Here is a 114469-nt window from a genome sequence, read left to right as displayed (position 1 = left end):
GCCCGGACCACGCGTCCGCGGCCGCGGTGCGCTCCGCCTCGGCCTCCTCGAAGGCCGCCGCGAACCCGGCGGCACCGGCCACGTTCTGCGTCCCGGACCGCCGGCCCCGCTCCTGGCCGCCACCGGGCACGAGCGGTTCCAGGGCGTGACCCGGGCGCACCCACAGCGCGCCGACCCCCTTGGGCCCGCCGACCTTGTGCCCGGACAGCGCCACGAGATCCGCCCCGAGGGCGCGCACGTCCACCGGGATCTGCCCCGCGGCCTGCACCGCGTCCACGTGCAGCGGCACGCCCGCCTCCCGGGCGACGGCGGCCAGCTCGGCCACCGGCTGCACCGTGCCCACCTCGTTGTGGGCCAGGTGCACGCTGACCAGCGCGGTGTCCGGGCGCAGGCGGGCGGCGAGGTCGTCCGCCGAGGTCAAACCGTCACGGTCCAGCGCGAGGTGCTCGACCTCGACGCCGTGCAGCCGGGCCAGCTGGTCACAGGACTGCCGCACCGCGCTGTGCTCGATCCCCGTGGTCAGCACGTGGCCCGCCGGGCGTCCGGCGAGGATCCGGGCGCGCACCGTGCCGAGCACGGCGAGCGCGTCGGCCTCCGTGCCGCCCGAGGTGAACACGACCTGCCCGGCCCGGGCGCCGATCGCGCGGGCCACCCGCGCGCGGGCGTCCTCGAGCAGGGCCGCCGCCGCCCGGCCGGCCTCGTGCGCCGAGGACGGGTTGCCGTAGACGCCGGTGAGGGCGGGCCACATCGCCTCCAGCGCGCTGCGCCGGACGGGCGCGGTGGCCGCGTGGTCCAGGTCGAGGGTGGTGCTCATCGGCGCGGCGAGCCCTCCTCGACCACGGCGTCCAGGCCCAGGTCCAGGGACTGGACGGTATGGGTCAGTGCTCCCACCGAGATCACGTCCACGCCCGTGGCCGCGATCGCCCCGATCGTCTCGAGGCTCACCCCGCCGGAGGCCTCGACGACGGCGCGGCCCGCCACGAGCTCGACGCCGGCCCGCAGCTCGGCCGGCGAGAAGTTGTCCAGCATGATCGTGTCGACCCCGGCGGCGAGCACCGCCGGGATCTGCTCGAGCCGGTCGACCTCCACCTCCACGTGGGTGGTGTGCGGCAGGCGGGCCATCCCGGCGCGCAGGGCCGCGGTGAGGGCCTCGCCCGGGTCGCCGGCACCGCCGAACCCCAGCGCGGCCAGGTGGTTGTCCTTGAGCATCACGGCATCCGAGAGGCTGAAGCGGTGGTTGTGCCCGCCTCCGTCCCGCACCGCCTGCCGTTCGAGCACGCGCAGACCCGGGGTGGTCTTGCGGGTGTCCACCACCCGCGCGTGCCCGCCGCCGGCGCGCGCGGCGGCCACGTGGGCGGCCGTCGTCGTGGCGATCCCGGACTGCCGTTGGACGAGGTTCAGCGCCACGCGCTCGGCGCGCAGCACCGAGCGGGCGGGGCCCGCGACCTCGGCGACGACGGCGCCGGGGGACAGGTCGGCGCCGTCGGTCAGGTGCAGGGTGACGGACACGGCCGGGTCGACGAGCCGGAAGGCGGCCTCGAGGGCGTTCGTGCCGGAGAGCACCCCGGGCTCGCGGGCCACCACGCGCGCGGTGATCCGGGCCTGCTCCGGGACGAAGGCCTCCGAGGAGACATCACCCCAGGGCGCGTCCTCGGCGAGCGCGGCGGCCACGATCCGCTCCACGTCCGGCTGCGGGGCCGGCGTCGCCGGGGCGCGGTCGGCCGGGGTCACGTCCCGGCCCCGGCGGACTGCGCGGCCGACTGCTTCGGCGCGACGGCCAGCATCCGCTCGAGCGCGGTGCGGGCCGGGTCGGCGACGGACGCGGGCACGGTGATCCGGTTGACCACGCGGCCGGCCACGAGCTCCTCGAGCACCCACGCGAGGTAGCCGGGGTGGATGCGGTACATGGTGGAGCACGGGCAGATCACGGGGTCGAGGCAGAAGATCGTGTGCTCGGGGTGCTGGGCGGCCAGGCGCTGCACGAGGTTGATCTCGGTGCCGATCGCGAAGGTCGAGCCGGCCGGCGCCGCCTGGATCGCCTTGACGATGAAGTCGGTGGACCCGGAGGAGTCCGCGGCCTCCACCACGGGCAGGGGGCACTCGGGGTGCACGATCACCTGGACGTCCGGGTGCTCGGCGCGGGCCTGCTCGATCTGCGCCACGGTGAAGCGGCGGTGCACCGAGCAGAAGCCGTGCCACAGCAGGACCTTCGCGTCCCGCAGGGCGTCCTCGGAGTTCCCGCCCAGCGGCAGGCGGGGGTTCCACGTCGGCATCTGCTCGAGTGGGATCCCCCTGGCGCGGCCCGTGTTCCGGCCCAGGTGCTGGTCCGGGAAGAACAGGACGCGTTGGGCACGCTCGAACGCCCAGTCCAGCACGGCCGAGGCGTTGGAGGACGTGCACACGATGCCGCCGCGCTCGCCGACGAAGCCCTTGAGGGCCGCGGAGGAGTTCATGTAGGTCACGGGCAGCAGGGGCACGCGCCCGTCGTCGTCCGGCTCGGTGCCGTAGACCGCCTCGAGCTGCTCCCACGCGTCCTCGACCGAGTCCAGGTCGGCCATGTCCGCCATGGAGCAGCCGGCGGCGAGGTTGGGCAGGATGACGGCCTGGTCCGGGGTGGAGAGAAGGTCCGCGGTCTCCGCCATGAAGTGCACGCCGCAGAACACGATCGCCTCCGCCTCGGGCCGGCCCTGGGAGGCCCGCGCGAGCTGGAAGGAGTCGCCCACGAAGTCGCCGTGCTGGACGACCTCGTCGCGCTGGTAGAAGTGGCCCAGCACGACGACGCGTTCGCCGAGCGTCTGCCGCGCCGCGCTGATCCGGGCGTGGAGCTCCTCGTCGGAGGCCCGCTGGTACTCCTCGGGGATGCGGCCCTGCACGGGGGCGTCGGCCGGGACGGCGTCGTCCTGCGATGCGCCGGGGCCGTAGGCGGGCAGGCCGGCGTCGAACGCCCAGGGGCCGCGGGTCAGGTCGGGGGAGCACGAGGAGCCGCGCGCGGCGTCCTTGTCGATCAGGGTCAGGGTGCGGGCCACCGAGGCGGTGGTCCCGGTCGGGGTGGTCATGGGTGACTCCTGGGTCGGGGCTGGTGGGTCAGCGGCGGGCGTCCGGCCCGGCGGGATCGGGGTCGGTCCCGGGCCCGGCGGGCCGGTAGCGGTAGAGCTTGGGCGGGCGGTGCGGGGTGCCGCCGCGGACCTCGCCGGTCTCCTCGAGGGCCCCGGCGGCGAGGGTGGCGCGGCGGAAGTTGGCGGCGTCGAGGCCGCGGCCGAGGACGGCCTCGTGCACGGCGCGCAGCTCGGCAAGGGTGAAGGAGGGCCCCAGCAGCGCGTGCCCGACGCCGGCTCGCGGCAGGTCCGCGCGCAGACGCGCCACGGCCGCCGCCAGGATCTGGGCGTGGTCGAACGCCAGCGCGGGCGGCGCGTCGGCCCGGTGCCAGCGCACATGGACCCCGATGGGCAGCCCGGCCACGTCCGGGTCCGGGCGGGACGCCGGGGCGGCGCCGTCGTCGTCCAGGACGGGGCTGAGCGCCCAGTGGGCCACCGTGAGGACGCGTCCGGTGGGGGAACGGTCCACGGCGCCGAACGCCGCCAGCTGCTCGAGGCGACGGACGGGACCGGGCACGCACTCGGCGGCCACGCGTGCGGCGACGTCGGCCAGCTCCTCGTCCGCGCCGAGCCACGCGCCCGGCAGCGCCCACCGGTCCAGGAACGGCTCGCGCATCCGCGGGACGAGGGCGACGCAGAGGCGGGGCACGCCGTGCGGGTCCGGGCGCACGCCGAAGACGGCCGTGGACACGGCGACGCTGACGCGGGCCTCAGCGACGGGCATGGGACCTCCCGGAGTGGACTGGCGGGGCTGTTCTGGTCAGTATGACACTGTTCCCGCCCATCTCAGAGGGTCAAGATGACTGGAAGTCGGGGGAGGCGCCGGTCCGGTCCCGCGCTAGCCTGAGTCGGGTGAACACGACCGCCGCCTCCGCCCTGTCCGACGCACCCCTGGCCTCCACCCGCATCGGGGAGGGCTCGCGCCGCGTCGCGTTCCTGCATGGCCTCATGGGCCGCGGCCGGAACTTCACCGGCCCGGCCAAGGAGCTGGGGGACGACTTCACGGTGGAGCTGATCGATCTGCCGGACCACGGCGCCTCGCCCTGGACGGACCGGGTGGACTACCGCGAGATCGCGGACCGGGTGGCTGCCCACCTGCGGGGCGGTCTCGCCGCCGACGGGCCGGTCCACCTGCTGGGCCACTCGATGGGCGGCAAGGTCGCGATGGTGCTCGCCCTGCGGCACCCGGAGCTCGTGGACCGGCTGATCGTGGAGGACATCTCCCCGCGGCTCTCACCGCAGGCCACGGACGAGTTCGTGCACCTGCTGGGCACCATGCTGCGCATGGACCTGGACGCGTACGACTCGCGGGCCGAGGCCGACGCGGCCATGGCCGAGCACGTCCACGACGCGCGGGTGCGCGGCTTCCTGCTGCAGAACCTGCGGCGCGCGGCCGGCCACTTCGCGTGGCAGCCCAACGTGGCCATGCTCTTCGAGCACCTGCGGGAGATCGGCTCGTTCCCGGACCCGGTGGTCCCCGAGGACCCGGCGCGCGTGTTCGACCATCCGGTCCTGTGGCTGGCCGGCGCCGAGTCGGACTACGTCCAGGACGAGGACGTGCCGCGGATGAAGGAGCTGTTCCCGCGCGTCGTGCGCGTGACCGTCCGTGACGCCGGCCACTGGCTGCACGCCGACCAGCCCGAGGCCTTCGTCTCCGCGGTGCGCACCTTCCTCACCGCCGACTGACGGGGCCCGTCGGGAGACGGAGACAGCGCCGAGGCCCGCAGACGCGCCGCTACGTTCCGTGCGTAGCGGCGCGTCTGCGGGCCTCGGCGTCGGGCGCGGGTGGGAGTAGACCCGTCAGCCGCCGCATCAGTGGGCGGGCGCGGCCTTCTTCCCGCGCAGGCGTCCGACGAGCAGGACCACCCCGAGCGCGACCGAGCCCCAGAGCAGGCCCCACACAGCCGACGTCGCAGTCTCCGTGAGCCAGCCGAGGAACGCGCCGGCGGCGTGTGTGACGGGCTCGACGATCCCGTGCTGCACGGCGTAGGGCCACGGCACGCCCAGTGCGTCCAGCTCCACGAGGGCGATGTGGCCGCCCACCCAGAGCATCGCCACGGTGCCGATGACGGTCACCACGCGCAGCACGTGCGGCATGGCCTTGACCAGCCCGGCGCCGAACGAGCGGCCGCCGGAGGTCGAGGCGTTCTGGTGCAGGTGCAGGCCGACGTCGTCCATCTTCACGATCAGCCCCACGGCCCCATACACGCCCACGGTGATGAGGACGGCCACCACCGCCAGGACCGCCGCCTGCATCCAGAAGCCCAGGTCGGCCACCTCGTTCATGGAGATGACCATGATCTCCAGGGACAGGATGAAGTCCGTGGTGATGGCCCCGCGCACCACGGTGTCCTCGGCCTCCGGACCCCGCTCGACGGCGGGCTCCTCGTCGTCGGCATGCCCGTGGCCGGTGAGCTTGCCCCACACCTTGTGCGCGCCCTCATAGGACAGGTAGGTGCCGCCGGCCAGCAGCAGCCACGGCAGGATCCAGGGGGCGAGCCAGTCGAGCAGCAGCAGGGCGGGCAGGATGAACACGAGCTTGTTGCGCAGGGAGCCCTTGGTGATCCGCCAGATCATCGGCAGCTCGCGGGCCGCGGCTGCGCCGGCCATGTACTGCGGGGTCACCGCGGCGTCGTCGACCACCACACCCGCCGCCTTGGCCGCGGCGCGTCCCGCCCCTGCGGCCACGTCGTCCACGCTCGCGGCGGCGAGGCGGGCGAGGGCGGCGACGTCGTCGAGCAGGGCTACGAGTCCGACCATGGTTCCTCCTGGGGTGGGGCCGACGGGCGCGCCGGTGCGCGGGCAGGGCGCAGGTCGAGCATAGCGGCGGGGACGGACACGCACCGGCCCGGTCCCGTGGGGGACCGGGCCGGTGCGTGCGCGGCCGACGAGGCCGCCGGTGGGCTCAGGCGTCGTTCTCGGTGGTCTCCACGGGACGGGAGCCCAGGCGGCCGTCGATGCGGAGCAGGCCCGAGCCGTCATCGCCGACGAGCTCGAGCTGGCCCACGATCTCGGAGACGGTGGCCTCCTCCTCGATCTGCTCGTCCAGGAACCAGTTCAGCAGCGGGCGCGAGTTGAGGTCGCCCGCGGACTCGGTGGCCCGGTACAGCTCGCGGATCGCCTCGGAGACCTTCTGCTCGTGCGCGAGCGCGGCCCGGAAGATCTCCAGGGCCGACAGGCCGGCCTGCACGGGCGGGGCCGGGATGGCGCCGATCGTCGGGAAGCTGTCCCGGTCGGCGACGTGGTCGATGAACTTGTTCGCGTGGACGATCTCCTCGTCCGCCTGGTGCCGCAGCCACGCGGCCATCCCGGACAGGTCCAGGTCGTCGGCGGCGATCGCGAGCTGGCGGTAGACCATGGACGCCTCGAACTCGAGGGTGATCTGTTCGTTGAACTTCTGCAGCAGGTCATCGGTGAGCTTCATGCCTCGAACTCTAGGCAGGCGGCCGGGGCGCGGTGAAGGCGCGCCCGCCCCTCATCGAGGAGCGACGACGGCGGGCGGCCGGTTCCGCCGGATTCGGCGCCCCGCGGTGCCAGCCCTAGGCTGGGCGCCGTGTCCGAGACCCGCCGCGCCCGCCCGGGCGTCGACCCCGTGTCGACGCCGCCCTCCGACGTGCCGCGGGGCCCGGGGGGCCGGGACGCGCTCGTGCGCCGCCGCGTGTTCCGGACGCCCCTGCTGCGCCGCGTGGTCTACGCGGTGGTCTTCGAGCTGCTCGCCATCCTCTTCACCACCGTGATCCTGGCGGCGCTCGGCAACGGCGGCGGGCCCTCGCTCGCCGTGGCGGTCGTGTCCTCGACCGTGGCCCTGCTGTGGAACATCGTGTTCAACTCGGTGTTCGAGACCCTCGAACGCCGCCTCGGGATCACGGGCCGGCCCTGGTGGGTGCGCGTGGCCCACGCCGTCGGCTTCGAGGGCGGGCTGATCGTGTTCCTCGTGCCCGCGGTGGCGCTGATCCTCGGCATCGGGCTGGGGGAGGCGTTCCTCATCGAGGCCGGCCTGCTCGTGTTCTTCCTCGTCTACGCCGCGGTGTACGCCTATGCGTTCGACTCGGTGTTCGGCCTGCCGGACTCGGCCGCCCGCGCCGAGGCCTGACCCGCCGCTCGGAGCAGGCGCGGCTCAGCGGGACGCCGGCAGCCCCAGGAACGCGCGGATCGCGGGCATCTCGCGGCGCACCTGGTCCAGGCCGAGCTCGTGGGCGGCGGCCAGCTTGGCCACGGACCGCTCGCCGTTGGCGATGGGCATGGTCTCGGGCACGAACAGATAGGCCCGTCCCTGCCGCTCCATCTCGAACAGGCGCTCGCGGGTGGCGTTGTACCGGCGCCAGCGCGTGAGCAGCGCGTCCGCGACGGCGGGGTAGCGCCGGAAGGTGCGCTGATAGAACGAGGGGAACCGCTCGGGCCGCTTCACGTACCCGCGCTCCCGGGTCAGGACCACGAGGACCTTCTCGAACCCCGCGTCCTCCGCCGCGGTCAGCGGGATCCCGCCGTCCACGCCGAGGGCGCCGTCCACGAACACGGTGCCCTCGGCGTGCACGGGGGGCATGAGGACCGGCATCGTGGACGACGCGCGGACGCGGACCATCAGGTCGGTCAGGGTGGTCATGTCGGAGCGGTCCCACCAGCGGGTCTCGCCGCTCGCGGCGTCGAACCCGCCCAGCACGAGCCGGGCGGGGTTCGCGCGGAACGTGGCGAAGTCGTAGGGCAGGTCCGCCTCGGGCAGGCCGGCGTGCTCGTAGATGTACTCGGCGTTGAACAGGCCCTTGCCGCGCACGAAGCTCAGCCAGTTGCCGAACCGAGGATCGTCGGCGAAGTCCACGAACGAGCGCCGCGCACGGGCCGGGTCGCGGGACAGGTAGTTCACGGCGTTGGACGAGCCCGCCGAGATGCCGGCCACGAAGTCCACGTGGATCCGCTCGCGCAGCAGTTCCGCCACCACGGCCGAGGTGAGCGCGGCGCGCATGCCCCCGCCCTCGAACAGCAGGGCCGTGTCGGTGACGTTGGACGTCATGGGCTCGGTCATGGTCGGTCCCTCCGTGTTCGCCGTCCGCCGAGCCGGGCGGGGAGTGCTCCCGTCCGGCCGCGCCCATCCTAGGCTGTCCCCATGGCGACGACCCACATGAAGAGCACCCCCGTCCACACCGTCGGTGAGCTGCCCCAGGTGGGTTCCCCCGCCCCCGACTTCACCCTCACCGGGGCGGACCTGTCCCCGGTGACCCTGCGGGAGCTGCGCGGCCGCCGCGTGATCCTGAACATCTTCCCGTCCCTGGACACCGGCGTGTGCGCCGCCTCCGTCCGCGAGTTCGACTCCCGCGTCGCGGACCTCGGGGACACCACCGTCGTGGCCGTGTCCGCGGACCTGCCGTTCGCCGCCGCGCGCTTCTGCTCGGTCGAGGGCATCGACCACGTCCGCAGCGGCTCTGTGTTCCGCTCGTCGTTCGGCGGCGACTACGGCGTGCGCATGACCGACGGTCCGCTCGAGGGCCTGCTGGCCCGCGCCGTCGTCGTGGTCGATGCCGACGGCGTGGTCCGTCATGCCCAGCTCGTCCCCGAGATCTCCGAGGAGCCGGACTACGAGGCCGCCCTGGCGGCCGCCCGGGGCTGAGCGTGACGCCGCCGGGCTGGCCGCCGCGCGCACGACGCTCGCCCCTGGCGTTCGTCATCGCGCTGTTCGGCGTGCTCGGGGCGCTGGTCCTGGCGGGGGGCCTCACCGCGCTCCTCGCCGGCCGGATGGTCGACGTCGCCGCGGACTCCGCCCCGACCGTGCCCGCCGCCGAGGCCCCGGCACGGGAGGCGGGCGAGCTCGCGGCGGGCCTGACCCACGTCCACGACGGCGTGACGGTGGACTGGTCCGCATCGGCCCACGACGGCTCGTCCCTGGACCCGGGCCAGCCGGTCGCGGACGCCCCGGGCATCCTCCTCGTGGAGACCGCCCTCGGCGCCCGCACCGGCACGGGGACCGGCATGGTGCTCTCCCCGGACGGGCTGGCGGTGACCAACTACCACGTGGTCGAGGACTCCTCGGAGGTGCACGTGGTGGTCGCGGACACCGGCGCGCGGCACACGGCCACGGTGCTCGGGCGCGATGCCGAGCACGACATCGCGGTGCTCGACGTCGAGGGCGTCTCAGACCTGCCGGTGGCCAGCGTCTCGCTGGACCCGGTGCGGCGCGGGGACCAGGTGGCCGCCGTCGGCAACGGCGGAGGCCAGGGTTATCTGACGGCCGTGCGCGGCACCGTGCTCGGCACGGACCGCTCGATCATGGCCGCGGCCGAGGGCACCGATCAGTACGCGCGCCTGTCCGGCCTGATCCAGACGGACGCGGACGTCGTGCCCGGCTACTCCGGCGGCCCGGTGGTGGACGACGCCGGCCAGGTGGTCGGCGTGACCGTGGCAGCCAGCGACGGGACCACCGCAGACGAGGTGGACGGCTTCGCGATCCCGCTGGAGGTGGCCTTCGACGTGGCGGACCAGGTCCTCTCGGGCGAGGAGACGGACACCGTGAGCATCGGTGCGGACGGCGCCCTGGGCATCATGGTCGGCGCGGATCCCGACGTCGGCGTCGTGGTCATGCAGGTGGACGCGGGCTCCGCCGCCGAGCAGATCGGCCTGGTCGAGGGCGATGTCATCCTCGAGATCGAGGGGCGGACCGTCGGCGACGACGCCTCCCGGATGTCCCGCCTGGTCAACGACCACAACGTGGGGGACCGGATCACCGTCCAGTGGCGCACCGCCGACGGCGAGGTGCGCGAGGCCGAGGCGGTCCTGCAGCCGGCCCTCGTGAACTGACCGGCCCCCCGGCGCTCAGGAGAGCAGGTCCAGTGAGAGGGCCATCGCGGCCACGCCCAGCAGCACGCCGCCCAGCGCCGCGGCGCGGCCCCCGGCCGCCCGGGCGGCGGGCAGCAGCGCGTCGAGGCTCACGGTCACCATCACGCCCGCCACGGCCGCGAAGACGGCGGCCAGGAGCGCGGGTGTGAGGAACGGGGCCAGCAGCAGCCAGCCGATCAGCGCGCCCAGCGGCTCCGCGATCCCCGTGAACGCGGCCCACGCGAAGGCCTTGCGCCGCGATCCGGTGGCCTGCCGCACGGGCACGGCTACGGCCACGCCCTCGGGAACGTTGTGCACGGCCATCGCGACGGCCAGCGCGAGGCCCACCGACGGATCCTGCAGGGTGCCGGCGAAGGTGACGAAGCCCTCCGGCAGATTGTGCAGGCCGATCGCCAGGGCCGTCACCGTGCCCAGGCGCAGCATCCGCCGCCGGTCCAGGCCGGCCGGGTCGTCGACGTCGCCCGGCATCTCCGAGACGGGGTCGGGGACGGCGCGCTCGAGCAGCACGTAGGAGCCTGCGCCGAGGATCAGGGCGGCCACCGCGACGGCGGTCGCCGCGGGGCCGACCGCCCCGCCCAGCCCCTCGACGGCGGCCGGCAGCATCTCCAGGAAGGAGACCGCGAGCATGACGCCCGCGGCGAGGCCGAGGGCGGCCCCCAGCCCGCGGCCCGAGGGCGCGCGTCCGACGATCGCCAGGACGCCGCCCAGCACCGTGGCCAGCCCGGCGAACGTCGTGAGAGCGAGCGCGGTCCAGAACGGGTCCACGGGGGAGGGCCTCCTGACGGGCGGCGGGCGGGGTGCGACCATCCTAGGGACTACAGGAGGAGACCATGACCGAAACCGCCACCGGCCCCGGATTCGCCCTGCCCCGGGGCGTCGAGCCGGGCCGCGCCGTCGTCGTGGGCGCCGGACCCAACGGCCTGACCGCCGCCGCCCTGCTGGCCCGCGAGGGCTGGGAGGTGGACGTGTTCGAGCGGGCCCCGGTGCCCGGCGGCGCGTGCGCGTCCGCGCCGGTGCTGGGGGAGGGGACCGTGGTGGACCTCGGGGCGGCGGGCCATCCGTTCGGCGTCGCCAGCCCCGTGTTCCGGGAGCTGGGGCTGACGGACCACGGGCTCGCCTGGCTGCACCCGGCCGTGCCGATGGGACATCCGCTGCCGGACGGGCCGGCCGCCCTCCTGCACCGGGACCTCGAGGCCACCGCCGTGGGTCTCGGCGTCGACGCGCGGGCCTGGCGGGCCGTGCACGGGGCCCTGGTCGACCACGTCGACGAGATCCTGGCGGGCGCGCTCGGCCCGGTGTTGCGACCCCCGCCCCATCCGGTGGCGATGGCCCGCTTCGGCCTGCGCGCCCCGTGGCCGGCCGATCTGCTGGGCCGGGCGATGTTCCGCACGGCGGCCGCTTGCGCCCTGTTCACGGGCTCGGCGGCCCACGCGATCCTGCCCTCGAGCCGGCCCCTGACGGCGGCGTTCGGTGCGCTCTTCGGCGCGCTCGGGATGAGCTCGGGCTGGCCGGTGGCGCGCGGCGGGTCGGGGGCGATCGTCGAGTCGCTCGTGGCGGTGCTGCGGGCGCACGGCGGGCGGCTGCACCTGGGCCACGAGGTCACGGACCTGCGCGCGCTGCCCGCCGCGGACGCCGTCGTGCTGGACCTGACCCCGCGCCAGGTGCTGCGCGTCGCCGGCACGGGCCTGCCGCCGCGCTACGCCGCGGCCCTGCGCCGGTGGCGCCCCGGGCCGTCCGTGTCCAAGGTCGACTTCCTGCTCGACGGGCCGATCCCGTGGCGCGACGCCCGGCTCGCGGGCGCGGGGACGGTGCATCTGGGCGGGACCGCCGCCGAGATCCGGCGGGCCGAGGACGACGTCGCGGCCGGCCGGATGCCGGCGCGGCCCTTCGTCATGCTCTGTCAGCAGCAGGCGGCGGACCCCACACGGGCCACCGGGCCCGCCCGGGGGCACACGGTCGTCTGGTCCTACGCCCATGTGCCCCACGGCCACCCCGGCGACGTCCGTCCGCTGATCGAGGCGGAGGTGGAGCGGCACGCACCCGGCTTCCGGGACCGGATCCAGGCCGCGGTCGCGATGCGCCCGGCCGACCTGGAGGTGTGGAACCCGAACCTCGTGGGCGGCGACATCGCGGGGGGATCGCTCGCGGGAGCGCGCGCGCTCCTGCGCCCCACTGCGTCGCCCCGGCCGCACCGGGCGGGCCGGGCCGGGCTGTATCTGGCCTCCGCCTCCACCCCGCCGGGCGCCGGCGTCCATGGCATGGGCGGGGCGTGGGCCGTGCGGACTCTGTTGGCGGACCGTCGTCGCTGACCGCGCCGCCGCCCGGGCGGAGCGGCGCCGTGCCGGGGTCTGCCGGGGTGTCGGCGACCGCTGTGCGCCACGGCTGAGACTGATCCGGATCCGGACTTTCGCGAATCGGAATGTGCCCGCTACAGTGTGGTTCATCTCACGGAACGTCCCGTCTCGGCGGAACGGCCCGGGGGTCGTCTCGCACCATCGGATCCCCACAGGGATGCGGGCGCGCGACGTCCTTGCACCTCTCATGAACGGAAGCACCTTCCATGAAGTACACGAAGCTCTCCGCTGCCGCGGCCCTGGCCGCCGGCTCGGCCCTCATCCTCTCCGCGTGCGCCCCGGGCGGCGGCAACGCAGGCGAATCCAGCAACGGCTCCGGCGCCAGCCAGGGCGGCGACTCGGGCGCCGGCAACGTCATCGAAGGGGACAAGGGCCAGAAGCTCACCGCCGAGGCCTCCGGGCCGGAGATGGCCGACCTGGGCGACGTCAAGACCCAGGACGGCTCCATCGCCTACTCGGTGGGCGCCGACGACTTCCTGTCCTACAACGGCCTGCAGTCGAACACGTACACCACGTACAACTCGGCCGTCGCGGACCGCATGTTCTCGTCCTTCTGGTACTTCGGCACCGACGGCTCGATCATCCCGAACGAGGACTTCGGCACGTACGAGAAGACCTCGGACGACCCGCTGACCGTGAAGTACACCATCAGCGACGACGCCAAGTGGTCCGACGGCACCCCCGTCACCGCCGGCGACTTCATCGTGCACTGGGCCGCGAACAACGACACGGTCAAGGCCGAGGGTTCCGAGACCCCGCTGTTCGACTCGATCTCCTTCGAGCAGGGCAAGTACATCCCGGAGGCGCCCGAGGGCGAGGCCGACGGCAAGGAGTTCACCGTCACCTACCCGGAGCCCTACGCGGACTGGGAGATCCTCATCAGCACCGCGCTGCCGGCGCACATCGTCGCCAAGGAGGCGGGCATGAGCTTCGAGGAGCTCGTCACCGCTGCGAAGGAGAAGGACGTCGAGGCGCTCACCCCGGCGGCCGAGTTCTGGAACGACGGCTGGGACTTCAGCCCCGGCGAGCTGCCGGACGCCTCGCTGGTGCCCTCCATGGGCCCCTACAAGTTCAAGGACGGCGGCTGGCAGGCCGGCCAGTCCATCACTCTCGAGGCCAACCCTGAGTACTGGGGCACCCCGCCGGCCACCAAGGAGCTCGTCCTCCGCTTCGCCGACCCGAAGACCCACGTGCAGGCCCTGCAGAACGGCGACCTCGACGTCATCGAGCCGCAGGCCACCGTGGACACCCTCCAGCAGCTCGAGGGCCTCGGCGAGGACGTCAACGTCCAGACCGGTGACCAGCTGACCTGGGAGCACGTGGACTACAACCGCGGCGAGGGCTCCGTCTTCGCGGACTCCCCGGAGCTGCGCGAGGCCTTCGCCCTCTGCCTGCCCCGCCAGCAGATCGTGGACAACCTGATCAAGCCGATCTATGCGGACGCCCAGGTCATGAACCTGCGCGAGGTCTTCCCCTTCCAGGACAAGTACCAGGAGGTCGTGGACGAGGCCTACCCGAAGGAGATGGACGAGCCGAACATCGAGAAGGCGAAGGAGCTCGTCGAGAAGTCGGGCGTCTCCACGCCCACGGTCCGCCTCGGCTACCAGGCGGGCAACCAGCGTCGCACCGAGACCGTCGCGCTCATCAAGAGCTCCTGCGACCAGGCCGGCTTCGACGTGCAGGACGCCAACTCGCCGGTGTTCTTCAAGGAGGTCATGCCGGCCGGTGACTACGACGCCGCCCTCTACGCCTGGGCCGGCTCGGGCCAGAAGGCCTCCGGCGCGAACATCTACCAGTCGGACGGCGCTCAGAACCAGCAGAGCTACAACAACCCCGAGGTGGACGCGGCCTGGGACAAGCTCGCCACCTCGCTGGACGAGAACGAGCAGCTCGAGCAGGTCAAGACCATCGAGAAGCTGCTCTGGGAGGACTTCCAGGCCATCCCGCTGTACGCTCACCCGGGTCTGGTCGGCCACAAGGCCGACGTCGCCAACGTGCGCGACACCGCCGCCCAGTCGGGTGCGCTGTGGAACGTGGAGCAGTGGGTCCGCGTCCAGGAGTGACGCCCCGCTGACCTCTGACCCGGCGGTCCGCCTCCCGCGGACCGCCGGCGTCGGGATCGAGGACAGAGCCCGGCCGGGCACCGGCCGGGCTCTGGCCGTGAACCGCGGCGAACCCGCACCCCTCCCTTTCCCTTGCACTCGCACGGAAGGTCACCCCCTGTTGTGCTGAAATTCATCCTCAAGCGCCTCGGCAGCTCCCTCCTGGTGCTGTTCGGCGCGTCGATCCTGCTCTTCTTCCTCGTGGCCCACTCGGGTGACCCCCTCCAGGACCTGCGAGAGTCACAGAACCCCAACCGCGAGACCCTCATCGCCGCCCGCACCGAATTCATGGGGCTGGACCAGCCCTGGTACGCCCGGTACTGGGACTGGCTCCAGGGCATCGGCGGCTGCGTCACCGGTCAGTGCGACCTCGGCCTCAGCCGGAACGGTCAGTCCGTCGGTGACCTGCTGAGCAACGCCGCGGCCTCCACGCTGCGCCTCGTGGTGCTCGCGACCGTCCTGGCGATCATCATCGGCATCGCGATCGGCATCGTCACCGCGATCCGCCAGTACTCCGGCCTCGACTACGTGGTCACGTTCCTGATCTTCCTCTTCTTCTCGCTGCCCGTGTTCTGGGCGGCCGTGCTCCTGAAGGAGTACATGGGGATCCGGTTCAACGACTGGATCCGCAGCCCCGAGCTGAACTGGCCCCTCCTCATCGGGGTCGCCGTCCTCGCGGGCCTGGTCCTGCAGGCCGTCATGGCGGGCGACCTCAAGCGGCGCGCCTTCACGTTCGGCGCCACCGCCGCGTTCATCCTGCTCGCCGGCTGGGTGCTGTTCGCCGTCGACTTCTGGCGGCATCCGCAGATGGGCCCGGTCGTGCAGCTGGTCATCGGCCTGGCCGCCGCCGTCGGCGCCACCGCGGTGATCTCCGGTCTGCGCAACCGATCGGTCCTCAAGGCCGCCCTGGTCACGGCCGCGATCGGCCTCGTCTCCTACTACGCCACCTACAGCCTGCTGTGGCGGACGCCGTCCGCGCTGCTGCTGGCCGGCCTCGGCGTCATCCTCGTGCTGGTGGCCATCCTGGTGGGCCGCCTGCTCGGCGGCTTCTCCAAGGGCTCGGCCGTGTCCGCCTCGCTGGTGACCGCCCTGATCATGGGCGTGGCGATCGTGGCGGAGCACCTGATGAACTACTGGCCGACCTTCCTGAAGGTCAAGCCGCGCCCGATCTCCACGATCGGCTCGGGCACCCCGAACCTGGACGCCCACTTCTGGGTGGTGTTCCTGGACCGCGGTGCGCAGCTGCTGCTGCCCACCATCCTGCTGACCATCATCTCGGTGGCCACGTACTCGCGGTATACGCGCTCCTCCATGCTCGAGGTCTCGCGCCAGGACTACATCCGCACCGCGCGCGCCAAGGGCCTGCCGGAGCGCCAGGTGATCCTGAAGCATGCGTTCCGCAACTCCCTGATCCCCATCACCACGATCATGGCCTTCGACTTCGCCGGCCTGATCGGCGGCGCCGTGATCACGGAGCAGGTGTTCGGCTGGAAGGGGATGGGCGAGCTGTTCGCCACCGGCCTGCGCGACGTGGACCCCATGCCCGTGATGGCGTTCTTCCTCGTGACGGGCACCGCCGCCGTGCTGATGAACCTCGTGGCGGACGTGCTCTACGCCGTCCTCGACCCCCGGATTCGAGTGTGAGCCAGATGACCACCAACAACTCCTCGACGACGGGCGCGCAGCTCGACGAGAAGCAGATCTTCGACCTCGCGGAGGCGGAGGACGCCAAGCTCCGCGCCAAGGCCGGGAAGTCCTACTCCCAGGGTGCCCTGGTCCGCAAGCGGTTCTTCCGCCACAAGGCGGCGATGATCTCCCTGATCGTGCTGGTCTTCATCACGCTGATGGCGTTCTCCTCCATCGGCTTCGCCGGCATCCCCGGCTGGTGGGACAAGTCCTACACGGCCGCGGCGTCCGTGGTGAACGGCGGTCGCCCGACGCTCTCGGTCGTGCCGCAGGCCTTCGGGGGCGAGGGCATCCGCTGGGGCGAGCATCCCTTCGGCCAGGACACCACGGGCAAGGACTACTTCGCCCTCGTGATGCGCGGGACCCAGCAGTCCATGATCATCGCGGCCATCGTGGGCCTGCTCTCCACCGTGATCGGCGCGGTCGTCGGCGCCGTGTCCGGCTACTTCGGCGGCTGGGTCGACTCCGTGCTGATGCGCCTGACCGACCTGATCATCGTCATCCCGCTGCTCGTGCTCGCCGCGGTGCTCGGCCAGATGGCCAGCGGCATGAAGATGGGCATCCTCCCGCTCGCGGTGGTGCTCGGCCTCGTGTCCTGGACGTCCCTGGCCCGCCTCGTGCGCGGCGAGGTCCTGTCCCTGCGCGAGAAGGAGTTCGTGGCGGCCGCCGTCGCCATGGGCGCCAAGCCGGGCCGCCTGATCTTCAAGCACCTGCTGCCCAACACGATCGGCGTGATCGTCGTGAACGCGACGTTCGCCATCGCGGGCGCGGTGCTGCTGGAGACCTCGCTGTCCTTCCTCGGCTTCGGCGTGAAGGCGCCGGACTCGTCCCTGGGCCTGCTCATCTCCGACTATCAGAACGCGTTCACCACCCGTCCGTGGCTGTTCTGGTGGCCCGGCATGATCATCCTCGCGATCGCCCTGTCCGTGAACTTCCTCGGCGACGGCCTGCGCGACGCCTTCGACCCGCGCCAGGGCGCGGGCGCCCACCGCAGGCCCCGCTTCTTCGGCCGCCGCGCGGCCGCCACCGAGGCCGGTGCGACGACGGCGGGCGGTCTGGCCGCGGCCCCGACGGCCGGTCGGATCGAGGCCCCCGTGGAGGAGGCCGGCGGATCCGCACGGATCTCCGACGCGGACGAGGACGGTCAGCGATGAGCGCGAACGACAAGAAAGGCCGATCCATGTTCGGCAAGAAGAACCAGAACGACGTGACCGCCGGCGGGCAGGGCTCGCACGCGGCGTCGTCGGCCGACCTCGAGGCGCGCGGCGCCGCCGTGCCCGGCTCCTCCGGCGCCGGTGGCGTGCCCCCGGGCCCCGCGACGAGCGCGATGGGCGTCGTGGCCCGCCACGACGACCTGGGCGGCGAGCCGGTGCTGGCCTTCCGCGACGTGGACGTGAAGTTCGCGACCGAGTTCGGCGAGGTGCACGCGGTCAAGGGCGTGACGTTCGACGTCAAGCCCGGCGAGGTCGTCGCCCTCGTGGGCGAGTCCGGCTCCGGCAAGTCCGTCACGAGCGCCACCGCCATGGGCCTGCTCCCGGGCAATGCGGACATCACCGGCTCCGTGCAGCTGGCCGGCCGCGAGGTGCTCACCATGACCCCGGGGCAGCTGCGCGACATCCGCGGCGACGAGGTGGCGATGGTGTTCCAGGAGCCCATGACGGCTCTGAACCCCGTCCTCACCGTGGGCGACCAGCTCACGGAGGCCCTCGAGCTGCACGGCATCGCCTACGGCACCGAGGCGGACAAGCGCGCCGTCGAGCTGCTCACCATGGTGGGCATCCCCGACGCCGCCACCCGGCTCAAGCAGTACCCCCACCAGTTCTCGGGCGGCCAGCGCCAGCGCATCGTCATCGCGATGGCGATCAGCTGCTCGCCGAAGGTGATCATCGCGGACGAGCCCACCACGGCGCTCGACGTGACGGTCCAGGCCGAGATCCTGGAGCTGCTGCGCTCCCTGAAGAACAAGATGAACACCGGCATCCTGCTCATCACGCACAACATGGGCGTGGTGGCGGACATGGCGGACCGCGTGTGCGTGATGCTCCACGGCGAGCTCGTGGAGCAGGGCTCGGTGCACCAGGTGCTCCAGCACGCCCAGCACCCGTACACCCAGAAGCTGCTCTCGGCGGTGCCGCGCCTCGGCGAGCCGCTCGAGGTGGCGGAGCCGGAGCCGGTCACGGCCACGCAGACGCAGGCCCGGTACGCGATCGAGGCGGAGAACCTCCACCTCGAGTACGACCACCGCGGCAAGAAGAACCGTGTGGTCCACGACGTCAGCTTCCAGGTGGCCCCGGGGGAGATCCTGGGCCTGGTGGGCGAGTCCGGCTCGGGCAAGTCCACCATCGCCAAGTCGGTGCTCGGCCTGCTCACCATCGCGGAGGGCTCGCTGCGCATCCAGGGCCACGACCTGGCGACGATGCCCAGGGCCGAGCAGCGCGCCCTGCGCAAGAACATCGGCGTGGTCTTCCAGGATCCGGCGGCCTCGCTGGACCCGCGGTTCCCGATCGGCGACATCATCACCGAGCCGATGGTCGTGCACAAGGTGGGGGACCGGCGCTCGCGCCTGGCCCGCGCCGAGGAGCTGCTGGACGCGGTGCGTCTGCCGCGCTCCGTGGTGAACCGGTACCCGCACGAGCTCTCCGGCGGTCAGCGCCAGCGCATCTCGATCGCCCGCGCCCTGACCCTGGACCCCCAGGTGCTCATCGCGGACGAGCCGACCTCGGCCCTGGACGTGTCCGTCCAGGCCGCCGTGCTGGACATGTTCGCGGAGCTGCAGCAGCGCTACGAGTTCGCGTGCCTGTTCGTGTCCCACGACCTCGCGGTGGTGGACATGCTGGCCCACAAGGTGCTCGTCCTCAAGGACGGCCGCCAGGTGGAGCAGGGCCCCACGGAGGAGGTGCTCCACCGTCCGAAGGAGGAGTACACCCGTCGCCTCCTGGCGGCGGCGCCCGTGCCGGACCCGGACCAGCAGGCGGAGCGTCGCCAGGAGCGCCGCGAGTTCCTCGCCTCCCTCGGCGAGGGCGTCTACTGACCGCGCGGGTCGGCGGCGGGCGCGTCCCGCCGCCGGCCCCGGGCCCACCGGCCCACCTGTCCACGGCGGCCCCTGCGCGTACAATCGCACGGGGGCCGCCGTCGTCGTGCGCCTCCACCCCTTTGATGTCAAACCGGACAGGACGCCCATGACCTCGACCGAAACCCGCCGCTCCGATCTGCGCAACGTGGCCATCGTGGCCCACGTGGACCATGGCAAGACCACGATGGTGGACGCCATGCTGCGCCAGACCGGTGCCTTCAACACGCACGGCGACGTCGCCGAGCGGGTCATGGACTCCGGGGACCTGGAGAAGGAGAAGGGGATCACGATCCTCGCCAAGAACACCACGGTGTTCTACTCCGGCCCGTCCGCCCCCGAGGGCGAGACCGTCACCATCAACGTGATCGACACCCCCGGCCACGCCGACTTCGGCGGCGAGGTGGAGCGCGGCCTGTCCATGGTGGACGGCGTCGTGCTGCTCGTGGACTCCTCCGAGGGCCCGCTGCCCCAGACCCGCTTCGTGCTCCGCAAGGCCCTCGCGGCCAAGCTGCCCGTGATCCTCGTGGTCAACAAGACGGACCGCCCGGACGCGCGCATCGACGGGGTCGTCTCCGACTCCATGGACCTGCTGCTCGGCCTGGCCTCGGACCTGGCCGAGGAGGACCCGGACCTGGACCTCGACTCGGTGCTGGACGTCCCCGTCGTCTACGCCTCGGGCAAGGCCGGCCGCGCCTCCCTGACCCAGCCCGCCGACGGCGCCCTGCCGGAGGCCGAGGACCTCGAGGCCCTCTTCAACGTGATCATGGAGCACATCCCGGCCCCGTCCTACACCGAGGGCGAGGTCCTCCAGGCGCACGTCACCAACCTGGACGCCTCCCCGTTCCTCGGCCGCCTCGCGCTGCTGCGCATCTTCAACGGCACCCTCCGCAAGGGCCAGCAGGTCGCGTGGGCCCGCCAGGACGGCGCCCTGAAGACCGTGAAGATCACCGAGCTGCTGGCCACCAAGGGCCTCGAGCGCGTGCCCGCGGAGGAGGCCGGCCCGGGCGAGATCGTCGCCGTCGCCGGCATCGAGGACATCATGATCGGCGAGACCCTCACCGACGCGGAGAACCCGAAGCCGCTGCCGCTGATCACGGTGGACGACCCGGCCATCTCCATGACCGTGGGCATCAACACCTCCCCGCTGGCCGGCCGCGTCAAGGGCGCCAAGGTCACAGCGCGCCAGGTGAAGGACCGCCTGGACAAGGAGCTGATCGGCAACGTCTCGCTCAAGGTGCTCCCCACCGAGCGCCCGGATGCGTGGGAGGTGCAGGGCCGCGGCGAGCTCGCCCTGGCCATCCTCGTCGAGCAGATGCGCCGCGAGGGCTTCGAGCTCACCGTGGGCAAGCCCCAGGTGGTCACCCGGACCGTGGACGGCAAGGTCCACGAGCCGATGGAGCGCATGACCATCGACATCCCCGAGGAGTTCATGGGCGCGGTCACGCAGCTCATGGCCGCCCGCAGGGGCCGCATGCAGGAGATGTCCAACCACGGCACGGGCTGGATCCGCATGGAGTTCCTGGTCCCGGCCCGCGGCCTGATCGGCTTCCGCACCCGCTTCCTCACCGAGACCCGCGGCGCGGGCATCGCCTCCTCCTACGCGGCCGGCTACGAGCCGTGGACCGGTGAGATCGAGTACCGCACCAACGGCTCCCTCGTGGCCGACCGGGCGGGCTCCGCCACGCCGTTCGCCATGATCAACCTGCAGGAGCGCGGCACCTTCTTCGTGCAGCCCGGCGCCGAGGTGTACGAGGGCATGATCGTGGGCGAGAACTCGCGCGCTGACGACATGGACGTGAACATCACCAAGGAGAAGAAGCTCACCAACATGCGTGCGGCCTCCTCCGAGTCGTTCGAGGGCCTGACGCCCCCGCGCCGGCTCACCCTGGAGGAGTCCCTCGAGTTCGCCCGCGAGGACGAGTGCGTGGAGATCACCCCCGAGGACATCCGCATCCGCAAGGTCGTCCTGGACGCCAACGAGCGCCTGAAGGCCGCGCGCGCCCGCGCCCGTGCCTGATCGCCCCCGCCGCCGCGCCCGGCCCGCCGACGTGGTGGGCGGGACGCTGCTCGGCGTCGTCGCCGGCGCGCTCGGCACCGCCGTGCATCTGAACCTGGCCTCCCTGCCGGGCGGCTGGACCCTGCCCTGGGGTGCGGTGCTGGCGCTCGTGCTCGTCGGCTCGACGCAGCGCTGGTGGATGGTCCGACGCGCGGACCGCGGCGGGCGCGCCCTGCCGGCGGGGGCCGCGGTCGTCGCCGGCGCGTTCACCGCCGTCCTGGCCCTGCAGCGCCTGCCGGTGGACGACGCCCTGGGGGTGTCCTGGACGACCGGCCTGTGGGCGGCGGCGCCGGGCGCCGTCGTCGCCTCCGTGGCCTGGAACGTCGGTCAGCCGGCGCTCGGCCTGGTCCTGCTGGCCGCGGGCCGGCGGCTGGACCGCCGACCCGCAGGGGTCGCCGCCGGTGCCACGCGCCCCCGCCGGGCGACTGTGACCGCCCGCGAAACGCGTCCGGGGGAGCGAGTACCCTGGACCGCAGCCCCGCAACCCCGTGCCCAGAGAGAGGTGGACGGTCAGTCATGACCTATGTGATCGCGTTGCCGTGTGTGGACGTCAAGGACAAGGCGTGCATCGACGAGTGCCCCGTGGACTGCATCTACGAGGGTGAGCGCATGCTCTACATCCACCCGGACGAGTGCGTCGACTGCGGTGCGTGCGAGCCGGTGTGCCCCGTCGAGGCCATCTACTACGAGGACGACACCCCCGACGAGTGGGCCGAGTACTACAAGGCCAACGTCGAGTTCTTCGACGACCTGGGCTCCCCGGGCGGCGCCGCCAAGCTGGGCATGATCGCCAAGGACCACCCGATCATCTCCGCCCTGCCCCTGCAGAACGCCGACGCCTGAGCCCCATGCTGACGCTGCCGGACTACCCGTGGGACACGCTCACCCCCTACCGTGAGCGTGCCGCCGCCCACCCGGACGGCGTCGCGGACCTGTCCATCGGAACGCCGGTGGATCCGACGCCGGCGCTGATCCGCCGGGCCCTGACCGAGGCCGCCGACGCGCACGGCTACCCGACGACGCACGGCACGGACGCCCTGCGCCGCGCGGTCGTCGACTGGTACGCCCGGCGCCGCGGGGTGTCCGGGCTGGACCCGGCGGCCGTGGTGCCCACGGTCGGGTCCAAGGAGTTCATCGCGTGGCTGCCCACGCTGCTCGGGCTGGGTGCAGGCGACGTCGTCGTCCACCCCGAGGCCGCCTACCCCACCTATGCGGTGGGCGCGCTGCTGGCCGGGGCGGAGGCCGTGGCCGCGGACGACCTCGACGCGCTGGCGCCCGAGGTGCGTGAGCGGGTGCGCCTCGTGTGGACCAACTCGCCGGCCAACCCCACCGGCGCCGTGCTGGACGCCGCGGCGCTGCGCCGCACGGTCGACGCCGCCCGCGCCGTGGGCGCCGTGGTGTGCGGGGACGAGTGCTACGCCGAGCTCGGCTGGGACGCGTGGGACGGGGCCGTCGTGCCCTGCATCCTGTCCGACGAGGTCTCCGGCGGCGACCTGACGGGCCTGCTGAGCGTCTACTCGCTGTCCAAGCAGTCCAACCTCGCCGGCTACCGCGCCGCGTTCGCCGCGGGGGATCCGGAGCTCGTGGCGACCCTGGTCAACACCCGCAAGCACGCGGGCATGATCGTGCCCGCCCCGGTGCAGCACGCGATGGCCGTGGCCCTGGCCGACGACGCGCACGTCGCGGAGCAGAAGGACCGCTACCGCCGCCGTCGGGACGCGCTGCGCACCGCCCTGGAGGCCTCCGGCCACACGGTGGACCACTCCGAGGCGGGGCTGTACCTGTGGACCCGGCGGGCGGACCTGGATCCGGCCGACGCCACGGCGCAGGACTCGTGGGACCTGCTGGGCGAACTGGCGGACCTGGGCATCATCGCCGGGCCCGGCGTGTTCTACGGTGCTGGCGGCGACGGCTACGTCCGCGTGGCGATCACCGCCACGGACGAGGCGGTCGCCCGGGCCGCGGCGAGACTCACCGCCCGCGGGCCGCGGACCGGCTGAGCCGGGGTCGGGGGCCGTCGTCGGGGGAAGCGACCGCGCGTCCCGGGCCGGTCCTTGATAGTTTGGAGCAGAGTCGTCCCCGTGTGGGCGCGCCCACGCCGGCGCGTGAACCCGGGCCATCGAGAAGACAAGACGAGGGAGCACACCCGTGACCCATCACGAGTCCGTCCGGCTGACCGTCGGCGAGCAGAGCCTGGACCTGGGCGTCGAGCACGCCACAGAGGGCAACAACGGCATCAACATCGCCCCGCTCCTGAAGGAGACCGGCGACGTCACCTACGACCCGGGCTTCATGAACACGGCGAACGCCAAGTCGGCCGTCACGTTCATCGACGGTGACCAGGGCATCCTGCGCTACCGCGGCTACGCCATCGAGGACCTCGCCGAGCACTCCTCCTTCATGGAGGTGGCCTACCTGCTGATCTACGGCGAGCTGCCCGAGTCCAAGGAGACCCTGGAGGCCTGGGAGACCAACATCCTGCGCCACAACATGGTGCACGAGGACCTCAAGCTGTTCTTCAACGGCTTCCCGCGGGACGCGCACCCCATGCCGGTGCTGTCCTCCTCCGTGTCCGGGCTGTCCACGTTCTACCCGGACTCCCTGGACCCGCACGACCCGGAGCAGGTCCACATCTCCACCGTGCGTCTGCTGGGCAAGCTGCCGGTGCTGGCCTCCTACGCGTTCAAGAAGTCGCTGGGCCAGCCGTTCATGTACCCGCACAACTCGCTGAACTACGTGGAGAACTTCCTCCGCCTGTGCTTCGGCGTGCCGGCCGAGGAATACGACATCGACCCGGACGTGGTCAAGGCCCTCGACCTGCTGCTCATGCTGCACGCGGACCACGAGCAGAACGCCTCCACCTCGACGGTGCGCCTGGTCGGCTCCACCCAGGCCAACCTGTTCGCCTCGGTGTCCGCCGGCATCAACGCCCTCTACGGCCCGCTGCACGGTGGCGCCAACGAGGCCGTGCTGAACATGCTCCGGAAGATCAAGTCGGAGGGCATCACGCCCGAGGACTTCATGGAGAAGGTGAAGAACAAGGAGGACGGCGTCCGTCTGATGGGCTTCGGGCACCGCGTGTACAAGAACTACGACCCGCGGGCCAAGATCATCAAGAAGACCGCCGAGGACATCCTGGGCAAGATGGGCGGCAACGACGAGCTGCTGGAGATCGCCCAGCGTCTCGAGGAGAAGGCCCTCGCCGACGACTACTTCGTGGAGCGCAAGCTCTACCCGAACGTCGACTTCTACACCGGCGTGATCTACAAGGCCATGGGCTTCCCGGAGAAGATGTTCACCGTCCTCTTCGCCCTGGGCCGCCTGCCCGGCTGGATCGCCCAGTGGCGCGAGCTCATGGAGGACCCGGCCACCAAGATCGGCCGCCCGCGCCAGATCTACGTGGGCGAGCAGCTGCGCCAGTACCCGCAGCGCTGACCCGGGGGCACTGACCCTGGGGCGCTGACCCTGCGTTTGGGGGCGGTTTCGGGTGGTATTCCGACGGAATACCACCCGAAACCGCCCCCAATGCGTTCGCCGGAGCGTCTTCATGTCGAGGCGGAGTGGCCGAGGCGGCGTCGGACCACCGCGACGACGCCACGGAAGTCCTCGCGCCCATCCGCCCAGGTGACGCGGAGCGTCGTCCAGCCGCGCGCCTGCCCGTAGCGGTCCCGGCGGGCGTCGCGCGCCTGCTGCTCCCGCGTGCGGTGCCCCGCACCGTCGTACTGCAGGGCCAGGCGCACGTGGCGGTAGGCCAGGTCGGCCACGGGGGAGAAGGGGTCCCCGGGTTCGAGCGCGGCCTGCAGCTCCGGCTCCGGCAGCCCGCCGGCCACGAGGGCGAGGCGCAGGCGGGTCTCGGGCGGCGAGTCCGCCCCGACGCGAACGGAGTCCAGCGCCTCCCGGGCGGCCGGGCGGCCATGGAAGCGTCCGGACGCGTGCAGCGCGGACCGCAGCGCGGTGATCGTGGTGGCCGGATCCGTCCGGCCCGCGGGCGTCCACGGGTGCCGGACGGCGTGGTCGCCGGCGGCCACGAGGTCCTCGAACGTCCACGGAGGAGTCAGGGAGCACAGGTCCAGCCAGGTGCGATCGACGGTGGTAACGCGCAGGCCGTGCACGTGCGTGACGAACTCGGGCGCCAGCGGCCTGCGGTGGTCCATCAGTCCGGCCCGCCGGACGCGTCGTGTCCCCCGAGCCACGGTGAGGTGCACCGGCGGGTCGGCCTCGAGCTCGCCCGTCGCCGGGTCGCGCCGCCGCCAGGCTCGCGCGGGCATCGGCAGGCCGTGCAGGTGGGCCGCGGTCTCGTGGGAGAGGACGGCATCCGGGCGCCGCCGCAGGAGCGCGGCGAGGTGATCGGGGGAGAAGCCGTGCCCGGGCTCGGGAAGGCCCAGGTCGGCCCAGCCCGTGCCAGGGCGTGCCCGCTGCCGGTGGAAGCCCTGTCCGACCCGCTCCAGGTCCGACCGGCGGGCGCGGTCGGGCGGCAGCCCCAGCCGGGCCAGGTCCGTGGCCAACAGCACGGCGGGCTGGTCGGGCGGCAGAGGAGTCACGACGCGCGGCATGCACCCATCGGCCGACGCCGGCGGGGCGCCCGGGGCGGGGTGGCCGCGGCACGGGGACGACGCGCGGGGCGGGCGCTGCTGTGCAGGAGCCGACGGCCCGCGCCGCGTGCCGCCGTCGTCGTCTTCCCGCCCCCGGACCGCCGGGGAGTTCCGGGGGCGATACTGGGCGTTATCCCGGCGGGATACCACCGGAAATCGCCCCCCAACGCGGCGGGGAACGGGGAGGGAAGGGTCGCGGGTCGCGGGCCGGGGACCGGGTGCGCCGGGTCAGTTCGCGTGCAGCGCCGCGTTCAGTTCGACGGTCCGGCCGGCGCGGGGGAGGGCCTCGACCCCGCCCGTGGTGGAGTTGCGGCGGAACAGCAGGTTCGGCACGCCGGAGAGGTCCACGGCCTTCACGGTTCGCGCCGCCTCGCCGTCCTGCAGCACGCTCACGCGCGTGCCCGCGGTGACGTACAGACCGGCCTCGACCACGCAGTCGTCGCCGACGGAGATGCCCACGCCGGAGTTCGCGCCGAGCAGCACGTGCTCGCCGATCACGATCCGCTGGGTGCCGCCGCCGGAGAGCGTGCCCATGATGGACGCGCCGCCTCCGACGTCGGACCCGTCGCCCACCACGACGCCGGCCGAGATCCGGCCCTCCACCATCGAGTGCCCCAGGGTGCCCGCGTTGAAGTTGACGAAGCCCTCGTGCATCACGGTCGTCCCCTCGGCCAGGTGGGCGCCCAGGCGCACCCGGTCCGCGTCGCCGATGCGCACCCCGGAGGGCACGACGTAGTCCGTCATGCGCGGGAACTTGTCCACGCCGTACACCTGCACGGCGCCGCGGGCACGCAGCCTCGCCCGCGTCAGCTCGAAGTCGGCGACCGCGCAGGGTCCGTGGTTCGTCCACACCACGTTGGTGAGCAGCCCGAAGACGCCGTCGAGGTTGAGCTCGTTCGGCCGCGCCAGGCGGTGCGAGAGGGCGTGCAGGCGCAGCCACGCGTCCGCGGTGGAGGCCGGGGCGGCGTCCAGGTCGACTTCCAGCTCGACGACGGCCTGCGTGGTCCCGCGGTCCGCGTCGTCCGCGGCGAGGGCGCGCAGGGTGTCGCGCAGCGAGGCGTCCGCAGCGGAGAGCGGGCCGGCCACGGGGGCGGGGAACCACACGTCCAGAACGGCGCCGTCGGCGGCCGTGGTGGCCAGGCCGTGGCCGGAGACGAGACGGGGGGAGGGCTGCTGTGCAGCGGTCTGGGTCATGCGCCTCAGCCTACTGAGTGGCGGTGGCACGCTGCAGGGCGGTGGGAGGCGCGTCCGTAGACTGGACACATGAGTCTCACCCCCGTGCCCCTGCCCGACCTCGCCGATCCGGACCTCGACGTCGCGGCGCTCACCGCCACCCTGCTGGACGTGCGCTCCGTCTCGGGGGAGGAGGGGCCGCTGGCCGACGCCGTCGAGCAGGCCCTGCGCGCCCTCGGCGGCCTCGAGGTGCGGCGGTTCGGGGACGCCGTCGTCGCCCGCACCGCTCTGGGGCGGCCGACCCGCGTGATCCTCGCCGGGCACCTGGACACGGTGCCCCTGCCCACCGTGCCGGGCTCGCGCGGGACCGTGCCCTCGGCGTGGGACGGGGACGTGCTGTACGGCCGCGGGGCCGTGGACATGAAGTCCGGCGTCGCCGTGCAGCTGGCCCTGGCCGGCCGCTTCGGCCGCGCGGACGGCCCGACCCCCGTGCACGACGTCACGTGGGTGTTCTACGACCACGAGGAGGTCTCCTCGGACCTGTCGGGCCTCGCCCGCGTGGCCCGCCAGGCCCCCGAGCTGCTGGAGGGCGACTTCGCGGTGCTGCTCGAGCCGACCGACGGCGTCGTGGAGGGCGGCTGCAACGGCACGTGCCGGTACCGCGTCACCTTCTCCGGTGTCGCGGCGCACTCGGGCCGCGCCTGGCGCGGCGACAACGCGATCCACAAGCTGGCCCCCGTGCTCACCGCCCTGGCGGCGTACGAGCCGGCCACGGTCACGGTGGAGGGCCTGGAGTACCGCGAGGGGCTGCACGCGATCCGCGTGGCCGGCGGCGTCGCGGGCAACGTCATCCCGGACGAGGCGTCCGTGGACCTGAACTACCGGTTCGCTCCGGACAAGACCCTCGACCAGGCCCACGCGCACGTGCGCGCGGTGCTGGAGGGGGCCGGCGTGGACTGGGACGCCCAGGTGCGGATCGACGACGCCTCGCCCGCCGCCCGCCCCGGTCTGGACCGGCCGGCCGCCGCCGCGTTCGTCGCCGCCGTCGGGGGAGAGCCCCAGCCCAAGTACGGGTGGACGGACGTGGCCCGGTTCTCCCAGCTGGGCGTGCCCGCGGTCAACTTCGGCCCCGGCGACGCCCTCCTGGCCCACACGGACGACGAGCACGTGCCCCGCGAGGCGGTCCACGCGTGCCTCGCGGCGCTCACGGCCTGGCTGGCCGGCTGACCCGACGACGTCGGCCGGTGCCAGCCGCCCGACCTGCGGGCCCGCCTCGCCCGCCGCCCGGTCAGCCCGCCGTGTCCGTGGGCGCCCCGACGCGCGGGGTCGTGGGGGCGCTGGCGTCGCCAGCCGTCCGCGACGACAGCCGCCGCGAGAGCCGGGTGGCCGCCCAGGTGAGGAGGAAGTTGATCACGATGAAGATCATCGCGGCCACCACGAGGGACTGCAGGATGTTGCCGTTGCCGGAGCCGAGCTGGCGGGCGTACTGCAGGAGTTCGAAGAAGCCGATGAGGTAGCCCAGCGCCGAGTCCTTGAGGATCACCACGAACTGGCTCAGCAGCGACGGCAGCATGGCGATGAGGGCCTGAGGCACCTCCACGAGCCGCAGGGACTGCATGCTCGTCATGCCCACCGCCGCGGCCGCCTCGCGCTGGCCGCGCGGCAGCGAGCGCACCCCGGAGCGCACCAGCTCCGCGATCACAGACCCGTTGTACAGGGTCAGCGCCGCGATCACCGCGTAGTACGGGCCGTCCTGGGGCTGGATCGCCCCGGTGCGCGCGACCTGTGCGAACAGCTGGTAGAAGAACACCATCATCACGAGCACCGGCACGGCCCGGAAGAACTCCACGACGACGGCGGCCAGCCAGCGCACCGGGCCGACCGGGGCCAGCCGCAGGAAGCCGAACACCAGGCCGAACACCACGGAGGAGACCACGGCGATGCCCGCGGACTGCAGGGTGAACTGCAGGCCCGGCAGGTAATAGTTCCGCCACGCGTTGCCGTCGACGGCGGCCAGCCAGCGGCGGCCGGAGAGCTGGCCGGTGGCGTTCATCTGGATCAGCACGAGCACCGCCACGACCAACACCGCGGCGAGGGAGACGAGGTTGGCGAGGAGGATCCGCCGGCGGGCGATCGGACCCGGGGCGTCGAAGAGGACGGAGGCCTGGGCACTCATCGGGCCACCGCCCACTTCTCCGAGGCCCACGTGGTCAGCAGGCCGATGGGGATGACGATCAGGCAGAAGCCGATCGCGAAGGTCAGGAAGATCGCCACCATCACGTCCGGGCTGAACTCGATCATGCGCTTCATCAGGCCCGAGGCCTCCGCCACCGACGCCGCGGCGGCGACGGTGGTGTTCTTGGTCAGCGCGATCACGGTGTTGCCGAGCGGGGTGATGGCCCCGCGCAGCGCCTGGGGCAGGATCACGTGGCGGGCCGCGGGCAGGAAGCCCAGGCCGATGGAGCGGGCGGCCTCGGCCTGCCCGAGCGGGACGGTGTTGACGCCGGAGCGGATCGCCTCGCACATGAACGCCGCGTGGTAGAGCGAGAGGGCGATCACGGCGTAGATGAAGAAGTTCAGCGTGAAGTCGGACGAGAAGCTGATCTTCAGCTGTCCCCAGACGGCGAGCACGCCGAGCAGCATGATGATCGTGAGCGGGGTGTTGCGGACCACGTTGACGTAGCCGGCGCCGAGGGCGCGCAGCGAGGGGACGGGCGAGATGCGGAACAGGGCGAGCACCACGCCGAGGACGAACGAGCCGAGGGTCGCGAGGAACGCGAGCCTGATGTTCGTCCAGAACGCGAGCGGGATGTCCGCGCCGTAGTCCGCGAGGAGCGAGGAGATCGATTCCATGAGTTCTCCGAGGGTCGGGACAAGGCTGACGGGCAGGGGAGCCGCCGGGCGGGCCGAGGGTGACGGTTCAGGTCACGTCCCAGGCCCACCCGGCGGCGCAGGTCGTCAGGCGCAGGGCTCGAACTCGGCGTCCTCGCCGGAGTTCAGCGTCTCGTCGTAGGTGTAGCCCGTGCCCTCGGTGTTGGACTCGAGGGCCTTCTCCCACTCGCCGGAGTCCTTCATCTCCTTGATGGCTTCGTTGATGTCCTCGCACCGCTCCGAGTCCTTCGGCAGACCGACGCCGTAGCGCTCCGTGGTGAAGGTGTTGCCGACGACCTTGAACTTGCCCTTGTTGGCGTCGGCGGCGGCCAAGCCCGCGAGGATGATGTCGTCCGTGGTCACGGCGTCCACCTGGCCGGACTCGAGGTAGGTCACGCATTCGGCGTAGCCGCCCTGCTCCACCAGGTTCACGCCGGAGGCGAACTGGTCCTTGATCTTCTGGGCCGAGGTGGAGCCGGTGACGGAGCAGAGGTTCTTCCCGTCGAGGGCCTCGGGGCCGGTGATCGCGGTGTCGTCCGCGCGGACCAGCAGGTCCTGGCCGGCCACGAAGTACGGGCCCGCGAAGGCGACGCGCTCCTTGCGGGCGTCCGTGATGGAGTACGTCGCGAAGATCATGTCGACCTCGCCGTTCTCCAGGGCGTTCTCCCGGTTCGCAGACGGGGTCTGGACCCACTCGATGTCCTGCTCGGCCACGCCGAGCTTGTCCGCCACGTAGCGGGCCACGTCCGTGTCGAAGCCGGTGGGCTGGGCCGAGCCCTCGCGGTAGCCCAGGCCCGGCTGGTCGAACTTGATGCCGATGCGCAGGCTCTCGCCGGAGCCGGACGACGTCGACTCGCCGGCCGAGGACGAGCCGGCGGCGTCGCCACCGCCGCCCTGCGAGGACGACGGCGCGCAGGCGGTGAGGGACAGCGCGGCCGCGGCGGTGACGGCGGACAGGGTCAGGAGCTTCGTGCGGAGCATGGTGCTCTCCTCTGGTTCGGTGCGGTGGGGTGCGACGGGGGACGGGGTCAGTGCGCGAGGATCTTGCCCAGGAAGTCCTGGGCACGCTCGTGTCGGGGGTTCGTGAAGAAGGTGTCGGGGTCGGTGTCCTCGAGGATGGCGCCGTCGGCCATGAAGACCACGCGGTCCCCGGCCTTGCGGGCGAAGCCCATCTCATGGGTGACCACGACCATGGTCATGCCGCCCTCGGCGAGCTGGACCATGACGTCGAGGACCTCCTGCACCATCTCGGGGTCGAGGGCGGAGGTCGGCTCGTCGAAGAGCAGGGCCTTCGGCTCCATCGCCAGGGCACGGGCGATGGCCACGCGCTGCTGCTGCCCGCCGGAGAGCTGGGCCGGCATCTTCCTCGCCTGCTGGGCCACGCCCACGCGCTCGAGCAGCTCCATGGCGTGCCGCTCGGCGTCCGCCCGGCGCTTGCCCTTCACCTTGATGGGCCCGAGGGTCACGTTCTCCAGGATCGACTTGTGCGCGAAGAGGTTGAAGGACTGGAAGACCATGCCGATCTCGGCGCGCAGCTGGGCGAGCTGTCTGCCCTCGGTGGGGAGCGGCCGCCCGTCGATCAGGATGCGGCCGCCGTCGTCGTCGATGGTCTCGAGCCGGTTGATCGTGCGGCACAGCGTCGACTTGCCGGAGCCGGACGGGCCGAGGACGATCGCCACCTGGCCGCGCGGGATCCGCAGGTCGATCTGGCGGAGGGCGTGGAAGTCGCCGAAGTGCTTGTTGACGCCCTCGAGGACGATCAGGTCATCGCCCGCGGCACCGCGACGGCGCCGCACACCGGCCTCGTCGGGGAGGTGGGCGCCGTGGGGCTGCTCAGGCGTGATCTGCGTCATGCCAGTGGAATATAGCGCACGCCACACCCGGCGCGGTGCGCCGTGCGACGCCGGCCCCGGCGGCCCGCCGGCTCGTTAGGCTGGCGCCATGGCCCCACATGAGCACCCCTCGGGCGGCGACGTCGCCGCCAAGCCCCAGCGCGTCCGCCGCGGCGGGCAGGTCCTGCGCGGGGAGGCGGCGCGCACCCCCACGTTCGACCAGCTCCTCCTCGACGGCCGGCGGCCCGGCGACGCCGCACGCCCCGCCGCCGACGTCGCCTCGACGACGTCCGAGGCCTGGCGTGTCCTGCGCATCCAGGCCGAGTTCGTCGAGGGCTTCGGCACCCTCGCGGGGCTGGGTCCCGCGGTCTCCGTGTTCGGCTCGGCGCGCACGCCCGAGGGCAGCGCCGAGTACGCCCTGGCCCACGAGGTCGGGACCCGCTTGGCCCGGGCCGGGTACACGGTCATCACCGGTGGGGGGCCCGGCACCATGGCGGCCGCCAACCGGGGCGCCCACGAGGCCGGTGGAGAGTCCGTGGGCCTGGGCATCGAGCTGCCGTTCGAGACCGGTCTGAACCCCTGGGTGCACGTGGGGGTGGACTTCCGCTACTTCTTCGTCCGCAAGGTCATGTTCCTCAAGTACGCGCAGGGGTTCATCGTGCTGCCCGGCGGCCTCGGCACCCTGGACGAGCTCTTCGAGGCCCTCACCCTCGTGCAGACCGGCACCGTCACCCGCTTCCCCGTGGTCCTCGTGGACCGCGGCTTCTGGGGCCCGCTCGTGGACTGGATCCGCGGCACGCTCGTGGAGCGCGGCATGATCTCGCCCGAGGACCCGGAGCTCGTCCAGCTCGTGGACACGGCGGAGGAGGCCGTCGCGTGCGTGCTCCGCTCGGCGGGGAGGGCCGACGCGTGAGCGGGCCGCAGTGGATCGTCCTCGTGGCCGTGCTCGTCGTCGTGCTGGCGGCCCTGGCCGCCGCCCTCGCGGGCCGGCTCACGCTCCGGGCCGGCGACCCGGCCGGGAGGACGCCCGGGCACCCCGTGCTGCTGCCGGAGCGGCCGCGCGCGGCGGACGTCGGCCTGCTGCGGCTGGCCGTCGCGGTGCCCGGCTACCAGCGGGACCAGGTGGACGCCGTCCTGCTGCGGCTGCGGGACGCCCTCGCGGAGCGTGAGGACCAGGCGACCGCACTGCGGGCCCGGGTGGCCGAGCTCGAGGCCGCCGACCCGTCCCGGAGCGATCCGGCGGGGCGCGCCTGAGTCGCGGGCCGGGCTCGGTGCGGGCCATCGTTTGGCGCGAGCACGCGGAATCCGCGATAATGGTGATGTGACCGGCCTCGCGCACGCCCGCGTGCGGGGGCGCCGGAGGCGTCCGGACAGCGCCCGCTCCCGCGGTCGCCGGACGCCGTGACGGGAACATCATCCAGAAGGGAAGTCGCAATGGCCGCCATGAAGCCCCGCACCGGGGACGGTCCCATGGAAGTGACCAAGGAGGGGCGCAGCCTGATCATGCGCGTGCCGATCGACGGCGGCGGCCGTCTCGTGCTGGAGATCAACGCGGACGAGGCCCGCGAGCTCAAGGAGTGCCTCGAGGGCGTCATCCAGGCCTGAGCCCGGACCCCTTCGACGCGGACGCCCCGCGCACCGTCACGGTGCGCGGGGCGTCCGCGTCCCCGGCGACGCCGCGGATCAGCGGCGCACCGCGATCAGCACGCCCGTGCCGGAGGGGACGACGGCGGACAGCCAGTGCTCGTCCTCCCGGATGAGGCGGTCCACCGCCCGGGCGGACACGGTGGACTCGTCGCGCACGGCGGGCCGGGGAACGCGGTCCCCGTCGAGGGCGTCCACCACGACGAGCACGCCGCCGGGGGCGAGCACGCGCGCGGCCTGCTCGACGTCGAACTGACGCGCGGCCGGGTCCCCGTCCACCAGGACCATCTCATAGGCGCCGCTCGTGAGCCGGGGGAGGACGAGCCGGGAGCGCCCCGTGATCATGCGGGTGCGGCTCGTGGGCAGGCGGGCCTCCGAGAACGCCTCGCGGGCCGCACGCTGGGCCTCCGCGTCCGGGTCCACGGTGGTGAGGACCGTGCGCTCGGGCAGACCGCGCATCAGGGCGAGCCCCGAGACGCCGGCGCCCGTGCCCACCTCCACGACCGCCGCGGGGGCCCGTGTGGCCGCCAGCACCGTCAACAGGGCCGCCGTCCCCTCGCTCACCGGCGGCACGTCCAGCTCGGCGGCGCGCTCGCGGGCGCGCAGGACGACGTCGTCCTCGGTGGCCCGGCTCTCCGACCAGGCCCAGGACGCGTGCTTGTCGGTGGGCTGGGGCTGCAGGGCGCTCATGGCTGACTCCGGGACGACGACGGCGGGACCTCGCCCGCGGCACGGGCGACGCGGGCCAGTGTACGGGCCGGCACGCGGCCGGGACCCAGTGTTCTCCCAGGAGGCGGGCCGATGATGGGACACGGCACGAACCGGCTCCCGCCGTGCGGGAGGCCGTTCGCCGGACCGAGGACGCGAGGACCGAGGAGGTGGCCGCATGGGACGTCGACACACCCAGCGCCACATGGACGCCTACCTCGAGGGCTCCCTCCCCGCCGCGTCCCGGGCGCGCATCGCCCGCCACCTGGACCGCTGCCCCGAGTGCCGCGCCACCGTCCAGGCCCGGGCCCGCGTGCTCGACGCCGCCCGCACGGTGCACCAGCGTCCGGCCGGCGCCGTCGTCGCCCCGGTGCTGCGCGCCCGCGGCGTCTCCGGCCGCCTGGTGGTGGGGCTGCTGACCTTCGTCGTCCTGCTCGGCGGGCTGTTCACCGCGGTCTGGGTGGCCGGCGCGCCCCGCACCACGGCCCAGCGCACGGCCCCGACGGACACCGTCGCCCTGCCGGCGGCCGGGACCGCGTCGACGGACCGGCGCGGCACCGTCGCGGAGCTGCGGGGTCAGGGCTGGACGGTGCCCTCCCTCGTGGGGGCCGGACTGGAGCCGCTCACCGTGGACACCACCCAGACGGCCGAGGACGTGGAGGTCGTCGTCGGCTGGGGCCGGGACGAGCCGACCGTGACCGTCCGCGAGTGCCGACCCCGGATCGAGGGAGCCACCCCGGAGGGCTGTGCCTCGACCGCGCCCCTGAGCACGGGGGCACAGGAGCGTCGGCTGGCCGGCGGCGGCGTCTACCGGATCGTCCCGGCGGGGGAGCAGGACGGCTGGACGGCCGAGCTGACCACGCCCCAGGCCGCCTACCGCGTGGAGGCCAGCCTGCCGGACGAGCGCGCCGACGCGGTCCTCACCCACCTGCTGGTCTCCGAGCGGGCACGGGTGCTCGAGCTGGGCGGCGGCGACGCCGTCGAGGAACGCCTCGAGCGAGGCCTCGAACGCATCGCGGACGCCGTGCCGCGCCCCCGCGGCTGAGCCGCCCCGCCCCCGCGGCTCCGGGCTGTGGGGCGGTGCCGCTCTAGTAGAGTTGGGAGGGTGTTTGGTATCAACGGCGGCGAGTTCATCATCTTGGCGGTGCTCGCGATCGTCATCCTCGGGCCGGAGAAGCTCCCCGAGTACACGCGCGCCTTCACCGACTGGCTGCGCGTCATGCGCGACAAGGCCGAGGGTGCCAAGGCGCAGTTCAAGGAGGAGACCGGCACGGACTTCGACGAGGTGGACTGGCGCAAGTACGACCCCCGCCAGTACGACCCGCGCCGCATCATCCGCGACGCGCTCCGCGAGCCTGCCGGCGGCTCGTCCACGCCCGCGTCCCGGGCGGCGCAGGCGACGGGCGTCAGCGCCGAGGACGTGCACGGCGGCCTCACCCGCCAGGACCTGGCGGACATGGATCCGCGCACGCTCTTCCGCCGCCCCGCCGGGGCCGGCAGCACCGCCGCCGCGGAGTCCGGTGCCGCCGCACAGACCCGGTCGACCGCGCCCGCCGCCGGGGCGGCCGCCGTGGGCGGCGCCGCCGCAGCCCTGATGGCCTCCGGCCGCGCCGAGGCCCTCGCCGAGGAGCGTCCTGCCGCCGTGGAGACCGCACCGGACCCCCTCGAGCTGCTCGGGCTGGCACCCGCCCCCTTCGACGTCGACGCGACCTGACGCCGTCGCGCGCGTCGGGTGCCCCGGCCGGGGCGCCGGCACCCGAGGTCAGCGCGGGGTGAACGGCAGCGGCCGCCCGGCCAGCCCGCGCGGCCGCACGGCCAGCCGCTGCGCGATCTCCGCCAGCGCCCGGCCCGCGGGGCTCTCCGGCGCGGACACCACCACGGGGTCGCCGGCGTCGCCGCCCGCCCGCAGCGCCGGGTCCAGGGGAACGGTGCCCAGCAGCGGCACCTGGGTGCCCAGCACCCCGGACAGCCGCTCCGCCACCTCGGCGCCACCGCCGGTTCCGAACACATCCAGGACGGTGCCGTCCGGCAGGGTCATCGGCCCCATGTTCTCCACGACCCCGGCCACGGTCTGGCCCGTCTGCTCCGCCAGCTGACCGGCGCGCGCGGCCACCTGCGCGGCGGCGTGCTGCGGCGTGGTCACCACGAGCAGCTCCGAGGCGGGCAGCAGCTGCGCCGTCGAGATCGCGATGTCCCCGGTGCCCGGGGGCAGGTCCACGAGCAGGACGTCCAGGTCGCCCCAGTGCACATCCGTGACGAACTGCTCGAGCGCGCGGTGCAGCATCGGCCCGCGCCAGGCCACCGGCCGGTCCGCGTCGAGGAACATGCCGATCGAGATGACCTTCACGTCCCGCACCACGGGGGGCAGGATCATCCGGTCCAGCTTCGTCGGGGTGCCGGTCACGCCCAGGAGCCCGGGGATGGAGTAGCCGTGCACGTCCGCGTCGATCAGGCCGACGGCGAGCCCGCGCGCGGCGAGCGCGACCGCGAGGTTGGCCGTGACCGAGGACTTGCCCACGCCGCCCTTGCCCGAGGCCACCGCGAGGACGCGCGTGAGCGTCCCCTCCCCGAACGGGTTCGTCGGCCGAGTCGCGCGCAGGGCGTCCTGCAGCGCCAGGCGGCGCTCGGGCTCCATGACCCCGACGCGAACGTCCACGGATTCACAGCCGGGCACGACGGCGACGGCGGCGGCCACGTCCGTCTGGATCGTCCCGCGCAGGGGGCACGCGGCGATCGTGAGCAGGACCGCGACCTCGACGACGCCCGGGGCGGTCTCCACGACCGACTCCACCATGCCGAGGTCGGTGATCGGGCGGCGGATCTCGGGGTCCTGGACCGTGGCGAGCCGTTCCAGCACCCGGCGCTCGAGGTCGGTGCGGACCTCGGGCACGGGCAGGCCCAGGGCGCTCATCGGCCGCCCCCGTCCACCGGGCCCGCACCGTCGGCGGGACCGGCCGCCGGACCGGACCCCCCGGCCTCGCGGGCCTCCTGGGCCGCGAGGGTGGCGAGCGTGGTGGTCGTGGGCTCGGCGCCGGCGTCGCCGCGCCGCGCATCCCGGCCGCGGCCCTTGGTCTTCTTGTTCTTGCGGGGCTGGGCCTCGGCGCCCGGGAGGCCGGCGCGCAGCTCCTCCCGGATCTCCTCCCGGATCTCCTCCCGGATCTCCTCCCGCAGCTCGGCGCGCAGCGCCTCGCGGAGGTCGTCCCTGAGGTCGTCCTGGACGCCGCGCAGCTCGCCGCGCACGAAGTCGCGCGTGGCGACCTCCTGGACGGCCAGCCGCAGACCGGCGATCTCGCGGGTGAGGAACTCGGTGTCGGCGAGGTTGCGCTCGGCGCGGTCACGGTCCTCGCGCAGCGCGACCCTGTCCCGGTCGTCCTGGCGGTTCTGCGCCAGCAGGAGCAGGGGTGCGGCGTAGGACGCCTGGAGGGAGAGCATGAGCGTGAGCGCGGTGAAGCCGAGCTCGGCGGAGTCGAACCGCCACTCCATCGGGCCGAACGTGTTCCAGCCCAGCCAGGCGGCGCAGAACAGCGTCATCCAGACGAGGAACTGCGGGGTGCCCATGAAGCGGGCGATGCCCTCGGTGGCCTCGCCGAAGGCGTCCGGGTTCGGGGCCAGCCGGGGCACGCGGCGCCCGCTGGCGCTCAGCGGGGTGTCCAGGCCGGTGCCGCGGCCCGGGCGCAGGTCTCGCGCGGTCTGGGTCATGCTCACACCTCCGGTGTCGTGCGGCGGCGGGCCGCGGGGGTCAGGTTGCGGGGCGGGTCTCGGCGTCGTCGAGGTCCATGGCCCGCCAGTCGTCGGGCAGGATGTGGTCGAGCAGGTCGTCCACGCTCACGGCCCCGACGACGCGGTCCTGCTCGTTCACCACGGGGATGCACGTGAGGTTGTAGGTCGCGAGCTCGCGGGTCACATGGGCGATGGGGGCGAGGTCCGAGACGGGCTCGAGGTCCTTGTCCATGATGTTGCCGATCGCCTCCGGCGGCGGGTACCGCAGCAGGCGCTGGAAGTGGACGACGCCGAGGAACCGGCCCGTCGGCGTCTCCAGGGGCGGCCGGGCCACGATCACGAGCGAGGCCAGCGCGGGGGAGATCTCCTGCTGTCGGATGGTCGCCATGGCCTCGGCCACGGTGGCCTCCGGGGGGAGGATGACCGGCACGGGGGTCATGAGCGAGCCCGCGGTGCCCTCCTCGTACTCGAGCAGGCGCCGGACGTCCTCGGCGTCCTCCGGCTCCATGCGTTCGAGCAGCAGCTCCTGCTGGGAGTCGGGCAGCTCGTGGAGCAGGTCCGCCGCGTCGTCCGGGTCCATCTCCTCCAGGACGTCGGCGGCGCGGTCGATGTCCAGCTGGGAGAGGATCTGCACCTGGTCGTCGTCGGGCAGCTCCTGGAGCACGTCCGCGAGGCGTTCGTCCTGCAGCTCGCTGGCGACCTCGACGCGGCGCTTCTCCGACATGTCGTGGAGCATGTCCGCCAGGTCGGCGGGCTTGAGGTCCTCGTGCGCGGCGAGGAAGCTCGTGGCCCCCTGCGGGTCGGCCTGCGCCGTCCAGCGGGCCTCGTCCCAGTTCAGCAGGAGGTGCTCGCCCCGCTGGGCGCGGCCGAAGGGGCCGCGGCCGACGATGCGGCGCACGTACAGGTCCGAGACCAGCCAGTCGCCGTTGCGCTGCTGCTCCAGCCCGATGTCCTCCAGGAAGGCCTCGCCCGACCCGTCGGAGAGGCGCACCTTCCGGTCGAAGAGGTCGGCGGCCACCATCTGCTCGGCGCCACGGCGGGAGAACCGGCGCAGGTTGATCAGCCCGGTCGTGATGATCCGGCCCGAGTCCATGGACGTCACCCGCGTCATCGGGACGAAGACGCGCTTCTTGCCGGGGACCTCGATCACGAGGCCGGTGGCGAACGGGGCTGCGGCGGGGCCGCGGTCCAGCACGACGACGTCGCGCAGCCGTCCCAGGCGGTCGCCGAGGGGGTCGAAGACGTCCAGGCCCAGCAGGCGGGCCACGAAGATCTTGGGGGAGCTCACCGACCCAGCCTACGGCGTGCCGGGCCGCGGCTCCGTGTCCGCGGACGGCGGACCGCCGCCCGCCCGGGCGCCGGGCCGGGCACAATGGGTCCATGTCGTTCATGATGTCCAACCCTCAGCCCGGCGCCGAGCAGGGCCTGCCCCGCGGAGAGCTGCTGGCCACCTACGCCACCTACGCGCAGGCGCGCGAGCAGGTGGACCGCCTCGCCGCCACGGACTTCCCCGTGAGCGCCGTGTCGATCGTGGGCAAGGACCTGCGGGTCGTGGAGCGGGTGCGCGGCCGGCTGAACTACGCCCAGGTGGCGTTGTCCGCGGGAGTGCGCGGCGTGTTCTTCGGTGGACTGATCGGCGTGTTCCTCTACCTGCTGGCCCCCGAGGCCGGCCCGGGGCAGATCCTCACCTCCATGCTGCTGGGCCTGGCGGTGTGGCTGATCTTCGGCGTGATCGGCTTCGCGATGCGTCGGGGCCAGCACGGCTTCGCGTCCTCGCAGGCCGTCGTGCCCACGGCCTTCGACCTCGTGGTCGCGTTCGACCACGCCGCCCGCGCCCGCCAGGAGCTGGGCCTGGGCGGTGCCGCGGCCCCGACGCCGCAGCCGGCCCCGCAGCCGGCGCCCGCCCCCGCCGCGGAGGAGGCCGGGGGCGGGTCCGTGCAGGCCACCCCGGCCGCCGCGCCGTCGTCGGGCGGGTCCCACGCGGCGCCGGCCCCCGGCGGAGCCAAGGCGTCGGCCCGGCCCACTCCGGAGGCGGACACCGCGCCCACCGGCCTGGACCGCTCCTACGGCGTGACCCTGCCCCCGGAGGAGGTCGCCAAGCTCATCGAGGCGCGCGGCGGCCACCCGCCCCGGCCCCAGGACGAACCGCGCGGCTGAGCCCCGTCAGAGGGACCAGGACTCGAGTCGCCGGAGCATGTCGCGCTTCTTGCTCGCATGACCGTGCATCCGGCCCAGGATGTCGCCGAGGACGGTGACGGCGCGGTCGATGTACGGGCCCTTGTTCAGCATCGCGGCCTCGGCCCGCTGCGCCATCGCGGCGTCCGTGATCTCCGCCCGTGAGGGCAGGCCGGTCTTGGCGAGGGACTCGAGGACCTGGGTGGCCCAGATCGCGGGCACGTGCGCGGCCTCGCACAGCCACAGGATCTCCTCCTGCAGCTCGGCCATGCGTTCGAAGCCGGCCTCCACCGCCAGGTCGCCGCGGGCGATCATCACCCCGACGTCCCGCCAGCGCATCGCCTCGAGCAGCATCCGCGGCAGCTGACGGAAGGCCTCCACCGTCTCGATCTTCAGCGTGATGTCCACGTCCGGCGCGTCCTCGGCCTCGAGCGCATCGATCAGCTGGGCCACGTCCTCGGCCGAGCGGACGAAGGACATGTTCACCATGTCCGCGTGGCGGGCCGCGAACGGGATGTGGGCGAGGTCCTCGTCCGTGAGGGCCGGGATGGCCAGGTGCGTGTCCGGGAAGTTCACGCCCTTCTCCGCCTTGAGCTTCGCCCCGCGCGGGCCGGCCTGGGTCACCTCGAGGGTGATCTCGTCGTCGGACACCGCCGTGATCCGCGCGCCGATCCGTCCGTCGTCGAGGGAGACCCGGTCGCCGACCGCCGCGTCCGCGAACGCCTGCGCCAGGGTGAGGCCGATCCGGTAGGGCGGCGCGTCGACCGCCGGGACCGGCTCGAGCGAGCGGGTCAGCACGATCTCCTCGCCCTCGTGCACGCGCATGGACTGCTCGAGCGGGGGCAGCTGGCCCACCTCGAGCGGTCCGTGCGGCGTCGTCAGCGCCGTGCCCGTCGCCCAGTAGACCGTCTTCTCCGCCCGCACGAGCACGCCCTCGCCGTCCACCTGCTCGACCTCCAGCCTGCGGTGTGCACCCCGCGCATCGGTCAGCTCGATCTCGTCGCCGCGCTGCAGGACCGCCAGGGTCTTCCCCTCCGGGTCCGCGAGCGGCACGACGACGGCGCCGTCCGGCCGGTCCGCTGTGGCCACGGCGTCGTGGGGCCCGGCGGCGAGCCACACGCGGGAGGGCTCGGTGACGATCCCGGAGGGGTCCCGGGCGGGCTTCACCTTCACGACGCGCGGTCCCGGCTCGATGGGGCCGGTGCGCACCTTCGGCCCGGCCAGGTCCATCGCGACCAGGGGTGCGGGCCGGCCCGCACCGGCACACCGGCGGACCGCCGCGATCATGGCGGCCCACGCCTGCTCGTCGTCGTGGGCGCAGTTCACGCGCGCCAGGTCCATGCCGGCCTCGGCGATCCGGGCCACGAGCTCCGGGTCCGTGGCGGCCTCGGAGGGCATGGTCACCATGATGCGCGCGTCCCGGTCGCCGCGGGCCGGACCGAGCAGGCTCGCCGCGTTGCGGGCGAGGATGGCGCGGCCCTCGGCGGAGGTCAGGGCGTCGTCCTCGGGCGCGGGGGCGGGGTCGCCGTCGAGTGCGCGGGCGGCGGCCAGCACGGCGTCCACGTGGCCCAGCACGCCGGCCTCCATGCGGCCCAGAGAGGACAGTCCGGCGTCGCTCAGCGCCTCCTGCAGGGGCCGCAGGTCGGTGCCGCGCAGGGCGACGTAGTGCACGAGGTTCCGGGCCGAGGCCCGGTGGCGCTCCCGGACGCGGGAGATGAGGTCGGCGTGCTCCGCCTCGGCGGAGAGGAGGCGGTCGCGGAGGGCGGTGAGCTCGGTGGTCAGGTCGATACCCATGGTCCGAACCCTAGGAGCGCCCTCCGCGCCGGATCACGCCTGGAGCCGCGCCATCCAGGCCTCGATCTCGTCCGGGGTGCGGGGGAGGGCCGCGGAGAGGTTCTCGGCCCCGTCCTCGGTCACGAGGATGTCGTCCTCGATGCGTACGCCGATGCCGCGGTACTCCTCCGGCACGGCCAGGTCCTCCTCCTTGAAGTACAGACCCGGCTCGATCGTGAAGACCATGCCCGGCTCGAGCACGCCGTCCAGGTAGAGCTCGCGCTTGGCCTGCGCGCAGTCGTGCACGTCGAGGCCGAGGTGGTGCGAGGTGCCGTGGGGCATCCAGCGCCGGTGGTGCTGGCCCTCGTCCGAGAGCGCGACCTCGGCCGAGACCGGCAGCAGGCCCCAGCCGTCGAGGCGGTCGACGAGCACCCGCATGGCCTCGGCGTGGAGCTCACGGAACCGGATGCCGGGGCGCACGATCGCGAAGGCGGCGTCCGCGGCGTCGAGGACCGCCTGGTAGATGCGGCGCTGCACGTCCGTGAACGTGCCGGACACGGGCAGGGTGCGGGTGATGTCCGCGGTGTAGAGGGAGTCGTCCTCGACGCCGGCGTCGAGCAGGAGCAGCTCACCCGGGCGCACGGCGCCCGTGTTGCGGATCCAGTGCAGGATCGTGGCGTTGTTGCCGGAGGCCGCGATCGTGTCGTAGCCCAGGTCGTTGCCCTCGAGGCGAGCGCGGGCGAAGAAGGCGCCCTCGACCACGCGCTCGCCGCGGTCGTGGCCCACGGCGCGCGGCAGGGCCCGCACGACGTCCTCGAAGCCCGCGATCGTGGCGGCCACCGAGGCGCGCATCCGCTCGATCTCCCACGCGTCCTTGACCAGGCGCAGCTCGGAGAGGAACTCGGCGGTCTGGGCGTCGGCCTCGGCCGCGGCGGCCAGGTCCACGCCGGCCTCGGTCCGGACGGCGGCCAGCAGCGCATCCACGTCCTGGTCGGTCTCGGCCAGCAACCGGACCGCGGTGCCGTCCGCGGCCACGTTCTTGGTGACGGCGGACTCGAGCTCCTCGAGCCCCGCCGTGCGCAGGCCGGTGCGGGCGGCCAGGCCGGCCAGGGTCGGACGGGGGCCGATCCAGAACTCGCCCGAGCGCGAGTCCGCGTAGAACTGCTCGGTGTCCCGGCCGGCCAGGGGACGGAAGTACAGGGTGGCGGCGTGGTCCGTGCCGTCGTCGCCGGCGCCCGGGTCCGTGGGCTCGAGCACGAGCACGGCGTCCGGCTCGTGGTCCACGCCGAGGCCCGTCAGGTGGGCGAACGCGGAGTGCGCGCGGAAGCGGTAGTCGGTGTCGTTCGAGCGGACCTTGAGGCGGCCGGCCGGCACCACGATCCGCTCGCCCGGGAAGCGCGCGGAGACGGCGGCCCGCCGCCGGGCGGCGTACGGGGCAGAGGCGTCGGGATCGGGCAGGGCCTGCGACGAGGGCGCCCAGCCGGAGGCCATGAAGTCGCGGAAGGCGTTCGAGGCGGGGCGCTGCGAGCGGTTGTCGACGCGCTCGGCCAGCGGCTGGGGGTTCACCGCGCCGGTGCCGTCGGCGCCCGCCTCGGGGGTGGCGGCGGGCTGGTCGGGGGCGGTCTGGGCGGGGTGCTGTGCGGCATCGGTCATGCCCTCCATCATGGCACCGGTGGGCGCGGGCAGGTCGGGGCCGCCGCGCGCGGGTCTCGGTACCATGGCCGCCATGGCCCGCTACGACCTGCACACGCACTCGACCGAGTCCGATGGCACCGAGCCGCCGGCCGACGTGGTGCGTGCGGCGGCGCGGGCCGGGCTGGACGGCCTCGCGCTCACCGACCACGACACCACCGCCGGCTGGGCCGAGGCCGCCCAGGCCGCGCGGGAGACCGGGCTGACGCTCGTGCCCGGCATGGAGATGTCCTGCACCTCCGCGGACGGCGTGAGCGTGCACGTGCTCAGCTACCTGCACGACCCCGAGGACCCCGCCCTGCTGCGGGAAGTCGGCCGGGCTCGCGACGCGCGGCTGACCCGGGCGCAGGAGATGGTGCGGCGCCTGGGCGCGGACTTCTCGATCACGTGGGAGCTGGTCCAGGAGCACGCGGCGGAGAACGCGACGATCGGCCGGCCCCACCTGGCCGACGCCCTCGTGACGATCGGGGCCGTCCCGGACCGCTCCGCGGCGTTCCGGGAGATCCTCGCCGGCCGGTCCAAGTACTACGTGCCGCACTTCGCCCCGGACCCGGCCGAGGCGGTCGCGCTCATCCGGGCCGCCGGCGGGGTGCCGGTGTTCGCGCATCCCCGGGCGCGCATGCGGGGCCGCGTGGTGGGCGACGAGGTGTTCGAGCAGATGGCCGAGGCCGGACTGGCGGGGGTCGAGGTCGAGCACCGGGACAACCCGGCGGAGGAACGCACCTGGCTGCGCGCGTTCGCGGACCGGCACGGGCTGTTCGTCACCGGCTCGTCCGACTACCACGGCACCGGCAAGCCGAATCCGATCGGCGAGCACACCACGGACGCGGAGGTGCTCGCCGAGATCGAGCGGCAGGGTACCGGCACGGCGATCATCCGCGGCTGAGCCCGGACAGCCCGGGCGACGGCGGAGGATCGGTTGCGCGAATGACCCTTCCAGCCGCCGCGCAGGCGGTCAGAAGGGTCATTCGCGCAGAAGATTCCCGGGGCCCGGGAGGGACGGTCAGCCGTCCACGACCTCACCGTTGCGGCGGCGCGTGCGGGTGCGGCCGCCCCGGCGACGACGGGCCTCGGCCCGGGCCTCGGCGCGCTCGGCCCGGCGGGCCTCCGTGAGCTCGACGCCGGCCACCGGCTCCGGCGTCCGGGCCGCGGGGGTCTCGGGGCGTGAGGCGGTGCGCTCGCGGCCCTCGCCGCGACCACGGCCCCGGCCCTCGGCGCGCTGCTCGGCGGGTGCCTCACCACGCCCGCGGCCCGAGCGCTCGCCGCGGCCTCCGCCGCGTGCATCGTCACGGCCCTCGCCGGAGCGGCCGCCCCGGTTCCGTTCGCCACGGCCTCCGCCGCGCGCCCGGTCACGGCCCTCGCCGGAGCGCCCGCCCCGGCCTCGGCCGCCGCGCTCGCCGTCACGGGAACGGCCGCCGTCGCGACCCCGTCCGCGGCCGCCGTCGCGCTGCTTCGCCTCGGGGCCGCCGAGGTCCTCGAGCGTCTCGCCCTCGAGGCCCTCGAGCACGCGCTTGGCCTGCGGCAGACGGCCCTTCGTGCCCTTCGGGATGCCGAGGTCGGAGAACAGGTGCGGGGAGGAGGAGTAGGTCTCCACCGGCTCGGGCTGGCCGAGGCCGAGCGCCTTGTCGATCAGGGACCAGCGCGGCATGTCCTCCCAGTCCACGAGGGTCACCGCCACGCCCTTGTTGCCGGCGCGGCCCGTGCGGCCCACGCGGTGCACGTAGGTCTTCTCGTCCTCCGGCGCCTGGAAGTTGAACACGTGCGTGACGTCGTCGACGTCGATGCCGCGCGCCGCGACGTCGGTGGCCACGAGGATGTCCACCTTGCCGTTGCGGAACGCGCGCAGCGCCTGCTCGCGGGCGCCCTGGCCGAGGTCGCCGTGCAGCGCGCCGGCCGCGAAGCCGCGCGCCGTCAGCTCGTCCGCCACGCGAGCGGCCGTGCGCTTGGTGCGCGTGAAGATGATGGTCCGGCCGCGGCCCTCGGCCTGCAGGGCGCGGGCCACGAGCTCGTCCTTGTCCATGTGGTGGGCGCGGTAGACGAGCTGACGGATGTCCTTCTTCGTCAGGCCCTCGTCCTCCGGGTCCGCCGCGCGGATGTGGGTCGGCTGCGTCATGTAGCGGCGCGCCATCGCGACCACGGGACCCGGCATGGTGGCCGAGAACAGCATGGTCTGACGCACGGCCGGGACGGCGGCGAGCAGGGTCTCGACGTCGGGGAGGAAGCCGAGGTCCAGCATCTCGTCGGCCTCGTCCAGCACCACCGTGTTCACCAGGTCCAGGCGCAGGTGGCGCTGGCGCATCAGGTCGATGAGGCGGCCGGGGGTGCCGACGACGATCTCGACGCCGCGCTGCAGCTCCTCGATCTGCGGCTCGTAGGCGCGGCCGCCGTAGATGGTGGCGATGCGCAGGGGGCGCCGGGCCGCGGCGGCCGTGAGGTCGCCGGCCACCTGGACGGCGAGCTCGCGCGTCGGGGCGACGATCAGGGCCTGCGGGGCGCCCGCGGTGCCCTTGGCCTCGAGGCCGTCCCAACCGGGCTCACCCGGGCCGATGGCGCGCTGCAGCGCGGGGATGCCGAAGCCGAGGGTCTTGCCGGTGCCGGTCTTGGCCTGGCCGATGATGTCGTGGCCGCCGAGGGCGACCGGCAGGGTCATGGCCTGGATGGGGAAGGGGTGGACGATGCCCTTGGCCTCCAGGGCCTCGACGATCTTGGGGTGCACCCCGAAGTCGGCGAAGGTCTGCTCGGGGGCCACGGGGGCGGCGTCCTCGGTGACGATGTCCTCCGCGATCTCCGCGACCGTCGGGTCGACGTCGGCGGGGGCGGGGGTGTGCTCGGAGTTCTGGGTCATGGCGACTCGCGTTCCTGGTCGGGCGTCGTCACGGCGGGCGGAAGGCCCGGCTCCGCCGTGCGCGCGGTTCAAGCGGAAGCCGATCGCGAGGCAAGCACGCGGAGCGGCCGACGGGCGGCGCCCCGTGGAACCGGGCTGGGCGCGCCGTGCGAGGCGGGCCGTGCCGGATCCGGCAGGTCATGGTGCCGTCCCGGGCGTCAGGGGCGCGGGCGGCGGGTCAGGGTGATCAGAGAGCGACCGGTCATCCTGGGTCAGCGTGAGCTGTGCGACCAGTCTACCCCCGCGGCCGTGATCGCACCCGAGGCGCGGTCCACGCCCTCGATCCGCACGCGCACCCGGGTGCCCGCCGGGACGCTGCCCGGCACCCGCAGGCTCACGGCCGGGTCGAGCAGCCACACCTCCGTGCCGTCCTTCGCCTCGCGCACCGCGATCCCCTCGAGCTCCGCGCCGACGCGAGACTCGAGCGCCGCCGCCTCCACGAGGTCCGCCGCTGTCCGGCTCGCGGCCGAGGCCCGGCGCGACGAGTCCGCCATGAGGGCGGGCAGCTCGGGCAGGGCGCTGCGGACCCACGCGGGGGCGGGGGCGCCGGAGGCGTGGGCGTGGCACAGGGCCAGGACGAAGCGGTCCACGAGCCGGCGCAGGGGAGCGGTGGCGTGGGCGTAGGGGGCGGCGAGCGCGGCCTGGGCCGGTTCGGCCGGCGGCGTGCGCAGGGCCGGGTCCTCGGCCTGCGCGTCGAAGGCCGTGTACCCGGCGCCGCGGAACAGCCCGGTCGCCGCATGCAGCACCGCCAGGTGCCGCGCGTCGGCCGGGTCGAGGGAACGCAGGTAGGCGCCGTAGTCCTGGCCCTCGTCCCACGGGACGCCCAGGGCGCGCGTGCGCTCTCGGAAGGCGGCGACGGCGTCGGCGTCCGGTGCCGGCATCGTGCGCAGGATCCCGACCCCGGCGGCCAGCATCAGCTCGGCCGCGGCCATGCCGGTCAGCAGGGAGAGCTGGGCGTTGTGCTCCTCCGCCGGCAGCGGCGCCCGGTGCACGAGCTCGTGCGCCCCGTCCTCGGTGACAAGGACCTCCTGGTCCGGCAGGTTCAGGGAGGCGCCGCCGCGGGCGGCCTCCTGCGCGGCCCGCCGTCGGCCCACCTCCGGCAGCAGCGCCAGCGAGTCGCGCACCTCGGCCGGCCACCCCTCGGCGGCGGCCCGGTCCGCGTCGGTGACCCCGGGACGCGGCGTCGCCGGCGCCTGCGCCCCCGGCCGAGCGTCGAGGAAGGCCTGCACCTGCCCGTACGTCAGCTGCGCCCGGGAGCGGACGCGGGCGCGTTCGAGGCCGGTCTCGACGACGGCGCCCGCGGCGTCCAGCAGGAACGTCCACACGAACGCCGGGCGCTCGCGGTCCGGCAGCAGGGAGGCGGCGTCCTCGCTCAACACCTCCGGGTGCAGGGGGACCCGGCCGTCGGGCAGGTAGACGGTCTGGCCGCGGCGGCGGGCCTCGGCGTCCACGGCGCCGCCCGGTGCCACGAAGGCGGGCACGTCCGCGATCGCGTAGCGGACCAGGATGCCGTCGTCGTCGGAGGGGGTCAGGAGCAGGGCCTGGTCCAGGTCCGTGGCGCCGGCGGGGTCCACGGTGACGAACGGCAGGGCCGTGCGGTCCGCGTGGTCCGGGCTCCCGGCCAGGCCCACGTGCACCCCATGCGCGGCCGCCTCCGCCTCGGCCAGGACGGGGGTGGGGAAGGCCGCCGGCAGCTCGAGCTCCGTCCGCAGGGCGGCGAGGCGCTCGAGCAGGGCCGGGTCGGCAGGGCCGCGGAGGCCGAGGGCGTGGGAGGACATGGCGATGCTCCTGGGCAAGGGGGCCGAGACGACGCACGCCCCGGCGGATCACCGGGGCGTGCGGGGCGGGTCAGGAGGCGGCGAACCCGAGCGGGCCCGACTTCTTCGCGCCGATCTCCACGAAGCCGATGCGGTCACCGGGGACGACCACCTGGCGGCCCTTGGCGTCCGTCAGGACCAGCGGGGTGCCGTCGGCGACGGCGGCGTCCACGAGGGAGCGGACCTCGTCCGCCGACTGCTCGCTGTCGATGACGACCTCGCGGCCGACGTGCTGCACACCGATGCGGATCTCCATGGGGAACCTCTTCTCTTCGTCGCGTCCTGTGCGGTCCGCCGTCAGCCTACGGGACCGCTCGGTGAGGTGGGCGGGCGCCCACGAGGTTCACCCGCGGGCGAAACGGGCCGGACGGCCGGGTCAGCGCGGGGCGTCGTCCGCGGAGGGCAACGAGGTGAGGCCGCGCCAGATGAGGTCGTCCACCGTGCGGGCCATCTCAGCCGCGGCGGGGCGGGCGTCGGCGTCGAGCCGGTCCGCCCAGTGACGGGCGGCGCCCAGGAGGTAGCCGACGAGTCCGCGGGAGAGCACCTCGGCCTCGGCCTCGGCCACGGTGGTGTCCGCGCGGATGGTGCGCGCGACCTCGGAGGAGAGCAGCCGGTGGACGGCCTCGCTGCGCGTGCGCACCTCCGGGTCCCCGTCGATGCCGGAGTCGAAGATGAGGCGGTGGGTCCGCTCGGGGGAGGCCATGTACTCGAACACGGCGGCCACGGTGGCCCGCACCCGTGCACGGTTGCCCCGACGGGTGTCCATCGCCGCCTCGAGGAGCGCGCGCAGGCTCGCGACCTCGGCGTCCAACAGCTCGAGGAAGAGCTCGTGCTTGCTGGGGAAGTGCTGGTAGAGGACCGGCTTGGAGACCTCGGCCCGCTCGGCGATCTGCTCCATGGAAGCCCCCGCGTACCGCTCGGCGGCGAAGACCGCGCGGGCGCAGTCCAGCAGCTGGCGGCGACGCTCATGCCGGGGCAGACGACGGCCTCGCCCGGGCTCGTCGGGCGCGGTGGCGGCGGGGTGGGCGGTCACGGGGTCCTCCTGGCGCGGGGCGGGCTCACGCGATGCGCGCGGCGCCGCCCTCGTCCTCGTGCGCGGGGCAGGCCGCCTCGACCGTGCCCACGGCGGGGGCGGGGCGGCCGGGGGCCTCGATCCCGAAGACCGCCTCGAGGGCGTCCTCATAGCGGTCGAGCCGGCCCTCGGCGGCGAGTCGCTTGGCGCGCACGCTGGGTTCGTGCAGGAGCTGGTTCACCATGCGGCGCAGGGCGAACTCCACCTCCTCGGCGGCCGCCGTGCAGCCGTGGCGGGCGCGCACGCGCTCGAGCTCCCGGTCGAGCACGCCGAGGGTGTGGCGGCGCAGGGCCTTGATGGCCGCGTCGGCGCTGCGGCCGCGCTGCGCGGCGCGGTACTCCTCGACGGCGTCGTCCACGAGCGCGCGGGCCTCGGCGACGGCGACCTGGGCCTGCTCGGGGGCGGCCAGCCGCACCGACTCGAGGGTGATGAGATCGACGTCCGGCAGGTCCGCGACCGCCGGGTCGAAGTCGCGCGAGAGGGCCAGGTCGACCACCGTGAGCGGGCGCCGTCCGCCCTCGCGCAGCTCCTGCAGGCGCTCGGGGCTGATCTGGCGCTCGCCACCGGAGGAGCCGATGATCACGTCCGCCTCGGCGACGGCGCCGGCCACGGCCTCGCCGCCGAGCGCGAGGGCCCAGCCGCCGCGGTCCGCGACGAACTGCTCCGCGCGGCCTGAGGCCGAGTGCACGCCGACGGTGGTCGCACCCCGGTCCGCCAGCTGCGCCAGCGTGGTGCCGGCGTAGGCGCCCGTGCCGATCAGCAGGATGGTGGCCCCGGCCCAGAAGTCGCGCTGGGCCGCGGCGTCGGTGAGACCGCGCAGCTCCTCCGCGAGGTCCAGGGCGACGGAGACGACCGAACGGCCGGCCGCGCCGAGCGCCGTGCGGGAGCCGACGTCCTTGGCCGTGCGCGTGGCGGACTCGAAGAGGCGGACGAGCGGGCCCGAGGCGGTGCCGGCCTCCTGGGCCGCCGTCAGGGCGCGCCGTACCTGACCGGCGATCTCGCGCTCGCCCACCACGGCGGAGTCCAGTCCGGCGCCGACCTCGAAGAGGTGACGGGCCGTGGCGTCGGCGTCGAGCGTGCGGAACGCGGTGTGCACGTCCTCGTCCGGCAGGGAGGTGGAGGCGGCGACGGCGGACAGCAGCCCCGTGCGGGCGGCCTCGACGCCGGCCCCGTCGGCCTCGGCGTAGATCTCCACGCGGTTGCACGTGGCCAGCACGATGGCGCCCGCCGCGCCGCTGCCGGGCAGGGCGGGCCCGACCCCGGTCGCGCCGGCGCTGAGGCGGGCGACCGTGTCCAGGTCCAGGTCATGGTGGGAGGCGACGAGAGAGAAGACAGTCACAGCGGGCCAAGTCTAGCCCCGACCGCCCCGCCCGTCCGGGAAGGCGGGCCTGACCCGGGTGCCGTCGGCCAGTGTGACGGCGCTCACGGAGGACGCGGATGTGCCACCGCGACACGACCGGTGGGACACTGGGGGCATGTCCGCCCTGTCCCAGACCCCCGAGACCCCCGCGGCCGTCCCGGCACTGCCCGCCGAGCACCCGCTGCGCACCGAGGATCCGTCACGCTCGACCGTGGCCAGCCCGCTCCTTCGCGCGCTACGCGGCCAGCGCCCCGACCGCCACCCCGTGTGGTTCATGCGGCAGGCCGGCCGTTCGCTGCCCGAGTACCGCCGGGTGCGCGAGGGGATCGGGATGCTCGACTCCTGCCTCATGCCGGACCTGGTCCGGGAGATCACGATGCAGCCGGTGCGCCGCCACGACGTCGACGCGGCGATCTTCTTCTCGGACATCGTGGTCCCCCTGCGCCTGGCGGGCGTGGACGTGGAGATCCAGCCCGGCGTGGGCCCCGTGCTCGGCCAGGCCGTCCGCACCGCCGACGACGTCGCCGCGCTGCCCGTCCTCGAGGACGCCGCCCTGGACGTCATCCGCGAGGCCGTCGCGGCCACCGTCGCCGAGCTGGGCCCGCGCCCCCTGATCGGCTTCGCCGGTGCCCCCTTCACGCTGGCGGCGTACATGGTGGAGGGCCGTCCCTCCCGCGACCACTTCGGCCCGCGGCGCATGATGCACGCCGACCCCGAGACCTGGGCCGCCCTGGCCGGCTGGGCGGCCACCGTGTCCGGCCAGTTCCTGCGCGCCCAGCTCGAGTCCGGCGCCTCCGCCGCGCAGCTGTTCGACTCGTGGGCCGGTTCGCTCTCGGCGGACGACTACCTCGAGCACGTGCAGCCGCACTCGACGGCGGCCCTCGCCCATGTCGCCGACCTCGCCGGGCCCGGCGTCCCCGACGGCGCCCCGCTCCTGCACTTCGGCACGGGCACCGGAGAGTTCCTGCACCACATGCGTGACGCGGGCGCGACCGCCGTCGGCGTGGACCACCGCCTCACGCTCGCCGAGGCGCACCGCCGTCTCAGCGCGAACCCCGGCCCCGACGGACGCGGCGCCGTGCCCCTGCAGGGCAACATCGACCCGGCCCTGCTCGCCGCCCCGTGGGAGGTCCTCGAGGCCCACGTGCGCGACGTCGTCGCCTCCGGCGCCGTCGCGCCCGGTCACGTCGTCAACCTCGCCCACGGCGTGCCGCCGGAGACGGACGCGGCCGTGCTGACCCGCGTGGTCGAGCTGATCCACTCCCTGCCCGTGCCGGAGCGGGAGGGCCAGGACCCGGCACCGGGGGCCGAGACCGCCGAGCGGGAGGAGCGCGCATGAGCGGCACGGCGCTCGTGGTCGGCGGCGGCATCGCCGGCCTCGTCGCGGCCCACCGACTGTCCGCGGCGGGCTGGGACGTGACCCTCGCCGAGGCCACCTCCGTGCTCGGGGGCGCGGTCTCCCCGCGCTTCCTCGACGTCCCCTCGCACGGCGAGACCGGGGCCCCCGAGACCCAGACCCTCGAACTCGACGGCGGCGCCGAGTCGTTCGCCGTCCGCGGCGCCGCCGTGCGCGCGCTCGTGGAGGAGCTCGGGCTGGGCGAGAAGATCGTCGCGCCCGAGCCCCTCGGCTCGTGGCTGCACGGTCCCGCCGGCCCCGTGCGCGCCCCGCGTCTCGGCATCGTCGGCATCCCCGGCGACCTCGACGCCGAGGACCTCGCCGCCGCCCTCACGCCGGCCGGCCTGGAGCGCGCCCGGCAGGACGCCGAGGCCCCCATGGATCGCTGGGCCGCCGCGCTCGCGGCCGGCGAGCCGGTGACCGTCGCGCAGGTCGTGGCCGACCGCCTCGGCGACGAGGTGCTCGACCGCCTCGTGGCCCCCGTCGTCGCCGGAGTCCACTCGGCCGACCCCGCGGTCGTCGAGCTGGAGCGCGTGGCCCCCGGCCTGCTCGCCGCCGCCGTGGAGCACGGCGGGCTGGCCGCGGGCGTCGCCGCGCTGCGGTCCACCGGGACCCCCGGCTCGCTCGTGGCCGGTCTGGACGGCGGCATGGTCCGCCTCACCGGCCGGCTCGTCGAGGCGCTGCGCGAGGACGGGGCCACCGTCCTGCGCGGTGTCCGGGTGGCCGCCCTGTCCCGCGTGCCCGCCACCGGCGGCTGGTGGGCCCAGATCTCGGACCGGGACGACGAGGTCGTCCGCGGGCTCGACGTGGACCGCGTCGTGCTGGCCGTGGACGGCGTCACCGCCTGGGACCTGCTGGCCCCGCTCTCGGCCGAGGCCCTGGACCCCGACGCCGGCCCCGCCCTCGGCGAGGGCATCGCGCTGGCCACGCTCGTCGTCGAGGCCGCGGGCCTGGACGACGCGCCACGCGGCACCGGAGTGCTGGTCGGCGCCGGGACGGACGTGGCCGCCAAGGCCCTGACCCACGTCACCGCCAAGTGGGCGTGGCTGCGCGAGGTCGTCGCGCGTCCGCAGGAGGACGGTGTCGCCCGCCATCCCCACCGCCACGTGCTGCGCCTGTCCTACGGCCGCCAGGGCGGCGGGCCCGAGGCCCTGGGCCATCGCAGCGCGGACGAGGAGCTGCTCGCGCAGGCGCTCGTGGACACGGCGACTCTCACCGGGGTGCCGCTGGCGGAGGAGGACGTCGTCGCCCGCACCGTCACCCGCTGGCGCCGCTCCATCCCGCCGCAGGCCGGCCCCGACCGCGCGAAGGCGGACACGCTGATCGACTGGGCACGGGACGTGCCCGGCCTCGACCTCGTGGGCAGCTGGGTGCACGGCACCGGGCTGGCCGCCGTCGTCGCCGGCGTGGACCGCACCCTCGGCGCCGACGCACCGCCCGCCGGCTGACCTCGCCCCCAGACCACCCCTGACGCAATCGGATCCCAAGGAAGAGGACCATGACCAAGGACAGCACCACCACCCCTGCCGAGGCCGGCAAGGACTGGTTCACCACCTACACCGTGTTCGCCCGCCCGCAGGGCGAGCCAGGCTGGCTGGGACTGGAGGGCCGCGACGCGAAGAAGGCCGCCAAGGAGTTCGACGAGGCCGTCGCGCGGGTGGCCCAGACCGGCGTGACCGTGCGCGGCGTCTACGACGTCTCCGGCATGCGCGAGGCCGGCGACGTCATGGTGTGGATGTACGGCCAGGTGCCCGAGGACCTGCAGGCCGCCATCCGCGAGCTGCGCCGCACCCGTCTGCTCGAGGGCACCACGATGGTGCTCTCGGCCATGGGCGCAGATCGCATGGCCGAGTTCAACAAGGACCACGTCCCCGCCTTCGCCATGGGCCGCAAGGCCCTGAAGTGGCTGTGCTTCTACCCGTTCGTGCGCTCGTACGACTGGTACCTGCTGGACCCGAAGGAGCGGGCCCGCATGCTCCGCGAGCACGGCCAGCTCGGCCAGGACTTCCCGCAGGTGTGGGCGAACACCACCAGCGCGTTCGGCCTGAACGACTGGGAGTGGCTGCTGGGCCTCGAGGCGGACGAGCTGACGGACCTGGTGGACATGATGCGCCACCTGCGCAACAACGAGACCCGCCTGCACGTGCGCAGCGAGGTGCCGTTCTACACCGGACGCCGTCTGGAGACCGCCGAGATCGCGGAGGTGCTGGCCTGATGACTACCGCCCCCGAGCCCCGCGCCGACGCGCCCGTCCACACCGGCCCGGACGCCGGCGTCGCCCCGGCCCTCCGGACGCCCGAGAAGGCCGCCGCCGGCGTCGACTACGACGTGTGCGGCGTGATGGCCCCCAAGGACTACGACGCCCTGCTGCTCGCCTCCTTCGGCGGGCCCGAGGGCCAGGACGACGTGATCCCGTTCCTGCGCAACGTCACGCGCGGGCGCGGCATCCCGGACGAGCGCCTCGAGGAGGTCGCCACCCACTACCGCGCCAACGGCGGCGTCAGCCCCATCAACGCGCAGAACCGCGCGCTGAAGGCGGCCATCGAGGCCGAGCTGGCCGCCCGCGGCCTGGACCTGCCCGTGTACTGGGGCAACCGCAACTGGGAGCCCTACTTCCCGGACACCCTCGCGCGGATGCACGCCGACGGGCACCGCCGCATCCTGACGGTCACCACCTCCGCGTACTCCTGCTACTCCTCGTGCCGCCAGTACCGCGAGGACATGGGCATGGCCATGGAGCAGACCGGCCTGACCGGGAAGGTGGACCTGGACAAGACGCGCCAGTACTTCAACCACCCCGGCTTCATCGAGCCGTTCCGGGACGGCCTGCGCGCGGACCTGGCCTCGCTGCGCGCGGAGCTGGGGGACGACGCGCGGATCCACGTGCTCTTCGCGACCCACTCGATCCCCACCTCCGACGCCGCCGCCGCCGGCCCGCGCGGCCTCGCCGCCGACCTGCGCGCGCAGGCGGGGGCGGAGCCGGGCGATGAGGGTGCGGACGTGTACTCGGCGCAGCACCTCGATGTGGCCCGCGAGATCCTCGCCGGCGTGCCCGAGGCCGCGGACGTGCCGTGGTCGCTCGTGTACCAGTCGCGCTCCGGCCCGCCCTCGGTGCCGTGGCTCGAGCCGGACATCAACGACGCGATGGAGCACCTCGCGGGCGAGGGCGCCGAGACGGACGCGCAGGGGCGCGCCGTGGCGGGCTTCGTCGTCGTGCCGCTGGGGTTCGTCTCGGACCACATGGAGGTGGTCTGGGACCTCGACACCGAGGCCAAGGAGACCGCCGAGGGGCTGGGCGTGGGGTTCCGGCGCAGCCCCACCCCGGGCACCGACCCGCGGTTCGTGGCCGGGCTCGTGGACATCGTGGAGGAGCGGCTGGGCCGGCGCGAGGGTCGCGCCGCGGTCGGCTGCTTCCCGGCGTGGTACGACGTGTGCCGGCCGGACTGCTGCGTCAAGGTGATGCGGGACGGCTCGACGCGGCCGACGACGTCCGCTGTCGACGCCGCCGTGCGCGGGCTGGCCGAGCACGAGGCGGGCGCCGCGGCCCCCGCCGAGGAGGCCTGAGACCGTGACCCCCCTGCGCATTGGCACCCGGGGCTCCGCCCTGGCGACCACGCAGACCAGCCACGTGGCCGAGACGCTCACGGAGCGCTCCGGCCTGGCCCACGAGCTGGTGGTGATCCGCACCGAGGGCGACGTCACCACCGGCTCGCTGGCCTCGCTGGGCGGCACCGGCGTGTTCGCCTCGGCGCTGCGGGCCGCCGTGCTCGACGGCGTCGTGGACGCGGCGGTGCACTCGCTCAAGGACCTGCCGGCCGCCCAGCCGGAGACCCTCGAGATCGCCGCGGTGCCGGCCCGGGCCGACCTGCGGGACGCCCTGTGCGCCCGCGACGGCCTCACCCTGGCGACCCTGCCCGAGGGCGCCCGGGTGGGCACGGGCTCGCCGCGCCGCGTGGCCCAGCTCAAGGCGCTGCGCCCGGATCTGGAGCTGGTGGACATCCGCGGCAACGTGCAGACCCGCCTGGCCCGCGTGCCCGGGCTGGAGCAGCACGACGATCACGCCCCGGCCGCCGCGGGTTCGCCCCGCGGTGACCTCGACGCCGTGATCCTGGCCTGTGCCGGGCTCAACCGGCTCGGCCTGGACCACGTGATCACCGAGCGGATCGACCCGGAGGTCATGGTGCCCGCCCCCGGGCAGGGCGCCCTGGCCGTGGAGATCCGGGCCGAGGACGAGTCCTTCCTCGGTCGGGCGCTCCTGGACCCCGAGGCGCCGGTCGGGAGGCTGCACGCCGCCCTCGAGCTGGTCGACGATCGGGACACCCACGTGGCGGTCACCGCCGAGCGGGCCCTGCTGCGCCGCCTCGAGGCCGGCTGCGCCGCGCCGATCGGGGCCGTGGCCCGCGTGACCGACGGCGAGGCCGGCGCGCCGCGCATCGAGATGACCGCGATGGTGGCCGCCCTCGACGGCTCGCGCGTGCTGCGCCGGACCTCGTCCGTGCAGCTCGACCCGGTGCCGACCGACGTGGCCGGCGACCCGGCGGCCGGCGACGAGTGGCTCGAGGACACCCTGTTCGTGGCCGCGGAGGCACTCGGCGTGCACGTGGCCGAGCAGTTCGTGGCCGAGGGCGCCGACCTGCTGCCCGGCACGGTGCGCGGGGTGGACCGGGGCGACGGCGCCCCGCGCCCCGACGACCCGGCCTGAGATGCGCGTCCTGCTCACCCGCCAGCCGGCCCAGGCCGGCGACCTCGAGGCCGGTCTCGCCGGCACCGAGGTGGCGGGGCGGCGGCTGCGGGTCGGCTTCCTGCCGCTGACCGACTTCGCACTGCCCGACGACGACGGCCCCCTGCGCGCGCTGCTCGCGGACTGGGCGGGGGCCGACGGTGATGCGGCCGGGCCGGTGCGCTCGGACGGGTCCCGCTGGCTCGTGGTGACGAGCCCCAACACCGTGCGCGCGCTCAGGGCCGTCGGCTGGGACGGCCATGTCCCGGCGGGCGCGCGGATCGCGGTCACCGGACCGGGCACGGCACGGGTGCTGACCGAGGCGGGCTGCGACGCGGCGCCGTGGCTGCCGCCCGAGGACCGCTCCGCCGAGGGCCTGATCGCCGGACTCGCCGCCCTGCATCCCCGCGGCGCCCGCGCGTGGCTGCCCCAGTCCGATCGGGCCCGGTCCCGCCTCGCCGACGGCCTGCGCGCGGCGGGCTGGGACGTGCGGACCGGGCTCGCCTACCGGACAGTGCCGTATCCGGCGCAGGCCGGCAGGCGACTGCTCGACGGGGCGGCGGACGAGGGCCGGGGGGACGTCGTGACGCCCGCGCGGCTGGCCGCGGTCGCGGCGGGGACCGCCGTGGTGCTCACCAGCTCCTCCGCGGCGGAGGAGTTCGTGGCCGCGGGTCTGACGCCACTGGTGGGCAAGCGGGTGCGGCTCGTGGCGATCGGCGCGCCGACCCGTGACACGTGCGCGCGGCGGGGTCTGCCCCTGCTCGGGACGGCCCCCACGCCGGACGCGGCCGGAGTGCTGGCCGTGCTGCGCGGTGCGGCCTGAGCCGCCCGGCCGCACTCGAGGCGAGGCTCAGTCGGGGCGGTCGCCGTCCGGGTCGGGCGCGTCGTCCTCCGACGGCGCCGGGCCGGCGTCGTGCCTCTCGTCCTGCGGCACGCCGGTGGCGGCGGCCATGATGTCCACCCGCGGGCCGCGCAGGATGGCGACCGAGACGTTGGTGAAGCCCGTGTTGGCGAGCAGCTCCGAGGCCTCCTCGTCCGTCAGGTCGTACGCGTGCGCGAGCATGCGCACGTTCTCCGTGTAGAAGGCGTGCAGGCGGTCGACGCCGCGCAGGAAGCCCAGAGTGTTCCCCATGGCGGGGAGCCTACCGGGCGGGCGTGGTGGGCGGGTGGCCGGCGGGTGAACGGCCGGTTGACCGGCCCGCCGGCCGCGGGGGACGACGGGCCGTGCCGCTCAGCCCTCGGCGCGGCGGCTGCGGCGGCGGACCAGCGAGACCTCCATGGTCCGGCCCTCGGTGCGGGTGCGCAGGTACGGCTGGTCCTCCACGAGGGTGGAGAGCTTGGAGTGCCCGAAGTCGCGCGGGTCGAAGTCCACGTGGGTGCGGCTCAGGTGCTGGCCGATCAGGGACAGCGTGGCCCAGCCGTCGTCGGTGCTCGTGGCGTTGACGGCCTTGGTGAGCGCGGCCTGCAGGTCGATGCGCGGGGCGGCGTCGGCCTCGTCGTGCTCGGGCTCGGCCTCGACCGGCACCTCGGGCGGGGTCGGGTCCTCGGTGACGTCCGACGACGACGCACGGCGGCCCCGCCGACCGGCCCCGGACTTCGCCTCCGCGGCCTTCCCGTCCTTGCCGGCGGCGGCGTCCCCGGCGGGCGCCTCGTCGGCAGCGGGGGCCTCGTCGGCAGCAGGGGCCTCGTCGGCAATGGGGGCCTCGGCGTCCGCGTCGGTGGCCTCGGGGGTGTCGGTGGCGTCGGTGGTCTTGGCCCCGCGACCGCGGCCTCGACCACCGCGGCGGGACCCCGAGCGGCCGGAGCCCTCGGACGCCTTGGCGTTCTCCTCCTTGGCGGGGGCGTCCTCGCCGGTCTCGTCGTCGTCGACGTCGTGGTCCGTGGCGGTGCCGAGCAGCTCGAGGTAGATGAACTGGTCCACGGCGTTGCGCAGGGAGGCGGGGGTCTTGCGGGCGCCCAGGCCGATCACGCGCTTGCCGCCCTCGCGCAGGCGGGTGGCCAGGCGCGTGAAGTCGGAGTCGGAGGAGACGAGGGCGAACGCGTCCACGTTGCCCATCCAGAGCAGGTCCATCGCGTCGATGATGAGCGCGGAGTCCGAGGAGTTCTTGCCCACGGTGTAGGCGAACTGCTGGACCGGCTGGATCGCGTGGTGGTTCAGCGCCTTCTTCCAGCCGTTGAGGTTGGTCGTGGTCCAGTCGCCGTACGCGCGCTTGATCGTGGGGGTGCCGTAGGTGGCGAGCTCCTCGAGGATCAGGGGGGCGAACTTGGGGGAGACGTTGTCGCTGTCCATCAGGACGGCGATGCGCAGGGATGCGGGGGTGGGTTCGGGCATGTGTCCCACCCTAGTCGGCGGCGGTGCGCCCGTGGCCGGCGGTGACCGGGATCGCCTCCCGCTCGCCCCGGCGGGGGCGGGGCCGCGAGGCGGCGGCCACTGTGCCGACGACCAGCCCGACGAGCGCCGGGACCACCCAGCCGAAGCCGACCGCGTAGCCGGGCAGCACCCGGCCGGCCAGGCCCGTCAGGGCGGTGACGGGCGGCGTCGTCGCGAGCGCCTCCGGCAGGGCGCCCAGCAGGTCGAAGAAGGCGGCGAGCCCCGTGCAGGCGACCACCCAGCGGGCCACCGCCGGGTGGTCCCGCACCCAGGCCCAGGCGAGACCGAGCAGGATGACGACGACGGCGATCGGGTAGAGGAACATCAGCACCGGGACGGACCAGGCGATGATCGCCTCCAGGCCCAGGTTGGCGAGCGCGAAGGACACGACGAGGAAGAGGCTCGCCCACAGCCGGTAGGACCCGGGGAACATCTCCGCGAACATCTCGGTGCACGCCACGATCAGTCCGATGCAGGTCTTCAGGCACGCGACGACGACGATGGCCGCGATGAGGTACACGCCCGCCGCGCCGAAGAAGTGGCTCGCGCTGCGGGCGAGGACGTCGCCGCCGTTCGCGGCCTGCGCGAACGCGCCGTGGCTCGTGGCGCCGACGTACGCCAGGGAGGCGTAGACCACCGCCATCGCCGCACCGCCGAGCAGCCCCGCCTTGCCCAGCTCCACCGCCATGCGGCGCGGGCCCGTCACGCCCAGGCGCCGGGCGGCGTCGACGATCACGACCGCGAAGGCGAGCGAGGCGAGCGCGTCCATGGTGTTGTAGCCGTCCAGCAGGCCCCGCACGAGCGCCCCGTCGGCGTAGGCGGGGGTCGGCGAGGGCAGGGCGCCCGTGCTCATCGGGGCCACGACGGCGGCCGCCATCAGGGCGCCGAGCAGGACCAGGAACGCCGGGGTCAGGTAGCGCCCCACCCACTCCATGAGCCGGCCCGGACGGAACGCCGCCACCGCGGCGACCGCGAAGAACGCCGCCGTGAAGCCGAGCAGCCGCAGGCCGCCGTCGCCCGCCAGGGGCGCGACACCGATCTCATAGGACACCGTGGCGGTGCGGGGGATGGCGAAGAGGGGGCCGATCGTCAGGTACAGCAGGCACGTGAACGCCACGGCGAAGCGCCGGGAGACGGGCGCCGTCATCTCACGGACCGAGCGCGCCCCCGTCACCGCCGAGGCGACGATGCCCAGGACCGGCAGCCCCACCGCCGTGACGAGGAAGCCGAGCGTGGCCGGCGTGACCGCGGCGCCCGCATCCCGGCCCAGGCCGGCGGGGAAGATCAGGTTGCCGGCGCCGAAGAACAGGCCGAAGACGAGCGAGGCCAGCAGCAGGGTCTGACCGGGGCGCAGGCGCGGGGGCATCACGGGCCTCTCGACGGCGAACGGGGCGCCATGACTGTACCCGGCGCGCGGTCAGCCTCCGCGCCTAGACTGGACGGGTCCCCGAACCAGGAGCGTGTGACCCCGTCATGTCCTTCCCGCTGCACCGTCCCCGGCGTCTGCGCCGGTCCGCCGCGATGCGCCGCCTCGCCGCCGAGACGCGCCTGCACCCCGCCGAGCTGATCCTGCCGGCCTTCATCAAGGAGGGCGCCGCCGAGCCCGTGCCGATCGCCTCGATGCCGGGCGTCGTGCAGCACACCGCGGACTCGCTCAAGGCCGCCGCGGCCGAGGCCGCCGAGCTGGGCCTGGGCGGCATCATGCTGTTCGGCGTGCCGACCACGCGCGACGCCGTCGGCAGCGCCGCCCTGGACCCGGACGGCGTCCTGAACCGGGCCATCCGGGACGTGAAGGCGGAGGTGGGGGACGGGCTCGTCGTGATGTCCGACCTGTGCCTGGACGAGTTCACCGACCACGGCCACTGCGGCGTGCTCACCGCCGAGGGCGCCGTGGACAACGACGCGACGCTGGAGATCTACGCCCGGATGGGCGTCGCGCAGGCCGAGGCCGGTGCGGACGTGCTCGGCCCCTCCGGGATGATGGACGGCCAGGTCCGCGTGATCCGGGAGGCCCTCGAGGGCGCCGGCCACCACGAGACCGCGATCCTCGCCTACGCCGCGAAGTACTCCTCGGCGTTCTACGGGCCGTTCCGCGACGCCGTCGACTCCCAGCTCACGGGCGACCGCAAGACCTACCAGATGGACGCCGCCAACCGGAGCGAGGCCCTGCTCGAGGTCGCCCTCGACCTCGAGGAGGGCGCGGACATGGTGATGGTCAAGCCCGCGATGAGCTACCTGGACATCGTGCGCGACGTGGCGGACATGGCGGACGTGCCCGTCTCCGCGTACCAGATCTCGGGGGAGTACGCGATGATCGAGGCCGCCGCCGCGCACGGCTGGATCGACCGGAAGGCCTCGATCGTCGAGTCCGTGCTCTCCATCCGGCGCGCCGGCGCCGACTCCGTGCTCACCTACTGGGCGGCCGAGCTCGGCCGCTGGATGAAGGAGGGGTCCCTGTGACCGCGTCCCAGCCGACCACCAACGCCGCCGCCTTCGCCGCGGCCCAGGCCGTCATCCCCGGCGGCGTCGACTCACCCGTGCGCGCCTTCGGCTCGGTGGGCGGCACGCCCCGGTTCATGGCCGGCGCACGCGGCCCGTACCTGACCGACGTCGAGGGCAACGAGTACGTGGACCTGGTCTGCTCGTGGGGCCCCATGCTGCTGGGCCACCAGCACCCCGAGGTCGTCGAGGCCGTGCACGCCGCCGTGGACCGCGGCCTCGGCTTCGGCACCTCCACGCTGGAGGAGACCGCGCTGGCCGAGCTGATCGCCTCCAAGGTCCCGGTCGAGCGCGTGCGCTTCGTGTCCACCGGCACCGAGGCCACCATGACGGCCCTGCGCCTGGCCCGCGGCGTGACCGGCCGCAACCTGATCGTGAAGTTCGCCGGCTGCTACCACGGCCACTCGGACGGCCTGCTGGCCGCGGCCGGCTCGGGCGTGGCGACCGCCGCCCTGCCCGGCTCCGCGGGCGTCACCGAGGCCGCCGCCTCCGAGACCCTCGTGGTGGACTACAACGACCGCGCCGCCGTCGAGGCCGTGTTCGCCGAGCACGATGAGCGCATCGCCGCGCTCATCACGGAGGCCGTGCCCTGCAACATGGGCGTCGTGGAGCCCGCCGAGGGCTTCAACGCGTTCCTGCGCGAGATCACCCGCCGCCACGGCGCGCTGCTGATCTGGGACGAGGTGCTCACCGGCTTCCGCGCCACCGCCACGGGCGGCTGGGGCCTGTCCGGACAGCCCGAGGGCTGGACCCCGGACATCTGGTGCTTCGGCAAGGTGATCGGCGGCGGCATGCCCGCGGCCGCCCTGGGCGGCTCCGCCGAGATCATGGACCACCTGGCCCCGCTCGGCCCCGTGTACCAGGCCGGCACCCTCTCCGGGAATCCGGTGGCCATGGCCGCCGGCCACGCCACGCTCTCCCGCGCCGACGAGGCCGTCTACGCGGCCGTGACGCGCGCCTCGGACGCCGTGCGCGAGGGCCTCGTGGCCGCGCTCGACGCCGAGGGCGTGGACCACTCGATCCAGCGGGCCGGCACCCTGTTCTCCCTGGCGTTCGGCACCTCCGGCACCGGCGTGCGGGACTACCGGGACGCCCAGGGCCAGGAGGTCTTCCGCTACGCCCCGTTCTTCCAGTCGATGCTGGCCTCCGGCGTGTACCTGCCGCCGTCCGTGTTCGAGGCCTGGTTCGTCTCCGCCGCCCACGACGACGCGGCGGTCACCCGGGTGCTCGACGCGCTGCCGGCCGCGGCGAAGGCGGCCGCGGCGGCGACGCCCCAGGCCTGAGACCCGAGCGCGGGTCGGGGCCGGGCGCTCAGCGCTCGGCCTCGACCGGCCAGTGGCGCGAGACGGTGGCCTGCGGGTCCTTGCGCCGCAGGTACTGCTCGAAGCTCTCCGCCTGCTCGGCCTTCCAGCGGACCTGCCGCTCGTGCAGGTCCGCCGGCGCGACGCGCAGCTGCTCGTACCGGGCGGCCAGGGCGTCGGCCACCTGGACGGCGGCGAGGGCGTCCGCCGCGGAGGTGTGCGCGTTCTCCAGGGTCACCCCGTAGTGCTCGGACACCGCGGAGAGCGTGCGCTTGCCCTTGCGGAACCGGTCCACCTGCTTGTCCAGCACGAACGGGTCGATCACGGGGCGGGCCTCGAGCGGCGTCAGCCCGTGGCGGCGCGCCTCCCGGTCCATCACCGTGAAGTCGTACACGCCGTTGAACGCCACCACGGGGATGCCCGCGGCGAACAGGTCCCGCAGGGTCTCGGTGATCTCCGTGACACCCTGCGCGGCGGGCATGCCCTCCGCCTGCGCCCGCTCCGTGGTGACGCCGTGGACCTCGGCCGCCTCGGCCGGGATGGGCACGCCCGGGTCCACGAGCCACTCGGCCGACGACGCGGCGCGGCCCTGCTCGTCCACCATCACCAGGGTGGCGGTCACGATCAGCGCGGTGCGCGGATCACGTCCGGTGGTCTCGAGGTCGAAGCCGGCGCGGATGCTCTCATGCCAAGTCACGCGCCTCACGCTACCCGGAGCGGCGGACACGACAGGATGGGGTCGTGACCGATCACCCTGTGCTCCCCGGCGCCCGCCACCGCGACGACGGACCGCTCACCCTCGGCGAGGGGCTCGAGGCGCTCGCCCGTCTGGTCCCGCCCGGACGCGCCGTCAGCTACGGGGGGCTGGCCGGCCTGCTGGGGGTCGGCGGTCCGCGGCAGGCCGGCCGGGCGATGGCCGAATCGAGCCCCGGCACGCCCTGGTGGCGCGTGGTCCGGGCCGACGGCTCGCTGCCTCCGGAGCTGGCCGCGCGGGCCGCCGTCGAGCACGAACGCGAGGCCATGCCCCGCACCCCGGCCGGGCGCATGGACCTGCCCCGGGCCCGCTGGGAGCCCGACGACGGCGCCGCGCGGGCGATCCGTGCGATCGCCGACCGTATCGTGTCCGGGCCCGGTGCGAGGATGAGGCCATGACCAGGGAACACGGGGTGGACCCCTTCGACGACGACGCGGCGGCGCCGGAACGGGCCGCTCGGCTGGTGCGCACGGCCGCCGCGCCCGAGGACCGGATCACGCTCACGGACGAGCAGGAGGCGATCGCCTCGCTCGCCCCCGGGCACGGCGCCGTGCTCGTGCTGGGCGCCCCCGGCACGGGGCGCACCACCGTGGCGGTCGAGTACGCGGCCCGCCGGATCGAGGCGGGGCTGGACCCCGAGTCCCTCCTGCTGCTGGCCCCGAGCCGGGATGCGGCGGCGCGGCTGCGTGACGCGCTGACCCGCCGGCTCGCCGCCGCCGGTCGGGGCACCCGCGCCGTCACCCCCGTGCGGACCTGGTCCTCCTACGCGTTCGACCTGCTGCGCCGTGCCCGCGTCACGGGACCGCTGAGGCATCTGGAGGTCGCCCCCCGGCTGCTCACCGGTGCCGAGCAGGACACGGTGATCGCCGAGCTGCTCGAGGGCTACGCCGCCGGCCTCGCCGCCGCGCCGGACTGGCCGGACGACGTCGCCCCCGCCGTGGAGGCGAGGGGATTCCGCCGTGAGGTCCGCGAGCTCGTGGACCGCATGAGCGAGCTCGGCCTCGAGCCGGGCCGCCTGCAGGAGCTCGGCACCGCCCACGGGCGCCCCGAGTGGGAGGCCGCGGCCGTGCTGCTGCAGGACTACCGGGACCGGATCGACCTGGGCATGGCCGAGGCGTTCGACGCCGCCGGGCTGCTGTCCGCCGCCGTCCGCGTGCTCACCGAGCGGCATCCCGAGGACCCGGAGCGCGACGCCGCGGCGCAGGCGTTCGTGGCGGCGGAGCGGGACCGCCTGGCCGTGCTCGTGGTCGAGGACCTCCACGAGGCCACCCCCGCCGTGCACGACCTGCTCACCGTGCTCGGACGCGGGCGGGACGTGCTGCTCACCGCGTCGCCGGACACCACCGTGGAGGGCTTCCGCGGCGCCCGGCCCGACCTCCTCGCCCGGTACCCCGGGGTCCTCGACCCCGATCCCGTGCCGGGGGCCGCCCCGCCCGCGTCCCCGGACGGGCGCGTCCGGGTGCTGACGCGCGGGCACCGCATGCGCGCCGAGGTCCAGGACGCCTACCTGCGCGTGGCCCGCCGGGTCCGCCAGCGCACCGCCGGCGTCGAACGGACCCGGACCGAGACCGTCCCGGCGGACGGTGACGGCGCCGTCCGCGCGCACGTCGTGCCCACCCGCGCCCACGAGGACCAGCTCGTCCTCGAACGGGTGCTGCGGGTCCACCACGAGGACGGGGTGCCCCTGGACCGGATCCTCGTGGTCGCCCGCTCCGGCTCCCGTGTGGCCGCGCTCGCCCGCCACCTGGAGGCCGAGGGCGTCCCCGTGCTGCGCGACGCCGCCGGGCTCGTGCTGAAGGAGGAGCCCGCCGTCGCGCCCCTGCTCACGCTGGTGGACGCGGCGGGGGCGCTCGCGGAGGATCCGGAGGCCCGGGTCGAGGACGTGCTCGACCCGGACGAGGTCGTGGGACTGCTCACCGGCCGGTACGGGATGGCCAGCGCGCTGCACGTGCGGCGGCTGCGCCAGGACCTGCTGGCCGCCGAGCGGGGCCGGGGCGGCCGGCGCACCTCGGACGCGCTGCTCGCCGCGGCCCTGCTGGACCCGAGCCTGGCCGGCCCCGAGCACGAGCGGCACCGCGCCCTGCGCCGCGTCCACTGGATGCTCCGGGACGGCCTGGAGGCCGCCCGCGCCCCCTCGGCCTCGCCCGAGACCGTGCTGTGGGCGCTGTGGTCCGCCTCCGGTCGGGCCGAGCGGTGGCGTTCGCTCGCGCTGCGGCCCGCCGAGCACGCGAACGAGCGCCGCGAGTCCCGCCGGGCGGACGCGGACCTCGACGCCGTCGTCGCCCTGTTCAAGGTGGCCGAGCGCTTCGTGGACCAGTTCCCGGGCGCGTCGCCCGAGTCGTTCGCCGTCTACATGGAGTCCCAGGACCTGCCCGTGGACACCCTGGCCCGCCGTGCCGAGTCCGGTGACGCCGTGCACGTGCGCACCCCTGCCGCGGCGGCCGGCCAGGAGTGGGACACGGTGATCGTCGTGGGCCTGCAGGAGGGCGTGTGGCCGAACACCCGGCTGCGCGGCCAGCTGCTCGGCGCCACCGACCTCGTGGACCTCGTGACCCTGCCCGCGGACGCCCCGTGGCCCACGGATCACCGCACCCGGCTGCGCGAGGTGCGTCAGGACGAGCTGCGCATGCTCGCGGCCGCGGTCTCCCGGGCACGGCGTCAGGTGGTCGTCACGGCCGTCCGCTCGCCGGATGAGGGCCCCTCCGACTTCCTCGACCTGGTGGACCCGCCCGAACGGCTGCCCGCCGAGGCGCGCGACGCCGCCGGCGTCCGGCGGCTCACCGCGGTCCCCGACCCGATCACGGCGTCCGCGCTCGTCGGCCGGCTGCGCCGCGTCCTGGAGGCCGGGGACGAGGCGGACGCGGCCGACGGGGCGACATCCCGGGCCGCGGCGGCCGCCGGCCTGGCGGTCCTCGCCGAGGACGGCGTGACCGTCGCGGACCCCCGACGCTGGTGGGGCCTGCTGCCGCTGTCCACCGAGGCCGCGCTCGTCGACCCGGAGCGCGAGGTCGTCGCGCTCTCGCCCTCCCGCGTGGAGACGGCCCTGCGCAATCCGCTGAACTGGGTGCTGTACCACGTCGGCGCGAACGCGGGCGGAACCCTCGCCCAGTCCGTGGGCACGCTCGTGCACTCGGTGGCCGAACACCACCCCGAGGGCGTGCCCGAGGACGTGCGCGCCGAACTGGAACGCCGCCTGCCCGAACTCGGCCTGCCGGAGGGCTGGATCACGGAGATCGAGCACGACCGGGCCCGCGGCCTGGTGGACGCCTACATCGGCTACTGGAGCATCGCCCGGGCGGCCGGGCGTCGGCCCGTGGCCCAGGAGGTGCGGCTCCTCGCGGACCTGACCTGGGGCGGGACCACCGTCCGGATCACCGGCGTCGTGGACCGGCTCGAGGCGGATGCGCAGGGCCGACCCTTCATCGCCGACCTCAAGACCGGCCGCAGCGCGCCCACCGGCGCGGAGATGGCGCGCCAGCCCCAGCTGGCCGCCTATCAGGTGGCCGTCCGCGCCGGCGGTCTGGAGCAGGTCCGGGACGACCCCGCCACGGACCCCGCCCTGCGCGCCGCGCTCGCCGGCCTGGAGCACCCCACGACACCGGCCGGCGCGGCCCTCGTCCAGCTCGGCGCCGGCACCCAGAAGACCAAGGTGCAGGACCAGCCGGCCCTCGAGGACGAGGACACCTGGGCGCTCGAGCAGGTGTTCACGGCGGCCCGCCGCACCACGGGGCCGCGCTTCCTCGCCCTCCACGAGGCCGGCGCCCGCCGGTGCGCGCTGCCCTCCGTCTGTCCGCTCTGCTCCGAAGGAAGGCAGGTCACCGAATGGCCCCGCTGACCGGCGATCCCGCCGCCCAGACCGATCGTCCGCGCGTCGAGGACGCGGTCCACTCGCCGGAGGACATCGCGGCGCGGCTGCGGCTGCCCCCGCCCACGGAGGAGCAGGCCGAGGTGGTCACCGCCCCGCTCACTCCGCGCCTGGTGCTGGCCGGCGCCGGCTCCGGCAAGACCGCCACCATGGCCGACCGCGTGGTCTGGCTCGTAGCCAACGGTCTCGTGCGCCCGGACGAGGTCCTCGGCGTCACGTTCACCCGGAAGGCGTCCGGTGAGCTCGCCGACCGGATCAACGGGCGCGTGGACGCCCTGCTGCGCTCCGGCCTCGAGATCCCCGGCTTCGACGGGGAGCCCGAGGACCTGGGCCGCGCCTCGGTGTCCACGTACCACTCCTACGCCGGCGCGCTCGTCAGGGACCACGGCCTGCGGATCGGCGTGGAACCGGAGGCGCGGCTGCTCGGAGGCGCGGACGCCCACCGGCTCATGGGCGCCGTCGTGCGTTCGCATCCGGTGGTCGCGGACACCCTCGGCGTGGCCCCGTCTCGGCTCATCACGCAGGCGTTGCGGCTGGCCGGGGACATGGCCGAGCACCTGGTGAGTGCGGACGAGGTGCGCGAGTTCCTCGCCCGGCTGGCCGAGCAGGGGAGCGCCCTGCCGCTGCCCCCGCGCGCCAAGACCCCCTCGAAGGAGATCCAGGAGTTCCTGACCGGCCTGGCGGACCGCGCCCTCATGGCGGACCTCGTGGCCCGCTACGACGAGGTCAAGCGCGAGCAGGACGTGATGGACTTCGGCGACCTGCTGCGCCACGCGGCGCGCATCGCCGTCGAGGTGCCGGCGGCCGGCGAGCAGGAGCGCGCGCGGTTCCCCGTGGTGCTGCTGGACGAGTTCCAGGACACCTCCCACGCCCAGATGCGGATCTTCGCCGGGCTGTTCGGCCCGCGCGGCCCCGAGGACGACGCGCCCGGGTTGGGGCACTGCGTCACCGCGGTGGGTGACCCCCACCAGTCGATCTACGGCTTCCGCGGCGCCTCCGCCGGGCAGCTCTTCGCCTTCCCGCACGCCTTCCCCCGACTGGAGACCGGCCCCGGCGGCGCCCCGCGGCGCGTGAACGCGGACGTCTCGCACCTGACGATCGCGTGGCGCAACGAGGAGTCGATCCTGGCGGTCGCCAACGCCGTCGCCGCACCGCTGAACGCCCACGCCGCCGCGACGGGCGGCGCGCCGGTGGAGGTGCGCACCCTGCGGCCCCGGCCGGGCGCGGGGGAGGGCGTCGTCCGGGTGGACCGGTTCGTCACCGCGGAGGAGGAGGCCGCCGACGTCGTCGACCGCCTCGGCGCCCTCACCGGGGCCGGGCCCGGGGGGACCACCCCGAGCCGCGCCGTCCTGTGCCGCACCCGCGCCCAGTTCGGCCCCGTGCTGGACGCGCTCGACGCCGCCGGCCTGCCCTACGAGGTGCTCGGGCTCTCCGGGCTGCTGGCGCTGCCGGAGGTCGCCGAGGTGCTCGCCGTCCTCCACGTGCTGGCCGACCCCACGCGCAGCGACCAGCTCGTCCGCCTGCTCACCGGCCCACGCTGGCGCATCGGCGTGGCCGACCTCGAGGTGCTGCAGGAGCGCGCCCGGTTCGTCTCGCGGCTGCGGGCCCGGCGGGCCGCCGGTGGGCGGGAGGACCCCGCCGGGGACGCCCCGGACCCGGCCCGGGACGTGAGCCCCGAGGAGGACGCCGACGCCGCCGCCCTGCTGGAGGCCCTCGACTCCCTGCCCGGGGAGGGGACGGACTGGGTCGGCTCCCGCGGCCGCGGCTTCTCACCCGAGGGCCTGGCCCGACTGAGGGCCGTCAACGCCGAGCTGCGCCGGCTCTCTACGCGCACCGGGGAGGACCCGGCCGGCCTCATCGCGGAGGTGATCCGTGAGACGGGGCTGGACGTCGAGGTGGCCCTGCGGCCCGGCGTCTCCGCGGCCGCGGCCCGGCGGCACCTGAACGCGTTCCAGGACGCGGCCCGCGACTTCGGCGCCGGCACCACGGCGACGGACCTGACGGCGTTCCTGGCCTGGACGGAGTCCGTCCTCGAGCACGAGGACGGCCTCGGCGTCGAGAACGCCGAGCCCACCCCCGGCCTGGTCCAGGTGCTCACCGCGCACGCCTCGAAGGGGCTCGAGTGGGACGTCGTCGCGGTCCCCGGCCTGCAGGAGGGCACGTTCCCCTCCACGCGGGCGGACCGCTGGACCAGCCCCCGGGCCGGCGCGCTGCCGTGGCCCCTGCGCGGGGACCGCGCGTCGCTGCCGCAGTGGGACGGCTCGTGGGCGCAGGACCAGCGGGACTGGGTCCAGTCGGCCGGCACCGGATACAGCTCGAAGGCGGCCCAGGAGGGCAACCCGGACCCCTATGCCGTGGCCGTGGCCGCCCACGCCGAGCGCGAGGAGCGGCGCCTGGCCTACGTCGCGTACACGCGCGCGCGATCCGCCCTGTGGCTGAGCACCTCCCTGTTCAAGGGAGTCAACAAGGAGCCCCTGCCGGCCTCGGCCTTCCTCGAGGAGGTGGCCGGTCTGGCGGGGGAGGTGCCCGGCGTAGCGCTCGGCCCCGCCCCGGCCGAGGACGACCTGCCCGAGGCCAACCCCGCCGCGGGCCGGACGCTGGTCGCCCGCTGGCCCTTCGACCCGCTCGACGGCCCGGAGGCCTTCGTCGCCGACCCGGAGGACCCCGAGGACGAGGAACGCTGGCAGCCGCTGCCGCGCCGCTCCCGGGCCCGCCGGCACGGGGTGGAGGCGGCCGCCGCGGCCGTGCACGCCGCGGACCCGGCGGCGCTCGGGGACGACCCGGAGCTGGCCCGCCAGGTGGACTGGGTGCTGCTGCGCCGCCGGGACGTCGCCGGGACGGGCGGGGAGACCGCCCTGCCCGAGCACGTCTCCGTGTCCCTCTACGGCGAGCTCGCCGCCGACCCGCAGGCCGTGGCCGAGCAGCTGCGCCGGCCCCTGCCCCGGCCGCCCGCGCACGCGGCGCGGCGCGGCACGGCGTTCCACGCGTGGCTCGAGGAGCGCTTCGGGGCCACCGGCATGCTGGACATCGACTCGGCCGAGGACGCCGCGGACCTGTGGGTCGACGAGGCCCTCGACCTCGGCCCGATGCAGGAGTGGTTCCGCTCCTCGCGCTGGGCGGAGCGCACCCCGGCCTTCGTCGAGGCCCCGGTCGAGACGACGGTCGGCGGGATCACGCTGCGGGGCCGGGTCGACGCGATCTACCGCTCCGGCGGGGACCCCCGCCTGCCCTTCGACCCCGAGGCCGACTGGGAGCTCGTCGACTGGAAGACCGGCGCCGTGCCGCGGGGCCGCGACCTCGAGCTCAAGTCGCTGCAGCTGGCCGTCTACCGGCTCGCCTGGTCACGGCTGCACGGGATCCCGCTGGAACGGATCGGGGCCAGCTTCGTATATGTGGCCCACGGGCAGGAGCGCTCCTTCCCGGACCTGCCGGGGGAGGAGGAGCTCGAGCGTCACATCACGGACGCCCTGGCCCGCCGTTGATCGGCCGCACCACCTCGACGGCGGGCAGCGGGCCCGTCTCCGGGTCCGCGGTCCTCGCGGCCGCGGCCTCCCGGGCGTCCTCCGCCGCATCCCGGGCGTCCTCGGCGGCGTCGGCGGCCGCGTCGGCCTCCGCCTGGCGCGCGGCCGCCTCCTGCGCGGCGCGCACGTCGCCCGCGAGCTCGGCCAGCATGGCCTCCGCCTCGGCGACCATCCCCTCGTCGTGCCGGTCCAGGCCCCGCGTGAGCCACTGGGCGAGGGCGAACTCGGCGAGCAGCGCCGCACGGCGCATCAGGTGTGCGTCGCCGTCGTCGGCGGCCCCCGCGTCGGCGCGCCGGGCCGCGTAGGCGTCGAGGACGCGATCGGCCAGGTCCGGGTCCGTGGCGGCGGCCAGCCAGGCGACGTCGCCGGCCGGGTCGCCCACGTGCAGGTCCGTCCAGCCCGTCACGCCCACCACGCGGCCGCGCTCGAGGAGCAGGTTGTCCTCGTGCAGGTCACCGTGCACGGGCACCGGGGTGAACCGCCACAGGGCCTCCTCCTCCATGGCCTCCTCCCAGCGGCGCAGCAGCAGGGGCGGCACGCGGCCGGAGGTGGCCGCCTGGTCGAGGGCGTGGAGGTGACGCTGCCGGATCTGCTCCGCCGTGTAGGAGGGCAGGTCCGCGTGGTCCACGACGTCCGAGGGCAGCGTGTGGATCGCGGCCAGCACACGGCCCACGTCCTGCACCGCGGGCTCGCCGAGCCGGGCCAGCTCGTCCAGGGTGACGGGACGCCCGGGCATGTCCTGGTAGACGAAGGTGCGCAGCCCCTCGAGCCGCACCGCGCCTGCCACGGAGGGCGTGCGGAACGGCAGGCCGGCGCGCACCGCCGGGGTCAGGCCCGCCAGCACCTGCAGCTCCGTCTCGAGACGGATGCCCGCCTCCGGGGTGCGGGGCGAGCGGACCCGCCACCGCTGGCCCTCACCGTCCACGACGACGGCGGTCGAGAAGTCCGCGGGGTCGTCCGGGCTCGCCTCCACGGAGACGGGGGCGAGGCCGGGGACGGCCGCGGCGGCCAGGGCTGCGAGACGAAGGGGCTGACGATCCACCCCTCCAGCCTAGGCGCGGAACGCCCTCCCCCGTCGTCGGGCGCACCGGAGACGGGTCGCTAGCCTGGACGCATGGCCTCCTGCCCCCCGTCGTCGTCCGACCCCACCGCCGCACCACCCCTGGCCCTGCCGCTGGCCCGCGAGGAGCTGGACCGCGGTGCCGTGGCCCGCCTCGACCCGGGCCACCTGGCGGCGTCCTGGGCGCGCGAGGGGACGGAGGTCCTGTGGCTGCAGGGCGGCCGCGCACCGGTCGCGGACGGCCGGCTCGTCTTCACCGCGCCCTCCGGTCCCGTGCCGGCCGAGGCCGCGTATCTGGGCCGCGGCACCGCGGCGGACCGGGGCCCGCACGGGCGGGAGCGCGAGGTGGTCTCCGTCGCCGTCGAGCCGCCGGCGGCCCTGCCCGAGGACGCGGCCACCGCGCTCGCGGACGCCGTGTGGGTCGGCCTCCGCGACGCGGCCGCCGCCCTCAGCGACGCGGACACCGGGCTGTTCGTGGCCGCCGTCGCGAACGCCAATTGGCACGCCACCCACCGCTTCTGCGCGTTCTGCGGCGGCGTCACGGACGTCGAGGCGGCCGGCTGGGTGCGTCGTTGCCGCGACTGCTCCCGGGATCAGTTCCCGCGCACGGACCCGGCGGTGATCGTGGCCGTCATCGACCCGGCCGGGCGGATCCTGCTGGGCCGCAACGCGGCGTGGCCCGAGGGGCTGTACTCCTGCCTGGCCGGGTTCGTGGAGCCGGGGGAGTCCCTGGAGCACGCGGTGGTCCGGGAGATCGCGGAGGAGTCCGGGATCACGGTGACGCAGCCGCGCTACCGCGGCTCCCAGCCGTGGCCGTTCCCGCGCTCGCTCATGCTCGGGTTCACCGCCCTGGCCCCGGCCGGCGCCGAGCCGGTTCCGGACGGCGAGGAGATCCTCTCCGTGCGCTGGTTCGAGCGGGAGGAGCTCGCGCATCTGGCCCGCGAGGGCGACGTCACCCTGCCCGGGGCCGTGTCCATCGCGCGGGCGCTCATCGAGGATTGGTACGGTGGGACGCTGCCCGATGCGCAGACCCTGATCACCTAAGGAGGACTCGTCCCGCATGAGCACTCCCGACGAGATCCTCCGCGGCCTCGACCCGGAGCAGCGCCGGGCCGCCACGGCCCTGCACGGGCCTGTCTGCATCCTGGCCGGCGCCGGCACCGGCAAGACCCGCGCCATCACGCACCGCATCGCCTACGGCGTCGCCTCCGGCGTCTTCGACCCGCACCGCACCCTCGCCCTGACCTTCACGGCGCGCGCCGCCGCGGAGATGCGCACCCGCCTGCGCGACCTCGGCGTGGCCGGCGTCCAGGCCCGCACCTTCCACTCCGCTGCCCTGCGCCAGCTGCAGTACTTCTGGCCCCAGGCCGTGGGCGGCCCCATGCCCTCGCTGATCGAGAACAAGGTGCGCCTGCTCACCGAGGTCGCCCAGCGCATGCGGATGACCGTGGACCGGGCCGGACTGCGCGACCTCGCCGGCGAGATCGAATGGGCCAAGGTCTCCCTGCACGCCCCCGAGGGCTACGCCGAGGCCGCGAAGGAGCGGGAGATGCCCGCCGGCTGGACCGCCACCACCGTCGCCCGTCTCTACACCGGCTACGAGGAGGCCAAGACAGCCCGGAACATGATCGACTTCGAGGACGTGCTGCTGATCCTCGTGGGGATCCTGTCCACCGAGCCGCAGATCGCGGCCACGATCCGGGACCAGTACCGCGTGTTCGTGGTGGACGAGTACCAGGACGTCTCGCCGCTGCAGCACCGCCTGCTCGACCTCTGGCTCGGCGACCGCGGCGACCTGTGCGTCGTCGGCGACGCCTCCCAGACGATCTACTCGTTCACGGGCGCGACCTCCCGCTTCCTCACCGACTTCCGTGAGCGGTACCCCGCGGCCACGGTGGTCCGGCTCGTGCGCGACTACCGGTCCAGCCCGCAGATCGTGGAGGCGGCCAACCGCCTGCTGGCGGACCGCACCAAGGCGGGGGAGCGGGACCGCACGATGCCGCGCTGGCCCGACCCCCTCGAGCTCGTCTCCCAGCGGCCGGCCGGCCCCGACCTCGTGTTCGCGGAGTGCACCGACGACGAGGCCGAGGCCGGCTGGGTCGCCGACCGGATCGCGGCGCTGATCGACGACGGCGTGCCCGCCTCCGAGATCGCCGTCCTGTTCCGCACCAACGGCCAGTCCCAGGCCTTCGAGACGGCGCTGTCCTCGGCGGGGATCGGCTACCAGCTGCGCGGCGGCGAGCGGTTCTTCTCCCGGCGCGAGGTGCGCGACGGGATCCTGCAGCTGCGGGCGGCCGCCCGCGCGGCCCAGGACCTGACGGGTGACGACGTCACGGACCGGGTGCGGGACGTGCTCTCCTCGCTCGGCTACTCCGCCGAACCGCCGTCGGCCACCGGCGCGGCCCGTGAACGGTGGGAGTCCCTGCACGCCCTCGTCAACCTCGCCGACCAGCTCGCCACGACGCGCGGGGCCGAGTTCACGCTGACCGAGCTCGTGGCCGAGCTCGACGAGCGGGCCCAGCACCAGCACGCGCCGACGGTGCAGGGCATCACCCTGGCCTCGCTGCACTCGGCCAAGGGCCTCGAGTGGGATGCGGTGTTCCTCGTGGGCCTGTCCGAGGGGCTCATGCCGATCTCCTTCGCGGAGACCCAGGCCGAGGTGGACGAGGAACGGCGCCTGCTCTACGTGGGGATCACGCGTGCCCGCCAGCACCTGTCGCTGACGTGGACGCTCTCGCGGGGCACGGGCGGGCGCTCCACCCGGCGGCCCTCCCGGTTCCTGTGGGCCATCGACCCGACCCTCGGCGGCACCCGCGAGCACGCCCCGGCCCGCGGATCCGCGGCCGGCCCGACGGCGCCGCGGCGCCGGGGTGCGAAGGTCGCCGTGTGCCGCACGTGCGGCAAGCCCCTCGAGACGGGAGCCGAGCGCAAGGTCGGCCGCTGCCTGGACTGCCCCGCCACCTACGACGAGGCGGTGCTCGAGGAGCTGCGCGACTGGCGCACCCGCACGGCCGCCGAGATGCGGATGCCCGCGTTCGTGGTGTTCACGGACGCCACCCTCGTGGCCATCGCCGAGGCCATGCCGAGGACCCCGGCAGAGCTCCTGAAGGTGCCCGGCCTCGGCAAGGCCAAGCTGGAGAAGCACGGACCGGAGCTGCTCGAGCTGCTGCACGGCACCCCGACGGCCTGAGCCGCGGGCCCGCACCCCGTTCCGCCGGCGGCGCCGCCCCCGTCAGAACGCCCAGCCGAGCGCGTCCGGGTCGCAGGCGCAGCCGGGCCGGGGGCGGACCTTCACTCGGCGCGTGCGTCCCGTCACCCGATCGGCCCGCAGCACGCCGGGGGCCGGTCCGGTCCGCAGCGCGTCCACGGTCAGCACGGCGGCCCGCAGCGCCGCGAGCCCGTCCACCTGTCCCCGGTGCGCCGACGGGCCGGGCGCCGTCGGGGCACCGGGGACGCCCGCCGGGTCCGCGGGCCATCGGCACAGCGGGCACCCGCGCACCACGGGGGCGCACCACGGTCCGACCGTGACCGCTCTCGGCCCCACCGTGACCGGCAGCAGCGGGTGGTCGGCGGCGAGGGCGTGCGCGGCCAGGTCCGCGTCGAGCACGGACCCCACCGCCACCGTCGCCTGCCCCACGAGCACCGGCACCGGGCCGTGGTGCGCGTAGAGGCGCAGCCCGGGGGCCACATCGCCCAGCCGGCGCGCGAGCGCACCCGCCCGGGGCCGACCGAGGTCCCCGGGCAGCAGGCCGGTCCCCAGGTCCGCGGCGTCGACGGGCCGCGGATCCCACAGGGCCAGGCGCAGCGCCCCGGCCCCCGCGAGTGCGTGGGCGATCGCCGCGCCCACCGCGTCGAGGCCCGCCACATGGACGTCGGTCGGCGGGGCCCACGCCCCCGGCTCCAGCGCTGACGCGGCGGCGTCATGAGGGACGGTGGTGACGGTCTCGGCGACGGTGCGCACGGCTCTCCTCTCAGCTCGGTGCCTCCCACCCTGCCAGGGCACTCCCGGACCGCGCCGGATTGTCCACAGCCTGCTGCCCATGCCGGACAATGGCCGGATGCGCCCTGTCCCGCCCACCCCCGGCCGCCCTCCCCGTGCTGTCCCGGCCGCCCACCGCGGTCCCGCCCGCGAGAGCATCGATCTGGACTGGGAGGGCACGCCCGTGCGGCTCGTGCGCTCCACGGCCCGCACCCGCACCGTCTCGGCGGCGTGGCGCGACGGCCGCCTGCAGGTCAATGTCCCGGCCCGGCTCTCGGCCGCGCAGGAGCGCGAGTGGATCGGCCGGATGGTTGCGAAGGTGGGCGCACGCGGCGGGACGGGGCAGCCCGCGGCCGACCCGGACGGCCGCCCCGCCGACGCCCGCTCCGACGACGCGCTCCTGGCCTGGGCGGGACGGCTCTCGGCGGCGCACCTGGGCGGGCGGGCCCGTCCGGTCGCGGTCACGTGGTCGGCCCGGCAGCGCCGCCGCTGGGGCTCGTGCACGCCGGCCCGCGGCACCATCCGGCTCTCGACGCAGCTGCGCGGCATGCCGGACTGGGTGGTGGCGGCGGTGCTCGTCCACGAGCTGGCCCATCTGCTGGAGTCCGGACACGGCCCGGCCTTCCGACGCCTCGTGGACCGGTACCCGCGCTACGCCGAGGCGATGGCCTTCCTCGAGGGGGTCACCTTCGCCGAGGGCCGCGGTCGCACGGCGCCGGACCGGTGGGCGGAGGACGAGGACGCGGGCTGACACGACGGCGGGCGGCCCGCACCCGAGGTGCCGGACCGCCCGCCGCCGTCGTGCCGGGAGGGGCTCAGCCCTCGCGCGGCGCGTCGCCGAAGCCGCCCTCGAGGAGCTTGCGCAGCTCGTCGTCGAGGGACTCGGCGCTGGCGTCCGCGGCGGAGCGGCGCCCGGCGTACCCGGCGGGGTCCTCGAGGTCCTCCGCCGTGGGCTGACGCTCGGGATGGCGCCAGATCTCCTCGCGGTACTCCGTGCCGTGCTCGGCCGTGACGTGCTCCCAGAACGCGGCGGCCTCGCGCAGGCGGCGCGGGCGCAGCTCGAGGCCCACGAGGGCGGCGAAGGCCTGTTCGGCCGGGCCACCCGAGGCGCGGCGGCGGTTCATGGTCTCGCGCAGGGCGGCCGCCGACTCGAGGGGGCGCGCGGCCTCGGCGACCACCACGTCCACCCAGCCCTCCACGAGGGCGACGAGCAGCTCCAGCTGGTCCAGCGCGGCCTGCTGGGTGGCGTCCGGGGCGGCGATGAAGGACGCCCCGTCGAACACGGCCTGCAGGGAGCCGGGGTCCATCGGGTCCACCGACTGCGCGGCCCGCTCGATGCCCTCGGTGTCCAGGCGGATGCCCGCGGCGTACTGCTCGACGGCGGCGTACAGGTCCCGCTCGAGCCACGGCGAGTGCAGGAACAGGCGCATGCGTGCGGCCTCGCGCAGGGCCAGGTAGATGCGGATCTGGTCGTCCGGCACCGAGAGCCCGTCGCCGAACTCCTCGATGTTCACGGGGACGAGGGCGAGACGGTGGCCGGCGACGGGCAGGCCGATGTCCGTGCCCGAGAGCACCTCCTTGCCCAGGGCGCCCACGGCGCCGCCGAGCTGCAGGCCGAACATCGTGCCGCCCATGTTCTTCAGCATGGGCTGCAGCCCGCCGAGCAGGGAGGCGTCCATGCCCTCGGGGAGCTGGCCCGGCAGCTGCTGCTCGATGGCCGCGGACATCGCGCGGGACATCGAGACGGCCACGGGCTCGGTGAGCCGGCGCCACTGGTCCATGGTCGCCTCGACCCACTCGGCACGGGACCAGGCCACGCCGACGCTGCCGACGGGCTCGGTCTGCGTGACGCCGTCGAGCCACAGCTCGGCCAGCCGCAGCGCCTCGTCCACCTCGCGTCGCGCGAACGAGCCGACGGCCGGGTCCTCGCCGGCCACGGCCTGGCGGGCGGCCTGCTTCGCCAGAGCCCAGTTCACGGGGCCGTCCGAGCCGGAGCCGGAGCTCATCATCGCCTGGAACTGGGCCATGGCCTGCTGCATCATGGCCGGATTCAGCTGGGACGGGTCGAAGGGCACCCCGCCGGGGCCGCCCAGGCCCTCCATGGCGCGTCGGACTTCGTCCGGGTCGGGGCCCTGGCCGCCGAAGAGCTGCCGCAGCATCTCCTCCAGGGGGTCGCGGCCGTCGTCGGATCCGGGCGTGCGCGCGTCGTTGCTCATGTCTCCAGCGTATCCGCGTCGGCGCGGCGCGCCCGCCCTCCCGACGTCGCGGCGGCGCGGTTCGCCCATGGCGCACGGCGTCGCGCGGGGCAGGCGGGGGTCGCGGCCCCGCGTAGACTGGTGTGACCGTCGCCGCGCGGCCCGTGCCCGGCGGCGAGGACGGCCCGATCAGGACCCCCAGGAAAGACGGTGTCGCGTGCGCGCAGTGCCCTCGAGGACCACCCGCGCCGCCCGCGTGCCCTTCTCCGGATGGCTCGCCCTGGGCAGCGCCGGGCTGGCACTGCTGGCCCCCACCCCCTACATCCTCGAGGGCCCCGGCCCCGCCGTGGACCTGCTGGGCGAACGCGAGGGTCGACCCGTGCTGCGCGTCGAGGGCGGCGAGGCGGACCCGGGTGAGGGGACCCTGCACATGACCACCGTGATGGTCGGGGGTCCTCCCATCGGCACCACCTCCCTGCTCGACCTCGGCCGCGGCCTGACGGACCCCGCCGTGGACGTGGCCCCGCGCGAGCTGATGTATCCCACCGGCGTCACCTCCGACGAGGTCGGCGAGGCCAATTCGGCGGCCATGTCGGACTCCCAGCAGACCGCGACCGCCGCGGCCCTGCACGAGCTCGGACGCGAGGTGCCCCAGCGGCTCGTCGTGCAGCAGCTCGTGCCCGGCGGGCCCGCCGAGGGCGTCCTGCGGGCCGGGGACGAGGTGATCGCCGCCGAGGGACGGCCCGTGGCCGACCTGGAGGCCGTGCGCGCCGCCGTCGGGGCCGCGGGGCCCGACCCGGTCACGCTGACGGTCCGCCGCGACGGCGTGGAGCAGGACCTCGAGGTGCCGGTGGCGGCCGCCCCCGAGGGCGCGCCCCAGCCGTGGCAGATGGGGGCCCTGATCGAGACCGCCTACGACGTCCCGGTGGACGTCGAGCTGACCGTGCCGGACATCGGCGGACCTTCGGCGGGTCTGATGTTCGCGCTCACCGTGATCGAGCGGCTGACCCCGGGGGCGATGACGGGGGGCGCCCCGATCGCGGGAACGGGCACGATCTCGGGGGACGGCGTCGTGGGTCCCATCGGCGGGATCCCGCAGAAGGTGCGCGGCGCCGCCGAGGCGGGGGCCACGACGTTCCTCGCCCCCACGGCGAACTGCGAGGAGCTGGCCGGCCGTGTGCCCGAGGGTCTGACGGTGTACCCCGTGGACACGCTGGGCCAGGCCCGCGACATCGTCGAGGCGGTGGCCCGGGGGGAGAGCCCGGCCGCCGCCCGGACGTGCGGCTGAGCCGACGCACACCAGGACCACCAGACCACCAGACCGGACGACATGTCCGGGGCGCAGCGCCCCGGACCGGAGCAGAGCCCCGCGGACGCGGGAGGGAAGAGGACAGAGCAGTGAGCTTCGGACAGGGAGGCGGCGGACCGTTCGGCGGCCCGCCCCGTGACGGCGGCGGGACCGCCGGGGGCCAGTCCGGCCCGTTCGGGGCGTTCGGCCCCTTCGGCGGCGCCCCGCGCGGCCCGGGCGACGACGGCGACCGCGGTCCTGGTGGCCCGTTCGGCGGGGGCGGGTCCTCCGCCGCGCGCGGCAGGGGCCGGCCGGGCCGGCCGAGCGCGCTCGTGCTGACCATCATCGCGGTGGCCGTGCTCGTGGGGCTGTTCGTGGTGTTCACGAACGTCTACACGGACGTGCTGTGGTTCTCGCAGCTGGGCTTCACCGAGGTCTTCTGGACCGAGGTCGTCGCCAAGGCCGCGCTGTTCCTGATCGCCGGGCTCGGGATGGCCCTCGCCGTGTGGCTGGCGATCCGCACGGCCTGGCGCCACCGCCCCGCGGACGCGTCCGCGGCCGCGCGGGACTCGCTCAGCCAGGCCCAGCGCCAGCTGGAGCCCATCCGGCGCCTGGTGTTCCTGGGTGTCCCGCTCGTGCTCGGCGTGTTCGCCGGCTCCACCGCGATGAACGGGTGGAACACGGTCCTGCTGTTCCTGAACCAGGTGCCCTACGGCCAGGCGGACCCGGAGTTCGGCCTGGACCTCATGTTCTTCATGGCCACCCTGCCGTTCCTGACGCTCGTGGTCGGGTACCTGATCTCGGTGGTCCTGGTCTCCGGCATCACCGGTCTTCTGGTGCACTACCTGTACGGCGCGGTGCGCGTGGAGGAGGGCGGCGGCGTGCGGATCACCCCGGCGGCGCGCGCCCACATCGGCATCACCCTGGCCGTGTTCCTGCTGCTGCAGGGCGTCAACTTCTGGCTCAACCGCTACCGCACCACGCAGTCGCAGACCGGCAACTGGGCCGGCGCGCTCTACACGGACGTGAACGCGGTCATCCCGACGTCGGCGATCCTGGCGGTCACGGCCGTGATCGTGGCCGGCCTGTTCGTGTGGACGGTGGTCTCGGGCCGGTGGCGGCTGTCGCTGATCGGCACCGCGGTCCTGGTCATCACGGCGCTCGTGGTGGGCACGGCGTACCCCTTCATCGTGCAGGAGTACCAGGTGAAGCCGTCCGAGCGCACGCTCGAATCCCAGTACATCGAGCGGAACATCGCCATGACGCGCGAGGCGTACGGCCTGGACGACGTCGAGGTGACGAACTATGAGGGCGCCACGGACACCGAGGCCGGGGCCCTGGCGGGCGAGGAGGCCAACACGGCCAACGTCCGTCTCATGGACCCGAACCTGATCTCCCAGACCTTCGGGCAGCTCCAGCAGTTCCGTCCGTACTACGCGTTCCCCACCACCCTGCACGTGGACCGCTACGAGGTGGACGGCCAGACGCGGGACACCATTCTGGCGGCCCGTGACGTCAACGTGGACGACTCCCAGTCGTGGGTGAACCGCCACACCATCTACACGCACGGCTACGGCATGGTCGTGGCCGACGCCTCCGAGGTCGCGGCCGGCGGCCGGCCCCAGTGGCTGCTCTCCGAGATCCCCACGCGCGGGCCGCTGGCCTCCGACCAGGACTACGAGCCGCGCATCTACTTCGGGCACAACTCGCCCTCGTACTCGGTGGTGGGTGCGCCCGAGGGCGCGCCGGCCGTCGAACGCGACCGGCCGCAGACGGCCGACTCCCAGGAGGACACGGCGTACACCTTCTCCGGCGACGGCGGCCCCTCGGTGGGCAACCTCTTCAACCGGCTCGCGTACGCGGTGAAGTTCGGCTCGCCCGAGCTCGTGCTGTCCTCGGACGTGAACGAGGCCTCGCAGATCCTCTACGATCGCGACCCGGCCGAGCGCGTCCGCAAGGTCGCGCCCTACCTGACGGTGGACACCGCCCCCTACCCGGCGATCGTCGACGGCCGCGTGCAGTGGATCGTGGACGCCTACACGACCTCGGACCAGTTCCCGTACTCCACCGCCCAGCAGCTGGGCGAGGTCACGGTGGACTCCCTGAGCCAGGGCCAGAACCCGGCGCTCCAGGGCCGGGTGAACTACATCCGCAACTCGGTGAAGGCGACGGTGGACGCGTACGACGGCTCGGTGTCTCTCTACGCGTGGGACGACCAGGATCCGCTGCTGCAGGCCTGGCAGAACGTCTACCCGTCCTCGCTGCGCCCGTACTCGGAGATGAGCGCCGGACTCCTGGACCACGTCCGCTACCCGGAGGACATGTTCAAGGTCCAGCGCGAGCTGCTCGGCCGCTACCACGTGACCGACGCGGACGACTTCTACGAGAACAACGACGCGTGGTCCGTGCCGTCGGACCCCACGCGCGAGGAGGACGTCAAGCAGCCGCCGTACTACATGACGCTGCAGATGCCCGGCCAGGACGAGCCGGCGTTCTCCCTCACCAGCAGCTACATACCGCAGATCACGGACGGTGCCCAGCAGCGCAACGTGCTCTACGGGTTCCTCTCCGCCGCCGGCGACGCCGGCACGGGGGAGGACGGCGTGAAGGCCGAGGGCTACGGGCAGCTCCGACTGCTCGAGCTGCCGCGGTCCACCACGGTGCCCGGCCCTGGCCAGGCGCAGGCGAACTTCGACTCGAACGCGGACGTCTCGCGGGAGCTGAACCTGTTGCGCCAGGGCGCGTCCGAGGTGCTCAACGGCAACATGATCACCCTGCCGGTGGCCGGCGGCATCCTCTACGTCCAGCCGGTGTACGTCCGCTCCTCGGGCGGCACCACCTACCCGACGCTGCGCAAGGTGCTCGTCTCGTTCGGCGACAAGGTCGGCTTCGCGGACACCCTCCAGGAGGCCCTGGACCAGGTGTTCGACGGCGACTCGGGCGCGGTCACCCCGGAGGAGAACCAGGCGGAGGCGCCCGCCCCGGGCGAGGAGCCGTCGGCTCCGGGCACGGTCGAGGAGGAGCTCTCGGCGGCCCTCGAGGAGGCGCAGGACGCCCTGACCCAGGGCCAGGAGCGTCTGGCCGAGGGCGACTGGGCCGGCTACGGCGAGCAGCAGAAGCGTCTCAACGAGGCCCTGAAGCGTGCCACCGCCGCCGACGACGCCCTGGGCGGCGACGCGCCTGCCCAGGACCAGGCCCCGGCCGAGGCGAGCCCCGCGCCGTCGTCGAGCCCCAGCCCGACGCCGAGCGGCTGACGGGCGTCGGCGGGCCGGGCCCGCCGGACCGTCGACGACGGCCCCGGCCACGCACCGCGCGTGGTCGGGGCCGCTGTCGTCTCGGGGCAGATGGCCGCCGCATGGCCGCCGGATGGCGGGGTGCTGACGCTGATTTGAACTCGACGGGACAGGTGTGTATAGTTCTAGAAGTCGCCGCGGGGTGGAGCAGTTCGGTAGCTCGCCGGGCTCATAACCCGGAGGTCGCAGGTTCAAATCCTGCCCCCGCAACGAGAAGGAGAAGGCCCCCAGCATCTGCTGGGGGCCTTCTCGCATGTCCGGACCCGGTCGCCCCGGCCCGCCGGCACGGTGCTGGCGGGCGAGCCGACCGCCCTCGGGCGATCGGTGGGGGAGCGTCAGCGGCTCGAGGCCCGGACCGCCTGCTGGGCCGGGGTGCGGCGGCCCGGATCGGTGCGGCGCAGCCAGACGGCAGCGATGATCGCGATGATCGCGATGGCGCCCCAGATGCCGACCACGGCCCAGGACAGGCCCGCGATGAGCAGCAGCGGCACGAAGGACACGGCCGCGATCTCCACGGGCACCACCGGGATGTAGGCCACGCCGAACTGCTCCATGGTCCCGGACTTCAGCTTCGGGTCCACGATGCGCAGCATGGCCACGCCCGTGGCGACGGCGCCGGTGGCCCAGCCCCACGTGAACAGCTGCTTCTCGAACCACGCGTCGGTCATGACGCGCGGCGCCACGACGATCCCCAGGAACAGGGCCAGCGCGAGGCCGATCACGAACAGGAGCAGCAGCGGCTGCCAGTAGTCCACGACCACGGTCGGGGCGATCGCGGCGATGCCACAGACGATGAGGATGTCCGTGGCGGTGCCGGACACCGAGTTCAGCGAGCCCGGGTCGAGGAACTTCGCCGTCTTCGTGGCCTGGAACAGGACGCGGGCGATCAGGCCGAGGAGGAACGCGATCGCGAACGCGGGGATGATCAGCTGGGGACCGTCCTCACCCACGACGCTCGGCCACACGGCCGTGATCCAGGAGACCACGCCGTGCGCGGCCGCCGCGATCATCGCGACCACGCCGACCTGGAAGGCCAGCGACTCCACCGAGGCCGCCGAGAAGGTGTGCCGGCCGATGACCGGGCGTTCCTCCACCTGGTTCAGCACCCCGGTGCGCAGCTCCTCCGGGATGGAGGTCAGGCCCGCGAACTCCCGCGCGTGGCCGCGCTGCGCGCCGATCTTGGCCTGGATGATGCCACCCACCACGCCGACGATCATGCCGACGGTGGCCGAGGTGTAGGCCAGCGAGGTGACGGTCGCATCACCGTTGGCCGCGTACGCCTGGCCCACGGCGGCCGCGGAGCCGAAGCCTCCCGCCCAGCCGGCGAACAGCAGGGCGGCGAACGAGTCGGGCGCGTCGAACAGCGGCTGCAGGAGGACCAGCGTGACGAGGGCGCCGATGGCCACCTGGGAGGAGTAGATCAGCACGCCGTAGGACGCGAACGCGCCCACGGGGCGGCCGATCTTGCGGACGTCGAAGTCGTCGGTGAGCGCGATGCACACGAACACGATGACGATCAGGATCGAGCCGTACGTGCCCAGCTGGGGGCTGAACGGCAGCCAGCCCAGGCCGTTCGGGCCGAGGGCCAGGCCCAGGATGCCCGCGATGACGGAGGCCGGGATCATCAGGGTCTGGAGGGGCGTGATGACGGCACGGGCCAGCGTGCCCACGGCCAGGAGCGCGCCGATGAGGCCGGCGTCGACCAGCACGGACCAGGCCGTGAACTGCTCTTGCATGGGGTTCTTCCTCTGTGCGGGGACGGGGGTGTCCCACGGAGCGTGCCGAGGGACCCCGGGACAGTACCAAAGGAGCGCGGGGGCCGGGGCGCGTCCGGGAGGGGCACCGGGCCGGGGCGCACGAGGACGGCCCGCCGCGCCGGCGTGGGCCGGGCGACGGGCCGTGGGGCGGGGCGGGGTCAGCCGCGCGTGGTGCCGGTCTCCTCGGCGGTCCCCTCGGCCGCGTAGTCGAGGGTGAGGGTCTCGTCGGCGTCGACGTCGCCCGAGGTGAGGGCGGCCTGGCCGGCGCCGCCGGCCTTGAGGGCGGCGAGGCGGGCCTCCACCTCGGTCTTCTCGCCGAGGTCCTCGAGGGACTCGAACTGGGCGTCGAGGGAGGAGGCGGCGATCTCCTGCTGGCCGCGCACGCGGGCCTCCTCGCGACGGACCTTCTCCTCGAAGCGGGAGACCTCGGAGGTCGGGTCCAGCAGGTCGATCGACTTCACGGCGTCGGCCACCGCGGACTGGGCGTGGGCGGACTTGGCGCGGGCGGTCAGCTCGTCGCGCTTGGCGACCAGCTGCTGACGCTTGACCTTCATCTGGTCCAGACCGGTCTTCAGGCGCTCCACGATCTCGCGCTGCGAGGCGATGGTCGGCTCCGCGGACTTCGCCTGGCGCTCGAAGTCCATCTGGCGCTCGATGGCCACCTTGGCGAGGTTGTCGAACTTGTCCGCCGAGGCGGTGTCGCCCTTGGCGCGGAAGTCGTCGGCCTTCTGGGAGGCGGCCAGCGCCTTCTGGCCCCAGCTGCGGGACGCGTCCTGGTCCTCGCGGTAGTCGTCCTCGATCATCCGCAGGTTGCCGATGGTCTGGGCGACGGCGGCCTCGGCCTCCGCGATGTTGTTCGTGTAGTCGCGGACCATCTGGTCCAGCATCTTCTGGGGGTCCTCGGCCTTGTCCAGCATCGCGTTGATGTTGGCCTTCGCCAGCGTGCTGATGCGGCCGAAGATGGACTGCTTGACCATGGTGTCTGCCTTTCGTCGGTCTTTCACGTCAGCGCAGACCGTCGGCCTGCGTCCACCCCGTCCCGCGCGTGCGGGCCGGGCCGGCGCCCGGGGCGCCGGAGTTCATGGGGCGGCGGTCAGAAGCCGCCGCCGGAGATGTCGCCGAACCCGCCGAAGTCGCCGCCGCCGAGGCCGCCGCCGTCGAACCCGCCGAAGCCGCCGCCGCCCCAGCTGTCACCGTGGCCGCTGTTCAGGATCGAGTTCATCAGGATGCCGCCGAGCAGCGCGCCGCCGAGGCCACCGCCGAAGCTGCCGCCCACTCCGGCGCGCGGGCGCGTGCCGTACCTGCCGCCCATGCCTGGGCCGTAGCCGAAGCCCTCGACGTCCGCGCGGGCCAGCTCGCTCGCGCGCTCGGCCAGCTGGGAGGCGCGCTGCGCCTGCTGGAGGGCGGCCACGGGGTCGGTGCGGCCGAGGCTGATCGCCGAACGCAGCGTGTGGTCGGCCTCCGCGAGCCGGGTCCGGGCCTCCGAGCCCACGGCACCGCGTCGGGCGCCGATGAAGTCGGCCGTGCCGTCGATCTGCGCCTGTGCCTGGGCGATCGTGGAGGTGAGCACCTGGGAGGCCTGGCGGGCCTGCTCGCGAGCGTCGCGGACGCCGGCAAGGGGGGTGTTGAGCTGGCGGTGCGCGGCCTCGAGCTGGTGGAGCAGCTCCAGGGGATCCGGGCGGCCGGCCGCGAGGGCCTGGCGCACAGCGTTCACGGCGGTCTTCATCCCCGCCACCGGGCCGGCCAGCTCGGGGTGCGATCCGTTGGCCACGAGCGCTTCGGCCTCGGCCACGTCCTGCTCGGACTGGGCGAGGCCCGTCTGCAGGTTGCCCAGCATGGCCCGCAGGGACCCTTCGGCCTTGCCGACCGCCTCGGTGAGCGTGTCCACCTGGCTGAGCGCCTCCTCGGCGGCACGCACGGCCAGCGCCGCCGTGGAGCGGTCCTGGGCTTCCCACGCGCTCCGCGACTTCGCGAGGGCGGTCTCCACGAACTCGAGCCTCTCCCGGGCCTGCGCCGCGTTGTCCGCGACCTCGGCGAGGGCGGACTCCGCGTACTGGCCGTGCAGCGCGGTGATCGCCGACTCGGAGTCCTGCACCCGGGACCGGGCCTCGGGCAGGCGGGCTTCGAGACGCTCGAGGGCCTCGGGCACCTGGTTCTCGAGGTCGCGCAGGGAGTCGAACTCCTTCTTGTGCGCCGCCAGGGACGCACCCACGGCCTCGCTGCGCTGGATGATCTCCTTGAGCCAGGCGCGCTGCTCGGCCTCGGTGTCCGGGATCTCGTCGTCGAGCTGGTGCTGGAGCTGGAACGAGGCCCGCATGTGCTCCTTGGCCTGGTCGATGTCCTGGCGGAACGTCGCCACGGACTTCTCCCCGTAGGACGCCTCGGCGAAGCCCAGCTCCTGTTCCGAGGAGCGGATGGCGTCGTCCGCGGCCACGAGCTTCGAGCCGGCCTGGGTGCGCAGCTGCTCCACGCTGAGCTCGTCGAGGGGGTCGCGGCGGGCCTCCTCGGTGCGGCCCCGTTCGACGGCGCCACCCTGCGTGCGCCTCCGGCTGCGGGCCACGAGCACGCCGCCGCCCACGGCCGCGGCCACCGCACCTGCGCCGAGGACCGCCGTCAGGGCCCCACCGCCGTCGGAGGCGCCCTGGGCCGTGCTCCCGCCGCCCGTGGTGCCGGCCGGCAGGGCGCCGGCCGGATCGTACTCGGCCCCGCTGGCCCCCGTGCCGTCGAGCGTGCCGTCGGCGGCGTCGTCGAGCCCCTGCACCGCGGCGATGCCCACCGCGAGCCATTCCGCCGAGCCGGGGTCCGTGCCGATCTTGGACAGCTGCGGGCCCACGTAGGTGCGCGTCACCTGGTTCTGCAGGTTCGCGTCCCCGCCGCTGTCCAGCCCATAGGCGCGCTCCTCGACCGCGATCGCCAGGACCGAGTCGTTCGTCCCGAGCCCGCGCTGGCGCGCCACGTCCTGGGCCAGCGTCTGGGCGTCCGTGCTGAACTCATCCACGTAGACGACGTACAGCCCCTGCCCGGTGTCCCGGCGTAGGTCCTGGATCTCCTGGGTCAGGCGCTGCTCATCCGAGGTCGAGAGCACACCGGCCTCGTCCACCACGTACACGCCCGGCGGCACCGCCACGGCCTGCGCGGTGGGTGCCGCCACCAGGAGGCCCAGACCTCCCAGGCCCGCGGCGGTCACGGCACGCGCCAGACGGCCGACATCGGCGGGGCGGGTGAGCACGGTCATGTGGGGTCTCCTTCGACGGCGGAGGCGAGCCGCCGCACCGGGCGGACCCGCCGGATCCTGGGGTTGAGTGTAGGGCGGCGTGGGAATCGGGCACCAGGGATCCGGCGCGGCCGGAACCGTGGGAGGAGCGGACGTTCGGCCGACCTCTAGGCGGCGTTCAGTCATGCACGCTAGCGTGGACGTGCCCCGGGGCGCGCGTCCGCAAGACGACGGGCGTCCGTGTCGACCGCCCGGGGCCCGACCCGAAGCGAGGACCCCGTGGACCAGACCGCCGCCCCCACCCAGCCCCCCGTGCCGACGGCCCGCACCGTCGCGCGTCCCCGGCCCCAGTCCCGCGCCCGTGCCGGGGCGGGCCTGCTCGCCGCGGCCGTGCTCATGGTGGGGCTCTCCGGTTGCGCGGTCGCGGAGGACGGCGGCGAGGCCGCGTCCGAGGCCGCGAGCTCCTCGTCCTCGCAGGCGACGGACACCTCGGCCGAGGCCGGGGGACAGCCCGTGGCGGACACCGCCGTGGGGGACGCCGCGAGGACCGCGCTGCCCTCCGTGGTGACCATCTCCGCGACGTCGAGCTCCGCCTCCGGTTCCGGGTCCGGGTCGATCCTGGACACGGAGGGGCACATCCTCACGAACACCCACGTGGTCACCCTCGGCGGCCAGGCCAACGACGCCGAGCTGACGGTGCGCACCTCGGACGGGGAGGTCTACGCTGCCACCGTCGTGGGCACCGACCCGCTGTCCGACCTGGCCGTCATCAAGATCGACGCCCCGGACCTCACCCCCATCCAGATCGGCCGGTCCGGGGATTTGAAGGTCGGGGACGAGGCCGTCGCCATCGGCGCCCCCCTGGGCCTGCCGAACACCGTGACCGACGGGATCATCTCCACCCTGGACCGGACCATCGCGGTGGCGTCCTCCGAGGCGCCCGAGCCGCAGGGCGAGAGCTCCGGCTCGTCCTCCGGCTCCGACCAGTACCGTTTCCAGCTGCCGGGCACCCCGCAGGGCACCCGGGGCGAGGTGTACATCAACGTGCTGCAGACCGACGCGGCCATCAACCCCGGCAACTCCGGAGGCGCGCTCGTCGACGCCGAGGGTCGCCTGGTGGGCGTGAACGTCGCGATCGCCTCGGCCGGCCAGGACCCGAGCGAGGCGGGCAACATCGGGGTCGGCTTCGCCATCCCCGTGGACTACGCCCAGCGGGTCGCGCAGGACCTGATCGACCACGGCAAGGCCACGCATGCCATGCTCGGCGTGAGCGTCACCCCGGAGCCCGCCGAGGTGCAGGGCGGCGGCGAGAACGCTCAGACCGTGTTCAGCGACGGCGCCCGCGTCCAGCAGGTCGTGGGAGGGTCGGCGGCCGACGCGGCCGGGCTGAAGGAGGGCGACGTGATCACCGCCGTCGGCGACCGCGCGGTGATCGACTCCGAGTCCCTCACCGCCGTCGTCCGCGAGTACCGCGTGGGAGACTCGGTGGACGTCACCTACCTCCGCGACGGCGCGGAGCAGAAGACCGAGGTGACGTTCACGGAGGACACCCAATCCTGACCACCACACTCACCACCCCCGCTGAGCTCGCCGCCCACCACGGCTGGCGCCGGGTCTTGGCCGTCGGCGCCCATCCGGACGACCTCGACTTCGGGGCCGCCGCCACCCTGGCCGGATTCAGCGCGGCCGGGCTGCACATCGAGCTGTGCATCGTGACGGACGGGGACGCCGGCGGCTTCGACTCGGAGGGTGCCGAGGCGATGACCGCCCGCCGGCACGCCGAACAGCGCGCGGCCGCCGCCGTCGTCGGTGCCGCCGAGGTCCACTTCCTCGGCGAGCGCGACGGACACCTCGAGCCGGACCACGGCGTGCGCCGCAAGCTCGTGGCCCTGATGCGCCGCGTCCGCCCGGACGTCGTCCTCAGCACTCACCCCGAGCGGGACTGGGAGCGGATGCAGGCCGCACACCCGGACCACCTCGCCTGCGGCGAGGCCGTGGTGCGCGCCGCGTACCCGGCGGTCGAGAACCCGTACGCGTACCCGGAGCTCGCGGCGGAGGGGCTGGAGGCGTTCAAGATCCGGAACCTGCTGCTGTACGCCGCCCCCGCCGCACGCCGGAACACGGTCGTGGACGTCACGGGCCTGGCGGAGCAGAAGCTGCGCGCCCTCGACGCCCACCTCTCCCAGCACCCGGACGTCGACGCGATGCGGCGGCACGTGCTCGCCCAGATGGCCGAGCACCACCGGCACGCCGCCGGCCCGGCCGCCGGGCCGGGCCACGCCGAGGCGTTCCACCTGGTCACGGTCAACGGCCCGGGCACCATCGCCGGGTTCTGAACCGTGCCCGCAGGGGAGGGCCGACGACGGGACGCGTCGTCGGCCCTCCCCCTGCGGGACCTCTCAGTTGGTGCTCGGTCGCCCGCCGTAGCGCGGGCCGGTCTGCGCGGTGGGGTCGAGGTCCACGCCGACGATGGGCTCCGACGTCGGCACCTCCGATCCCGAGCTGGGCTCCACGGAGATGCCCATCGCCGCGAAGCGGTCCAGCCCCCGGAAGGTGACGGGCTCGCCGAAGCCGTTGGCGTCGTACGTGCCGAGGGAGGCCGGGGCCGTGCCGTCCGAGGGGTAGAGCCACAGCTGGTAGGACTGACCCTCCGGCAGCTGGGGCATCCCGCTGATCGTCAGGTAGCCGCTGTTCTGCTCCCGGGACAGGAACGCCTGGACCGTGCCGCCGTCCTGGGCCGGGTACTCCGAGGTCGTGAACAGGTCCTTCGACTGGTCGATGCGGTGCACGATGCCCGGTCGCGTGAACTGGCTCCACACCGTCCACCCGCCGATGCCGAGCACGAGGGCCGCGAGCAGCAGGAGGGCGGTCACCTTGAGCCAGCGCAGGCGGTCCCGCGGCGGGCCGGCGGGGGTGGACTCGTCGCCGATCAGGTCCATGCCCACGTCCTGGGCGGGCAGGCGACGCAGGACCTCGTCGAGCAGGGCCGACGGCGGCTCGGCCGTCACGGACCGGAACGCCCAGGCCACCGCCTGGCGCGCCCCGTCCACCCGGGAGCGCCACCGGGCCAGCTCGCCGCCCCGCCGCTGCACGGCGGAGAAGGCCGCGGTGTGCCCGGCCGTGTCGAGGGCGTGCACAGCCGAGAGGTCGGCCAGCTCGAGTGCGCGGCCGGCGTCCACGTCCTCGCGCACGTCCGCGCCGAGGGCCGGGCCGGTCGCCGGGGCCGGCGCGGACGGCCGGGCGGCGTCCTGGGTGATGTCGCGGCGGGCCGCGACGACCTGCCGGACGCCGTCGCGCAGGAGGGTGCGGGCCCGGTCGGCCGGCAGATCCAGCCGATCGGCGACCTCCCGGTCCGTGCAGCCGCCCAGCCAGGCCAGCCGCACGGCCTCGAACGCGTCCGGGTCCACCCGGTCCATGAGGTCCTCCGGCAGCGCGGCGGGGCCGGCCGGGCCGGGACGACGCCCACGTTCCGCCGCGGAGCCGCCGGCGCGGCGCAGCGAGGTCATCACGCGGTGGGCGAGGACCTCGAGCCACGTGAACACCTGGCGTTCGCGGTGGGTCGCGTCGTCCTGCTCGCTCAGGTCGAGGCCGGCCTCGGACGCCTCCTCCCATGCCGTCAGGTAGGTGCGGACCGTGGCCGCGGCGGCGTCGTCGCCGGGGCCGAACATCGCTTCGGCCAGGCCGTGCACCCACGGGACCGTGGCGTCGTAGAACGCGGAGAACGCGGCCCGGTCACCCTCGGCGCTGCGGCGCAGGAGGGTGTCCAGGGCGGGCTGGCCGGCGTCATCGGGGCGGTCGGCGTGGGGCTCGGACGCGTCAGGAGTCTGCATGGTGGCCTCAGTCTAGGGAATCGGGGCGGGCAGCGGACCCGGCGAAGTCGTGCTGGCGCCAGGCCTCGTACACGGCGATGGAGACGGCGTTCGCCAGGTTCAGGGACCGACGGGCCGGCTGCATGGGCAGGCAGACGGTCTCGGTGACCCGCGGATCGGTCAGCACCTCCTCGGGCAGGCCGGTGGACTCGCGGCCGAAGAGCAGCACGTCGCCGGGCCGGTAGGCGACCCGGTCGTGCCGCACGGACCCGCGCGCGGTGAAGGCCAGCACACGGGCGGGGGCGAGGGCCGCGAGCGCAGCGTCGAGGTCCGGGTGCACCGTCACCACCGCGAGGTCGTGGTAGTCCAGGCCGGCGCGGCGCAGGTGGGCGTCCTCGAACCCGAAGCCCAGCGGCTCCACGAGGTGCAGCTCGGCCCCCGTGAGGGCGGCGAGCCGGATCGCGTTGCCGGTGTTGCCGGGGATCTCCGGGGTGAGCAGCAGGATCCGGAAGCCGGGGGTGCCGGGCGCCGGGGCGCGGTCGGCGCCCTCGTGCGGGTTCGGTCGGGGTGGGGTGGGGGAGTCGGGCACGCGCCCAGCCTAGTGGGGCGCCGCCGGGCGGGGACGTGCCTCAGTGGAGCCGGCCGACCAGCGCGCCGAGCGCGCGCCGGTCCACGAGATCCGGGTCCGTGCCGGTGCCCAGGAAGAGCGCGACCTCGCGCGCGAACGCGATCCCGGGCGCGGGCGGGGCGGTGAGCAGGTCGGCCTGCGCCTCCGGCGCGTCGGCGCCGCGCGTGTGGCGGATCACGGGGGCGTGCCGCGCGTCGCGGTCCGTCATCACGTGCACGAATCCGCCGACGGTGACCTGGGGCAGGGCCTGCTGCCACGCCATCATCGCGGGGCCGAGCAGCGGCGGGGCCACGGGGCGGCCCCGGGAGCGCAGGTCCGCCCCGTCCCAGGTGTAGGTCCCCTCCGGGACCATGACGGAGCCGATCAGCGCCAGGCGGTGGCCGCACAGCACCGCGTGGTCCACGTCGAGGTGCCGTCCCCAGCGCCCGCCCAGCCGCAGCCCGGTCAGGACCCGGGCGGCCGGGAGCGCGTCCGCCACGTGGCGCAGCAGCACGTCGAGGGTGCGGGCCTGCCGCAGCACCCGGTGCTCGTCCGGCAGGATCCCGCGCGGCCGCGGCGCCCCGTGGACGCGTTGGCTCGATCGCGGCAGGTCCAGCACGGTCGGGTCCGCCTCCGCCTCGCCGGGCGGGGGCTCGTAGCGCACGGGGCGGGCGGCACGTCCGCCGGGTCCGGACCGTCCCGACGGTCTCGCCCGCCCTGATCCGGCCGTCGCGCGGGGGCCGCGGGGACCGACGTCCGGGCCGGGCAGCGAGAGGTCGTATCGGCGCCGGGCCTCGGCGTCGCCGAGGAGGTCCCACGCCCGCGTCACGGCCCGGAAGGCGGCGGGGTCGCCGCCGACGTCGGGGTGCGCGGCCCGGGCCGCGCGGCGGTAGGCCCGCCGGACCTCCTCGGCGGTCGCGTCGCGGGGCACGCCCAGGACCTCGTAGGCGGTGCGGTGCTCCTCGGCCGCGCTCACGGCGTGGGGTCCGGGCCGGGGGAGGCGTGCCGCTCGTGGTGCAGGCGCAGGAACAGCATGCCGTCGTCGTGGAGCACCTGGACCAGCTGCAGCCGGGCGGGGAGGCCGGGGCCGTCCTCGCCGGTCAGGACGCGGCCGGCGGCGGGTCCGGCCAGCAGCGGCGCCACGGTGAGGTGCACCTCGTCCACGAGGCCGGCCGCCGCGAGGCTGCCGAACAGGCGCGGTCCGCCCTCGCAGTGGACGACGCGGGCGCCGCGCGCGTGCAGGGTCGCCACCACGGTCTGGGGGTCCACGTGCTCCTCGCCGACCGCCAGCACGTCCGCGCGCGCGGCCAGCGCCGCCGCCCGCTCCGGCTCGGCCGCGAGGGCGGCCCGGGACGTCAGGATCCAGGGGCGCACCGGGGCGGCCGTGAAGAACGCGGACGCCGGGTCCAGGTCCAGGCTGCCGCTGACCACGGCCACGGGCGGGTCCGCGGGCCCGCCGGCCTCCGCGCGTCGACGCCGGTCCTCCTCGGACAGCAGCGCACCCTCGTAGCCCTCGGCCCGGATGGTCCCGGCCCCCACGAGCACGACGTCGGCGTCGTGCCGGGACAGCGAGAGCAGCCGCTGGTCCGCGGGGGAACCGAGCCCGCCCGCACGGCCGTCCAGGGTGGCCGCGCCGTCGGCGGAGGCGATGAACACGACGCGGACCCAGGGTCCGGGGCCGGTGTCCTCAGCCGCCGGGGCCGCGAGGGCGGTGCGGAGGGCGTCGTCGTCCAGGCCGGGGCCGGTCTCGGTCAGCCGTCTCATGCCCGCCCCCCGCGGTGGGCGCGGTGTCCGGCCAGGGTGCTGCGGTCCGGCGGCGGGTTCTCCGCGCCCATGTTGTGGACCAGGCGCGCCGGCTGACGCCACCCGAACACGCACTCGAGCATGCGGGCCGCCGAGACGGAGGCGTCGGCGTCGTGCATGCGCAGGATCCGGGCGCCGCCGTACACGCAGGCCGCGGCCGCGGCCAGCGAGCCGGGCAGGCGCTCGTGCCGGTGCCGGTCCAGGCTCTCGCCGATGAAGTCCTTGTTCGAGACCGCGGCCAGCACGGGCAGCCCCAGGGTGGCGATCTCGTCCAGCCGCCGCGTGATCTCGAGGGTGTGCCGGGTGTTCTTGTTCAGATCGTGGCCGGGGTCCACGATGATCCTCTCCTCGGGGACGCCGAGCGCCACGGCCCGGTCGACGGTGCGCCGCAGGTGGTCGCGGACCTCCCTGACGACGTCGCCGTAGGTCGGCCGGGGGACCACGGCCCGGGGTCCGCGCACGTGGGCGAGGGAGTGGGTGACCACGAGGTGCGCGCCCGCGGCGGCCACCACCCGGCCCAGGTCCGCGTGGAACAGTCCCGTGGTGTCGTTGACGACGTCCGCCCCCGCCGCCAGGGCCGCCTCGGCCACGGCCGGCTGGAACGTGTCCGCCGAGAGGATCAGCCGGCGCGATGCCTCGGACGACCCGGCCCCGTCCCCGCTCCGCAGGGCCGCGATCAGGGGGACCACCCGCGCCGCCTCCTCGGTCGGGTCGAGCTCCGCCCCGGGCGCGAACGGCACGCCGCCGACGTCGACCCACTCGGCTCCGGCGTCCGCCGCGGCGTGGGCCTGGGCGAGGGCGTCCTCCAGGACGGCGCCGGCGCCGTCGTCGTAGAAGGAGTCCGGGGTGCGGTTGACCACGGCCATCGTGACGATCCGGCGGCGGAAGTCGATCTCGTGGTGGGCGAACCGGTGCACCGGGTGGACGAGCGGGACGGAGGGGGTCGGCACCCGGCCATTCAACCACCGGCGCCGCACGGTGACAGTGCGCCCCGGAAGGACTATGTTTCCCTCCCGTGACATTTACCTCGTCGCCGCGGGTCGGCCCGCGTCGGCCCCGCATCCGTCCGACCCAGCTCGTGGTCGGGTCCTTCCTCGTCGCCATCGTGACGGGCACCGGCGCACTGCTGCTGCCCGCCTCGTATCAGGGCCGCGCGCCCACCCCGCTGGAGGCCGCGTTCACGGCGACCAGCGCCACCACGGTGACGGGCCTCGGCGTCGTGGACACCCAGACGTTCTGGACACCCCTGGGTCAGCTCGTGATCCTCACGCTCATCAAGCTCGGTGGCCTGGGCGTCATGACGTTCACGTCGCTGCTGGGGCTGGTGATCCTCCGGCGGCTCGGCCTCACCCAGCGCCTCGACGCCGCGGCCTCCACCCGGGCCGAGGGGATCGGGGACCTGCCCCGGGTGCTGCGGGCCCTGATCCTGTACTCCACGGCCGTCGAGGCCTCGGTGGCGCTGCTGCTGAGCCTGCGCTTCTGGCTGGGCGCGGGAATGTCCCCGGGCCAGGCACTGTGGCAGGGGGTCTTCCACGCGGTCTCCGCATTCAACAACGCCGGGTTCGCGCTGTTCAGCGACAACCTCATGGGCTTCGTCTCGGACCCGTTCATCTGCCTGCCGATCGCGGCGGCGATCATCTTGGGCGGCCTGGGCCTGCCGGTCGTGCTGACCCTGCGGCGAGACCTGCGCCGACCCGAGCGGTGGAACCTCACGGTCCGGCTCGTGCTCGTGGGCACCGCGGTGCTGCTGGTGGGCGGCACGCTCATGTACCTCGTCCTCGAGTGGTCCAACCCGCGGACCCTGGGCGGTCTGGACCCGGCCTCGCGCGTGCTCGCGGCGTTCTTCCAGTCCGTCACGACCCGCACCGCCGGCTTCAACACCCTGGACTACGGGCAGATGCACCCCGTGACGCTCTTCGCCACCGACGTGCTCATGTTCATCGGCGGCGGCCCCGCCGGCACCGCCTCGGGCGTGAAGATCACGACGGCGAGCGTCCTGCTGTTCATCGTGCTCGCGGAGATCCGGGGGGAGGGCGCCGTCCATGCGTTCGGCCGCCGGCTCTCCCGGACCACGCACCGCGAGGCGATCACCGTGATCATGCTCTCCGCGACCGCGATCGCCGTCGCCACGATGGCGCTCATGGGCCTGTCCTCGTTCACGACCGACCAGATCCTGTTCGAGTGCGTGTCCGCGTTCAGCACGGTGGGCCTGTCCACCGGCATCACCGCCCAGCTGCCGCCGGCCGCGCAGGGCATCCTGATGCTCCTCATGTTCGTCGGCCGCATCGGCCCCGCCACCGTCGCCGGCAGCCTGGCCCTGACCGACCGCACCCGCCACTTCGAGTACCCGAAGGAGAGACCCCTCATTGGCTGATCTCACCCGTTCCCTGTTCGCCCCCCGCCGGGGCGACCGCCCCACCGTGGCCGTCCTCGGGCTCGGCCGGTTCGGCTCCGGGGTCGCCCGCGAGCTCATGGAGTCCGACTGCCACGTGCTGGGGGTCGACGCCGATGCCGAGGCCGTCCAGGCGCTCAACGGCCGGCTGACCCACGTCGTCCGCGCGGACAGCACGGACGAGGAGGCGATGCGCCAGCTCTCGGTCCACGAGATGGACCACGTCGTCGTCGCCATCGGCGGCGACCTCGCGGACTCGATCCTCACCGTCTCGCTGATGCGGCGGTTCGGGACGCACCAGCTCTGGGCCAAGGCCAATGACGACCGCCACGGCGAGATCCTGCGTCAGCTCGGCGTGGAGCACGTGGTCCACCCGGAGCGGGACATGGGCCGCCGCGTGGCGCACCTGGTCAGCACGTCCTTCCAGGACTTCGTCGAGGTCGAGCCGGGCCTGGCCATGGTCCGGGCCACGCCGCCGTCGCGCCTGCTGGGCAGGGACCTGCGAGCCACCGGGCTCGCGGGGGAGCGGGGCATGCGCGTGGTCGCCGTCCGCAGCCGCGGCACGTGGCTCTACCCGCCGAGTCACTACGTGCTCGAGCCCGAGGACACGATCCTCCTGGTGGGCCCGACCCGCGACGTCGAGCGGTTCCTCGCCCGGGACTGAGCCGGGGCACATCCGGCGCGGCTCCTAGACTGGCCGGGTGACCACCCCGGACCGCGTGCACCTGGACCACGCCGCCACCACGACGGTGCGCCCCACCGCGCTCGCGGCCCTGGCCGAGGCGGCCGCGCTGCCCGGCAACCCGGCCTCCCTCCACGCCTCCGGCCGCCGGGCCAAGCTGCGCCTCGAGGAGGCGCGGGAGCGCATCGCCGCGGCGCTCGGGGCGCACCCCACCGAGGTGATCCTCACGTCCGGGGGCACCGAGGCGGACAACCTAGCCATCCAGGGGCTGTACCGGGCCCGCCGCGCGGCCGCTCCGGAGCGCACCCGGATCGTGCTGACCGGCATCGAGCACCACGCGGTCCTCGACGTGGTGGACTGGCTCGCCGCGCACGAGGGCGCCGAGCCGGTGCTCGTCCCGGTCGACGACGACGGGCGGGTCGACCTCGCCGCATGGGGGGCCGCGCTGGCGACCGCGCCCGAGCGGACCGCCCTGGCCACGCTGATGTGGGCCAACAACGAGATCGGCACGGTCCAGCCCGTGGCCGAGGCCGCCCGGCTCGCGGCCGACCACGGGGTCCCGTTGCACACCGACGCCGTCCAGGCCCTCGGGGCGGTGCCCGTGGACTTCGCCGCGTCCGGGGCCGCGACCCTGGCCGTCTCGGGGCACAAGGTCGGCGCCCCCGTGGGTGTCGGCGCCCTGCTCGTGCGCCGGGACGTCACGCTGGAGGCCGTGGTGCACGGCGGCGGCCAGGAGCGCCGCCTGCGCTCGGGCACGGTCTCGGTGGCCCTGGCCGCCGCGCTCGCGGCCGCCGTGGCGGAGGCTGTCGCGGAGCAGCCCGCCGAGGCCGCCCGCCTGGGCGGGCTGCGGGACGAGGTGATCGCCGCCGTCGACGCCCTGGATGGGGTGCGCCTGACCGGGCCGCGGGACCTCGACCCGGCGACGGGGCAGCCGCTGCCGCCGGGGACGCACCGACTGCCCGGCAACGTCCACATCACCGTGCCGGGCCGGACGGCGGACGCGCTGCTGTTCTCCTTCGACATGGCCGGGCTGGACACCTCGTCCGGGTCCGCGTGCACCGCCGGGGTGGCCGAGCCGTCGCACGTGGTCGCGGCCCTGCCGGGGCGGACGGAGGCCGACGCGCGGGCCACCCAGCGGTTCACCCTCGGCCGGACGACGACGCAGGCCGAGGCGGCCGCGCTCATCGACGCGCTGCGGACGCTGCTGGGGCCGGGCGTCTAGACTGGACCGCCCGTCCGCCGTCGAGAGAGGAGTCCGCCCGTGAAGGTCCTGGCCGCCATGTCCGGGGGAGTCGACTCCGCCGTCGCCGCGGCGCGTGCCGTGGACGCCGGACACGACGTCGTCGGCGTCCACCTGGCCCTGTCCCGCATGCCCGGCACCCTGCGCACCGGCTCGCGCGGCTGCTGCACCATCGAGGACGCCTCGGACGCGTGGCGCGCGTGTGAGCGGCTCGGCATCCCCTTCTACACGTGGGACTTCTCCGAGCGGTTCGCGGAGGACGTCGTGGACGACTTCGTGGCCGAGTACGAGGCCGGCCGCACGCCCAACCCGTGCATGCGCTGCAACGAGCGCATCAAGTTCGCGGCGCTGCTCGAGCGTGCCCTCGAGCTGGGCTTCGACGCCGTCTGCACCGGCCACTACGCCGCCGTGCGGCCCGGTCCGGACGGCTCGCTGGAGCTGCACCGCGCCGCGGACGACGCGAAGGACCAGTCCTACGTGCTCGGCGTGCTGACGGCGGATCAGCTCGCCCACTGCCTCTTCCCGCTCGCGGACACGCCGTCCAAGGAGCTCGTGCGCGCCGAGGCGGCCGAGCGCGGCCTGTCCGTGGCGGCGAAGCCGGACTCCCACGACATCTGCTTCATCCCCGACGGCGACACCCGCGGCTGGCTGGCCGAGCGCATCGACCTGGCCCCCGGCCCCATCGTGGACGCGGAGGGACAGGAGCTCGGCACCCACGCGGGCGCCCAGGCGTTCACGGTCGGCCAGCGCAAGGGCCTGGCCATCGGCCGTCCCGCGCCCGACGGCAAGCCCCGGTTCGTGCTCGAGGTGCGGCCGAAGGAGAACACCGTGGTCGTCGGCGGGCGTGAGCTGCTCGACGTCGACCGCATCACCGGCATCCGACCGTCGTGGGCCGGCGCCCCGGTGCCCGAAGCCCGCACGGGTGCCTGGTTCGACTGTGCGCTGCAGTTCCGGGCCCACGGCGAGATCGTCGAGGCCCGCGCCCGCCAGCGCGCGGACGCGGCGGGGCATCCGGGGTGGGAGATCGAGCCGGTGCGCCCCCTGCGCGGCGTGGCTCCCGGTCAGACGGCCGTCCTGTACCGGGGCACCCGCGTGCTCGGCCAGGCCACCATCGACACCGCCCGCAATGCCCGGCTGTCCGCCCCCGCGGATGCGTAGGCTTCGGCCATGAGCCCGGACTACGACCCCCACGCCAGCTCACTGCCCGGCACCGCGGACCCGGCGGTCCTCGACGAGCTCTTCGCGATCCGCGGCAGCATCGACAACATCGACGCCTCGCTCGTCTACCTGCTGGCCGAGCGGTTCAAGTTCACGCAGCGGGTCGGTGCGCTGAAGGCCCGGCACGACCTGCCGCCCTCGGACCCCGGGCGTGAGGCCGCCCAGATCGCGCGGCTGCACCGGCTCGCGCTCGAGGCGGACCTCGAGCCCGCGTTCGCCGAGAAGTTCCTGAACTTCATCATCGCCGAGGTCATCCGCCACCACCGCGCGCTGGCGGCCGAGGGCCGGCCGGACGCCGAGGCGGAGCCGGGGGCGCGCTCCGGGGACGCGGATGACTGAGGCCGCCCACGACGACGGCGCCACCGGCCCCGTCGCCCTCGGCGGCACGCCGTGGCGCGGCACCGACGTCGCCGAGGCGCAGCGCGTCACGCTCGGCGAGCTCGGCGCGGACCACTGGCCGGTGCTCCCCGAGCTGCCCGATCGCGGACCCGGCGCCGACGCCACCGGCCGCTCGGCCGCCCTTCTGCAGGAGCTGGCCGTCGACCTGCAGCCGCACGGCTGGCGGGTCAGCCCGCCCGGGGCCGCCGGCTCCGGCCGTGACCGACGCCGCGCCGTCTCCCTCTGGCGCGAGGACGCACACCGCTGGGCGGACACCGCGGGGGCCGAGGGCGCCGTCGTCGAACGTCTGGCCGTGCGGGTGCGCGGCCCGCTCAGCCTGCTCGCCGGCCTCTGGCTGCCCGGGGGAGAGCGCGTCCTCGGCGACCACGGCGCCCGCCGCGACGTCGCCGAGTCCTATCTCGAGGGACTGCAGGACGCCCTGCCCCGCCTCCGGAGGGCCACCGGGGCGGCCCGCCTCGGCGTCGTCGTCGACGAGCCGTGGGCGGCGGCCGTCCTCGCCGGGACCCTGCCCACCGCGAGCGGGTACCGCACCGTCCGGTCGCTGCCGCGCGAGGAGGCCCGCGGGCTGTGGCGCGCCGCTCTCGACGGGCTCACCGCCCTGCCCGACGTCGCCCGGGTGTGGCTCGCGCCGGGCCGCCGGGCCGCCTCCCCGGGGGCCGAGCTGCCCGGGCCCGCCGCGCTGGCGACGCTGACGGGAGAGTCCCTGCCCAGGCCCGACGCAGCCGCGGACGCGCCCGCCCCGGCCCCGGTCTCCCTCGTGGTGGGCGTGGGCGCCCTCGACGACGGCGCGGACGGCACGCCCGGCACCCGCGAGGCGTGGGAGGCGGCGGCCGGCTGGGCCGACGTGGGGCGCGGGCTGACGCTGGCCCCCGAGCCGGGCGTGCGCCCGGTCGACGTCGTCCGCACGTGGGAACGGCTGGGGGTGGACCCCGGACGCGTGGGCGACGTCGGCCTCACGGCGGCGGGGTCGCACGACCCCGCCGTGCTCCGCACTCTGCGGCGGGACGCGGAGGAGCTGACCGCACGGCTCGCCGAGCTGCGCGGCTGAGCCGGCGCCCCGACGGACCGGGGCGACCTCCGGCGTCGTCCGCCGGGGACGGGCCCGCCCGGCGGGTATCATCGGGCTGATCCTGAAAATTTCCTGTGCCCGGGGCCGGTCCCGCCCGCGGCGCCGGGGGGAGCGCTGACGAGGAGGTCAGGATGGGCAAGGCCAAGATCCTGGTGGTGGACGACGACGAGGCGCTGGCCGAGATGATCGGCATCGTCCTGCGCAACGACGGCTTCGAGCCGACGTTCGCCGCAGACGGCACCTCCGCACTGCCCGCGTTCCACCGCGAGCGCCCCGATCTCGTGCTGCTGGACCTCATGCTCCCCGGCATCGACGGCATCGAGGTCTGCAGGCTCATCCGAGCCGAGTCGGACGTGCCGATCGTGATGCTCACGGCCAAATCGGACACGGCGGACGTGGTGCGCGGCCTCGAGTCGGGTGCGGACGACTACGTGCCCAAGCCGTTCAAGCCAGCCGAGCTCGTGGCTCGCGTCCGGGCGCGCCTGCGTGAGGGGGAGGCCAAGCCGGCGGAGGTCCTGCACATCGGGGACCTCGAGATCGATGTGGCGGGCCACCAGGTCACCCGCGGCGGCGTCGGCATCGCCCTCACCCCGCTGGAGTTCGATCTCCTCGTGGCCCTCGCCCGGCGGCCGCGCCACGTCTTCACTCGCGAGATGCTCCTGGAGGAGGTCTGGGGCTACCGGCACCAGGCCGACACCCGGCTCGTGAACGTCCACGTCCAGCGCCTGCGCTCCAAGGTCGAGCCGGATCCCGAGAACCCGTGCGTCGTGCTGACCGTCCGCGGCGTCGGGTACAAGGCCGGCCAGGGCTGAGCGCATGACCGTGTCCGGCCCGGATGTGAGCGCGGCCCCGGCGGCCGAGTCCGGTGCCGAGCCGGTCGAGCCCGCCGCCGGCCGCCCACGGTCGTGGGTCCCCGGCCCCGCGTGGCGTGCGCTGCGCCGCCGGTGGCGCCGGTCCCTGCGGCTGCGCACGGCGGTGCTCGCGGCCCTGCTCTCGATCCTCGCGGGCCTCGTGGTCGCCGCGTTCCTGACGCAGCAGATCACCCAGGCCCTCTTCGAGGCCCGCTACGAGCAGGTCCAGGCCGAGGCCCGCCGTGGCCTGAGCCAGGTGCGCGAGACGTTCGCGCAGACCACCGCCACGGACGCGCAGAGCACGGACGTGCTGGTGACCCAGACCCTGCGTGCCCTCGAGGGGGACTCGGGCACCACGATCCGTCGCCGCTACCACCTCGCCCCGCTGCCGGACTCCGAGTCCGCGTACGTGGGGACGATCTCCTCCGCCGGGCTCGATCCCGCGGTGATCCCCCAGGAGCTGCAGGACGCGGTCGCCTCCGGGCCGGGCGTGTATGACGCGAGCGTGGCGCTGCCGGACCCCGGCGGTGGCACCCGACCCGGCCTCGTGTTCGGCGCCCAGGTGGTGCTGCCCCCGGGTGCCACCTACGGGCTCTACCTCGTCTACGACCTCTCGGACGTCCAGAGCTCGCTCGACTCGGTGCTGGGGGTGCTGCTGGTGTTCGGCGTCGGCTTCCTGGTGATCAACGTGCTGGTCTCGTGGTGGGTCTCGCGGCGGGTGACCCGGCCCGTGCAGCAGGCGGCCCGGGCGGCCGAGTCCCTCTCGAGCGGTAACCTGGCCGTGCGGATGCCGGTCGACGGTGAGGACGAGATGGCCCGCCTGAGCATGTCCTTCAACCGGATGGCGGACAGCATCCAGGACCAGATCGGCCAGCTCGCCCAGCTGTCCCAGATGCAGCAGCGGTTCGTCTCGGACGTCTCCCATGAGCTGCGCACGCCGCTGACGACCGTGCGGATGGCGGCCGACGTGCTGTACGGCTCACGCGAGGACTTCGACCCGGTCAACCGACGCTCGACCGAGCTGCTCTACCACCAGGTGGACCGCTTCCAGGCCATGCTCGCGGACCTGCTGGAGATCACCCGGTTCGACGCCGGCGCCGCCACCCCGGCCCTCGAGGCCACGGACATGCTCGAGCTGGCCCGCGACGTCGTGCTCACCTCTCAGCCGCTGGCCGACCAGATCGGCGTGCCCGTGTACGTGGTGCCCATGGACCGGGACCGCGCCGACGGCCACGTCGCCTGGGTCGACCCGCGGCGGATCGAACGGATCCTGCGCAACCTGGTGAACAACGCGATCGAGCACGCCGAGGGCCGGCCGGTGGACGTGCTCGTGGCGGCCGACGAGGAGGCCGTCACGTTCGCCGTCGTGGATCACGGCATCGGCATGAGCCCCGAGCAGGTGCAGCGCGTGTTCGACCGGTTCTGGCGCGCCGACCCCGCACGCAAGCGCACCACCGGCGGGTCCGGACTGGGTCTGGCGATCGCCACCGAGGACACCCGGCTGCACGGCGGCCGGCTCGAGGCGTGGGGCGAGCTGGGGGAGGGATCCACCTTCATGGTGACCCTGCCGCGGGCGCCGCGCCCGGCCGTGCAGGGCGCGGAGGCCCCCGAACCGATCGGCCGCTCCGTGCTGCCCATTCCGCCCCGCTACAGCACGGCGGACCGCCGGTACGCCGATGACCTGTCCCGGCCCGTCCCGCAGGAGGCGGACGCCGACGCCGCCGGCGCGATCACGGACGTCGCCGCGGCGGCCGCGGCCGCCCCGCCGTCCGCGCGCCAGGCCGAGCAGGCCCTGACCGCGCCGACCCGGCCGGTGCGCGTGGTCCCTCCCGCCGACGGGTCGGCTGCCGGGGACCGGACCGGCGATAACGGGGCAGAGGAGGCCCGATGACCACCGTGGATCCGCAGCCGCCCCGCCCGCCGCGGGTCGCCGTCGTCGGCGTGATCGTCGCCCTGGTGCTCGCCCTCAGCGGCTGCACCCAGATCCCCCAGAGCTCCGAGGTGCGCAGCGCCGACCCGGTCGACGGGGCCACCGCGGCCGCCGACGCGCCGCAGTTCCATCCGCCGGGACCGGCCGAGTCGGACACAGCGGAGGAGGCCATCCGGGGCTTCCTGCTCGCGGGCACGAGCCCGCAGGACGACTACGCGGTGGCGCGCGAGTTCCTCGACGGGCCAGCGGCCACCCAGTGGACGCCCGGACAGCGCACTCTCGTGTACTCGGCGGAGCCGCGCATCACCCGGGGCGACGGCGCCGGGCACTACCAGATCCAGGTCGAGGTCGACTCGGAGATCGACGAGTACGGCCTGCGGACCATCGCGCCGCCGGGGACCACGCGGGCTTGGGCGGTCACGGTGCAGGAACGGCCGCAGGGCATGCGGATCACGTCCACGGAGAACGGCACGCTGCTCTCCCAGGCGCAGTTCGGACAGCTGTTCGCCCCGCACGAGCTCGCCTTCTACGACACCGCGAAGCGCTACGTCGTGCCGGACGTGCGGTGGTTCGTCAATCGGGGCACCACCGTGACCGCGGTGACGCGAGCGCTGCTGCGCGGGCCGGCACCGTATCTGGCCGGGGCGGTGGACACGGCCTTCCCGCTGCGCACCGGCACCGACCTGGCCGCGCCCACGGTGCCCGTCGACGACGACGGGGTGGCCCACGTCGACCTCACCCAGGCGGCTGCCGAGGGGGCCGACGCCGACCGGCGGCACCGCATGCGGGAGCAGCTGGAGCTGACCCTGACGGGCCTCCAGTCGGTCAAGGAGGTCGAGGTGACCGTCGCCGGCGCCCAGCTGTCCACGTCGGGAGACGACGGCCCCGCCCCGGTCCAGACCGACGCCGCCGTCGGCTCGGTCCAGGTGGGCATCGACACGGCGACGGGCGGACTCGTCTACGTGCAGGGGACCAGCGTCACGCCGGTGGGCGGCGCCCCGGACGTCACCGCGCTCGATCCGGTCCGCCCGACGATGTCCGGCGACCGCAGCCGCTTCGCGTTCGTCACCCGTGACCGGACGGCGGTCCACGTCGCCGGCACGGACGGCTCCCTGCGGGAGGTGCTGCGCGGCACCGGGCTCACCGTCCCGTCGCTGGACCTCCTGGGCTGGGTGTGGGCGGCCGACCGGGGGACGACCTCGCGGATCCGCGCCGTCTCGGCCCAGCCCGGCGGGCAGGAGCGCATCGTGACGGCCACGTGGCTGCGGCCCGGCGAGCGGATCGTCGACCTGCGGTTGTCCCGGAGCGGGGCCCGGGCCGCGATGCTCGTCGACGACGGCCAGCGGACCACTCTGCGCGTGTCCGGCGTCGTGCGCGGTTCGGACGGGGTGCCGAACGCCCTGACCGAGCCGATCCTGCTGCCCTCCTCCGGGTCGGAGGACTCGGTGGAGTGGGCCGGCGACACGAACCTGCTCGTCTCGGCGTACGCCGAGAAGCCGGAGGAGCGCGTGGTGCCGCGGATCGTCTCGATCGACGGCACCGTCCGGGAGCTCAACCCGCTGGGCGGTCTGCGGGGGATCTCCGCCGGCGACGACGGCGCCTATTACGCGGAGACGGAGGAGTTCGTGTTCCTGCTGGTGGGCTCCTCGTGGCGGGCGCAGGAGCTCGACCGCGGGGTGCGCGACCTCTCGTTCCCGGACTGAGCCGGGCCCGCGCCGGGCGCCCGTCGTCCATTCCTGCACAGCCGCCCCGTCCCGCACAGCGGCCCGCCCCGGCGCCCGGACGGCGGTGGCGTGCGGTGGACTCATCGCATGCCTTCCCCGCCGTCCTCCCCGTCCCCGGCGTCGGCGTTCGGCGCCCTCGGTCGGGCCCTGGCCGACCTGGTCCTGCCCGCCGAGTGCGCGGTGTGCGCGGCGCCGGGCCACCGGCTCTGCCCGGCCTGCGCGGAGGGACTGACCGCCGCCCTGTCCCTGCCCTTCCGGGCGGAGCAGGACGCCCCGGCCCTGCCCTTGGGCCCCGGCGGCGCTCCCCTGCCGGTGATGGCGGCCGGTCGCTACGCAGAACCGCTGGCGGCCGCCGTGCTCGCGTTCAAGGACCATCACGCGCTGCACCTGCGCGGCGTGCTGGGCGAGGCCCTCTGCCGGACCGTCGCCGCGGCGCGCCTCGAGCCGGACCTGCCCGGGGCGCGGCACGCCCTGCTCGTCCCGGTCCCGGGCGGCGCGGTCGGATTCCGACGGCGCGGCTACGACCCGCTCGCCGAGCTCACCCGGGCGCTGCCGGCGCCGTGGCTGGTCTCCGACGCCGTCCGTGCGCGCCTGCTGCCCCGCGCGAGCACGCTCCGGGGCGGCGGCCCGTCCCACGCGGGCGCCGGGGCGGGCCAGCGCCGCCGGCGGGCCCGGGACTGGCGCGTCGCCGCCGGGCGGCTGCCGGCCGGCGCGCCCGTCCTGCTCGTGGACGACGTCCTCACCACCGGCGCCACCCTCGCCGCGCTCGCGGAGGCGGTGCGCCGCGCCGGCGGGCACCCCGTCGGGGCCGTCGTGCTCGCGGCCGTGGCCCCGCCGCGGGACCCCGCCGAGCCTGGCCCCCGGCCAGGCCCCCGGGTAGGGTGAACGGCACGGAATCGCCCCTACGGTTCCCGTCCTGCCGACGGCTGGAAGGAGGTCGCACCCTCGGACCCGCCGCCGCCCTGCGGACGCGACACCGAGGCGCACCTCCCCTCCCGAGGCCGGACCCGTGAGAGTCGGACCAGGAGGACGCCATGACCATGGATGTCAGCTACATCGCCCGCAACCTCAGGCTCCCGGAGAGCTTCCGCGACCACGTCGTCGAGCGCACCGAGCGCCTCCAGCCGCTCGCCGAGGGCGCCGACACGCTCGAGGTCCGCGTGACGAAGTCCTCCCACCACAAGCACTCGGACGAGACGGTCCGCGTGGAACTGACGGTCCGTGGCCCGCGGGACGTCGTGCGGGCCGAGGCCGACGCGGACGACAAGCTGGCAGCCTTCGACCAGGCCGCCACCCGACTGACCGAGCGCCTGCGGCGCATGCGCGACCGCCGCAAGGACCGCCGCCACGGCAAGCTCGGCGCCTCCCGCGGTGCGGGCGAGGTCGGATTCGTGCCGCCGCTGCCGCCGTCGGGTGCCGCGCTGGCCGCGGAGGAGGCCGCCGAGCAGGACGCCCCCGAGGTGGGCACCCCGGTGCGCATCCGCCAGAAGGCGTTCCCCGCGACCCCCATGAGCGTGGACGAGGCCGTGGACGCGATGGAGTTGGTGGGTCATGACTTCTTCCTCTTCCAGAACGCCGAGACCGGCGTGCCCTCCGTGGTCTACCGTCGTCGGGGCTGGAGCTACGGCGTGATCCGCCTGGACGAGTCCCTCCCGCAGGATCACGTCTCCGCCTCCGAGGGGGAGCGGGCCTACCAGGCGCGGGAGGACTGACCGCCCCGCCGACGTCGACCACGACCTGCTGACGCCGCGGCGCCCTTCCCCTCCGGGACGGGCGCCGCGGCCCGTCCGGGCTCGGCCCGTACACTGTCCCGGAGACCGCGCCACGGCCGAGCGCGAGGGGCATCCCGTCCCGCCCCGGCCACACCGCAAGGGAGCAGAGAACCAGTGCCTTCGATCATCGACCGCGTCCTGAAGATCTCGGACAACCGCGTCCTCAAGCGTATGCAGGCCACGGTGGACGCCGTGAACCTCCTCGAGGACGACTTCCGGGCGCTCAGCGATGCGGAGCTGCGTGCCGAGACGGACACGCTCCGGGCCCGGCATGCGGACGGCGAGTCGTTGGACCTGCTCCTGCCGGAGGCGTTCGCCGCGGTCCGGGAGGCCGCGGGACGCACGCTCGGCCAGCGGCACTACGACGTCCAGCTGCTCGGCGGCATCGCGCTGCACCAGGGCAACATCGCGGAGATGAAGACCGGCGAGGGCAAGACCCTCGTGGCCACCGCTCCGGCCTACCTCAACGCGCTGTCCGGCAGGGGCGTGCACGTGGTGACGGTCAACGACTTCCTCGCCTCCTACCAGGCCGACCTCATGGGCCGCGTGTTCCGCTTCCTCGGCATGCAGACGGGCGTCATCGTGGCGGGCCAGACCCCGGCCGTACGGCGGGAGCAGTACGCCGCGGACATCACCTACGGCACGAACAACGAGTTCGGCTTCGACTTCCTCCGGGACAACATGGCCTGGTCCCTCGACGAGCTCGTGCAGCGTGAGCACCACTACGCGATCGTCGACGAGGTGGACTCGATCCTCATCGACGAGGCCCGCACCCCGCTGATCATCTCCGGCCCCGCCCAGGGAGAGGCCAACCGGTGGTACGGCGAGTTCGCCCGGCTGGTGCGCCGCCTCGAGGCGGACACGGACTACGAGGTGGACCACAAGAAGCGCACCGTCGGCATCCTCGGCCCCGGCATCGAGAAGGTCGAGGACCACCTCGGCATCACGAACCTGTACGAGACGCAGAACACCACGCTCATCCAGTTCCTGAACAACGCGGTCAAGGCCAAGGAGCTGTTCAAGCGGGACAAGCACTACGTGGTCCTCGACGGCGAGGTGCAGATCGTCGACGAGCACACGGGCCGCGTGCTCAAGGGACGCCGCTACAACGAGGGGCTCCACCAGGCCATCGAGGCCAAGGAGGGCGTCGAGGTCAAGCCCGAGAACCAGACGCTGGCCACGGTGACCCTGCAGAACTACTTCCGCGGCTACGAGAAGCTCGCCGGCATGACGGGCACCGCCGAGACGGAGGCCGCCGAGTTCACGTCGACCTACGGCCTCGGCGTCGTCGTGATCCCGCCGAACCGGGAGCGACAGCGCGTGGACCGCAACGACGTGGTGTACAAGAACGAGAAGGTCAAGTTCGACGCCGTCGTCGACGACATCGCCGAGCGGCACGCGAAGGGCCAACCGGTCCTGGTGGGCACCACCTCGGTGGAGAAGTCCGAGTACCTCTCCACGCTGCTGGCCAAGCGCGGCGTCCGCCACGAGGTCCTGAACGCGAAGAACCACGCCCGCGAGGCCGCCATCGTGGCGCAGGCCGGCCGCCCGGGCGCCGTCACCGTGGCCACCAACATGGCCGGCCGCGGCACCGACATCATGCTCGGCGGCAACGCCGAGTTCACGGCGGTGGCCCGCATGCAGGAGCTGGGCCTCGACGCCGCCGAGGACCCGGAGGCGTACGAGGCCCGCTGGCCCGAGGTGCTGGCGCAGGCCGAGGCCGCCGTGGAGGACGCGCACCGCGCGGTCATCGAGGCCGGCGGCCTGTACGTGGTGGGCACCGAGCGCCACGACTCGCGCCGCATCGACAACCAGCTGCGCGGTCGTTCCGGCCGTCAGGGCGACCCGGGCGAGTCCCGGTTCTACCTCTCCCTCACGGACGAGCTCATGCGCAACTTCAACCCGGGCGTGGCCCAGCGGATCATGAACAGCCCGTCGATCCCGGACGACATGGCGCTCGAGTTCGGCTTCGTCTCGAAGGCGATCCAGAACGCGCAGGCGCAGGTCGAGGGGCGCAACGCCGAGCAGCGCAAGAACGTGCTCAAGTACGACGACGTGATGAACCGCCAGCGCGAGGCCATCTACACGGACCGCCGTTCCATCCTCGAGGGGGAGGACCTGCAGGACCGGGTGCGCCGCTTCGTGGAGGACGCCGTCGGGAACATCGTGGACGCGGCCACCGAGGAGGGCCACGCCACCGACTGGGACCTCGACCAGCTGTGGCGGGACCTGGCAGAGCTCTACCCCGTGGGCATCTCGCAGGAGGACGTCCTCGACGAGGTCGGCGGCCGGGGCCGGCTCAAGGCCGAGGTCCTCAAGCGCGAACTCGTCTCCGATGCGCTCCTGGCGTACGAGGACCGGGAGGCGCAGGTGGGGTCCGAGGCGCTGCGGGAGGCGGAGCGTCGCGTGGTGCTCGCCACCATCGGGCGCCGCTGGCAGGAGCATCTCTACGAGATGGACTACCTCAAGGAGGGCATCGGGCTGCGCGCGATGGCCCAGCGCGAGCCCCTCGTGGAGTACCAGCGCGAGGGCTACACGATGTTCCAGAACATGCTCGCCGCCATCCGCGAGGACGCCGTGCGCACGCTGTTCCAGGCGCAGATCAGTGCGGCCCCCGCGTCGACGTCGCTGCCCGGCGTCCAGGACGCCCGCGCCGTGACGATGGCCCCGCAGATCTCCGTGGAGGGCATCGACGCCCCGCAGCAGCCGGCGCAGCTGCGTTTCACCGGTCCGTCCGAGGACGGGCAGAGCGCGGTCACCCGCAGCGGCACGGACTCCGGCGCCACGGTCGCGGCGGGCACGAACCGCCGCTCCCGCCGTCAGGCGGAGCGCCGCGGCCGCCGCGGCTGACCGGCATCCTGCCACGACGCAGGACGAGGGCCCGCAGACCTCCAGGTCTCCGGGCCCTCGCTCGTCAGTCCGACGGGACGATCCGGCTCAGCCGATCTCGACCGACGTCACCTTCCACCGGCTGAGCCGCCGCTCGAGTCGGAGCGCGAAGGCCCGGGCCCGGCCCTCCCACAGCACCGTCGCGCTGGCCTCCACCCGGCCGGGCGCGACCTCGCACACGCGGGCACCCACCGGGCGGGGTGCGGACTTGGGCGTCCGGGGCGGGACGGCCGCGGAGGGCCGTCGACCGGGCCCGGTCGGCGCGACGGCGCCCAGCAGCTCCATGCGACGGGTCAACTTGTCCAGGACCTCGGGCGAGAGCCAGCCGGAGAGGTCCCGCAGGGCACGGCGGCCCGTCTCGACCTCGACGCAGGCGACGGCGATCACGGCGGCGAGCGAGCGGACGCGGCGCAGCTCCTCGCGCCCCTGTTCGGTGCGGGCCCGCCGGGCGATCTCCTCACCGCGGGGCAGGACTGCGGGGCTGTGGGCGGGCCCGTGGAGGAGGGTGTCGGCGGTGCGCCGGTCGGAAGCGGCGCGGGGGCGGGTGGCGAGGGTGGTCATGGCGGTCTCCTGAGGACGAGGCGAAGCGGGGGAGTGCAGGGTCGTGGATGTCATGGCCGTGGTCCGTCCACGCCGGCGTGCGGGGTGAACACGGGGGAGGTCAGCACGGTGCCGGGCAGCAGCAGGTGCGGGTCGTCGCCGATCACCCGTCGGTTGGCCTCGTACCAGCGGCGCCAGCGGGCGTCGATCTCTCGGGGGGTCGCGTCCGGGCCGAGCTCGGCGGCGGCGAGGTGCCACAGGCAGTCGCCGCGCCGGACGGTGACGGTCGGGTGGTCCGGATCCGCACGGCCGGTGCCGGCGCCCGGTGGGGCCGGCGCCGGGGGCCGGGGCGTCCACGCGGCGTCCGGCGCCGGGGCCTCGACGCCGGTGGCGTGCGCAGGCACCGCAGCCACGGTCCAGGAGGCGTCCGGCACGGGATGAGCCGCGTCCGCCCACGCGGCCGGTGCCGCGAGCAGCTGGGCACCGACGACGGCGCCTGCCACGCGTCCGAGCAGGGCGGGAGTGAGGCTCCGGCCCAGGCGGGCCCAGGCCGGCCGACCCGCGCGGCGCCCCAGCGCGACGAGCGCCAGCCCGATCAGGCCCACCGCCCACCATGCGAGCAGTCCGAGCCCGGCGAGACCGGCACCGAGGCCCAGCACGCGGGTCAGTTCCGCCCCGGGCGCGCTGGTGCCCGTCTGCAGCAGCGCCGCGGCACAGGCGAGCAGACCGGGACCGGCCAGAAGCAGGACGGTGAGGCCGACGGCGTCCGCCGCGTCGACCGGACGGGTCGGGGCCGGGCCGGCCGGTGATGTCGAGCGCTCCATGGATTCCCCTCCTGTGCGTCCGTCCGGCCGGGATCCCGCGATCAGGCCGGTGATGATGATCACAGTGAACTGCACGGGCCGATAGGTGTCAAGAGTGATGTTTGATGATGTTTGATGACGACCGATGTCCGGCGCTGAGCCTCCTATGCTGAGCGCATGCGGTGGAACGGACTCTTCGACGACCTGGAGGCGCACTGGGCCGACCTCGGCTGGCAGGAGACGGTGGCCGAGGCCGCGGAGCTGACCCGAGCGGAGTGGATGGCGCTGTCCCTGGCCGACCGCCTGCGCGGAGCCCGAGGGCGGCAGGTCCGGCTCCACCTGGCCTGGGGCGAGGTCGTGGACGGCGTGGTGCACACGGTGGGCCAGGGCTGGGTCGGCGTGCACGTCGACGGCTCGGGATCGGCGATCGTCGCGGTGGACTGCGTGGCGGCCGTGGAGGCCGACCTGACCCGGGCCGTGGCCGCGCCCGAGCTCGCCGCGGCCGGCTGGGGGACGGTGCTGCGCGGCATCGCGCGGACGCGCCAGCCGGTGGCGGTGACGGGACGCCTCGGCGCGGCGCTGGCGGAGGGCACCGTGGACCGGGTCGGCGGCGACCACCTCGACATCGCCCGCCACCCGCGGGACGAGGCCCGGCGGGCCGCGGCCGTCCGCGGGCGGCTCGTCATCCCGTTCGGGGCGCTGGGGACGGTCCGGACCGCGCTGCGCCCCGCCTGAGCAGACCGTGTGGGCTCAGCGGGCCTGCGCGTCCGCCTCGGTCCACTCCCGGACGCGGGCGCGCGTCACTTCCTTCTGACGTTCCACGTAGTCCTCGAGCCAGGACAGCTCGATGCGCCACTGACCGCGGCCCCCGACCTGGATGGCCTGCAGCTCACCCGAGCGGACCAGGGCACGGGCGGCCTGACCGGAGATGTTCAGGGTCTCCGCGACGTCGGTCAGGGTGAGAAAGCGCTGCACGGTGCTCCTTCGGTCGAGGCGTCCAGGACGGTCGCGGGCGGCCCACGACGTCGACCCATTCAACCCCGGGAACACCCGGAGGCGACACTTTTCCACAGCGTACGCGGCGGATCCGGCGATCCACGGCCCCTGTGGTTACTCTGGGCGCAGCGCGGAGGGGCCGACACCGACGGGGTGCCGGGGCCGCGGCGGCCCGAGGGGCCGGTCCGAAGGGGGGAACATCCGGTGTCCACGACCATGTCCGCGTCCGCCGAGGGCGGCCGTCTGCGCCGGCCCCGCTGGCGGGATCCCCGGCTCCTCGTCGGTCTCGTGCTCGTCCTCGCCTCGATCGCCGGCGTCGTGGCGCTGGTCGCCTCCGCCCAGCGGACCGCAGCGTACTGGACGGCTGCGGAGGACCTGCCCCCGGGCACACCCATCGCGTCCGGGGACCTGCGCCCCGTGGAGGTGAACCTCAGCGAGGCCGGCGAGCGGTACCTCAGCGCCGATGCTCCGGCTCCCGAGGGGCGGATGGTCTCCGGGACGGTCCGGGCCGGTGAGCTGCTGCCGGCGGCGGCACTGGTGGACGCGGACCCGGACGGCCGTCGTCCCGTCGGGGTGGCCCTGGACGAGCCGCTGCCGTCCGGCGTGGGCGTGGGAGACCGCGTGGACGTCTGGGTGGCCATGCCGGCGGAGGGAGGCCGCGGCCATGCAGACCCGGCCCGGCTGGCCGAGGCGCTCGAGATCTCCGAGGTCACGGCGGAGCAGAACGGCTTCGGCGGCTCGGGCACCACCCGGGTGCAGCTGCTGGCACCAAAGGAGACCCTGCCGCGCATCGTGGACGCGAAGGTGAAGGACGCGCGGGTCACCCTCGTGCCGGCCCACGGGGTGCGCTGACCGTGCGCATCGCCCTGGCCACCACCGTCCAGCCGGGCCTGGACCACATCGGCCCGCTCGAGCGGCACCAGACGGACATCACGGTCCTCCGCCGGGCCGAGGACATCGCCGAGCTGCTCGCCATCGCCCGCTCCGGTCTCGTGGACGCGGTCCTCGTGGCCGGGGACACCGAGTCCCTCACCGCCGCCTTCCTGGAGGAGACGGCCCGGCTGCCCCGACCCGTGGGCGTGGCGGCGCTCAGCGAGGTCCGTGCCGAGCGGCGTCGTCTCCGCAGCATGGGGGTGCCCTGCGTGCGCGCCGACGCCGACCCCGAGCAGATCGCGGCCGTCGTCGTGGAGTCCGCGAGCGCCGCCGCGGAGGGCCGCCGGCCGGAGACCTCGCACGGGGAGGACGCCGACCACGCCCGGGATCACGCCGAGGACCTCGACGACCTGCCGATCACCCTGGAGACGCTCGGCGCGGACGAGGTGCCCGGCCTCACGGACCCCTGGCGCGACGCCGACGAGCCCGACGACGCCGGGCCGGGCGCCGCCCCCGCCGCGGCCACCCCCGACGACGGCCCCGCCACCGCGGGCGAGGGAGCCGACCCCGCACCCTCTCCGGAGGAGGGCGAACCGACCGCACCCGCGCGGGAGTCCCTGGTGACCGTGGTGTGGGGTCCCACCGGCGCCCCGGGACGCACCACCGTCGCCGTGAACCTCGCCGCCGAGCACGCCGTGGCCGGCCGGAACACGCTGCTGGTCGACCTGGACACGTACGGCCCCGCCGTCGGTGTGCACCTGGGGCTGACGGAGGAGTCGGCCGGCGTGTCGCGGGCCGTGCGGCGGGCCGACCACGGCCGACTGGGCGCCGCCGACCTGGCGGCCGCGGGCGTCCGCGTCCGCGTCGCCGGCGCGGACCTGACGGTTCTGACGGGGCTCACCCGCGTGGACCGGTGGCCCGAGCTGCGCCCCGCCGCCGTCTCCGCGCTGATCGCGGCCGCCAGGGAACACTGGGACCGCGTGGTCGTCGACGTCGGGTTCGGTCTCGAGCAGGACGAGGAGTTGTCCTTCGACGTGCCCGCCCCACAGCGCAACGGTGCGACCCTGGCGGCGCTCGCCGCGGCCGACGAGGTCATCGCGGTCGGCGGGCCGGACGCCGTCGCCCTGCCCCGCCTGGTCCGCGGGGTCGAGGAGC

98 protein-coding genes and 1 tRNA gene (2 of these 99 only partly in view) are annotated in these 114469 nt (G+C 74.7%); 56 read left to right on the top strand and 43 right to left on the bottom strand.

The genetic code is table 11. The features are described 5' to 3' along the window. The 4 genes in view from AC3RJ9_RS07455 to AC3RJ9_RS07440 are tightly spaced (at most 28 nt apart) and all read right to left on the bottom strand, a layout consistent with a single transcriptional unit that may run on beyond the window. Positions 1–814 carry the 5' portion of a cysteine desulfurase family protein gene (locus AC3RJ9_RS07455; RefSeq protein ID WP_041104960.1) on the bottom strand. Its footprint begins 359 nt before the window's first position, so 814 of the gene's 1173 nt are visible here — the first part of the coding sequence; the start codon lies at positions 812–814; the stop codon falls past the left edge of the window. Then, positions 811–1731, bottom strand: coding sequence for a carboxylating nicotinate-nucleotide diphosphorylase (gene nadC, locus AC3RJ9_RS07450; protein WP_041104958.1), 921 nt, complete (start codon positions 1729–1731; stop codon positions 811–813). Before nadC ends, AC3RJ9_RS07455 begins: the two co-directional genes overlap by 4 nt. Then, complete coding sequence (gene nadA, locus AC3RJ9_RS07445) at positions 1728–3056, bottom strand: quinolinate synthase NadA (RefSeq protein WP_061867051.1); 1329 nt, start codon at positions 3054–3056, stop codon at positions 1728–1730. The genes nadC and nadA overlap by 4 nt, the downstream gene beginning before the upstream one ends. A gap of 28 nt (positions 3057–3084) precedes the next feature. Further along, positions 3085–3819 (bottom strand): NUDIX hydrolase, encoded by a 735-nt coding sequence (locus tag AC3RJ9_RS07440; RefSeq protein WP_041104954.1) that lies wholly within the window; start codon positions 3817–3819, stop codon positions 3085–3087. 128 nt (positions 3820–3947) lie between these two features. Between AC3RJ9_RS07440 and AC3RJ9_RS07435 the strand changes: the two genes are divergently transcribed. Further along, the gene (locus AC3RJ9_RS07435) at positions 3948–4781 is read left to right on the top strand and encodes an alpha/beta fold hydrolase (RefSeq protein ID WP_041104952.1); all 834 of its coding nucleotides are present in this window, start codon (positions 3948–3950) and stop codon (positions 4779–4781) included. A gap of 126 nt (positions 4782–4907) precedes the next feature. Here AC3RJ9_RS07435 and AC3RJ9_RS07430 read toward each other — a convergent pair whose 3' ends face one another. Together AC3RJ9_RS07430 and AC3RJ9_RS07425 are read right to left on the bottom strand one after the other, a co-directional pair. Then, complete coding sequence (locus AC3RJ9_RS07430; protein ID WP_041105414.1) at positions 4908–5855, bottom strand: DUF808 domain-containing protein; 948 nt, start codon at positions 5853–5855, stop codon at positions 4908–4910. 145 nt (positions 5856–6000) lie between these two features. Beyond that, entirely contained in the window at positions 6001–6519 is a 519-nt protein-coding gene (locus AC3RJ9_RS07425; RefSeq protein ID WP_041105037.1) for a ferritin, read from the bottom strand. A 129-nt stretch (positions 6520–6648) separates the two neighbouring features. On the opposite strand from AC3RJ9_RS07425, the gene AC3RJ9_RS07420 reads away from it, so the two are divergent. After that, positions 6649–7188, top strand: a complete 540-nt coding sequence (locus AC3RJ9_RS07420) for a PACE efflux transporter (RefSeq protein ID WP_041105039.1) — start codon at positions 6649–6651, stop codon at positions 7186–7188. A gap of 24 nt (positions 7189–7212) precedes the next feature. Here the strand turns inward: AC3RJ9_RS07420 and AC3RJ9_RS07415 are convergent, their stop codons facing one another. After that, positions 7213–8115, bottom strand: coding sequence for a patatin-like phospholipase family protein (locus AC3RJ9_RS07415; RefSeq protein ID WP_041105041.1), 903 nt, complete (start codon positions 8113–8115; stop codon positions 7213–7215). Between the two features lie 81 nt (positions 8116–8196). Here AC3RJ9_RS07415 and tpx point away from each other — a divergent pair, with 81 nt between their 5' ends. Together tpx and AC3RJ9_RS07405 are read left to right on the top strand one after the other, a co-directional pair. Then, positions 8197–8697 carry a thiol peroxidase gene (gene tpx / locus AC3RJ9_RS07410; RefSeq protein WP_044659388.1) on the top strand — a complete coding sequence of 167 codons (501 nt, stop codon included), beginning with the start codon at positions 8197–8199 and terminating at the stop codon, positions 8695–8697. 2 nt (positions 8698–8699) lie between these two features. Further along, positions 8700–9881, top strand: coding sequence for a S1C family serine protease (locus AC3RJ9_RS07405; protein WP_044659389.1), 1182 nt, complete (start codon positions 8700–8702; stop codon positions 9879–9881). A gap of 15 nt (positions 9882–9896) precedes the next feature. Here the strand turns inward: AC3RJ9_RS07405 and zupT are convergent, their stop codons facing one another. Further along, a complete protein-coding gene (gene zupT / locus AC3RJ9_RS07400) occupies positions 9897–10685 on the bottom strand; it encodes a zinc transporter ZupT (RefSeq protein WP_044659390.1) in 789 nt (262 codons plus the stop codon). A gap of 65 nt (positions 10686–10750) precedes the next feature. On the opposite strand from zupT, the gene AC3RJ9_RS07395 reads away from it, so the two are divergent. The 10 genes from AC3RJ9_RS07395 to AC3RJ9_RS07350 all read left to right on the top strand — a co-directional run bounded on the left by AC3RJ9_RS07395 (position 10751) and on the right by AC3RJ9_RS07350 (position 24626). Continuing rightward, entirely contained in the window at positions 10751–12229 is a 1479-nt protein-coding gene (locus tag AC3RJ9_RS07395) for a phytoene desaturase family protein (protein WP_044659391.1), read from the top strand. 251 nt (positions 12230–12480) lie between these two features. After that, the gene (locus tag AC3RJ9_RS07390) at positions 12481–14337 is read left to right on the top strand and encodes an ABC transporter family substrate-binding protein (protein WP_044659392.1); all 1857 of its coding nucleotides are present in this window, start codon (positions 12481–12483) and stop codon (positions 14335–14337) included. A gap of 162 nt (positions 14338–14499) precedes the next feature. Further along, positions 14500–16020, top strand: coding sequence for an ABC transporter permease (locus tag AC3RJ9_RS07385; protein WP_044659393.1), 1521 nt, complete (start codon positions 14500–14502; stop codon positions 16018–16020). Between the two features lie 5 nt (positions 16021–16025). Continuing rightward, positions 16026–17216: an ABC transporter permease gene (locus AC3RJ9_RS07380; protein WP_123244009.1), complete on the top strand. Its 1191-nt coding sequence runs from the start codon at positions 16026–16028 to the stop codon at positions 17214–17216. Next, positions 17213–19093: an ABC transporter ATP-binding protein gene (locus AC3RJ9_RS07375; protein WP_123244007.1), complete on the top strand. Its 1881-nt coding sequence runs from the start codon at positions 17213–17215 to the stop codon at positions 19091–19093. The genes AC3RJ9_RS07380 and AC3RJ9_RS07375 overlap by 4 nt, the downstream gene beginning before the upstream one ends. A gap of 148 nt (positions 19094–19241) precedes the next feature. Next, positions 19242–21152: a translational GTPase TypA gene (gene typA / locus AC3RJ9_RS07370; RefSeq protein WP_489727622.1), complete on the top strand. Its 1911-nt coding sequence runs from the start codon at positions 19242–19244 to the stop codon at positions 21150–21152. Next, positions 21145–21711, top strand: a complete 567-nt coding sequence (locus tag AC3RJ9_RS07365) for a hypothetical protein (RefSeq protein ID WP_036382667.1) — start codon at positions 21145–21147, stop codon at positions 21709–21711. The genes typA and AC3RJ9_RS07365 overlap by 8 nt, the downstream gene beginning before the upstream one ends. Beyond that, on the top strand, positions 21708–22034 hold the full coding sequence (fdxA, locus tag AC3RJ9_RS07360; protein ID WP_002855160.1) for a ferredoxin: 327 nt from the start codon (positions 21708–21710) through the stop codon (positions 22032–22034). Before AC3RJ9_RS07365 ends, fdxA begins: the two co-directional genes overlap by 4 nt. Positions 22035–22039: 5 nt before the next feature. Beyond that, positions 22040–23191, top strand: coding sequence for a succinyldiaminopimelate transaminase (gene dapC, locus AC3RJ9_RS07355; RefSeq protein WP_123244006.1), 1152 nt, complete (start codon positions 22040–22042; stop codon positions 23189–23191). A 148-nt stretch (positions 23192–23339) separates the two neighbouring features. Continuing rightward, complete coding sequence (locus AC3RJ9_RS07350; protein ID WP_073117070.1) at positions 23340–24626, top strand: citrate synthase; 1287 nt, start codon at positions 23340–23342, stop codon at positions 24624–24626. A gap of 110 nt (positions 24627–24736) precedes the next feature. Here the strand turns inward: AC3RJ9_RS07350 and AC3RJ9_RS07345 are convergent, their stop codons facing one another. Next, entirely contained in the window at positions 24737–25732 is a 996-nt protein-coding gene (locus AC3RJ9_RS07345; protein ID WP_230259645.1) for a DUF559 domain-containing protein, read from the bottom strand. 279 nt (positions 25733–26011) lie between these two features. Then, positions 26012–26977, bottom strand: a complete 966-nt coding sequence (gene dapD / locus AC3RJ9_RS07340) for a 2,3,4,5-tetrahydropyridine-2,6-dicarboxylate N-succinyltransferase (RefSeq protein ID WP_002855156.1) — start codon at positions 26975–26977, stop codon at positions 26012–26014. A gap of 69 nt (positions 26978–27046) precedes the next feature. On the opposite strand from dapD, the gene dapE reads away from it, so the two are divergent. Further along, on the top strand, positions 27047–28183 hold the full coding sequence (dapE, locus tag AC3RJ9_RS07335; protein WP_036339183.1) for a succinyl-diaminopimelate desuccinylase: 1137 nt from the start codon (positions 27047–27049) through the stop codon (positions 28181–28183). A gap of 61 nt (positions 28184–28244) precedes the next feature. Here the strand turns inward: dapE and AC3RJ9_RS07330 are convergent, their stop codons facing one another. The 4 genes from AC3RJ9_RS07330 to AC3RJ9_RS07315 form a co-directional block, all read right to left on the bottom strand. Further along, positions 28245–29132 carry an amino acid ABC transporter permease gene (locus AC3RJ9_RS07330; RefSeq protein WP_036339187.1) on the bottom strand — a complete coding sequence of 296 codons (888 nt, stop codon included), beginning with the start codon at positions 29130–29132 and terminating at the stop codon, positions 28245–28247. After that, on the bottom strand, positions 29129–29809 hold the full coding sequence (locus tag AC3RJ9_RS07325) for an amino acid ABC transporter permease (RefSeq protein WP_049146610.1): 681 nt from the start codon (positions 29807–29809) through the stop codon (positions 29129–29131). Before AC3RJ9_RS07325 ends, AC3RJ9_RS07330 begins: the two co-directional genes overlap by 4 nt. Before the next feature lie 105 nt (positions 29810–29914). Beyond that, on the bottom strand, positions 29915–30808 hold the full coding sequence (locus AC3RJ9_RS07320) for a glutamate ABC transporter substrate-binding protein (protein ID WP_123244004.1): 894 nt from the start codon (positions 30806–30808) through the stop codon (positions 29915–29917). Between the two features lie 47 nt (positions 30809–30855). Then, on the bottom strand, positions 30856–31590 hold the full coding sequence (locus tag AC3RJ9_RS07315; protein WP_179288613.1) for an amino acid ABC transporter ATP-binding protein: 735 nt from the start codon (positions 31588–31590) through the stop codon (positions 30856–30858). Between the two features lie 178 nt (positions 31591–31768). Between AC3RJ9_RS07315 and AC3RJ9_RS07310 the strand changes: the two genes are divergently transcribed. The 3 genes from AC3RJ9_RS07310 (at position 31769) to AC3RJ9_RS07300 (ending at position 33264) form a co-directional block, all read left to right on the top strand. Continuing rightward, positions 31769–32572 (top strand): LOG family protein, encoded by an 804-nt coding sequence (locus tag AC3RJ9_RS07310; protein WP_123244003.1) that lies wholly within the window; start codon positions 31769–31771, stop codon positions 32570–32572. Then, a complete protein-coding gene (locus AC3RJ9_RS07305; protein ID WP_489727621.1) occupies positions 32569–32913 on the top strand; it encodes a cell division protein DivIVA in 345 nt (114 codons plus the stop codon). Before AC3RJ9_RS07310 ends, AC3RJ9_RS07305 begins: the two co-directional genes overlap by 4 nt. Before the next feature lie 180 nt (positions 32914–33093). After that, on the top strand, positions 33094–33264 hold the full coding sequence (locus AC3RJ9_RS07300) for a DUF3117 domain-containing protein (protein ID WP_002855133.1): 171 nt from the start codon (positions 33094–33096) through the stop codon (positions 33262–33264). A 78-nt stretch (positions 33265–33342) separates the two neighbouring features. Here AC3RJ9_RS07300 and AC3RJ9_RS07295 read toward each other — a convergent pair whose 3' ends face one another. Beyond that, positions 33343–33993: an O-methyltransferase gene (locus tag AC3RJ9_RS07295; RefSeq protein WP_123244002.1), complete on the bottom strand. Its 651-nt coding sequence runs from the start codon at positions 33991–33993 to the stop codon at positions 33343–33345. Positions 33994–34189: 196 nt separating this feature from the next. Here AC3RJ9_RS07295 and AC3RJ9_RS07290 point away from each other — a divergent pair, with 196 nt between their 5' ends. Further along, entirely contained in the window at positions 34190–35056 is an 867-nt protein-coding gene (locus tag AC3RJ9_RS07290) for an anti-sigma factor family protein (RefSeq protein ID WP_061867036.1), read from the top strand. Positions 35057–35116: 60 nt separating this feature from the next. Continuing rightward, complete coding sequence (locus AC3RJ9_RS07285) at positions 35117–35725, top strand: twin-arginine translocase TatA/TatE family subunit (protein WP_049147241.1); 609 nt, start codon at positions 35117–35119, stop codon at positions 35723–35725. A 48-nt stretch (positions 35726–35773) separates the two neighbouring features. On the opposite strand, the gene AC3RJ9_RS07280 is transcribed toward AC3RJ9_RS07285, so the two are convergent. From AC3RJ9_RS07280 to AC3RJ9_RS07270, 3 genes are read right to left on the bottom strand one after another with little or no spacing between them, the layout of a single operon-like run. After that, on the bottom strand, positions 35774–36922 hold the full coding sequence (locus AC3RJ9_RS07280; RefSeq protein ID WP_123244001.1) for an Mrp/NBP35 family ATP-binding protein: 1149 nt from the start codon (positions 36920–36922) through the stop codon (positions 35774–35776). After that, a complete protein-coding gene (locus AC3RJ9_RS07275; RefSeq protein WP_036382691.1) occupies positions 36919–37710 on the bottom strand; it encodes a DUF1003 domain-containing protein in 792 nt (263 codons plus the stop codon). Before AC3RJ9_RS07275 ends, AC3RJ9_RS07280 begins: the two co-directional genes overlap by 4 nt. A gap of 40 nt (positions 37711–37750) precedes the next feature. Then, positions 37751–39019, bottom strand: coding sequence for a magnesium transporter MgtE N-terminal domain-containing protein (locus tag AC3RJ9_RS07270; protein WP_036339212.1), 1269 nt, complete (start codon positions 39017–39019; stop codon positions 37751–37753). A 92-nt stretch (positions 39020–39111) separates the two neighbouring features. Between AC3RJ9_RS07270 and AC3RJ9_RS07265 the strand changes: the two genes are divergently transcribed. After that, positions 39112–39888, top strand: coding sequence for a YflT domain-containing protein (locus AC3RJ9_RS07265; RefSeq protein WP_101967527.1), 777 nt, complete (start codon positions 39112–39114; stop codon positions 39886–39888). Positions 39889–39894: 6 nt separating this feature from the next. Here the strand turns inward: AC3RJ9_RS07265 and AC3RJ9_RS07260 are convergent, their stop codons facing one another. Together AC3RJ9_RS07260 and AC3RJ9_RS07255 are read right to left on the bottom strand one after the other, a co-directional pair. Then, entirely contained in the window at positions 39895–41700 is a 1806-nt protein-coding gene (locus AC3RJ9_RS07260; protein WP_123244000.1) for a pyruvate kinase, read from the bottom strand. A gap of 33 nt (positions 41701–41733) precedes the next feature. Further along, positions 41734–43332: an aminopeptidase P family protein gene (locus AC3RJ9_RS07255; protein ID WP_101967525.1), complete on the bottom strand. Its 1599-nt coding sequence runs from the start codon at positions 43330–43332 to the stop codon at positions 41734–41736. A 64-nt stretch (positions 43333–43396) separates the two neighbouring features. On the opposite strand from AC3RJ9_RS07255, the gene AC3RJ9_RS07250 reads away from it, so the two are divergent. Further along, positions 43397–44257 carry a PHP domain-containing protein gene (locus tag AC3RJ9_RS07250; protein WP_101967524.1) on the top strand — a complete coding sequence of 287 codons (861 nt, stop codon included), beginning with the start codon at positions 43397–43399 and terminating at the stop codon, positions 44255–44257. Positions 44258–44374: 117 nt separating this feature from the next. On the opposite strand, the gene AC3RJ9_RS07245 is transcribed toward AC3RJ9_RS07250, so the two are convergent. The 5 genes from AC3RJ9_RS07245 to AC3RJ9_RS07225 all read right to left on the bottom strand — a co-directional run bounded on the left by AC3RJ9_RS07245 (position 44375) and on the right by AC3RJ9_RS07225 (position 50483). Beyond that, complete coding sequence (locus tag AC3RJ9_RS07245; protein ID WP_123243999.1) at positions 44375–46216, bottom strand: DEAD/DEAH box helicase; 1842 nt, start codon at positions 46214–46216, stop codon at positions 44375–44377. Positions 46217–46467: 251 nt separating this feature from the next. After that, the gene (locus AC3RJ9_RS07240; RefSeq protein ID WP_123243998.1) at positions 46468–48033 is read right to left on the bottom strand and encodes an RNB domain-containing ribonuclease; all 1566 of its coding nucleotides are present in this window, start codon (positions 48031–48033) and stop codon (positions 46468–46470) included. 70 nt (positions 48034–48103) lie between these two features. Continuing rightward, the gene (locus AC3RJ9_RS07235; protein WP_036339227.1) at positions 48104–48328 is read right to left on the bottom strand and encodes a DUF3107 domain-containing protein; all 225 of its coding nucleotides are present in this window, start codon (positions 48326–48328) and stop codon (positions 48104–48106) included. A 120-nt stretch (positions 48329–48448) separates the two neighbouring features. Further along, positions 48449–49105 carry a TetR/AcrR family transcriptional regulator gene (locus tag AC3RJ9_RS07230; RefSeq protein WP_041103351.1) on the bottom strand — a complete coding sequence of 219 codons (657 nt, stop codon included), beginning with the start codon at positions 49103–49105 and terminating at the stop codon, positions 48449–48451. A 25-nt stretch (positions 49106–49130) separates the two neighbouring features. Further along, a complete protein-coding gene (locus AC3RJ9_RS07225; RefSeq protein WP_098092296.1) occupies positions 49131–50483 on the bottom strand; it encodes a glutamyl-tRNA reductase in 1353 nt (450 codons plus the stop codon). 136 nt (positions 50484–50619) lie between these two features. Between AC3RJ9_RS07225 and hemE the strand changes: the two genes are divergently transcribed. From hemE to AC3RJ9_RS07195, 6 genes are read left to right on the top strand one after another with little or no spacing between them, the layout of a single operon-like run. Continuing rightward, entirely contained in the window at positions 50620–51843 is a 1224-nt protein-coding gene (gene hemE, locus AC3RJ9_RS07220) for a uroporphyrinogen decarboxylase (protein WP_036314314.1), read from the top strand. Next, positions 51840–53348, top strand: a complete 1509-nt coding sequence (locus AC3RJ9_RS07215; protein ID WP_036314317.1) for a protoporphyrinogen/coproporphyrinogen oxidase — start codon at positions 51840–51842, stop codon at positions 53346–53348. The genes hemE and AC3RJ9_RS07215 overlap by 4 nt, the downstream gene beginning before the upstream one ends. 50 nt (positions 53349–53398) lie before the next feature. Next, a complete protein-coding gene (gene hemQ, locus AC3RJ9_RS07210) occupies positions 53399–54115 on the top strand; it encodes a hydrogen peroxide-dependent heme synthase (protein WP_036314319.1) in 717 nt (238 codons plus the stop codon). Beyond that, complete coding sequence (locus AC3RJ9_RS07205; protein WP_036314320.1) at positions 54115–55464, top strand: ferrochelatase; 1350 nt, start codon at positions 54115–54117, stop codon at positions 55462–55464. Before hemQ ends, AC3RJ9_RS07205 begins: the two co-directional genes overlap by 1 nt. A 4-nt stretch (positions 55465–55468) precedes the next feature. Beyond that, positions 55469–56602 (top strand): hydroxymethylbilane synthase, encoded by a 1134-nt coding sequence (gene hemC / locus AC3RJ9_RS07200; RefSeq protein WP_036314322.1) that lies wholly within the window; start codon positions 55469–55471, stop codon positions 56600–56602. A 1-nt stretch (position 56603) separates the two neighbouring features. Continuing rightward, complete coding sequence (locus AC3RJ9_RS07195; RefSeq protein ID WP_123244207.1) at positions 56604–57443, top strand: uroporphyrinogen-III synthase; 840 nt, start codon at positions 56604–56606, stop codon at positions 57441–57443. 27 nt (positions 57444–57470) lie between these two features. Here AC3RJ9_RS07195 and AC3RJ9_RS07190 read toward each other — a convergent pair whose 3' ends face one another. The 3 genes from AC3RJ9_RS07190 to brnQ form a co-directional block, all read right to left on the bottom strand. Continuing rightward, positions 57471–57752, bottom strand: a complete 282-nt coding sequence (locus AC3RJ9_RS07190) for a hypothetical protein (RefSeq protein WP_036381106.1) — start codon at positions 57750–57752, stop codon at positions 57471–57473. 99 nt (positions 57753–57851) lie between these two features. Continuing rightward, positions 57852–58952 (bottom strand): NYN domain-containing protein, encoded by a 1101-nt coding sequence (locus AC3RJ9_RS07185; protein WP_036314328.1) that lies wholly within the window; start codon positions 58950–58952, stop codon positions 57852–57854. A gap of 10 nt (positions 58953–58962) precedes the next feature. Then, the gene (gene brnQ / locus AC3RJ9_RS07180) at positions 58963–60357 is read right to left on the bottom strand and encodes a branched-chain amino acid transport system II carrier protein (protein WP_036314330.1); all 1395 of its coding nucleotides are present in this window, start codon (positions 60355–60357) and stop codon (positions 58963–58965) included. 107 nt (positions 60358–60464) lie between these two features. Between brnQ and hemB the strand changes: the two genes are divergently transcribed. Both hemB and hemL read left to right on the top strand, forming a co-directional pair. Then, a complete protein-coding gene (gene hemB, locus AC3RJ9_RS07175; RefSeq protein ID WP_036314332.1) occupies positions 60465–61451 on the top strand; it encodes a porphobilinogen synthase in 987 nt (328 codons plus the stop codon). After that, the gene (gene hemL / locus AC3RJ9_RS07170; RefSeq protein ID WP_061867019.1) at positions 61448–62773 is read left to right on the top strand and encodes a glutamate-1-semialdehyde 2,1-aminomutase; all 1326 of its coding nucleotides are present in this window, start codon (positions 61448–61450) and stop codon (positions 62771–62773) included. Before hemB ends, hemL begins: the two co-directional genes overlap by 4 nt. Positions 62774–62801: 28 nt before the next feature. Here the strand turns inward: hemL and AC3RJ9_RS07165 are convergent, their stop codons facing one another. After that, a complete protein-coding gene (locus AC3RJ9_RS07165; protein ID WP_123244208.1) occupies positions 62802–63488 on the bottom strand; it encodes a 3'-5' exonuclease in 687 nt (228 codons plus the stop codon). A 44-nt stretch (positions 63489–63532) separates the two neighbouring features. Between AC3RJ9_RS07165 and AC3RJ9_RS07160 the strand changes: the two genes are divergently transcribed. Genes AC3RJ9_RS07160 through AC3RJ9_RS07150 form a run of 3 tightly spaced genes read left to right on the top strand, consistent with a single transcriptional unit; the run spans position 63533 to position 70892 of the window. Further along, entirely contained in the window at positions 63533–63943 is a 411-nt protein-coding gene (locus tag AC3RJ9_RS07160; RefSeq protein WP_061867018.1) for an MGMT family protein, read from the top strand. Next, positions 63940–67380 carry an ATP-dependent helicase gene (locus AC3RJ9_RS07155; protein ID WP_061867017.1) on the top strand — a complete coding sequence of 1147 codons (3441 nt, stop codon included), beginning with the start codon at positions 63940–63942 and terminating at the stop codon, positions 67378–67380. The genes AC3RJ9_RS07160 and AC3RJ9_RS07155 overlap by 4 nt, the downstream gene beginning before the upstream one ends. After that, the gene (locus AC3RJ9_RS07150; RefSeq protein WP_123244209.1) at positions 67368–70892 is read left to right on the top strand and encodes an ATP-dependent helicase; all 3525 of its coding nucleotides are present in this window, start codon (positions 67368–67370) and stop codon (positions 70890–70892) included. Before AC3RJ9_RS07155 ends, AC3RJ9_RS07150 begins: the two co-directional genes overlap by 13 nt. Here the strand turns inward: AC3RJ9_RS07150 and AC3RJ9_RS07145 are convergent. After that, entirely contained in the window at positions 70867–71973 is a 1107-nt protein-coding gene (locus AC3RJ9_RS07145) for a phosphotransferase (RefSeq protein ID WP_098470587.1), read from the bottom strand. The genes AC3RJ9_RS07150 and AC3RJ9_RS07145 overlap by 26 nt on opposite strands. 72 nt (positions 71974–72045) lie before the next feature. Between AC3RJ9_RS07145 and nudC the strand changes: the two genes are divergently transcribed. Together nudC and AC3RJ9_RS07135 are read left to right on the top strand one after the other, a co-directional pair. Then, complete coding sequence (gene nudC, locus AC3RJ9_RS07140) at positions 72046–73035, top strand: NAD(+) diphosphatase (protein WP_123244210.1); 990 nt, start codon at positions 72046–72048, stop codon at positions 73033–73035. Positions 73036–73051: 16 nt separating this feature from the next. Then, entirely contained in the window at positions 73052–75181 is a 2130-nt protein-coding gene (locus AC3RJ9_RS07135) for an ATP-dependent DNA helicase UvrD2 (RefSeq protein ID WP_078025606.1), read from the top strand. Positions 75182–75223: 42 nt separating this feature from the next. Here the strand turns inward: AC3RJ9_RS07135 and AC3RJ9_RS07130 are convergent, their stop codons facing one another. Further along, positions 75224–75952: a ThiF family adenylyltransferase gene (locus AC3RJ9_RS07130; RefSeq protein ID WP_078025607.1), complete on the bottom strand. Its 729-nt coding sequence runs from the start codon at positions 75950–75952 to the stop codon at positions 75224–75226. A gap of 97 nt (positions 75953–76049) precedes the next feature. Between AC3RJ9_RS07130 and AC3RJ9_RS07125 the strand changes: the two genes are divergently transcribed. Beyond that, positions 76050–76721, top strand: a complete 672-nt coding sequence (locus AC3RJ9_RS07125; protein ID WP_078025608.1) for a M48 metallopeptidase family protein — start codon at positions 76050–76052, stop codon at positions 76719–76721. Between the two features lie 64 nt (positions 76722–76785). On the opposite strand, the gene AC3RJ9_RS07120 is transcribed toward AC3RJ9_RS07125, so the two are convergent. Next, positions 76786–78186 (bottom strand): zinc-dependent metalloprotease, encoded by a 1401-nt coding sequence (locus AC3RJ9_RS07120; RefSeq protein WP_044659760.1) that lies wholly within the window; start codon positions 78184–78186, stop codon positions 76786–76788. Between the two features lie 196 nt (positions 78187–78382). Between AC3RJ9_RS07120 and AC3RJ9_RS07115 the strand changes: the two genes are divergently transcribed. The 3 genes from AC3RJ9_RS07115 to AC3RJ9_RS07105 all read left to right on the top strand — a co-directional run bounded on the left by AC3RJ9_RS07115 (position 78383) and on the right by AC3RJ9_RS07105 (position 82956). Continuing rightward, positions 78383–79453, top strand: a complete 1071-nt coding sequence (locus AC3RJ9_RS07115) for a YlbL family protein (protein ID WP_233569977.1) — start codon at positions 78383–78385, stop codon at positions 79451–79453. A gap of 110 nt (positions 79454–79563) precedes the next feature. Continuing rightward, positions 79564–82707, top strand: coding sequence for a UPF0182 family membrane protein (locus AC3RJ9_RS07110; protein ID WP_061867014.1), 3144 nt, complete (start codon positions 79564–79566; stop codon positions 82705–82707). A gap of 175 nt (positions 82708–82882) precedes the next feature. Beyond that, positions 82883–82956, top strand: a tRNA-Met gene (locus AC3RJ9_RS07105). A gap of 125 nt (positions 82957–83081) precedes the next feature. Here the strand turns inward: AC3RJ9_RS07105 and AC3RJ9_RS07100 are convergent. The 3 genes from AC3RJ9_RS07100 to AC3RJ9_RS07090 all read right to left on the bottom strand — a co-directional run bounded on the left by AC3RJ9_RS07100 (position 83082) and on the right by AC3RJ9_RS07090 (position 87738). Next, the gene (locus AC3RJ9_RS07100; RefSeq protein WP_036314362.1) at positions 83082–84482 is read right to left on the bottom strand and encodes a sodium/glutamate symporter; all 1401 of its coding nucleotides are present in this window, start codon (positions 84480–84482) and stop codon (positions 83082–83084) included. 179 nt (positions 84483–84661) lie between these two features. Then, on the bottom strand, positions 84662–85480 hold the full coding sequence (locus tag AC3RJ9_RS07095; protein WP_073117098.1) for a PspA/IM30 family protein: 819 nt from the start codon (positions 85478–85480) through the stop codon (positions 84662–84664). A 116-nt stretch (positions 85481–85596) separates the two neighbouring features. Further along, positions 85597–87738 carry a TPM domain-containing protein gene (locus tag AC3RJ9_RS07090; protein WP_123244495.1) on the bottom strand — a complete coding sequence of 714 codons (2142 nt, stop codon included), beginning with the start codon at positions 87736–87738 and terminating at the stop codon, positions 85597–85599. Between the two features lie 258 nt (positions 87739–87996). Between AC3RJ9_RS07090 and AC3RJ9_RS07085 the strand changes: the two genes are divergently transcribed. Both AC3RJ9_RS07085 and AC3RJ9_RS07080 read left to right on the top strand, forming a co-directional pair. Then, entirely contained in the window at positions 87997–89277 is a 1281-nt protein-coding gene (locus AC3RJ9_RS07085; protein WP_061867013.1) for a S1C family serine protease, read from the top strand. Next, positions 89274–90053: a PIG-L deacetylase family protein gene (locus AC3RJ9_RS07080; protein WP_061867174.1), complete on the top strand. Its 780-nt coding sequence runs from the start codon at positions 89274–89276 to the stop codon at positions 90051–90053. The genes AC3RJ9_RS07085 and AC3RJ9_RS07080 overlap by 4 nt, the downstream gene beginning before the upstream one ends. Positions 90054–90116: 63 nt before the next feature. Here AC3RJ9_RS07080 and AC3RJ9_RS07075 read toward each other — a convergent pair whose 3' ends face one another. Genes AC3RJ9_RS07075 through folP form a run of 5 tightly spaced genes read right to left on the bottom strand, consistent with a single transcriptional unit; the run spans position 90117 to position 94886 of the window. Continuing rightward, a complete protein-coding gene (locus tag AC3RJ9_RS07075) occupies positions 90117–91547 on the bottom strand; it encodes an anti-sigma factor (RefSeq protein ID WP_063189528.1) in 1431 nt (476 codons plus the stop codon). Positions 91548–91554: 7 nt separating this feature from the next. Beyond that, a complete protein-coding gene (locus AC3RJ9_RS07070) occupies positions 91555–92115 on the bottom strand; it encodes a tRNA (cytidine(34)-2'-O)-methyltransferase (RefSeq protein WP_044659766.1) in 561 nt (186 codons plus the stop codon). 40 nt (positions 92116–92155) lie between these two features. Next, on the bottom strand, positions 92156–93109 hold the full coding sequence (locus tag AC3RJ9_RS07065; protein WP_063189526.1) for a J domain-containing protein: 954 nt from the start codon (positions 93107–93109) through the stop codon (positions 92156–92158). Next, the gene (locus tag AC3RJ9_RS07060) at positions 93106–93897 is read right to left on the bottom strand and encodes a pyrimidine reductase family protein (protein WP_036315978.1); all 792 of its coding nucleotides are present in this window, start codon (positions 93895–93897) and stop codon (positions 93106–93108) included. The genes AC3RJ9_RS07065 and AC3RJ9_RS07060 overlap by 4 nt, the downstream gene beginning before the upstream one ends. Continuing rightward, a complete protein-coding gene (folP, locus tag AC3RJ9_RS07055; protein ID WP_036315981.1) occupies positions 93894–94886 on the bottom strand; it encodes a dihydropteroate synthase in 993 nt (330 codons plus the stop codon). The genes AC3RJ9_RS07060 and folP overlap by 4 nt, the downstream gene beginning before the upstream one ends. A gap of 128 nt (positions 94887–95014) precedes the next feature. On the opposite strand from folP, the gene AC3RJ9_RS07050 reads away from it, so the two are divergent. The 12 genes from AC3RJ9_RS07050 to secA all read left to right on the top strand — a co-directional run bounded on the left by AC3RJ9_RS07050 (position 95015) and on the right by secA (position 110063). Continuing rightward, a complete protein-coding gene (locus AC3RJ9_RS07050) occupies positions 95015–96310 on the top strand; it encodes a TrkH family potassium uptake protein (protein WP_036315982.1) in 1296 nt (431 codons plus the stop codon). Further along, the gene (locus tag AC3RJ9_RS07045) at positions 96303–96992 is read left to right on the top strand and encodes a potassium channel family protein (protein ID WP_036315984.1); all 690 of its coding nucleotides are present in this window, start codon (positions 96303–96305) and stop codon (positions 96990–96992) included. Before AC3RJ9_RS07050 ends, AC3RJ9_RS07045 begins: the two co-directional genes overlap by 8 nt. 37 nt (positions 96993–97029) lie before the next feature. Beyond that, positions 97030–98232 carry a cysteine desulfurase family protein gene (locus AC3RJ9_RS07040; RefSeq protein WP_123244136.1) on the top strand — a complete coding sequence of 401 codons (1203 nt, stop codon included), beginning with the start codon at positions 97030–97032 and terminating at the stop codon, positions 98230–98232. Between the two features lie 39 nt (positions 98233–98271). Then, positions 98272–99408 (top strand): tRNA 2-thiouridine(34) synthase MnmA, encoded by a 1137-nt coding sequence (gene mnmA, locus AC3RJ9_RS07035; RefSeq protein ID WP_041105223.1) that lies wholly within the window; start codon positions 98272–98274, stop codon positions 99406–99408. A 9-nt stretch (positions 99409–99417) separates the two neighbouring features. Continuing rightward, positions 99418–99807: a chorismate mutase gene (locus AC3RJ9_RS07030; RefSeq protein ID WP_041105225.1), complete on the top strand. Its 390-nt coding sequence runs from the start codon at positions 99418–99420 to the stop codon at positions 99805–99807. Further along, complete coding sequence (locus tag AC3RJ9_RS07025) at positions 99800–100915, top strand: hypothetical protein (RefSeq protein WP_041105226.1); 1116 nt, start codon at positions 99800–99802, stop codon at positions 100913–100915. Before AC3RJ9_RS07030 ends, AC3RJ9_RS07025 begins: the two co-directional genes overlap by 8 nt. A gap of 152 nt (positions 100916–101067) precedes the next feature. Beyond that, positions 101068–101748 carry an MtrAB system response regulator MtrA gene (mtrA, locus tag AC3RJ9_RS07020; RefSeq protein WP_036315993.1) on the top strand — a complete coding sequence of 227 codons (681 nt, stop codon included), beginning with the start codon at positions 101068–101070 and terminating at the stop codon, positions 101746–101748. 4 nt (positions 101749–101752) lie between these two features. Then, positions 101753–103678, top strand: a complete 1926-nt coding sequence (gene mtrB / locus AC3RJ9_RS07015) for an MtrAB system histidine kinase MtrB (RefSeq protein ID WP_041105228.1) — start codon at positions 101753–101755, stop codon at positions 103676–103678. Then, the gene (locus tag AC3RJ9_RS07010) at positions 103675–105420 is read left to right on the top strand and encodes an LpqB family beta-propeller domain-containing protein (protein WP_002854873.1); all 1746 of its coding nucleotides are present in this window, start codon (positions 103675–103677) and stop codon (positions 105418–105420) included. The genes mtrB and AC3RJ9_RS07010 overlap by 4 nt, the downstream gene beginning before the upstream one ends. A 108-nt stretch (positions 105421–105528) precedes the next feature. Further along, positions 105529–106326 (top strand): ComF family protein, encoded by a 798-nt coding sequence (locus AC3RJ9_RS07005; protein WP_041105230.1) that lies wholly within the window; start codon positions 105529–105531, stop codon positions 106324–106326. Between the two features lie 149 nt (positions 106327–106475). Then, complete coding sequence (hpf, locus tag AC3RJ9_RS07000) at positions 106476–107153, top strand: ribosome hibernation-promoting factor, HPF/YfiA family (RefSeq protein ID WP_041105232.1); 678 nt, start codon at positions 106476–106478, stop codon at positions 107151–107153. Positions 107154–107327: 174 nt separating this feature from the next. Next, a complete protein-coding gene (gene secA / locus AC3RJ9_RS06995) occupies positions 107328–110063 on the top strand; it encodes a preprotein translocase subunit SecA (RefSeq protein ID WP_123244134.1) in 2736 nt (911 codons plus the stop codon). 87 nt (positions 110064–110150) lie between these two features. On the opposite strand, the gene AC3RJ9_RS06990 is transcribed toward secA, so the two are convergent. Both AC3RJ9_RS06990 and AC3RJ9_RS06985 read right to left on the bottom strand, forming a co-directional pair. Beyond that, positions 110151–110663 (bottom strand): Rv3235 family protein, encoded by a 513-nt coding sequence (locus AC3RJ9_RS06990; protein WP_052833459.1) that lies wholly within the window; start codon positions 110661–110663, stop codon positions 110151–110153. Positions 110664–110713: 50 nt separating this feature from the next. After that, positions 110714–111466, bottom strand: coding sequence for a LysM peptidoglycan-binding domain-containing protein (locus AC3RJ9_RS06985; RefSeq protein ID WP_044659782.1), 753 nt, complete (start codon positions 111464–111466; stop codon positions 110714–110716). 156 nt (positions 111467–111622) lie between these two features. Between AC3RJ9_RS06985 and AC3RJ9_RS06980 the strand changes: the two genes are divergently transcribed. Beyond that, entirely contained in the window at positions 111623–112180 is a 558-nt protein-coding gene (locus AC3RJ9_RS06980) for a hypothetical protein (protein WP_036383497.1), read from the top strand. A 15-nt stretch (positions 112181–112195) separates the two neighbouring features. Here AC3RJ9_RS06980 and AC3RJ9_RS06975 read toward each other — a convergent pair whose 3' ends face one another. Beyond that, positions 112196–112420, bottom strand: a complete 225-nt coding sequence (locus AC3RJ9_RS06975; RefSeq protein WP_123244132.1) for a helix-turn-helix domain-containing protein — start codon at positions 112418–112420, stop codon at positions 112196–112198. Between the two features lie 225 nt (positions 112421–112645). On the opposite strand from AC3RJ9_RS06975, the gene AC3RJ9_RS06970 reads away from it, so the two are divergent. Next, positions 112646–113293, top strand: coding sequence for a CpaB family protein (locus tag AC3RJ9_RS06970; protein ID WP_123244131.1), 648 nt, complete (start codon positions 112646–112648; stop codon positions 113291–113293). Between the two features lie 2 nt (positions 113294–113295). Further along, positions 113296–114469: the 5' portion of a tyrosine-protein kinase family protein gene (locus AC3RJ9_RS06965; protein ID WP_123244130.1), read on the top strand. It continues 410 nt past the right edge of the window; only the first 1174 of its 1584 coding nucleotides appear in the window; it begins with the start codon at positions 113296–113298; the stop codon falls past the right edge of the window.

It is taken from the genome of Micrococcus sp. 63XJN7_6_ISO-PGPR-S23-444, from assembly GCF_058072765.1.
Note: the sequence above shows the minus strand (reverse complement) of the source record. Positions and strands in the feature narration are given on the sequence as shown.

Bases quoted from the DNA above. Each gene is read 5' to 3' on its own strand.
- nadA (WP_061867051.1), bottom strand. From the start codon at position 3,056: ATGACCACCCCGACCGGGACCACCGCCTCGGTGGCCCGCACCCTGACC.
- AC3RJ9_RS07440 (WP_041104954.1), bottom strand. From the start codon at position 3,819: ATGCCCGTCGCTGAGGCCCGCGTCAGCGTCGCCGTGTCCACGGCCGTC.
- AC3RJ9_RS07430 (WP_041105414.1), bottom strand. From the start codon at position 5,855: ATGGTCGGACTCGTAGCCCTGCTCGACGACGTCGCCGCCCTCGCCCGC.
- AC3RJ9_RS07425 (WP_041105037.1), bottom strand. From the start codon at position 6,519: ATGAAGCTCACCGATGACCTGCTGCAGAAGTTCAACGAACAGATCACC.
- AC3RJ9_RS07415 (WP_041105041.1), bottom strand. From the start codon at position 8,115: ATGACCGAGCCCATGACGTCCAACGTCACCGACACGGCCCTGCTGTTC.
- tpx (WP_044659388.1), top strand. From the start codon at position 8,197: ATGGCGACGACCCACATGAAGAGCACCCCCGTCCACACCGTCGGTGAG.
- AC3RJ9_RS07395 (WP_044659391.1), top strand. From the start codon at position 10,751: ATGACCGAAACCGCCACCGGCCCCGGATTCGCCCTGCCCCGGGGCGTC.
- AC3RJ9_RS07390 (WP_044659392.1), top strand. From the start codon at position 12,481: ATGAAGTACACGAAGCTCTCCGCTGCCGCGGCCCTGGCCGCCGGCTCG.
- AC3RJ9_RS07380 (WP_123244009.1), top strand. From the start codon at position 16,026: ATGACCACCAACAACTCCTCGACGACGGGCGCGCAGCTCGACGAGAAG.
- AC3RJ9_RS07375 (WP_123244007.1), top strand. From the start codon at position 17,213: ATGAGCGCGAACGACAAGAAAGGCCGATCCATGTTCGGCAAGAAGAAC.
- typA (WP_489727622.1), top strand. From the start codon at position 19,242: ATGACCTCGACCGAAACCCGCCGCTCCGATCTGCGCAACGTGGCCATC.
- fdxA (WP_002855160.1), top strand. From the start codon at position 21,708: ATGACCTATGTGATCGCGTTGCCGTGTGTGGACGTCAAGGACAAGGCG.
- dapC (WP_123244006.1), top strand. From the start codon at position 22,040: ATGCTGACGCTGCCGGACTACCCGTGGGACACGCTCACCCCCTACCGT.
- dapD (WP_002855156.1), bottom strand. From the start codon at position 26,977: ATGACCCAGACCGCTGCACAGCAGCCCTCCCCCCGTCTCGTCTCCGGC.
- dapE (WP_036339183.1), top strand. From the start codon at position 27,047: ATGAGTCTCACCCCCGTGCCCCTGCCCGACCTCGCCGATCCGGACCTC.
- AC3RJ9_RS07330 (WP_036339187.1), bottom strand. From the start codon at position 29,132: ATGAGTGCCCAGGCCTCCGTCCTCTTCGACGCCCCGGGTCCGATCGCC.
- AC3RJ9_RS07325 (WP_049146610.1), bottom strand. From the start codon at position 29,809: ATGGAATCGATCTCCTCGCTCCTCGCGGACTACGGCGCGGACATCCCG.
- AC3RJ9_RS07320 (WP_123244004.1), bottom strand. From the start codon at position 30,808: ATGCTCCGCACGAAGCTCCTGACCCTGTCCGCCGTCACCGCCGCGGCC.
- AC3RJ9_RS07310 (WP_123244003.1), top strand. From the start codon at position 31,769: ATGGCCCCACATGAGCACCCCTCGGGCGGCGACGTCGCCGCCAAGCCC.
- AC3RJ9_RS07300 (WP_002855133.1), top strand. From the start codon at position 33,094: ATGGCCGCCATGAAGCCCCGCACCGGGGACGGTCCCATGGAAGTGACC.
- AC3RJ9_RS07295 (WP_123244002.1), bottom strand. From the start codon at position 33,993: ATGAGCGCCCTGCAGCCCCAGCCCACCGACAAGCACGCGTCCTGGGCC.
- AC3RJ9_RS07290 (WP_061867036.1), top strand. From the start codon at position 34,190: ATGGGACGTCGACACACCCAGCGCCACATGGACGCCTACCTCGAGGGC.
- AC3RJ9_RS07280 (WP_123244001.1), bottom strand. From the start codon at position 36,922: ATGAGCGCCCTGGGCCTGCCCGTGCCCGAGGTCCGCACCGACCTCGAG.
- AC3RJ9_RS07275 (WP_036382691.1), bottom strand. From the start codon at position 37,710: ATGACCCAGACCGCGCGAGACCTGCGCCCGGGCCGCGGCACCGGCCTG.
- AC3RJ9_RS07265 (WP_101967527.1), top strand. From the start codon at position 39,112: ATGTCGTTCATGATGTCCAACCCTCAGCCCGGCGCCGAGCAGGGCCTG.
- AC3RJ9_RS07260 (WP_123244000.1), bottom strand. From the start codon at position 41,700: ATGGGTATCGACCTGACCACCGAGCTCACCGCCCTCCGCGACCGCCTC.
- AC3RJ9_RS07255 (WP_101967525.1), bottom strand. From the start codon at position 43,332: ATGACCGATGCCGCACAGCACCCCGCCCAGACCGCCCCCGACCAGCCC.
- AC3RJ9_RS07250 (WP_101967524.1), top strand. From the start codon at position 43,397: ATGGCCGCCATGGCCCGCTACGACCTGCACACGCACTCGACCGAGTCC.
- AC3RJ9_RS07245 (WP_123243999.1), bottom strand. From the start codon at position 46,216: ATGACCCAGAACTCCGAGCACACCCCCGCCCCCGCCGACGTCGACCCG.
- AC3RJ9_RS07240 (WP_123243998.1), bottom strand. From the start codon at position 48,033: ATGTCCTCCCACGCCCTCGGCCTCCGCGGCCCTGCCGACCCGGCCCTG.
- AC3RJ9_RS07235 (WP_036339227.1), bottom strand. From the start codon at position 48,328: ATGGAGATCCGCATCGGTGTGCAGCACGTCGGCCGCGAGGTCGTCATC.
- hemE (WP_036314314.1), top strand. From the start codon at position 50,620: ATGTCCGCCCTGTCCCAGACCCCCGAGACCCCCGCGGCCGTCCCGGCA.
- AC3RJ9_RS07215 (WP_036314317.1), top strand. From the start codon at position 51,840: ATGAGCGGCACGGCGCTCGTGGTCGGCGGCGGCATCGCCGGCCTCGTC.
- hemQ (WP_036314319.1), top strand. From the start codon at position 53,399: ATGACCAAGGACAGCACCACCACCCCTGCCGAGGCCGGCAAGGACTGG.
- AC3RJ9_RS07205 (WP_036314320.1), top strand. From the start codon at position 54,115: ATGACTACCGCCCCCGAGCCCCGCGCCGACGCGCCCGTCCACACCGGC.
- AC3RJ9_RS07195 (WP_123244207.1), top strand. From the start codon at position 56,604: ATGCGCGTCCTGCTCACCCGCCAGCCGGCCCAGGCCGGCGACCTCGAG.
- AC3RJ9_RS07190 (WP_036381106.1), bottom strand. From the start codon at position 57,752: ATGGGGAACACTCTGGGCTTCCTGCGCGGCGTCGACCGCCTGCACGCC.
- AC3RJ9_RS07185 (WP_036314328.1), bottom strand. From the start codon at position 58,952: ATGCCCGAACCCACCCCCGCATCCCTGCGCATCGCCGTCCTGATGGAC.
- brnQ (WP_036314330.1), bottom strand. From the start codon at position 60,357: ATGCCCCCGCGCCTGCGCCCCGGTCAGACCCTGCTGCTGGCCTCGCTC.
- hemB (WP_036314332.1), top strand. From the start codon at position 60,465: ATGTCCTTCCCGCTGCACCGTCCCCGGCGTCTGCGCCGGTCCGCCGCG.
- AC3RJ9_RS07155 (WP_061867017.1), top strand. From the start codon at position 63,940: ATGACCAGGGAACACGGGGTGGACCCCTTCGACGACGACGCGGCGGCG.
- AC3RJ9_RS07150 (WP_123244209.1), top strand. From the start codon at position 67,368: ATGGCCCCGCTGACCGGCGATCCCGCCGCCCAGACCGATCGTCCGCGC.
- nudC (WP_123244210.1), top strand. From the start codon at position 72,046: ATGGCCTCCTGCCCCCCGTCGTCGTCCGACCCCACCGCCGCACCACCC.
- AC3RJ9_RS07135 (WP_078025606.1), top strand. From the start codon at position 73,052: ATGAGCACTCCCGACGAGATCCTCCGCGGCCTCGACCCGGAGCAGCGC.
- AC3RJ9_RS07125 (WP_078025608.1), top strand. From the start codon at position 76,050: ATGCGCCCTGTCCCGCCCACCCCCGGCCGCCCTCCCCGTGCTGTCCCG.
- AC3RJ9_RS07120 (WP_044659760.1), bottom strand. From the start codon at position 78,186: ATGAGCAACGACGCGCGCACGCCCGGATCCGACGACGGCCGCGACCCC.
- AC3RJ9_RS07100 (WP_036314362.1), bottom strand. From the start codon at position 84,482: ATGCAAGAGCAGTTCACGGCCTGGTCCGTGCTGGTCGACGCCGGCCTC.
- AC3RJ9_RS07095 (WP_073117098.1), bottom strand. From the start codon at position 85,480: ATGGTCAAGCAGTCCATCTTCGGCCGCATCAGCACGCTGGCGAAGGCC.
- AC3RJ9_RS07090 (WP_123244495.1), bottom strand. From the start codon at position 87,738: ATGACCGTGCTCACCCGCCCCGCCGATGTCGGCCGTCTGGCGCGTGCC.
- AC3RJ9_RS07075 (WP_063189528.1), bottom strand. From the start codon at position 91,547: ATGCAGACTCCTGACGCGTCCGAGCCCCACGCCGACCGCCCCGATGAC.
- AC3RJ9_RS07060 (WP_036315978.1), bottom strand. From the start codon at position 93,897: ATGAGACGGCTGACCGAGACCGGCCCCGGCCTGGACGACGACGCCCTC.
- AC3RJ9_RS07030 (WP_041105225.1), top strand. From the start codon at position 99,418: ATGAGCCCGGACTACGACCCCCACGCCAGCTCACTGCCCGGCACCGCG.
- AC3RJ9_RS07025 (WP_041105226.1), top strand. From the start codon at position 99,800: ATGACTGAGGCCGCCCACGACGACGGCGCCACCGGCCCCGTCGCCCTC.
- mtrA (WP_036315993.1), top strand. From the start codon at position 101,068: ATGGGCAAGGCCAAGATCCTGGTGGTGGACGACGACGAGGCGCTGGCC.
- mtrB (WP_041105228.1), top strand. From the start codon at position 101,753: ATGACCGTGTCCGGCCCGGATGTGAGCGCGGCCCCGGCGGCCGAGTCC.
- AC3RJ9_RS07010 (WP_002854873.1), top strand. From the start codon at position 103,675: ATGACCACCGTGGATCCGCAGCCGCCCCGCCCGCCGCGGGTCGCCGTC.
- AC3RJ9_RS07005 (WP_041105230.1), top strand. From the start codon at position 105,529: ATGCCTTCCCCGCCGTCCTCCCCGTCCCCGGCGTCGGCGTTCGGCGCC.
- hpf (WP_041105232.1), top strand. From the start codon at position 106,476: ATGACCATGGATGTCAGCTACATCGCCCGCAACCTCAGGCTCCCGGAG.
- AC3RJ9_RS06990 (WP_052833459.1), bottom strand. From the start codon at position 110,663: ATGACCACCCTCGCCACCCGCCCCCGCGCCGCTTCCGACCGGCGCACC.
- AC3RJ9_RS06985 (WP_044659782.1), bottom strand. From the start codon at position 111,466: ATGGAGCGCTCGACATCACCGGCCGGCCCGGCCCCGACCCGTCCGGTC.
- AC3RJ9_RS06980 (WP_036383497.1), top strand. From the start codon at position 111,623: ATGCGGTGGAACGGACTCTTCGACGACCTGGAGGCGCACTGGGCCGAC.